The 112,408-nt window shown below is 73.0% G+C and carries 100 protein-coding genes, 1 rRNA gene and 1 pseudogene (1 of these 102 cut by a window edge); 64 read left to right on the forward strand and 38 right to left on the reverse strand.

What is annotated here, in order from left to right; genetic code table 11:
• Window positions 1-177: 177 nt before the first annotated feature.
• A 5S ribosomal RNA gene (gene rrf, locus ACZ7EC_RS29970) occupies window positions 178-294 on the forward strand.
• Window positions 295-323: 29 nt separating this feature from the next.
• Here the strand turns inward: rrf and ACZ7EC_RS29975 are convergent.
• Window positions 324-1,610: a hypothetical protein gene (locus ACZ7EC_RS29975; RefSeq protein ID WP_471067744.1), complete on the reverse strand. Its 1,287-nt coding sequence runs from the start codon at window positions 1,608-1,610 to the stop codon at window positions 324-326.
• A gap of 21 nt (window positions 1,611-1,631) precedes the next feature.
• On the opposite strand from ACZ7EC_RS29975, the gene ACZ7EC_RS29980 reads away from it, so the two are divergent.
• The gene (locus ACZ7EC_RS29980; protein WP_471067730.1) at window positions 1,632-2,402 is read left to right on the forward strand and encodes a tetratricopeptide repeat protein; all 771 of its coding nucleotides are present in this window, start codon (window positions 1,632-1,634) and stop codon (window positions 2,400-2,402) included.
• 76 nt (window positions 2,403-2,478) lie between these two features.
• On the opposite strand, the gene ACZ7EC_RS29985 is transcribed toward ACZ7EC_RS29980, so the two are convergent.
• Window positions 2,479-3,762 (reverse strand): DUF1015 domain-containing protein, encoded by a 1,284-nt coding sequence (locus ACZ7EC_RS29985; RefSeq protein WP_471067464.1) that lies wholly within the window; start codon window positions 3,760-3,762, stop codon window positions 2,479-2,481.
• A 69-nt stretch (window positions 3,763-3,831) separates the two neighbouring features.
• Here ACZ7EC_RS29985 and ACZ7EC_RS29990 point away from each other — a divergent pair, with 69 nt between their 5' ends.
• From ACZ7EC_RS29990 to ACZ7EC_RS30005, 4 genes are all read left to right on the forward strand, one after another.
• Window positions 3,832-4,860, forward strand: a complete 1,029-nt coding sequence (locus ACZ7EC_RS29990; protein ID WP_471067467.1) for an HAD-IIA family hydrolase — start codon at window positions 3,832-3,834, stop codon at window positions 4,858-4,860.
• A 165-nt stretch (window positions 4,861-5,025) separates the two neighbouring features.
• Window positions 5,026-6,069 (forward strand): FecCD family ABC transporter permease, encoded by a 1,044-nt coding sequence (locus tag ACZ7EC_RS29995; protein ID WP_471067470.1) that lies wholly within the window; start codon window positions 5,026-5,028, stop codon window positions 6,067-6,069.
• Entirely contained in the window at window positions 6,066-7,112 is a 1,047-nt protein-coding gene (locus ACZ7EC_RS30000) for a FecCD family ABC transporter permease (RefSeq protein ID WP_471067472.1), read from the forward strand. The genes ACZ7EC_RS29995 and ACZ7EC_RS30000 overlap by 4 nt, the downstream gene beginning before the upstream one ends.
• A complete protein-coding gene (locus ACZ7EC_RS30005; protein ID WP_471067475.1) occupies window positions 7,109-7,975 on the forward strand; it encodes an ABC transporter ATP-binding protein in 867 nt (288 codons plus the stop codon). The genes ACZ7EC_RS30000 and ACZ7EC_RS30005 overlap by 4 nt, the downstream gene beginning before the upstream one ends.
• Here the strand turns inward: ACZ7EC_RS30005 and ACZ7EC_RS30010 are convergent.
• Entirely contained in the window at window positions 7,959-8,306 is a 348-nt protein-coding gene (locus ACZ7EC_RS30010) for a sterol-binding protein (RefSeq protein ID WP_471067478.1), read from the reverse strand. The genes ACZ7EC_RS30005 and ACZ7EC_RS30010 overlap by 17 nt on opposite strands.
• A gap of 42 nt (window positions 8,307-8,348) precedes the next feature.
• On the opposite strand from ACZ7EC_RS30010, the gene ACZ7EC_RS30015 reads away from it, so the two are divergent.
• The 6 genes from ACZ7EC_RS30015 to ACZ7EC_RS30040 all read left to right on the forward strand — a co-directional run bounded on the left by ACZ7EC_RS30015 (window position 8,349) and on the right by ACZ7EC_RS30040 (window position 14,392).
• Entirely contained in the window at window positions 8,349-8,684 is a 336-nt protein-coding gene (locus tag ACZ7EC_RS30015) for a hypothetical protein (RefSeq protein WP_471067481.1), read from the forward strand.
• A gap of 7 nt (window positions 8,685-8,691) precedes the next feature.
• Window positions 8,692-9,507, forward strand: a complete 816-nt coding sequence (locus tag ACZ7EC_RS30020; RefSeq protein ID WP_471067483.1) for a TlyA family RNA methyltransferase — start codon at window positions 8,692-8,694, stop codon at window positions 9,505-9,507.
• Window positions 9,504-10,406 (forward strand): NAD kinase, encoded by a 903-nt coding sequence (locus ACZ7EC_RS30025; protein ID WP_471067485.1) that lies wholly within the window; start codon window positions 9,504-9,506, stop codon window positions 10,404-10,406. Before ACZ7EC_RS30020 ends, ACZ7EC_RS30025 begins: the two co-directional genes overlap by 4 nt.
• 46 nt (window positions 10,407-10,452) lie before the next feature.
• Window positions 10,453-12,195: a DNA repair protein RecN gene (gene recN, locus ACZ7EC_RS30030; RefSeq protein ID WP_471067487.1), complete on the forward strand. Its 1,743-nt coding sequence runs from the start codon at window positions 10,453-10,455 to the stop codon at window positions 12,193-12,195.
• A 39-nt stretch (window positions 12,196-12,234) separates the two neighbouring features.
• The gene (locus ACZ7EC_RS30035) at window positions 12,235-12,984 is read left to right on the forward strand and encodes a hypothetical protein (protein WP_471067489.1); all 750 of its coding nucleotides are present in this window, start codon (window positions 12,235-12,237) and stop codon (window positions 12,982-12,984) included.
• A gap of 271 nt (window positions 12,985-13,255) precedes the next feature.
• The gene (locus ACZ7EC_RS30040) at window positions 13,256-14,392 is read left to right on the forward strand and encodes a glycosyltransferase family 4 protein (protein ID WP_471067492.1); all 1,137 of its coding nucleotides are present in this window, start codon (window positions 13,256-13,258) and stop codon (window positions 14,390-14,392) included.
• Window positions 14,393-14,471: 79 nt separating this feature from the next.
• On the opposite strand, the gene ACZ7EC_RS30045 is transcribed toward ACZ7EC_RS30040, so the two are convergent.
• From ACZ7EC_RS30045 to ACZ7EC_RS30055, 3 genes are read right to left on the reverse strand one after another with little or no spacing between them, the layout of a single operon-like run.
• Complete coding sequence (locus ACZ7EC_RS30045) at window positions 14,472-16,118, reverse strand: PucR family transcriptional regulator (protein WP_471067495.1); 1,647 nt, start codon at window positions 16,116-16,118, stop codon at window positions 14,472-14,474.
• 56 nt (window positions 16,119-16,174) lie between these two features.
• A complete protein-coding gene (locus ACZ7EC_RS30050; RefSeq protein ID WP_471067498.1) occupies window positions 16,175-17,557 on the reverse strand; it encodes an FAD-binding oxidoreductase in 1,383 nt (460 codons plus the stop codon).
• A gap of 50 nt (window positions 17,558-17,607) precedes the next feature.
• Window positions 17,608-19,410 (reverse strand): glycoside hydrolase family 15 protein, encoded by a 1,803-nt coding sequence (locus ACZ7EC_RS30055; protein WP_471067733.1) that lies wholly within the window; start codon window positions 19,408-19,410, stop codon window positions 17,608-17,610.
• 612 nt (window positions 19,411-20,022) lie between these two features.
• On the opposite strand from ACZ7EC_RS30055, the gene ACZ7EC_RS30060 reads away from it, so the two are divergent.
• The 10 genes from ACZ7EC_RS30060 (at window position 20,023) to ACZ7EC_RS30105 (ending at window position 31,824) form a co-directional block, all read left to right on the forward strand.
• On the forward strand, window positions 20,023-21,672 hold the full coding sequence (locus ACZ7EC_RS30060; RefSeq protein WP_471067500.1) for a CTP synthase: 1,650 nt from the start codon (window positions 20,023-20,025) through the stop codon (window positions 21,670-21,672).
• An 84-nt stretch (window positions 21,673-21,756) separates the two neighbouring features.
• Complete coding sequence (locus tag ACZ7EC_RS30065) at window positions 21,757-22,386, forward strand: NUDIX domain-containing protein (protein ID WP_471067502.1); 630 nt, start codon at window positions 21,757-21,759, stop codon at window positions 22,384-22,386.
• Window positions 22,387-22,568: 182 nt separating this feature from the next.
• Window positions 22,569-24,656, forward strand: a complete 2,088-nt coding sequence (locus ACZ7EC_RS30070) for a tetratricopeptide repeat protein (RefSeq protein ID WP_471067505.1) — start codon at window positions 22,569-22,571, stop codon at window positions 24,654-24,656.
• Between the two features lie 136 nt (window positions 24,657-24,792).
• Complete coding sequence (ald, locus tag ACZ7EC_RS30075; RefSeq protein ID WP_397986663.1) at window positions 24,793-25,917, forward strand: alanine dehydrogenase; 1,125 nt, start codon at window positions 24,793-24,795, stop codon at window positions 25,915-25,917.
• A 413-nt stretch (window positions 25,918-26,330) separates the two neighbouring features.
• Window positions 26,331-27,464, forward strand: a complete 1,134-nt coding sequence (locus ACZ7EC_RS30080; protein ID WP_079175200.1) for a ParA family protein — start codon at window positions 26,331-26,333, stop codon at window positions 27,462-27,464.
• Window positions 27,449-27,985, forward strand: coding sequence for a hypothetical protein (locus ACZ7EC_RS30085; RefSeq protein ID WP_471067508.1), 537 nt, complete (start codon window positions 27,449-27,451; stop codon window positions 27,983-27,985). Before ACZ7EC_RS30080 ends, ACZ7EC_RS30085 begins: the two co-directional genes overlap by 16 nt.
• Before the next feature lie 17 nt (window positions 27,986-28,002).
• On the forward strand, window positions 28,003-29,010 hold the full coding sequence (locus tag ACZ7EC_RS30090) for a segregation and condensation protein A (RefSeq protein WP_471067510.1): 1,008 nt from the start codon (window positions 28,003-28,005) through the stop codon (window positions 29,008-29,010).
• A complete protein-coding gene (gene scpB / locus ACZ7EC_RS30095; protein ID WP_471067512.1) occupies window positions 29,007-29,654 on the forward strand; it encodes an SMC-Scp complex subunit ScpB in 648 nt (215 codons plus the stop codon). The genes ACZ7EC_RS30090 and scpB overlap by 4 nt, the downstream gene beginning before the upstream one ends.
• Before the next feature lie 12 nt (window positions 29,655-29,666).
• Window positions 29,667-30,728, forward strand: coding sequence for a pseudouridine synthase (locus ACZ7EC_RS30100; RefSeq protein ID WP_397986668.1), 1,062 nt, complete (start codon window positions 29,667-29,669; stop codon window positions 30,726-30,728).
• A gap of 91 nt (window positions 30,729-30,819) precedes the next feature.
• The gene (locus ACZ7EC_RS30105; RefSeq protein ID WP_471067515.1) at window positions 30,820-31,824 is read left to right on the forward strand and encodes an ADP-ribosylglycohydrolase family protein; all 1,005 of its coding nucleotides are present in this window, start codon (window positions 30,820-30,822) and stop codon (window positions 31,822-31,824) included.
• Window positions 31,825-31,881: 57 nt separating this feature from the next.
• Here ACZ7EC_RS30105 and ACZ7EC_RS30110 read toward each other — a convergent pair whose 3' ends face one another.
• Window positions 31,882-32,580, reverse strand: coding sequence for a nucleotidyltransferase domain-containing protein (locus ACZ7EC_RS30110; RefSeq protein ID WP_471067517.1), 699 nt, complete (start codon window positions 32,578-32,580; stop codon window positions 31,882-31,884).
• Window positions 32,581-32,601: 21 nt separating this feature from the next.
• The gene (locus ACZ7EC_RS30115; protein ID WP_471067519.1) at window positions 32,602-33,081 is read right to left on the reverse strand and encodes a Rieske (2Fe-2S) protein; all 480 of its coding nucleotides are present in this window, start codon (window positions 33,079-33,081) and stop codon (window positions 32,602-32,604) included.
• 195 nt (window positions 33,082-33,276) lie between these two features.
• Between ACZ7EC_RS30115 and aroH the strand changes: the two genes are divergently transcribed.
• The 5 genes from aroH (at window position 33,277) to der (ending at window position 37,790) form a co-directional block, all read left to right on the forward strand.
• The gene (aroH, locus tag ACZ7EC_RS30120) at window positions 33,277-33,639 is read left to right on the forward strand and encodes a chorismate mutase (protein ID WP_397986672.1); all 363 of its coding nucleotides are present in this window, start codon (window positions 33,277-33,279) and stop codon (window positions 33,637-33,639) included.
• Window positions 33,636-34,721, forward strand: coding sequence for a prephenate dehydrogenase (locus ACZ7EC_RS30125; protein WP_471067522.1), 1,086 nt, complete (start codon window positions 33,636-33,638; stop codon window positions 34,719-34,721). Before aroH ends, ACZ7EC_RS30125 begins: the two co-directional genes overlap by 4 nt.
• A gap of 130 nt (window positions 34,722-34,851) precedes the next feature.
• Complete coding sequence (gene cmk, locus ACZ7EC_RS30130) at window positions 34,852-35,547, forward strand: (d)CMP kinase (RefSeq protein ID WP_471067524.1); 696 nt, start codon at window positions 34,852-34,854, stop codon at window positions 35,545-35,547.
• A gap of 80 nt (window positions 35,548-35,627) precedes the next feature.
• Window positions 35,628-36,215: a lysophospholipid acyltransferase family protein gene (locus tag ACZ7EC_RS30135; RefSeq protein WP_471067736.1), complete on the forward strand. Its 588-nt coding sequence runs from the start codon at window positions 35,628-35,630 to the stop codon at window positions 36,213-36,215.
• Between the two features lie 93 nt (window positions 36,216-36,308).
• Window positions 36,309-37,790: a ribosome biogenesis GTPase Der gene (der, locus tag ACZ7EC_RS30140; RefSeq protein WP_397986675.1), complete on the forward strand. Its 1,482-nt coding sequence runs from the start codon at window positions 36,309-36,311 to the stop codon at window positions 37,788-37,790.
• Between the two features lie 81 nt (window positions 37,791-37,871).
• Here the strand turns inward: der and ACZ7EC_RS30145 are convergent, their stop codons facing one another.
• Window positions 37,872-38,270: a hypothetical protein gene (locus tag ACZ7EC_RS30145; RefSeq protein WP_397986676.1), complete on the reverse strand. Its 399-nt coding sequence runs from the start codon at window positions 38,268-38,270 to the stop codon at window positions 37,872-37,874.
• 78 nt (window positions 38,271-38,348) lie between these two features.
• The gene (locus tag ACZ7EC_RS30150) at window positions 38,349-39,131 is read right to left on the reverse strand and encodes a hypothetical protein (protein WP_471067528.1); all 783 of its coding nucleotides are present in this window, start codon (window positions 39,129-39,131) and stop codon (window positions 38,349-38,351) included.
• Window positions 39,132-39,670: 539 nt separating this feature from the next.
• On the opposite strand from ACZ7EC_RS30150, the gene ACZ7EC_RS30155 reads away from it, so the two are divergent.
• Window positions 39,671-40,333: a transglycosylase family protein gene (locus ACZ7EC_RS30155; RefSeq protein WP_471067531.1), complete on the forward strand. Its 663-nt coding sequence runs from the start codon at window positions 39,671-39,673 to the stop codon at window positions 40,331-40,333.
• A gap of 7 nt (window positions 40,334-40,340) precedes the next feature.
• Here ACZ7EC_RS30155 and ctaD read toward each other — a convergent pair whose 3' ends face one another.
• The gene (ctaD, locus tag ACZ7EC_RS30160) at window positions 40,341-42,026 is read right to left on the reverse strand and encodes an aa3-type cytochrome oxidase subunit I (RefSeq protein ID WP_471067534.1); all 1,686 of its coding nucleotides are present in this window, start codon (window positions 42,024-42,026) and stop codon (window positions 40,341-40,343) included.
• 385 nt (window positions 42,027-42,411) lie between these two features.
• Between ctaD and ACZ7EC_RS30165 the strand changes: the two genes are divergently transcribed.
• Window positions 42,412-42,627, forward strand: coding sequence for an I78 family peptidase inhibitor (locus tag ACZ7EC_RS30165; protein WP_471067536.1), 216 nt, complete (start codon window positions 42,412-42,414; stop codon window positions 42,625-42,627).
• Between the two features lie 97 nt (window positions 42,628-42,724).
• Here the strand turns inward: ACZ7EC_RS30165 and ACZ7EC_RS30170 are convergent, their stop codons facing one another.
• The gene (locus ACZ7EC_RS30170; protein ID WP_471067539.1) at window positions 42,725-43,750 is read right to left on the reverse strand and encodes a phosphatase PAP2 family protein; all 1,026 of its coding nucleotides are present in this window, start codon (window positions 43,748-43,750) and stop codon (window positions 42,725-42,727) included.
• A 239-nt stretch (window positions 43,751-43,989) separates the two neighbouring features.
• Window positions 43,990-45,261 (reverse strand): glycosyltransferase family 39 protein, encoded by a 1,272-nt coding sequence (locus ACZ7EC_RS30175; protein WP_471067542.1) that lies wholly within the window; start codon window positions 45,259-45,261, stop codon window positions 43,990-43,992.
• 244 nt (window positions 45,262-45,505) lie between these two features.
• Here ACZ7EC_RS30175 and ACZ7EC_RS30180 point away from each other — a divergent pair, with 244 nt between their 5' ends.
• Together ACZ7EC_RS30180 and ACZ7EC_RS30185 are read left to right on the forward strand one after the other, a co-directional pair.
• A complete protein-coding gene (locus ACZ7EC_RS30180) occupies window positions 45,506-47,233 on the forward strand; it encodes an MFS transporter (protein WP_471067545.1) in 1,728 nt (575 codons plus the stop codon).
• Window positions 47,234-47,322: 89 nt separating this feature from the next.
• Window positions 47,323-48,507 (forward strand): acyl-CoA dehydrogenase family protein, encoded by a 1,185-nt coding sequence (locus tag ACZ7EC_RS30185; protein ID WP_471067547.1) that lies wholly within the window; start codon window positions 47,323-47,325, stop codon window positions 48,505-48,507.
• A 37-nt stretch (window positions 48,508-48,544) separates the two neighbouring features.
• On the opposite strand, the gene ACZ7EC_RS30190 is transcribed toward ACZ7EC_RS30185, so the two are convergent.
• A complete protein-coding gene (locus ACZ7EC_RS30190) occupies window positions 48,545-48,982 on the reverse strand; it encodes a cell division protein SepF (protein WP_361681394.1) in 438 nt (145 codons plus the stop codon).
• A 270-nt stretch (window positions 48,983-49,252) separates the two neighbouring features.
• On the opposite strand from ACZ7EC_RS30190, the gene ACZ7EC_RS30195 reads away from it, so the two are divergent.
• Window positions 49,253-50,494 (forward strand): DUF5685 family protein, encoded by a 1,242-nt coding sequence (locus ACZ7EC_RS30195; RefSeq protein ID WP_471067551.1) that lies wholly within the window; start codon window positions 49,253-49,255, stop codon window positions 50,492-50,494.
• A gap of 6 nt (window positions 50,495-50,500) precedes the next feature.
• Here the strand turns inward: ACZ7EC_RS30195 and ACZ7EC_RS30200 are convergent, their stop codons facing one another.
• Window positions 50,501-51,418 carry an ABC transporter substrate-binding protein gene (locus ACZ7EC_RS30200; RefSeq protein WP_471067554.1) on the reverse strand — a complete coding sequence of 306 codons (918 nt, stop codon included), beginning with the start codon at window positions 51,416-51,418 and terminating at the stop codon, window positions 50,501-50,503.
• Window positions 51,419-51,928: 510 nt separating this feature from the next.
• Here ACZ7EC_RS30200 and ACZ7EC_RS30205 point away from each other — a divergent pair.
• From ACZ7EC_RS30205 to ACZ7EC_RS30250, 10 genes and pseudogenes are all read left to right on the forward strand, one after another.
• Complete coding sequence (locus ACZ7EC_RS30205) at window positions 51,929-52,786, forward strand: amino acid ABC transporter permease (protein ID WP_471067557.1); 858 nt, start codon at window positions 51,929-51,931, stop codon at window positions 52,784-52,786.
• The gene (locus ACZ7EC_RS30210; RefSeq protein WP_471067559.1) at window positions 52,783-54,540 is read left to right on the forward strand and encodes an FAD/NAD(P)-binding protein; all 1,758 of its coding nucleotides are present in this window, start codon (window positions 52,783-52,785) and stop codon (window positions 54,538-54,540) included. The genes ACZ7EC_RS30205 and ACZ7EC_RS30210 overlap by 4 nt, the downstream gene beginning before the upstream one ends.
• A 30-nt stretch (window positions 54,541-54,570) precedes the next feature.
• A complete protein-coding gene (locus tag ACZ7EC_RS30215) occupies window positions 54,571-55,332 on the forward strand; it encodes an amino acid ABC transporter ATP-binding protein (RefSeq protein ID WP_471067562.1) in 762 nt (253 codons plus the stop codon).
• 109 nt (window positions 55,333-55,441) lie between these two features.
• Window positions 55,442-56,164 (forward strand): annotated as a pseudogene (locus ACZ7EC_RS30220) (LLM class flavin-dependent oxidoreductase); the annotation flags it as partial.
• 354 nt (window positions 56,165-56,518) lie between these two features.
• Complete coding sequence (locus tag ACZ7EC_RS30225) at window positions 56,519-57,301, forward strand: DUF1684 domain-containing protein (protein WP_471067738.1); 783 nt, start codon at window positions 56,519-56,521, stop codon at window positions 57,299-57,301.
• 214 nt (window positions 57,302-57,515) lie between these two features.
• Complete coding sequence (locus ACZ7EC_RS30230) at window positions 57,516-58,415, forward strand: S1 family peptidase (RefSeq protein ID WP_471067566.1); 900 nt, start codon at window positions 57,516-57,518, stop codon at window positions 58,413-58,415.
• Between the two features lie 353 nt (window positions 58,416-58,768).
• Window positions 58,769-59,851, forward strand: coding sequence for a S1 family peptidase (locus ACZ7EC_RS30235; RefSeq protein ID WP_471067568.1), 1,083 nt, complete (start codon window positions 58,769-58,771; stop codon window positions 59,849-59,851).
• 214 nt (window positions 59,852-60,065) lie between these two features.
• The gene (locus tag ACZ7EC_RS30240; protein WP_471067570.1) at window positions 60,066-63,518 is read left to right on the forward strand and encodes a DNA polymerase III subunit alpha; all 3,453 of its coding nucleotides are present in this window, start codon (window positions 60,066-60,068) and stop codon (window positions 63,516-63,518) included.
• The gene (locus ACZ7EC_RS30245) at window positions 63,515-64,543 is read left to right on the forward strand and encodes a DNA polymerase Y family protein (RefSeq protein ID WP_471067574.1); all 1,029 of its coding nucleotides are present in this window, start codon (window positions 63,515-63,517) and stop codon (window positions 64,541-64,543) included. Before ACZ7EC_RS30240 ends, ACZ7EC_RS30245 begins: the two co-directional genes overlap by 4 nt.
• A 275-nt stretch (window positions 64,544-64,818) precedes the next feature.
• Complete coding sequence (locus ACZ7EC_RS30250; RefSeq protein WP_471067577.1) at window positions 64,819-65,679, forward strand: esterase/lipase family protein; 861 nt, start codon at window positions 64,819-64,821, stop codon at window positions 65,677-65,679.
• A 30-nt stretch (window positions 65,680-65,709) separates the two neighbouring features.
• Here ACZ7EC_RS30250 and ACZ7EC_RS30255 read toward each other — a convergent pair whose 3' ends face one another.
• Window positions 65,710-65,844, reverse strand: coding sequence for a hypothetical protein (locus ACZ7EC_RS30255; RefSeq protein WP_471067580.1), 135 nt, complete (start codon window positions 65,842-65,844; stop codon window positions 65,710-65,712).
• Between the two features lie 112 nt (window positions 65,845-65,956).
• Between ACZ7EC_RS30255 and ACZ7EC_RS30260 the strand changes: the two genes are divergently transcribed.
• Window positions 65,957-66,577: a class I SAM-dependent methyltransferase gene (locus ACZ7EC_RS30260; RefSeq protein WP_471067583.1), complete on the forward strand. Its 621-nt coding sequence runs from the start codon at window positions 65,957-65,959 to the stop codon at window positions 66,575-66,577.
• A 52-nt stretch (window positions 66,578-66,629) separates the two neighbouring features.
• On the opposite strand, the gene ACZ7EC_RS30265 is transcribed toward ACZ7EC_RS30260, so the two are convergent.
• Window positions 66,630-67,130 carry a ribonuclease FAU-1 family protein gene (locus ACZ7EC_RS30265; protein WP_471067585.1) on the reverse strand — a complete coding sequence of 167 codons (501 nt, stop codon included), beginning with the start codon at window positions 67,128-67,130 and terminating at the stop codon, window positions 66,630-66,632.
• Entirely contained in the window at window positions 67,111-68,043 is a 933-nt protein-coding gene (locus ACZ7EC_RS30270; RefSeq protein ID WP_471067588.1) for a GNAT family N-acetyltransferase, read from the reverse strand. The genes ACZ7EC_RS30265 and ACZ7EC_RS30270 overlap by 20 nt, the downstream gene beginning before the upstream one ends.
• A gap of 71 nt (window positions 68,044-68,114) precedes the next feature.
• Between ACZ7EC_RS30270 and ACZ7EC_RS30275 the strand changes: the two genes are divergently transcribed.
• Window positions 68,115-68,483, forward strand: a complete 369-nt coding sequence (locus ACZ7EC_RS30275) for a GntR family transcriptional regulator (protein WP_471067591.1) — start codon at window positions 68,115-68,117, stop codon at window positions 68,481-68,483.
• Window positions 68,484-68,552: 69 nt separating this feature from the next.
• On the opposite strand, the gene ACZ7EC_RS30280 is transcribed toward ACZ7EC_RS30275, so the two are convergent.
• Entirely contained in the window at window positions 68,553-69,323 is a 771-nt protein-coding gene (locus ACZ7EC_RS30280; protein WP_471067593.1) for a DUF72 domain-containing protein, read from the reverse strand.
• A 15-nt stretch (window positions 69,324-69,338) separates the two neighbouring features.
• Window positions 69,339-70,433, reverse strand: coding sequence for a DUF5925 domain-containing protein (locus tag ACZ7EC_RS30285; protein WP_471067597.1), 1,095 nt, complete (start codon window positions 70,431-70,433; stop codon window positions 69,339-69,341).
• A 109-nt stretch (window positions 70,434-70,542) separates the two neighbouring features.
• On the opposite strand from ACZ7EC_RS30285, the gene ACZ7EC_RS30290 reads away from it, so the two are divergent.
• Complete coding sequence (locus ACZ7EC_RS30290; protein WP_471067600.1) at window positions 70,543-71,904, forward strand: xylan 1,4-beta-xylosidase; 1,362 nt, start codon at window positions 70,543-70,545, stop codon at window positions 71,902-71,904.
• 2 nt (window positions 71,905-71,906) lie between these two features.
• Here the strand turns inward: ACZ7EC_RS30290 and ACZ7EC_RS30295 are convergent, their stop codons facing one another.
• The 5 genes from ACZ7EC_RS30295 to ACZ7EC_RS30315 form a co-directional block, all read right to left on the reverse strand.
• Window positions 71,907-75,386: a lipopolysaccharide biosynthesis protein gene (locus tag ACZ7EC_RS30295; RefSeq protein WP_471067603.1), complete on the reverse strand. Its 3,480-nt coding sequence runs from the start codon at window positions 75,384-75,386 to the stop codon at window positions 71,907-71,909.
• A complete protein-coding gene (locus ACZ7EC_RS30300; protein ID WP_471067605.1) occupies window positions 75,379-76,188 on the reverse strand; it encodes a polysaccharide deacetylase family protein in 810 nt (269 codons plus the stop codon). The genes ACZ7EC_RS30295 and ACZ7EC_RS30300 overlap by 8 nt, the downstream gene beginning before the upstream one ends.
• The gene (locus ACZ7EC_RS30305) at window positions 76,181-77,254 is read right to left on the reverse strand and encodes a glycosyltransferase family 2 protein (protein ID WP_471067608.1); all 1,074 of its coding nucleotides are present in this window, start codon (window positions 77,252-77,254) and stop codon (window positions 76,181-76,183) included. Before ACZ7EC_RS30305 ends, ACZ7EC_RS30300 begins: the two co-directional genes overlap by 8 nt.
• Complete coding sequence (locus tag ACZ7EC_RS30310) at window positions 77,251-78,072, reverse strand: glycosyltransferase family 2 protein (RefSeq protein WP_471067610.1); 822 nt, start codon at window positions 78,070-78,072, stop codon at window positions 77,251-77,253. Before ACZ7EC_RS30310 ends, ACZ7EC_RS30305 begins: the two co-directional genes overlap by 4 nt.
• A gap of 390 nt (window positions 78,073-78,462) precedes the next feature.
• Window positions 78,463-78,837 carry a hypothetical protein gene (locus ACZ7EC_RS30315; protein WP_471067612.1) on the reverse strand — a complete coding sequence of 125 codons (375 nt, stop codon included), beginning with the start codon at window positions 78,835-78,837 and terminating at the stop codon, window positions 78,463-78,465.
• A 273-nt stretch (window positions 78,838-79,110) separates the two neighbouring features.
• On the opposite strand from ACZ7EC_RS30315, the gene ACZ7EC_RS30320 reads away from it, so the two are divergent.
• Together ACZ7EC_RS30320 and ACZ7EC_RS30325 are read left to right on the forward strand one after the other, a co-directional pair.
• Window positions 79,111-79,914 carry an SGNH/GDSL hydrolase family protein gene (locus tag ACZ7EC_RS30320; protein ID WP_471067615.1) on the forward strand — a complete coding sequence of 268 codons (804 nt, stop codon included), beginning with the start codon at window positions 79,111-79,113 and terminating at the stop codon, window positions 79,912-79,914.
• A gap of 581 nt (window positions 79,915-80,495) precedes the next feature.
• On the forward strand, window positions 80,496-80,765 hold the full coding sequence (locus ACZ7EC_RS30325) for a hypothetical protein (RefSeq protein ID WP_397986711.1): 270 nt from the start codon (window positions 80,496-80,498) through the stop codon (window positions 80,763-80,765).
• A 141-nt stretch (window positions 80,766-80,906) separates the two neighbouring features.
• Here ACZ7EC_RS30325 and ACZ7EC_RS30330 read toward each other — a convergent pair whose 3' ends face one another.
• From ACZ7EC_RS30330 to hmgA, 4 genes are all read right to left on the reverse strand, one after another.
• A complete protein-coding gene (locus tag ACZ7EC_RS30330) occupies window positions 80,907-82,151 on the reverse strand; it encodes a CaiB/BaiF CoA transferase family protein (RefSeq protein WP_471067618.1) in 1,245 nt (414 codons plus the stop codon).
• A gap of 97 nt (window positions 82,152-82,248) precedes the next feature.
• Complete coding sequence (locus ACZ7EC_RS30335; RefSeq protein WP_471067621.1) at window positions 82,249-83,403, reverse strand: type ISP restriction/modification enzyme; 1,155 nt, start codon at window positions 83,401-83,403, stop codon at window positions 82,249-82,251.
• 26 nt (window positions 83,404-83,429) lie between these two features.
• The gene (locus ACZ7EC_RS30340) at window positions 83,430-84,179 is read right to left on the reverse strand and encodes a GntR family transcriptional regulator (protein WP_471067624.1); all 750 of its coding nucleotides are present in this window, start codon (window positions 84,177-84,179) and stop codon (window positions 83,430-83,432) included.
• 45 nt (window positions 84,180-84,224) lie between these two features.
• Complete coding sequence (gene hmgA / locus ACZ7EC_RS30345; protein ID WP_471067627.1) at window positions 84,225-85,535, reverse strand: homogentisate 1,2-dioxygenase; 1,311 nt, start codon at window positions 85,533-85,535, stop codon at window positions 84,225-84,227.
• Window positions 85,536-85,709: 174 nt separating this feature from the next.
• On the opposite strand from hmgA, the gene ACZ7EC_RS30350 reads away from it, so the two are divergent.
• The 6 genes from ACZ7EC_RS30350 to ACZ7EC_RS30375 all read left to right on the forward strand — a co-directional run bounded on the left by ACZ7EC_RS30350 (window position 85,710) and on the right by ACZ7EC_RS30375 (window position 91,073).
• Window positions 85,710-86,300, forward strand: a complete 591-nt coding sequence (locus ACZ7EC_RS30350; protein WP_471067629.1) for a hypothetical protein — start codon at window positions 85,710-85,712, stop codon at window positions 86,298-86,300.
• 63 nt (window positions 86,301-86,363) lie between these two features.
• Window positions 86,364-86,981, forward strand: coding sequence for a TetR/AcrR family transcriptional regulator (locus tag ACZ7EC_RS30355; RefSeq protein WP_471067631.1), 618 nt, complete (start codon window positions 86,364-86,366; stop codon window positions 86,979-86,981).
• 216 nt (window positions 86,982-87,197) lie between these two features.
• Window positions 87,198-87,863 (forward strand): hypothetical protein, encoded by a 666-nt coding sequence (locus tag ACZ7EC_RS30360; RefSeq protein ID WP_471067634.1) that lies wholly within the window; start codon window positions 87,198-87,200, stop codon window positions 87,861-87,863.
• Complete coding sequence (locus ACZ7EC_RS30365; protein ID WP_471067636.1) at window positions 87,850-88,497, forward strand: class F sortase; 648 nt, start codon at window positions 87,850-87,852, stop codon at window positions 88,495-88,497. Before ACZ7EC_RS30360 ends, ACZ7EC_RS30365 begins: the two co-directional genes overlap by 14 nt.
• Before the next feature lie 86 nt (window positions 88,498-88,583).
• Window positions 88,584-89,975 (forward strand): aldehyde dehydrogenase family protein, encoded by a 1,392-nt coding sequence (locus ACZ7EC_RS30370; RefSeq protein ID WP_471067639.1) that lies wholly within the window; start codon window positions 88,584-88,586, stop codon window positions 89,973-89,975.
• Between the two features lie 15 nt (window positions 89,976-89,990).
• On the forward strand, window positions 89,991-91,073 hold the full coding sequence (locus tag ACZ7EC_RS30375; RefSeq protein WP_471067642.1) for a Zn-dependent alcohol dehydrogenase: 1,083 nt from the start codon (window positions 89,991-89,993) through the stop codon (window positions 91,071-91,073).
• 30 nt (window positions 91,074-91,103) lie between these two features.
• Here the strand turns inward: ACZ7EC_RS30375 and ACZ7EC_RS30380 are convergent, their stop codons facing one another.
• Entirely contained in the window at window positions 91,104-91,754 is a 651-nt protein-coding gene (locus tag ACZ7EC_RS30380; protein ID WP_471067644.1) for a TetR/AcrR family transcriptional regulator, read from the reverse strand.
• A gap of 67 nt (window positions 91,755-91,821) precedes the next feature.
• On the opposite strand from ACZ7EC_RS30380, the gene ACZ7EC_RS30385 reads away from it, so the two are divergent.
• The 3 genes from ACZ7EC_RS30385 to ACZ7EC_RS30395 all read left to right on the forward strand — a co-directional run bounded on the left by ACZ7EC_RS30385 (window position 91,822) and on the right by ACZ7EC_RS30395 (window position 94,081).
• Window positions 91,822-92,973 carry an acyl-CoA dehydrogenase family protein gene (locus ACZ7EC_RS30385; protein ID WP_471067741.1) on the forward strand — a complete coding sequence of 384 codons (1,152 nt, stop codon included), beginning with the start codon at window positions 91,822-91,824 and terminating at the stop codon, window positions 92,971-92,973.
• A gap of 92 nt (window positions 92,974-93,065) precedes the next feature.
• Window positions 93,066-93,356 carry a YiaA/YiaB family inner membrane protein gene (locus ACZ7EC_RS30390; protein WP_471067647.1) on the forward strand — a complete coding sequence of 97 codons (291 nt, stop codon included), beginning with the start codon at window positions 93,066-93,068 and terminating at the stop codon, window positions 93,354-93,356.
• A 92-nt stretch (window positions 93,357-93,448) separates the two neighbouring features.
• Window positions 93,449-94,081 carry a TetR/AcrR family transcriptional regulator gene (locus ACZ7EC_RS30395; RefSeq protein WP_471067649.1) on the forward strand — a complete coding sequence of 211 codons (633 nt, stop codon included), beginning with the start codon at window positions 93,449-93,451 and terminating at the stop codon, window positions 94,079-94,081.
• Between the two features lie 19 nt (window positions 94,082-94,100).
• On the opposite strand, the gene ACZ7EC_RS30400 is transcribed toward ACZ7EC_RS30395, so the two are convergent.
• Entirely contained in the window at window positions 94,101-94,562 is a 462-nt protein-coding gene (locus ACZ7EC_RS30400; protein ID WP_471067652.1) for a MaoC family dehydratase, read from the reverse strand.
• 89 nt (window positions 94,563-94,651) lie between these two features.
• On the opposite strand from ACZ7EC_RS30400, the gene soxR reads away from it, so the two are divergent.
• Window positions 94,652-95,110, forward strand: coding sequence for a redox-sensitive transcriptional activator SoxR (gene soxR / locus ACZ7EC_RS30405; protein WP_471067655.1), 459 nt, complete (start codon window positions 94,652-94,654; stop codon window positions 95,108-95,110).
• A gap of 517 nt (window positions 95,111-95,627) precedes the next feature.
• On the opposite strand, the gene ACZ7EC_RS30410 is transcribed toward soxR, so the two are convergent.
• Window positions 95,628-96,230, reverse strand: coding sequence for a hypothetical protein (locus ACZ7EC_RS30410; protein ID WP_471067658.1), 603 nt, complete (start codon window positions 96,228-96,230; stop codon window positions 95,628-95,630).
• A 220-nt stretch (window positions 96,231-96,450) separates the two neighbouring features.
• Here ACZ7EC_RS30410 and ACZ7EC_RS30415 point away from each other — a divergent pair, with 220 nt between their 5' ends.
• Window positions 96,451-99,252 carry a penicillin acylase family protein gene (locus tag ACZ7EC_RS30415; protein ID WP_471067661.1) on the forward strand — a complete coding sequence of 934 codons (2,802 nt, stop codon included), beginning with the start codon at window positions 96,451-96,453 and terminating at the stop codon, window positions 99,250-99,252.
• A gap of 34 nt (window positions 99,253-99,286) precedes the next feature.
• Here ACZ7EC_RS30415 and ACZ7EC_RS30420 read toward each other — a convergent pair whose 3' ends face one another.
• Both ACZ7EC_RS30420 and ACZ7EC_RS30425 read right to left on the reverse strand, forming a co-directional pair.
• On the reverse strand, window positions 99,287-100,582 hold the full coding sequence (locus ACZ7EC_RS30420; RefSeq protein WP_471067664.1) for a serine-threonine protein kinase: 1,296 nt from the start codon (window positions 100,580-100,582) through the stop codon (window positions 99,287-99,289).
• Between the two features lie 87 nt (window positions 100,583-100,669).
• A complete protein-coding gene (locus ACZ7EC_RS30425; protein ID WP_471067667.1) occupies window positions 100,670-101,929 on the reverse strand; it encodes an exo-beta-N-acetylmuramidase NamZ family protein in 1,260 nt (419 codons plus the stop codon).
• Window positions 101,930-102,052: 123 nt separating this feature from the next.
• On the opposite strand from ACZ7EC_RS30425, the gene ACZ7EC_RS30430 reads away from it, so the two are divergent.
• The 3 genes from ACZ7EC_RS30430 to ACZ7EC_RS30440 are packed head-to-tail and all read left to right on the forward strand — an operon-like array spanning window position 102,053 to window position 105,136.
• Window positions 102,053-102,826 carry an SDR family oxidoreductase gene (locus ACZ7EC_RS30430; RefSeq protein WP_471067670.1) on the forward strand — a complete coding sequence of 258 codons (774 nt, stop codon included), beginning with the start codon at window positions 102,053-102,055 and terminating at the stop codon, window positions 102,824-102,826.
• Window positions 102,823-104,496 carry a class I adenylate-forming enzyme family protein gene (locus ACZ7EC_RS30435; RefSeq protein WP_471067673.1) on the forward strand — a complete coding sequence of 558 codons (1,674 nt, stop codon included), beginning with the start codon at window positions 102,823-102,825 and terminating at the stop codon, window positions 104,494-104,496. The genes ACZ7EC_RS30430 and ACZ7EC_RS30435 overlap by 4 nt, the downstream gene beginning before the upstream one ends.
• Before the next feature lie 46 nt (window positions 104,497-104,542).
• On the forward strand, window positions 104,543-105,136 hold the full coding sequence (locus tag ACZ7EC_RS30440) for a TetR/AcrR family transcriptional regulator (RefSeq protein WP_471067676.1): 594 nt from the start codon (window positions 104,543-104,545) through the stop codon (window positions 105,134-105,136).
• Window positions 105,137-105,196: 60 nt separating this feature from the next.
• On the opposite strand, the gene ACZ7EC_RS30445 is transcribed toward ACZ7EC_RS30440, so the two are convergent.
• From ACZ7EC_RS30445 to ACZ7EC_RS30460, 4 genes are all read right to left on the reverse strand, one after another.
• Window positions 105,197-106,411 carry an acyl-CoA dehydrogenase family protein gene (locus tag ACZ7EC_RS30445; protein ID WP_471067680.1) on the reverse strand — a complete coding sequence of 405 codons (1,215 nt, stop codon included), beginning with the start codon at window positions 106,409-106,411 and terminating at the stop codon, window positions 105,197-105,199.
• A gap of 6 nt (window positions 106,412-106,417) precedes the next feature.
• The gene (locus ACZ7EC_RS30450; RefSeq protein WP_471067682.1) at window positions 106,418-107,440 is read right to left on the reverse strand and encodes a phosphotransferase family protein; all 1,023 of its coding nucleotides are present in this window, start codon (window positions 107,438-107,440) and stop codon (window positions 106,418-106,420) included.
• A gap of 145 nt (window positions 107,441-107,585) precedes the next feature.
• On the reverse strand, window positions 107,586-108,101 hold the full coding sequence (locus tag ACZ7EC_RS30455) for an NUDIX hydrolase (RefSeq protein WP_471067685.1): 516 nt from the start codon (window positions 108,099-108,101) through the stop codon (window positions 107,586-107,588).
• 1,029 nt (window positions 108,102-109,130) lie between these two features.
• Window positions 109,131-110,027 (reverse strand): DMT family transporter, encoded by an 897-nt coding sequence (locus ACZ7EC_RS30460; RefSeq protein WP_471067688.1) that lies wholly within the window; start codon window positions 110,025-110,027, stop codon window positions 109,131-109,133.
• Between the two features lie 374 nt (window positions 110,028-110,401).
• Between ACZ7EC_RS30460 and ACZ7EC_RS30465 the strand changes: the two genes are divergently transcribed.
• From ACZ7EC_RS30465 to ACZ7EC_RS30475, 3 genes are all read left to right on the forward strand, one after another.
• On the forward strand, window positions 110,402-111,394 hold the full coding sequence (locus ACZ7EC_RS30465; RefSeq protein WP_471067690.1) for a hypothetical protein: 993 nt from the start codon (window positions 110,402-110,404) through the stop codon (window positions 111,392-111,394).
• Between the two features lie 106 nt (window positions 111,395-111,500).
• Window positions 111,501-112,217, forward strand: coding sequence for a molybdopterin-dependent oxidoreductase (locus ACZ7EC_RS30470; RefSeq protein WP_471067693.1), 717 nt, complete (start codon window positions 111,501-111,503; stop codon window positions 112,215-112,217).
• Window positions 112,201-112,408, forward strand: the beginning of a protein-coding gene (locus ACZ7EC_RS30475) for a cytochrome b/b6 domain-containing protein (RefSeq protein WP_471067695.1). Its footprint extends 425 nt past the window's final position; 208 of the gene's 633 nt are visible here — the first part of the coding sequence; its start codon is at window positions 112,201-112,203; its stop codon lies beyond the right edge, outside the window. The genes ACZ7EC_RS30470 and ACZ7EC_RS30475 overlap by 17 nt, the downstream gene beginning before the upstream one ends.

The raw sequence follows: 112,408 nt of genomic DNA on the forward strand, positions 1-112,408 counted from the left end.
GTTGATAGGCCGGATCTGGAAGCCAGGTGACTGGTGGAGGTGACCGGTACTAATAGGCCGAGGGCTTGTCCTCAGTTGCTCGCGTCCACTGTGTTAGTTCTGAGGCAACGAACAGTTGCCGGTAAGAGCTGAACGCATAACTACAAAGTGTGCTTGTTCGCTCGAAACCATTAGGGTTTCGGTGGTCATAGCGTAGGGGAAACGCCCGGTTACATATCGAACCCGGAAGCTAAGCCTTACAGCGCCGATGGTACTGCAGGGGGGACCCTGTGGGAGAGTAGGACGCCGCCGAACAATCTTTGGAGGACCCTTGGTCCCAGCGTTCAGCTGGGACCAAGGGTCCTTTTGTTTTTACAATGTTTGCGGTACCGAAGACAGGAGTCACCATGTCCACCAACTCTCCCGACGACCGACCGGAGCGCGACCAGCGGCGACGGGACAGTGGGGACCGGGGCGACCGCGGCGGCTACCGCGGCGACCGCGGCGGTTTCCGCCGCGATGACCGCCGTGACGACCGCCCCTCGTACGGTCGCCGCGACGACAATCGTGGCGACCGCGGCGGGTTCCGTCGTGACGACCGCCGCGACGACAACCGCGGCGGTGACAACCGTGGTGGCGGTTACGGTCGCCGTGATGACCGTCCCTCGTACGGGCGTCGTGACGACGACCGTTCCTCGCGTCCGGGTTTCCAGCGCGACGACCGCGACCGTGGTCCCCGTCGTGACGACCGTGGTGGGCGTCCCGGTGGCTTCCGCCGTGACGACCGCCGTGATGAGCGCCCCTCGTTCCGTCGCGACGACGACCGGGGTGGCGACCGCGGCGGGTTCCGCCGCGACGACCGCCCCTCCTACGACCGCCGTGACGACAACCGCGGCGGTGACAACCGCGGCGGCGGCTACGGCCGGCGCGACGACCGCCCCTCCTACGGTCGCCGTGACGACGACCGTGGCGACCGCGGCGGGTTCCGTCGTGACGACCGCCGCGACGACAACCGCGGCGGTGACAACCGTGGTGGCGGCTACGGCCGGCGTGATGACCGTCCCTCGTACGGGCGTCGTGACGACGACCGTTCCTCGCGTCCGGGTTTCCAGCGCGACGACCGCGACCGCGGCCCCCGTCGCGATGACCGTGGTGGGCGTCCCGGTGGCTTTCGCCGTGACGACCGCCGCGATGAGCGCCCGTCCTACGGTCGCCGCGACGACGACCGCGGCGGGTTCCGTCGTGACGACCGCCGCGACGACAATCGCCGCGATGACAACCGCGGCGGCGGCTACGGCCGGCGCGACGACCGCCCCTCCTACGGTCGCCGTGACGACGACCGTGGCGACCGCGGCGGGTTCCGTCGTGACGACCGCCGCGACGACAACCGCGGCGGTGACAACCGTGGTGGCGGTTACGGCCGGCGTGATGACCGTCCCTCGTACGGGCGTCGTGACGACGACCGTTCCTCGCGTCCCGGTTTCCAGCGCGACGACCGCGACCGCGGCCCCCGTCGTGACGACCGTGGTGGGCGTCCCGGTGGCTTCCGTGGGCGGGACGGCCGGAGCGACGACCGCCGTGGCGGTGGCCGCTTCCGTGACGAGCGGGACCGCGACCGGGACCGTCACCACGACCGGGAACCGATCAAGCGGCTGCCGATCCCGGAGGACGTCACCGGCGACGAGATCGACAAGGACGTCCGGCAGGAGCTGCAGAGCCTGCCCAAGACGCTCGCGGAGGACGTCGCCCGCAACCTGGTGATGGTCGCGCGGCTCATCGACGAGGACCCCGAGGGCGCCTACGGCTACTCCAAGGTGGCCCTGCGCCTGGCGTCCCGCGTGGCCGCCGTACGCGAGGCCGCCGGTTTCGCGGCGTACGCCAACCAGAAGTACAGCGAGGCGCTCGCCGAGTTCCGCGCCGCCCGCCGGATGACCGGCAGCGTGGAGCTGTGGCCGGTGATGGCCGACTGCGAGCGCGGGCTCGGGCGGCCGGAGAAGGCGCTGGACATGGCCGGTGCCCCCGAGGTGCACAAGCTCGACAAGGCCGGTCAGGTCGAGATGCGGCTCGTCGCGGCCGGTGCCCGGCGTGACATGGATCAGCTGGACGCGGCCATCGTGACCCTCCAGAGCTCCGAGCTGGCCTCCAACTCCATCCAGCCGTGGACCGCGCGTCTGCGCTACGCCTACGCCGACGCCCTGCTCGCGGCCGGCCGCGAGGGCGAGGCGCGGGAGTGGTTCGCGAAGGCCGTCGAGGCCGACCGGGACGGCAGCACCGACGCCTCCGACCGGCTCGCCGAGATGGACGGCGTGGAGTTCGTCGACGCCCTGGACGAGAACGAGGACGACGCCGTCGAGGCCGTCGAGACCGCCGAGCCCAAGGCGGACAGCGACAGCGACCGCGACGACGAGGGCGACAAGGACTGACGCCCACCAGTGAGCGAGAAGGGGGCGGGTTCCCGGTGGAACCCGCCCCCTTTCGCATGCCCGGAGCCGCGCGGGATCAGATCTCCAGTGCCCGCAGCACCAGCCCCGACGCCGGCTTGGGTCCGAACGACGTCGACTTGCGCGGCATGGTCACGCCCTGCCGTGCCAGATCGCGTACGACCTCCTCGCGCACCGGGTGCATCAGCACGGCCGTACCGCCGTCGTGTTCGGCCTTCGCCACGGTCGCGGCCGTGTCGTGGATGTAGGCGATGTGCGCCGGGGAGTCCTCGGGGATGTGCCAGACGTGTTCCAGCAGGGTGGCGTGCAGGACCGTGGCGTCCAGGGAGCGCCAGGCGGCCGGACGGTCCGCCGGGACGGTGCGGGCCAGCAGCGCCGGGTCCGGGCGGTCGAGCAGGTGGAACGCGCCGTCACCGGCCAGCAGGAAGGCGTTGCCCGCGCAGGACGCGTCCGCCAGCGCCGCCTGCGCCTCGGCCAGCGGGGTGTCCAGGCGCCGTACCCGGAACAGGCCGTCCACGGCGGCCAGCGCGTCGGCGACCGGCAGGCCGTGCAGCAGCCGGTGGATGGCGCGCACGCGCAGCGGGTAGCGGGCCGTGTCGACCAGCAGGACCAGGCCGTAGTCCCAGGGGCCGGGGGCCGGCTGCTCGTCGCGCAGCCGCAGATAGGTGGCCCAGCGGTGGTGTCCGTCGGCGATCAGCGCCTGGTGGTGGGACAGGCCGGACTGGATGCGCTCGACGTCGGTGGCGTCCGTGATCGCCCACAGGCGGTGCCGGAAGCCGTCCTCCGTGGTCGTGGTCAGCAGCGGCGGTTTCTCCGCGGTGCGCTCCACGACCTCCGCGGCCGTGCCGTCGCCGCGGTAGGTCAGCAGCAGCGGTTCCAGGTTGGCGCGGGTGGCCCGCATCAGGGCGGCGCGTTCGGCGACCACCGGCGGCATGACGCCCTCGTGCGGCAGTACCACGCCCTCGGCCGGCTCGGAGACCCGCAGCGTCCCGATGATGCCGCGCTGGAGCATGCCGTCGCCGTCGCTCTGCTCGTACACGTACAGGGCGGGTTCGGGGTCCGCGGTGAGGATGCCCTCGGCCAGCCAGCGGCGCAGGGTGTCGGCGGCCTGCTCGGTGCGTTCGCTGGGAGTGTGGGCCTCGGGGAGGATCAGCCGGACGATGTTGTGCGGATCCGCCGACTGGAGATGGTGCACCCCGTCGGGCCGTACCACGACGTCGTACGGCGGCGAGGTGACGGAGGCCAGGCTGCCGACCCGGTCGGGGTCGTATCGAAGGCCGCGGAACGGGGTGAGTTCCAGGCCCCGGCGCGCCATTGCTTCCGAGTGACCTGCATTGTCCATCCCGGCATCGTATGTCAGCGGCATGCGGGATGATCGGGGGTAAGCGAGCGAACGAGGAGCGATGCGGATATGAGCGACGGTGTCAGGACCGTGCCCGACGGCAGTGAGCGGCCCCTGAGCGAGGCGTACGACACGGCGCTGCTCGACCTCGACGGGGTGGTGTACGCGGGCGGGCACGCGATCGCGCATGCCGTCGACTCGCTGGAGCGGGCCAGGACGGGCGGGATGCATCTGGCGTATGTCACGAACAACGCGCTGCGTACGCCGGAGGCGGTCGCCGGGCATCTGACCGAGCTGGGGATACCGGCGGCGGCCGAGGATGTCGTCACCTCTGCACAGGCGGTGGCGCGGCTGATCGCGGAGCAGGTGCCCTCCGGGGCGCGGGTGCTGGTGATCGGCGGCGAGGGGTTGCGGGCGGCGCTGCGCGAGCGGGACCTGGTGCCGGTGGAGTCGGCGGACGACGATCCGGCGGCGGTCGTCCAGGGGTACGGCGGACCCGAGCTGGCCTGGGGCCGGTTCGCGGAGGCGTCGTACGCGGTGGCGCGCGGGGTGCCGTGGTTCGCGTCCAACACCGATCTGACGATCCCGAGCGGGCGCGGGATCGCGCCGGGCAACGGAGCGGCGGTGGAGGTCGTACGGATCGCGACGGGCAAGGAACCGCAGGTGGCGGGCAAGCCGCTGCCGCCCATGCACCGGGAGACGATCATCCGGACCGGTGCGGAGCGGCCGCTGGTGGTGGGGGACCGGCTGGACACCGACATCGAGGGCGCGTTCAACGGCGGGGTGGACTCGCTGCTGGTGCTGACCGGCGTCACCGACGGGGTCCGGCTGCTGGCGGCGACGCCGGAGCACCGGCCGACGTACGTGGACGCGGATCTGCGGGGGCTGCTCACCGGCCAGCCGGAAATCACCCGAGAGGGTGAGGGGTTCCGGTGTGGCGGGTGGACGGCGACGGCCGGGTCCGACCGGTTGGAGCTGAGCGGCGACGGCGAGGCCCTGGACGGCCTGCGGGCCCTGTGCGCCGCGGCGTGGACGACGGCCGGGACGGGCTCCTGCGAACTGGACGGCGGAAAGGCCCTGGCACGCCTCGGCCTCTGACCGGCCTTCATACCGGCGGCCCTCGGAACGCAGCGGATCGGCGGTGGGCGGACCCTCGTGGTACCGCGTGCGCCTGGGACGTCGCACGCCACCCGATGCCCCTGCCCACCCGGCTCGGCACCCGGGGGATCCCGACCCGATGCGAGGATAGGCTAACCTAACCTCGTGTTGGTCGACAGTCCTCCGGAACCCCGCGCGGCGACCGCCCCCGCGCCCCCAACTCGCCGGGCGATACGGCCCCTTGGGCTGCTGCTCTCGGTCGTGCTCCTGGTGCTCGTCGCCGTGGCGAGCATCGCGATCGGGGCGAAAGGGCTCTCCTTGGCGCAGGTCTGGCACGGCCTGTTCCACGATTCGGGGACGTACGGCGACGTCGTCGTGGACGAGCGGCTCGCGCGCACCGTGCTCGGGCTGCTGGCCGGCGCCGCGCTCGGCCTGTCCGGCGCGGTGCTCCAGGCGCTCACCCGCAATCCGCTGGCCGACCCCGGCCTGCTCGGCATCAACGCCGGCGCCTCGGCGGCCGTCGTCACCGCCATCTCCTTCCTCGGCGTCACCAGCCTGACCGGCTATGTGTGGTTCGCCTTCCTCGGCGCCGCCGCGGTGGGCGCACTGGTCTGGTTCCTCGGCGGCAGCAGAGGCGCCACCCCGGTCCGCCTCGCCCTCGCCGGTACGGCGATCAGCGCCGCCCTGTACGGCTACCTCCAGGCCGTGATGATCATGGACAACGCGGCGCTCGGCCGGATGCGCTTCTGGACCGTGGGCTCGCTGGCCTCCGCGAGCGAGTCGACCATCACGCAGGTGCTGCCGTTCCTCGCCGCGGGCAGCCTGCTGGCGCTGGCGCTGGCCCGGCCGCTGAACGCCGTGACGATGGGCGACGACACCGCCCGCGCCCTCGGCGCCCACCTCGCCCGCACCCGCGCCCTGGCCATGCTCGCCGCCACCGTGCTGTGCGGTGCAGCGACCGCCGCCTGCGGCCCCATCGTCTTCGTCGGCCTGATGGTCCCGCACGCGGTGCGCTCCTTCACCGGCCCCGACCTGCGCTGGATCCTGCCGTACGCCGCCGTCCTGTCGCCCGTGCTGCTGCTCGGCGCCGACGTGGTCGGCCGGGTCGTGGCCCGCCCCGCGGAGTTGCAGGTCGGCATCGTCACCGCGGTCATCGGCGGCCCGGTCTTCATCTTTCTGGTACGACGACGGAGGACGGCCCAGCTGTGAGGACACATCCCAGGAGCCGTGCCGTACGCGTCCCCGGCGGGCTGTCGGTGCGCCTGGACCCGCGTGCGCTGATCGTCGTCGTCCTGCTGCTGATCGCCGCGCTGGCCGCCGGCGTCGCGCTGATCGGCACCGGCGACGCGAAGATCCCCGCCGCCGACGTGGTCAGGACGCTCGCCGGGAACGGCAACGCCTACCAGGACTTCATCGTCCGCGAACTGCGTCTGCCCCGCGTCCTCGTCGGCCTGCTGGTCGGCGCCTCGCTCGGGCTCGGCGGCGCGCTGTTCCAGTCCCTCTCCCGCAACCCGCTGGGCAGCCCGGACGTGCTGGGCCTGTCCCAGGGGGCGACGGCGGGCGCGCTGGTGGTGATCGTGCTGATGTCCGGCAGCGCCGCCGAGGTCACCCTCGGCGCGCTGATCGGCGGGCTGGTGACCGGACTCGCGATCTATCTGCTCGCCTGGAAGCAGGGGGTGCACGGGTACCGGCTCGTCCTGGTCGGCATCGGCGTCAGCGCGGTCGTCACCGCGGTCAACGGCTATCTGCTCACCAAGGCCGACCTGGTGGACGCGGCCCGCGCGGTCGTGTGGATGACCGGCTCGCTCGACGGCCGCGACTGGGACCAGGTCTGGCCGCTGCTCGGGCTGTGCGCCGTCCTGCTGCCGCTGGTCCTCGCCCATGGCCGGGGCCTGCGGATGCTGGAGATGGGCGACGACACCGCGGGTGCCCTCGGTGTGCCGGTGCAGCGGGTGCGGCTGGTGCTGATGGTCAGCGCCGTGCTGCTCACCGCGGCCGCCACCGCCGCCGCCGGACCCGTCAGCTTCGTCGCCCTCACCGCCCCCCAGCTCGCCCGCCGGCTCACCCGCTCGCCGGGCCCCAACCTGGTGGCCTCCCTCTGCATGGGCGCCGCCCTCCTCGTCACCGCCGACTGGGCCTCGCAGCGCCTCTTCGGCGCGGGGCGGCTGCCGGTCGGCGTGGTCACCGGCGTCCTCGGCGGCGGCTATCTGCTGTGGCTGCTGGTCACCGAGCGCCGGGCAGGCCGGATATGAGCGCCAAACCGGAGACGAGCGCCGCCGGCACCAACCTTCCTAGGAGCACTGTGAACCGCCTGTCCGCCGAGCACGTCACCCTCGCCTACGACCAGCGGGTCATCGCCGAGCAGTTGTCGGTGGAGATCCCCGACAACTCCTTCACGGTGATCGTCGGGCCGAACGCGTGCGGCAAGTCGACGCTGCTGCGGGCGCTGTCCCGGATGCTGAAGCCCAGCCAGGGCAAGGTCCTCCTGGACGGGCAGGCCATCCAGTCGCTGCCCGCCAAGCAGGTCGCCCGCACCCTCGGCCTGCTCCCGCAGTCGGCCGTCGCCCCGGACGGCATCACCGTCGCCGACCTGGTCGGCCGGGGCCGCTATCCGCACCAGGGCCTGCTGCGCCAGTGGTCCGCCGAGGACGAGCGGGTCGTCCAGGAGTCCATGCGGCAGACCGGGGTGGACGGGCTGGCCGAGCGGTACGTGGACGAGCTCTCCGGCGGGCAGCGGCAGCGGGTGTGGATCGCCATGGCGCTCGCCCAGCAGACCCCGCTGCTGCTCCTGGACGAGCCCACCACCTACCTCGACATCCAGCACCAGATCGACGTCCTCGACCTGTGCGCCGAACTGCACGAGACCCGGGGCCGCACCCTGGTGGCCGTCCTGCACGACCTCAACCACGCGGCCCGCTACGCCACCCACCTGATCGCCCTGCGCGGCGGCGAGGTGATCGCCGAGGGCGCGCCGAACGACATCGTCACGGCCGAACTGGTGGAGCGGGTGTTCGGGCTGAAGTGCCAGGTCATCGAGGACCCGGAGACGGGGACCCCGCTGGTGGTGCCCGCCGCCCGCAAGGCCCGCGCTCAGCGGGTCACAGCAGCTTCCTGAGCCGGAACAGATCCAGCAGGCCCGCCTCCAGCCGCACCCGGCCCTTGCCCCAGGCGGTCGCGAAGTGGAGCCCGCCGTCCACCAGGGCCAGCAGGTCGTCACCGGCCATCGCCAGCCGGATCTGCGCCCGCTCGCGCGGGGGTCCGGGCAGGGTCTCGTCCACCTCCAGGCGGCCCCCGGTCATCCGGCCGGCGAAGGTGACGTCCAGGTCGGTGATGTGGCAGCTCACCGTGCGTTCGAGCGCGGCGGCGTCCCGCGCGTCGCCTTCGGCGCCTCTCATGTTGTCCGAAAGCTTGCGCAGTGCGGTGCGGCACTCGTCGATCGTGGCCATCGCCACCGACCGTACCCCAGCGGTTCGATGTAGCGTCTGGGCATGAGCGAGTCCGTGTCCGAGGCCGAGATCGGGGGCACCCCCACCACCGCCCAGCGGCCCGAGCCTCCGGCCGGGTCCCCCGCGGCACCCGAACCGGCGGACGACCCCGCGTACGACCCCGCGGCCCCCGCCCCCCTGAACCTCCCGCGCACCCCCACCGGCGACGCCGCGGTGGACGCCCGGCTGGTGCGGCTGGCCGATGCCGACCACCTCGCCACCGACGGTCATATCGAGGTGTACGAGGATGTACACCAGGGGCTGCGTGACGCGCTGACCGCGCTCGACGCCCGTCCGGGACCTCCGGCGCCCCCGAGGCCGTACGAAAGCAGGAGCTGAACCGAACGTGGCAGGAGTCGCACGCCGCCGTCTGGACGCGGAGCTGGTCCGCCGGAAGCTCGCGCGCTCGCGTGAGCACGCCAGCCAGCTGATCGCCGCCGGGCGGGTCACCGTCGGCAAGACCGTGGCGACCAAGCCGGCCACCCAGGTGGAGACCGCCGCCGCGATCGTGGTGCAGGCCGACGACAGCGACCCCGACTACGTCTCCCGCGGCGGCCACAAGCTCGCCGGCGCGCTCGCGGCCTTCGTGCCGCGGGGGCTGGTGGTCGAGGGCCGGCGCGCGCTGGACGCCGGCGCCTCCACCGGCGGCTTCACCGATGTCCTGCTGCGCGCGGGCGCCGCCCACGTCGTCGCCGTGGACGTCGGCTACGGGCAGCTCGCGTGGTCGTTGCAGAGCGATGCGCGGGTCACCGTCAAGGACCGTACGAACGTACGGGAGTTGACGCTCGACGCGATCGACGGGGAACCTGTGGATCTCGTCGTGGGCGATCTTTCCTTCATCCCGCTCGGGCTGGTGCTGCCGGCCCTGAAGCGGTGCGTGAAGGAGGACGCCGACCTCGTGATGATGGTCAAACCGCAGTTCGAGGTCGGCAAGGAACGACTCGGCAGCGGGGGTGTCGTACGGAGTCCGCAGCTGCGGGCGGAGGCCGTGCGCGGGGTGGCCGAGAAGGGCTGGGAGCTGGGGCTCGGGGTGCGGGGCGTCACCGCGAGTCCGCTGCCGGGACCCTCGGGCAATGTCGAGTACTTCCTGTGGCTGCGGTCCGGCGCCCCCCGCCTGGACCCGGCCGATGTCGAGCGTGCAGTGGCGGAGGGGCCGCGTTGACACAGAACCTGGCGCGTACGGTTTTCCTGCTGGCCCACACCGGGCGGCCGGCGGCGATCCGCAGTGCGGAACTCGTCGTCAAGGGCCTGCTCAGGCATGGCATCGGTGTGCGGGTGCTGGAGGAGGAGGCGCGCGACCTGCCGCTCCCGGACGAGGTGGCGCTGGAGCGGGAGGCGACCCCGGCGTGCCTCGACGGCTGCGAGCTGCTGATCGTGCTCGGCGGCGACGGGACGCTGCTGCGGGGCGCGGAGTTCGCCCGCGCGTCCGGGGTGCCGATGCTCGGCGTCAACCTGGGGCGCGTGGGATTCCTCGCGGAGGCGGAACGCGATGACCTCGATCGGGTGGTCGACCGGGTGGTGGCGCGGTCGTACGAGGTCGAGGAGCGGATGACCGTCGATGTGGTGGTGCACCGCAACGGGGACATCGTGCACACCGACTGGGCGCTGAACGAGGCGGCCGTGCAGAAGGCCGGCGCGGAGAAGCTGCTGGAGGTCGTGCTGGAGATCGACGGGCGGCCGGTGACGGGGTTCGGCTGCGACGGGGTGGTGCTGTCCACGCCGACCGGGTCCACGGCGTACGCGTTCTCCGCCGGGGGGCCGGTGGTGTGGCCCGAGGTGGAGGCGCTGCTGATGGTGCCGATCAGCGCGCACGCCCTGTTCGCGAAGCCGCTGGTCACGTCGCCGGACTCGGTGCTCGCGGTGGAGGTGCTGCCGCATGTCCCGCCGGGGGTGCTGTGGTGCGACGGGCGGCGCACGATCGAGTTGCCGCCGGGGGCGCGGGTGGAGGTGCGGCGGGGTGCGGTGCCGGTGCGGCTGGCCCGGCTGCATCATTCCTCGTTCACCGACAGGCTGGTCGCGAAGTTCGCCTTGCCGACGACGGGGTGGCGGGGAGCGCACTAGCGAGTGACATGGGTGGGGCATGTGCGCGCGCCGCCCCGGACCTCGTATGGTCTGTTCCGTGTTGGAGGAGATGCGGATACGGTCGCTCGGGGTCATCGACGATGCCGTCGTCGAGCTGTCGCCGGGGTTCACCGCGGTCACCGGTGAGACGGGTGCGGGCAAGACCATGGTGGTCACCAGCCTGGGGCTGCTGCTCGGCGGGCGGGCCGACCCGGCGCTCGTGCGGATAGGGGCGGGCAAGGCGGTCGTGGAGGGGCGGATCTCCGTGCCCGCGGACGCCGCCGCCGTCGTCCGCGCCGAGGAGGCCGGGGCCGAGCTGGACGACGGTGCCCTGCTGATCAGCCGTACCGTCTCCGCCGAGGGCCGCTCGCGGGCCCACCTGGGTGGGCGCAGCGTGCCCGTCGGACTGCTCGCCGAGCTGGCCGACGACCTGGTGGCCGTGCACGGGCAGACCGACCAGCAGGGGCTGCTGAAGCTCTCCCGGCAGCGCGCCGCCCTCGACCGGTACGCTGGCGACGCGGTCGCCGTGCCGCTCGCCAAGTACGGCGCGGCCTACCGGCGGCTGCGGGCCGTCGCCGCCGAACTGGACGAGATCACCACGCGGGCACGGGAGCGGGCGCAGGAGGCCGACATGCTCCGCTACGGCCTCGACGAGATCGCCGCCGTGGAGCCGAGCCCCGGCGAGGACGCGGAGCTGGCCGGGGAGGCCGAGCGGCTCGGGCACGCGGAGGCGCTGGCGTCCGCCGCCACGGCCGCGCACGCCGCGCTCGCGGGCAACCCCGAGGACCCCGAGTCCATCGACGCCCAGGCCCTGGTCGCGGGCGCGCACCGGGCCCTGGAGGCCGTACGCGCCCACGACCCGGCGCTGGCCGCGCTCGCCGAGCGGATCGGCGAGATCGGGATCCTGCTCGGCGATGTGGCCGGCGAGCTGGCCGGATACGCCGACGACCTGGACGCCGACCCGCTGCGGCTCGCCGCGGTCGAGGAACGCCGGGCCGCCCTCAACGCCCTGACCCGCAAGTACGGCGACGACGTGAACGCCGTCCTCGCGTGGGCCGAGCAGAGCGCCGCGCGGCTGACCGAGCTGGACGGCGACGACGAGCGGATCGCGGAGCTGACCGCCGAGCGGGACGCGCTCAGCGCCGAACTGGGCGGGCTCGCGCAGGCGCTGACCGACGCCCGCGCCGAGGCCGCCGAGCGGTTCGCCGCCGCGGTGACCGCCGAGCTGGCCTCGCTGGCCATGCCGCACGCGCGCGTCTCCTTCGACATCCGCCAGACCGAGGACCCCGACGGCGTCGAGGTCGGCGGCCGGAGGGTCGCCTACGGCCCCATGGGCGTGGACGAGGTCGAGCTGCTGCTCGCCCCGCATCCGGGCGCCCCGCCGCGGCCCATCGCCAAGGGGGCCTCCGGCGGTGAGCTGTCGCGGGTGATGCTCGCGGTGGAGGTCGTCTTCGCGGGCACGGACCCGGTGCCGACGTACCTCTTCGACGAGGTCGACGCGGGCGTCGGCGGCAAGGCGGCGGTGGAGATCGGCCGCCGCCTCGCCAAGCTCGCCAGGAACGCCCAGGTCGTCGTCGTCACCCACCTGCCCCAGGTCGCCGCCTTCGCGGACCGGCAGCTGCTGGTGGAGAAGACCGACGACGGCTCCGTGACCCGCTCCGGCGTGAAGGTCCTGGAGGGCGAGGACCGCATCCGTGAACTCTCCCGCATGCTGGCGGGCCAGGAGGACTCGGAGACCGCCCGCGCCCACGCGGAGGAACTGCTGGCGACGGCACGGGCGGACCGGTAGCGCAACCGGTGGACGGACAGCGGGACTTAGGGTGTCGGGATGATCGACGGCGCCCCGAAGTCCCGCTCTTTCCTGCTGTCCGCCGCGCTCACCCGGACCGGCTACGCCCTGCTGCGCGCCGGCCGGCCCGGCACTGAGGCGCGTTGGCGGCGGACCAACCACGCGGGCCGTACCGTCGAGCTGTACGCCGGGCCCGCCACGGTGCTCGGCACCGCGGTCGGTGCCGCGCGGGTGCACCCCGCAGGCGGGCTCGCCGTGCTGGCGGCCGGGGTCTGCGGGGCCTACGACGACGCGGCGGGTGACCACCGCCGGGGCTTCCGGGCCCACCTCGGCGCCCTGCGCGGCGGCGAGGTCACCAGTGGCGCGGTCAAGTTGCTCGGGATATCCGCGGCCTCCCTCGCCGCGGGCGCGCTGCTGAGGGAACGGCCCCTGGACAGGCTCCTCGCCGGAGTCGTCATCGCGGGCGCCGCGCACTGCGTGAACCTGGTCGACGTACGACCGGGGCGCGCGCTCGGCGCGGTGCTCGCGCTCGGCGCCCCGGCGCTGCTGCGCCAGGGACCCGGCGGGGAACTGGCCGCCGTCGCGATGGGCGGCGCGGCGGCGGTGCTGCGCGAGGACGCGGGCGAGCGGACGATGCTGGGGGACACGGGGGCGCACGCGCTCGGCGCCGCGCTGGGGGCGGCCGTGGCGGCGGGCAGCGGGCGCGCGGGGCTGCTCGCGGGCGCCGTCGCCGTCGTGGCGGCCACCGTCCGCGGGGACCGTGTCACCGGGTGGGCGCGGTCGCTGTGACGGTCTGACCTCGGGGGACACCGGGAGGCTCCCGTCACCTCAGGACGGGCGCCATTCACCCGTGTGAGTGATGTGCTCCGGCGCATTGCCCCGGCCCGCCGTCTTGTGCGCCCGCCCGGTATTGCCCCGACGGCCCTGCCTGCTGGCATGCTGGGCGGGGACGCCGACCGCGCGGGAGGCGCGCGGGGCGTATCCCGCCGCCCCTGTGCGCCCGCTACCTTCTGTACGTTGCCTCGTGTCCCGCCCCACGCCGAACCAGGAGCCCGGCCTCTTGAGCCCCCTGAGCAGCAACGCACCGCACGGCCGGCCGCCGCTGCGCACCGTGCAGGTGCTGGGCGGGGGCGACGCCGGCGGGAGCGCGCATGTGCGCTCCCTGACCGCCGGGCTGGTCGCCCGCGGCGTGCGGGTCACGGTGTGCGCCCCCGTCGAGGCCGACCGTGCCTACGACTTCGCCGGAACCGGCGCCGGCCACATCCACGTGCCGCGCAGCAGCGACCCCGCTGCGGTGGCCGCGCTCCGGGCGGCCTGCACCGACGCGGACGTGGTGCACGCGCACGGACTGCACGCCTCCTTCCGGACCGTCCTCGCGCTCGGCGGGCGCACCACCCCGCTGGTCGTCACCTGGCACGACCGGGCGTCCGCCGAGGGCGCGCGGGCCCATCTGCTGCGCCTGCTGGAGCGGCGCGTGGCCCGCTCCGCGACCGTGGTCCTCGGCACCAGCCCGGACCTGGTCGACCGCGCCCGCAGCACCGGCGCGCGGGACGCCCGGCTCGCCGCCGTGACCCTGCCCCGCCGCCCCCGCCCCGCGGCCGGTGCCGACGACCCCGACCGGCGGCGGCCCAAGGTCCGCGCCGAACTCGGCGCCACCGGCCGCCCGCTGCTCCTCGCCGCCGGCCCCCTCGAACGGCACCGCGGCCACGAGACCCTGCTGGACGCGGCCCGCGCCTGGCGGGACCTGGACCAGGCGCCGCTGGTCGTCGTCGCGGGGGAGGGCCCGCTGCGTCCGCTGTTCCAGCGGCGCATCGAGGCCGAGCGGCTTCCGGTACGGCTCCTCGGCGACCGCGAGGACCTGCCCGAACTGCTCGGCGCCGCCGATCTGGCGCTGCTGACCAGCCACCGGGAGTCCCGCTCCGCCTTCGTCCAGGAGGCGCTGTACGCGGGCGTCCCCCTGGTCGCCACCCGCGTCGGCGGCGTCCCCGACCTGGTGGGCGACGCGGCCGAACTCGTGCCCCACGGCGACCCGTCGGCTCTCGCGGACGCCGTCGGACGGCTGCTCGCCGACCCGGCACGGCGCGAGCTGCTGCGCGAGAAGGGCGTACGGCAGGCGGCCGGCTGGCCGAGCGAGGACGAGACGGTCGCCCAAGTGCTCAGCGTCTACGACGAGTTGACCCGGCCACTCATTCTCTGAGGACACCGGTCCGCTGCGGAAGCCCCTCTCCGACCGCGGCAGGATCCGCAGCCGCCGCGTCGAGGTCGTGCCCACCGTCCTAAGGCGCGTGGCGGCGCGCCCGCAGGGCGAGGCTCAGGGCCAGGACGGTCTGCGGGTCGTCGAGGTCGGTGCCCAGCAACTCGCCGATGCGGGCGAGGCGGTTGTACAGCGTCTGCCGGTTCAGATGGAGTTCGCGGGCGGTCTCCGCCTTGCGGCCCGCGTGCGCGAGATACGTCTCCAGGGTGGGCAGCAGCGGCGGCTTGGAGCGCCGGTCGTGGTCGCGCAGCGGGCCGATCGCCCGGTCGACGAAGGCCGCGAGGTCCGGGTGGTCGCGCAGCCGCCAGAGCAGCAGGTCGATGTCGAGGCGCCGGGCGTCGTACCACGGACGGTCGGTCAGCCCCTGCGCGGCCGTCGCCGTCTCCGCCGCGTGCCGCAGCCCCGCCGAGGCTGCCGCCCAGCCGCCCGCCACGCCCACGACCACCACCGGCGGGGGAGTGCCCGTCCGCTGCATCCCGGCGCGCTCGACCCCCGCCCGCAGCGCCGCCGCCACCCGGTCCGCGACCGCCGTGCGCTCCGACTCCGCGCGCAGCCCGAGCAGCACCAGCACCCGGCCCTCCACCGGCCGTACGCCCAGCAGCACCGGCACGCCCACCGCGGCCAGCTCCTCGGAGACCGCGCGGGCGAGCACCGCCCAGCCTCCGCCGGGGGAGAGGGGGTCGCCGACCCGCATCACGACCGGCAGCAGCGGGCCGGTGCCGGGCTTGAAGCCGAGCACTCGGGCCTGGGCGGGCGCGTCCTGGGCGGAGATACGGCCCTCGGCGAGATCGGTGAGGAAGTCGCCGCGCCCCCGCGCCGCCAGCTCCTCCTCCTGCCGGGCCTGCATCAGCACCACGGCCAGGATGCCCGCCGCCCGCTCCGCGGCGATCCGGTGCACCGGCGACAGCGGCGAGCACACCGGCAGCAGCACCAGGCGGGCGCGCACCGAACCCGCCGTACCGGGACCGCCGCCCGGCACGTCCACCAGGACCGAACCGGCGGGCGGCGGCGCGTTCTTGTGCGGGCCGCGCAACCCCTCCCACACCTGGAGCGGGTCCGCGCCCTCGGGTCCCTCGCCGGCCGCGTACAGCAGCCGGCCGTCGGCGGTCTCCAGGAACACCGGATTGCCGCTGAACCCGGCGAGGATGCCCAGCACCTGCGGCACCCCGCCGCCGCCCAGCAGCGCCTCGGTACAGCGCCGGTGCACCTCCTCGGCGCGCTGGAGCAGCGCGTAGTGCCCGTTGACGATCTCGGTGTGGATCTCCTCGGTGACCGCCACGAACGGCACCTCGCGGTGCAGCTGCACCAGCGGCAGATCGGCCGCGCGCGCGGTGTCCACCAGCGCGGCCGGCAGCCGGCTGAAGCGCGGGCCCAGCTCCACCACCAGCGCGGCGATCCCGCGCTCGGCCAGCGTGCGCACGAACGCCCGCTGCTCGGCCGGCCGGGTGCCCAAGCCGTACCCCGTGGTGAGCAGCAGCTCGCCGCCCTTGAGCAGCGAGGCGATGTTCGGCACCTCGCCCGCGTGCACCCAGCGCACGGTGCGGCCGAGCCGGTCCGCGCCCGCGACGATCTCCGGCAGCCCGCTGCGCAGTCCCGGCAGCTCCAGTGCCCGCTGAACGGTGATGCCCGCGCCGTGGGTGTCGGCCCTGCTGTCCGTACCGCTGTCCATGAGGCGGACGCTACCTGCGAAAACGCCGCACGAACATCTCCGCGGGCGGCCGGGTGCTACACCGGCCTGATGTTGTGGTTGAACCGGAAGACGTTGTCGGGGTCGTAGCGCCGCTTCACCTTCTCCAGACGCAGCGTGTTCCCCGCACCCAGGCCCGCCCGGACCCGCTCGGGGCCCTCGTCGCCGATGAAGTTCAGGCACACGGCCCCCGTGCTCCACGGCCGGACGGCCGCGCGCACCTCGCGCACCCAGCCGGCGCACGGGTCGTCGTCGGCCGGGTCCGCCCACATGGCGAACGGGTGCACGGCCCAGGGCGCGCCCCGGTAGGACACCGGGTAGGTGCCCTGACCGGCCGCGACCGCCCCGCCCTGCGGGAGCAGTGCGTGCCGGGTGTGTGCCGGGGCGGGCATGCTGTCGCCGAGGGCGCAGTAGACGTCCACCGCGTCGTCGGGCAGGGCGCCGAGGTACTCCGCGGACCACTGGTCGCGCAGCCCGGCCGGGGCGTCGAGCAGGCACTGCGCCTCGGCGTACGGCAGCGCGCCCACGACCCCCCTCTCGTGCGGCAGCGCCGCCAGCGGTTCGGCGAGGCGGCGCAGCTCGTCCTCGGCGCCCGCGTAGGTCAGCAGGGCCAGGCACAGCCGCCGGCCCACCAGCTCGGGCGGTACGAAGTCCGCGGGCGCGCCGGTCAGATACAGCACCGCGCCGCCGAGCGCGTCGGGCCCGGTGCGCAGGATCTCCCGGAACGCGCGCACCGCCGACGGCCCGCATTCCGGCAGGAACAGCATCAACGCCACGCAGAACAGCGGGAGTTCGTGCAGCTTTAGGGTGAGCGCGGTGGCGACGCCGAAGTTGCCGCCCCCGCCGTGCAGCGCCCAGAACAGCTCCGGGTCGTCGTCGGCGCTCGCGTGCACCTGCTCGGCGTCCGCGGTCACCAGCTCCACCCCGATCAGGTTGTCCACGGCCGGCCCGAACGCGCGCTCCAGCCAGCCGGAACCGCCGCCGAGGACGAATCCGCCGATCCCCGTGGTGGAGGCCCGGCCCCCGGTCGTCGCCAGGGCGTACGGCTGTGTCGCCCGGTCCAGCTCGCTCATCGTGGCCCCGCCCTCGATCCGCACCGCCCGTGCGGCCGGGTCGACGGTGACCGCGCGCATCCGGCGCAGGTCCACCACGAGCGCGCCGTCCCCCAGCGCGGTGCCCGCCACGCCGTGCCCGCCGCCGCGCACCGCGACGGGCAGATCCAGCTCCCGCGCGAAGCGCACCGCGCGGACGACGTCGGACGCGTGCGCGCACTGCGCGATCACGGCCGGACGCCGGTCGACCATCGCGTTGAACACGGCACGGGCGGCGTCGTAGCCGGGGTCCTCGGGGGCGAGGACGTCGCCGGCGAGATCCTCGCGGAGGGCGTCGAGGGCGGCACGGGCCCTGGAACGGGTCACCATGGCAGCCCCTTCCGGAAAGGAGGGGTCGGCAGGCTTTCAGCCTAGGGTGTCTAGCCCCCGTACGCTCCCGACGCCGTCAGCCGCAGGGCCGTGTCGATCAGTGGCACATGGCTGAACGCCTGCGGGAAGTTGCCCACCTGGCGCTTGAGGCGGGGGTCCCATTCCTCGGCGAGCAGTCCGAGGTCGTTGCGCAGCGCGAGCAGCTTCTCGAACAGCCTCCGGGCCTCGTCGACGCGGCCGATCATCGCGAGGTCGTCGGCCATCCAGAACGAGCAGGCGAGGAACGCGCCCTCGTCGCCCGGCAGGCCGTCGACGCCCTCGGACTTGCCCTCGGTCGGGTAGCGCAGGATGAAGCCGTCGGAGGTGGACAGCTCCCGCTGGATCGCCTCGATGGTGCCGATCACCCGCTTGTCGTCCGGCGGCAGGAAGCCCATCTGCGGGATCAGCAGCAGGGAGGCGTCCAGCTCCTGGGAGCCGTAGGACTGGGTGAAGGTGTTGCGCTCCTTGTCGTAGCCCTTCTCGCACACGTCCCGGTGGATGTCGTCGCGCAGCTCGCGCCAGCGTTCCAGCGGGCCGTCCGCGTCCCCGGACTCGATCAGCTTGATGGTGCGGTCCACCGCGACCCAGGCCATCACCTTGGAGTGCACGAAGTGCCGGCGCGGGCCGCGCACCTCCCAGATGCCCTCGTCCGGCTCCTGCCAGTGGTCCTCCAGGTAGCGGATCAGCTTCAGCTGGAGCAGCGACGCGTAGTCGTTGCGGGCGAGACCGGTCATGTGGGCCAGGTGCAGGGCCTCGGTGACCTCGCCGTACACGTCCAGCTGGAGCTGGTGGGCGGCGCCGTTGCCGACCCGGACCGGGGCCGAGCCCTCGTAGCCCGGCAGCCAGTCCAGCTCGGCCTCGCCCAGCTCGCGCTCGCCCGCGATGCCGTACATGATCTGGAGGTTCTCCGGGTCGCCCGCGACCGCGCGCAGCAGCCACTCGCGCCAGGCGCGGGCCTCCTCGCGGTAGCCGGTGCGCAGCAGCGAGGACAGGGTGATCGCGGCGTCGCGCAGCCAGGTGTAGCGGTAGTCCCAGTTGCGCACGCCTCCGATGTCCTCGGGCAGAGAGGTGGTGGGGGCCGCGACGATGCCGCCGGTGGGGGCGTACGTCAGCGCCTTGAGGGTGATCAGCGAGCGGATCACGGCCTCCCGGTACGGCCCGTGGTACGTGCACTGCTCGACCCAGTCGTGCCAGAAGCTCTCCGTCGCCTCCAGCGACTGCTCCGGCTCCGGCAGGGCGGGCGGCACCTTGTGCGAGGGCTCCCAGGAGATCGTGAACGCGATCCGGTCACCCGGCGCGACCGTGAAGTCCGAGTAGGTCGTCAGGGACTTCCCGTAGGTCTCGACCTCCGTGTCGAACCACACCGAGTCGGGCCCGGCGACGGCGACCGTGCGGCCCTCGTGCTTGTGCACCCAGGGCACGACCCGGCCGTAGGAGAACCGCATCCGCAGCGCCGAGCGCATCGGCACCCGGCCGGTGACGCCCTCCACGATCCGGATCAGCTGGGGCGCGCCGTCACGCGGGGGCATGAAATCGGTCACGCGGACCGTGCCGCGCGGGGTGTCCCACTCCGATTCCAGGATCAGCGAGTCGCCCCGGTAGTTGCGGCGGGCCGCGGTGGGCGGCGGGGCGTCGGCCGCGTGCGCCGGTCCGAGCCGCCAGAAGCCGTGCTCCTCGGTGCCCAGCAGGCCGGCGAAGATGGCATGCGAGTCGAAGCGGGGCAGGCACAGCCAGTCCACCGTGCCGTCCCGGCAGACCAGTGCGGCGGTCTGCATGTCTCCGATGAGTGCGTAGTCTTCGATGCGCCCGGCCACGTGCAACTCCAGTCGAACGGCCACGTCACCCCCGCGCGAGGGGGCTGTCGCTAGTGCGGTCAAGGGGTCGTTTTTGTGCGTTGTTGAGCGGTGAAGCAAAGCAGTCCGCCGAGCCCTGAGGCAAAACGACAGTCTTTGCTCAACGAACTGCCGCGCTCTTGTTGTTCCGGGTGATCCAGGCGGGGGTGTGCCGTCGTCCGGCCGGGCCCGGCAGTGAATGTCCGAGCAGGATACGACGCACCCACAGGATCCGCGTGCCGCTCCGGGCAACCCATGTGCGCCGAACGGGTGACCCCCCGGTGATGATCGTGTGTGCCCCGCGGGACTGTGCTTATGCCTGGGACGCCCGGGGGAGCCGTGGCGCCGTACCTCTCCGGTGCGGGCCGGTGCGAACGGTGCCGCCCGCCATCCCGTGCCGAAGGTGGCCGAAAGTCGACGTATCCATGGACGGAGCGTGGCCGGAAGCCATCCCCTCCGGGCGCTGATACCCTGGTAGCCCGTGGACCGGTGGGCCCGAAACCCCCGAACCGCAGCGACGGCACCCTCGGAGCGATCCGGGACGAACAGCCGCACCGCACGACAGCCAGCGACCACGGGAGCCCCCTCTTGGCCATGCCGCCCAAATCCTCGACGACCAAGCACATCTTCGTCACCGGGGGTGTCGCCTCCTCGCTCGGCAAGGGCCTCACCGCCTCCAGCCTGGGCATGCTGCTCAAGGCCCGCGGACTGCGCGTCGTGATGCAGAAGCTCGACCCGTACCTGAACGTCGATCCGGGCACGATGAACCCCTTCCAGCACGGTGAGGTGTTCGTCACCAACGACGGCGCCGAGACCGACCTGGACATCGGCCACTACGAGCGCTTCCTCGACCGCGACCTCGACGGCTCGGCCAACGTCACCACCGGCCAGGTCTACTCGACGGTGATCGCCAAGGAGCGCCGCGGCGAGTACCTGGGCGACACCGTGCAGGTCATCCCGCACATCACCAACGAGATCAAGCACCGCATCCGGCGCATGGCCACCGACGCGGTGGACGTCGTCATCACCGAGGTCGGCGGCACCGTCGGCGACATCGAGTCGCTGCCCTTCCTGGAGACCGTCCGCCAGGTCCGCCACGAGGTGGGCCGGGACAACGTCTTCGTGGTGCACATCTCCCTGCTGCCCTACATCGGCCCCTCCGGCGAGCTGAAGACCAAGCCGACCCAGCACTCGGTGGCCGCGCTGCGCAACATCGGTATCCAGCCGGACGCCATCGTGCTGCGCTGCGACCGCGAGGTCCCCACCGCCATCAAGCGCAAGATCTCGCTGATGTGCGACGTGGACGAGGCCGCGGTCGTCGCCTGCCCGGACGCCCGTTCGATCTACGACATCCCGAAGGTCGTGCACGCCGAGGGCCTGGACGCCTATGTGGTGCGCAAGCTGGACCTGCCCTTCCGGGACGTGGACTGGACGACCTGGGACGACCTGCTGGACCGCGTCCACAACCCCGACCACGAGGTCACCCTCGCCCTGGTCGGCAAGTACATCGACCTGCCCGACGCCTATCTGTCGGTCACCGAGGCGCTGCGCGCCGGCGGCTTCGCCAACCGCGCCCGCGTCAAGATCAAGTGGGTCACCTCGGACGACTGCAAGACCCCGGCCGGCGCCAAGGCGCAGCTCGCCGGCGTCGACGGCATCTGCATTCCGGGCGGCTTCGGCGACCGCGGCGTGCTCGGCAAGGTCGGCGCCATCCGCTACGCCCGCGAGAACAAGATCCCGCTGCTCGGCCTCTGCCTGGGCCTGCAGTGCATCGTGATCGAGGCCGCGCGCAACCTCGCCGAGATCGCCGACGCCAACTCCACCGAGTTCGACCCGGCCACCGCCCACCCGGTCATCTCCACCATGGCCGAGCAGCTGGACATCGTGGCCGGCGAGGGCGACATGGGCGGCACCATGCGCCTGGGCATGTACCCGGCCAAGCTGGCCGAGGGCTCCATCGTCCGCGAGGTGTACGACGGCAAGGAGTACGTCGAGGAGCGCCACCGCCACCGCTACGAGGTGAACAACGCCTACCGCGCGGAGCTGGAGAAGAAGGCCGGCATCCAGTTCTCCGGCACCTCCCCGGACGGCAAGCTCGTGGAGTACGTCGAGTACCCGCGCGATGTGCACCCCTACCTGGTCGCCACCCAGGCGCACCCGGAGCTGCGCTCGCGCCCGACCCGCCCGCACCCCCTCTTCGCCGGCCTGGTGAAGGCGGCGGTCGAGCGGAAGATCGCCGAGTAGTCCAGCGGTTGTACGGTGGCCGGGGCGCGCGCATCCGAACGGAGCGTGCCCCGGCCATCTGCGCACACTGGGGAAGGACAGGGCATGACGACGATCAAGGACACCCCCGAGGAGTGGGAGATCCGGGCGACGGACACCCCCTTCACCGGCAACAAGACCTCGGTGCGCACCGACGACGTGGTCATGCCCGACGGCTCGGTGGTCCGCCGCGACTACCAGGTCCACCCCGGCTCGGTCGCCGTCCTCGCCCTGGACGACGAGGACCGGGTGCTGCTGATCAACCAGTACCGCCACCCGGTGCGGCACAGGCTGTGGGAGATCCCGGCCGGACTGCTCGACGTGCCCGGCGAGAACCCGCTGCACGCCGCCCAGCGCGAGCTGTACGAGGAGGCGCACGTCAAGGCCGAGGACTGGCGGGTGCTGACCGACGTGTACACCACCCCCGGCGGCTGCGACGAGGCGGTACGGATCTTCCTCGCCCGCGGGGTCTCCGAGGCCGAGGGGGAGCGGTTCGCGGTGGAGCACGAGGAGACCGACATGGAGCACGCGCGGGTGCCGGTGGACGAGCTGGTGCGCCGGATCCTCGCCGGTGACGTGCACAACAACTGCCTGGTCGTCGGGGTCCTCTCACTGGTGGCGGCGCGTGCCGGGGACGGCCTGGACGCGCTGCGCCCGGCGGACGCCGAGTGGCCGGCCCGTCCCTTCGCGTCCTGATCCCGCGCGCCGGGGCCGCCGCCCGCAATGGTGTGACCATCGCCTGATCCGATCGGGCGATGTCCCCGCCACCCCCGTCGTGCTCCGCACAGAACGTCGCAGAGAGTGAACTAGGCTCTGGAACGCCCGTACCGGAAGATCCGGCGGGCTTGCGCGTGCGGTGTGGGACGGGAGTGTGGCCCGTGACGGATCAGGCGGTGGACACAGGCGGTGCGCGGCTGTCCGCGCCCTCGGCCGACGCGGACCGATTCCTGGGCCGCGCACGGGAGTTGAAGGAACTGCGCGCCGACATCGAGCGCGCGGGCCTGGACACCCTGGCCGGCCGCAAACCCCCGCGGGCGCGGGTGCTGCTGATCGCGGGCCGCCCCGGCTCCGGCCGTACGGCCCTCGCCGGCGAACTCGTCCGCCAGGTCGCCCACCGTTACCCCGACGGGGTGCTGCGCGCCCGGCTCGCCGAGCCCGACGGCACCCCCGTACCGGTCGAGCGGGCCGCCCGCGAACTGCTCGCCGCGCTGCGCGTGCCCGCCCCGGCCGGCGCCGCCGAGGAGCACCTCTCCGAGGCCCTGCGCACCGCCCTCGCCGGCCGCCGAACGCTCTTGTTCCTGGACGACGCGGCCGGCGCCGAACAGGTCGACGCCCTGCTCCCGGACGCCCCCGAGTGCCTGGTGGTGGCCGTCTCCAAGGGTCCGCTCACCGGCATCTCGGACGTCCGCCCCTGCACCCTGGGCGGCCTGGACACCAAGTCCGCCCTCGAACTGCTCACCCGCTCCATCGGCTCGGTCCGCATCACCGTGGACCCGCGCTCCGCCGAGTCCCTGGTGGAGGCGTGCCAGGGCCACCCGGCCACGCTCGTGCTGGCCGGCGGCTGGCTCGCCGCCCGCCCCCAGGCGTCCGTCGCCGACCTCGCCAAGCGGATGCACACCCCCGCGCAGGACGGCGCCGAGGAGCCGGACGCCACCCCGCTCTCCCGGATCTTCCGGCTGGTCCACGAGGACCTGCCCGGCCCGGCCGCCCGGATACTGCGCCTGCTGTGCCTCGCCCCGGCCGGACCGGTCGACGACCACACCGCCTCCGCTCTGGCCGGCTGCTCCGTCGAGGCCGCCCGCGCCGCCCTGGACGACTTCGCCGCCCTCGGCCTGCTGCGCCCGGTCGACTCGCCGCTCGCCGAGTACGACATCCCCGGCTGGCTGCACCCGCTGCTGCGCTCCCTCGCCGAGGCGCGGGAGCGGCCGGGGGAGCTGCAGGTGGCCCGTGCCCGGATGCTGGAGCGGACCGTACGGCTGCTGCACTCCTGCCGGGCCATCACCGAGACGGACAGCGACCGCTCCCGCGAGAAGATCCAGGGCCTGCCCCGGCCGCTGCGCTTCGCCGACCCCCGCGCGGCCGCCGACTGGCTGCGCGTGCGCAAGCCCGCGCTGCTGGCCTCCGCCCGGCTCGCGGTGGCCGACGGAGAGCTGGACACCCTGGCCAGGCGGCTGCTGTCGCAGCTGGTCAGGGCGCTGGCCGCACATGTCGGCACCCAGGCGGCCGCCGCCGATCTGTACGGCGTGCACGGCCTCGTCCTCGATGTCGCCGAGCGGCGCGGACTGCCCCGCGAGCGGGCCGCCGCCCTGCTGAACCTGGGCGATCTGGACGCCCAGACCGGCCGCACCCACGGTGCGCTGGCCCGCTACCGGGCCGCGCTGGACGCCGGCCGCGAGGCGAACGACCCGTATGCGACCGGCCGCGCGATGGAATCCGTAGGCGGCGCCCACCTGGAGCTGGGGGACTACGACCGGGCCGCCGACTGGTTCGGGCGGGCGCTGGCCGACCGGCTGGCCCGCGGCGAGCGCCCGGAGGCCGCGCGGCTCTACGGCCGGATCGCCACCGCCCATACCTACGCGGGCCGCTACGGCGAGGCGCTGCGCAACTGGCGGGCGGCCTGCGCGGCCTACCGCAAGGGCGGCGATGTGGCCGCGCTGGCAAGGGCGTTGAGCGAGACGGCTCGGGTGCAGGAGTACGCGGGCCGCCCCCAGGAGTCGCTGCGCACCTGCCAGGAGGCGGTGGAGTGGGCGCGGCGCGCGGACGACGGCCGGCTCCAGGCCGCGTTGCAGCTGCGGCTCGCGGACACCCTGGAGCGCCTCGGCGACCCGACGGCGGCCCGGTTGCACCGCGCCACCGCCGGGCGTCTCCTGGGCGAGGAGGCCCCGCAGCAGCCGTCCCACCAGGCCACAGGCCCGAAACAGGACGCGAACGCCTGCGAAATCCGTAGTGCATCCAAAGAAGATTGATGCAATGAAAGGCTAGACAGGCGGAACACCTTCATTAAACTGGCTCTGCCGCATGTTCCTGCGGTGTCTCCCGGTATGCCTGGGCATGTCTGGGTACATCCGTAATGCACCCCCCAAACCCTCTGAGCCAAGGACCGTGATCGACGTGAAGGTCGGCATCCCCCGCGAGGTCAAGAACAACGAGTTCCGGGTGGCCATCACCCCCGCCGGCGTGCACGAGCTGGTGCGCAATGGCCACCAGGTCGTCATCGAGCGGGGCGCCGGCCTCGGCTCCTCGATCACGGACGCCGAGTACGTGGCCGCCGGTGGCCAGATCCTGGACACCGCCGACGAGGTGTGGGCCGCCGCCGACCTGCTGCTCAAGGTCAAGGAGCCGATCGCGGAGGAGTACCACCGCCTCCGCAAGGACCAGATCCTCTTCACGTACCTGCACCTGGCCGCCTCCAAGGAGTGCACGGACGCCCTGATCGAGTCCGGCACCACCGCCATCGCCTACGAGACGGTCGAGCTGCCGAACCGCGCGCTCCCGCTGCTCGCCCCGATGTCCGAGGTCGCGGGCCGCCTCGCCCCGCAGGTCGGCGCCTACCACCTGATGCGCGCCCACGGCGGCCGCGGTGTGCTGCCCGGCGGCGTGCCGGGCGTGACCCCGGCCAAGGCCGTGGTCATCGGCGGCGGCGTCTCCGGCTGGAACGCCACCCAGGTCGCCGTCGGCATGGGCTTCGACGTGACCCTGCTGGACCGCGACATCAACAAGCTGCGCGAGGCCGACAAGATCTTCGGTACGAAGGTCAAGGCCATCATGTCCAACGCCTTCGAGCTGGAGAAGGCCGTCCTGGACGCCGACCTGGTCATCGGCGCGGTGCTGATTCCGGGCGCCAAGGCCCCCAAGCTCGTCACCAACGAGCTGGTCGCCCGCATGAAGCCCGGAAGTGTCCTTGTCGACATCGCGATCGACCAGGGCGGCTGCTTCGAGGACTCCCGTCCCACCACGCACGCCGAGCCGACCTTCGAGGTCCACAACTCGGTCTTCTACTGCGTCGCCAACATGCCGGGCGGTGTGCCCAACACCTCCACCAACGCGCTCACCAACGCGACGCTGCCGTACATCGTCTCCCTCGCCAACAACGGCTGGGTCGAGGCGCTGCGCCGCGACGCCGCGCTGGCCAAGGGTCTCAACACCCATGACGGCAAGGTCGTTTACAAGGAGGTCGCCGAGGCCCACGGCCTGGAGCACGTCGAGCTGGCCTCGCTGCTCGGCTGACCTCCCGACCAGGTGAGCCACCGAGTCGCCCCGCCGTAAAAGGCGATTCGTCAACACGTCTCGTCAACCGCCCACGCCCGGCCGGACCTTGCCCGACAAGGTCCGGCCGGATGTGTGTATGGTCACTTTGCGACGCTCGGTCAACTCGCCTCGAACGTAACCGTTCAACCGATTCGCACCCCGGTGAAACCTGCTGTGCGACGGCCGTACGCCCTTGACAGCGACATGTTTCATTGCCGACACATCCTGCCGGGTCCGGCGGATTGTGTTGCTGCGGACCGCCGACACGCCATAGAGTCGCCAACCGTCGGCATGGTGCCACGCTGACCTTGTCTAGAAGTTTCCTGGTCACCAAGGAGGTAAGACGACTTGTGAATGAGTCGACATTTTCTCCCGGAGGTGGTCAACCAGGAATGCCCGCAGGGGGCCAGGGGCCCGCGGGATTCGAGGCTGTCGGCTCCGTAGCTGTGCGCACCTTCGCAGCCCACCAGAGTCCGGGAACCCAGATGCCCCGGACAGCACACCAGAGCATGGATGGCCATCACGTGAACGCCATGGCCGGCGACGGAAGTGGCGCGCCCCACAACCAACTCGCCGACTACGACGAACTGCCCGAGGGGCACTTCTACGACCCCGACGCCGAGTACGAGCCCGATCCCGAGTACGCGGCCACGCTCGCGCCCGACGCGGCCCGCCAGCGCCGCGAGCGCATCGGTCCCACCGGTCGCCCGCTGCCGTACTTCCCGATTCCGGGCCCGCTGACCGACCACGGCCCCGCGAAGATCATCGCGATGTGCAACCAGAAGGGCGGCGTCGGCAAGACCACGTCGACCATCAACCTGGGTGCCGCGCTCGCGGAGTACGGCCGGCGCGTGCTGCTCGTGGACTTCGACCCGCAGGGCGCGCTGTCGGTGGGTCTGGGCGTCAACCCCATGGAACTCGACCTCACGGTCTACAACCTGCTCATGGAGCGGGGCATGTCCGCCGACGAGGTCCTGCTGAAGACCGCGGTCCCCAACATGGACCTGCTGCCCTCCAACATCGACCTGTCGGCCGCCGAGGTCCAGCTGGTCTCCGAGGTCGCGCGCGAGTCCACGCTCCAGCGGGCGCTCAAGCCGCTGCTGCCCGACTACGACTACATCGTGATCGACTGCCAGCCCTCGCTGGGCCTGCTCACGGTGAACGCGCTGACCGCCGCGCACAAGGTGATCGTCCCGCTGGAGTGCGAATTCTTCGCGCTGCGCGGTGTCGCCCTGCTGACCGAGACCATCGAGAAGGTCCAGGAACGGCTCAACCCCGAGCTGGAGCTGGACGGCATCCTCGCCACCATGTACGACTCGCGCACGGTGCACAGCCGCGAGGTGCTGGCCCGCGTGGTGGAGGCGTTCGACGACCACGTGTACCACACGGTCATCGGGCGTACGGTCCGCTTCCCGGAGACCACGGTCGCCGGCGAGCCGATCACCACGTACGCCTCCAACTCCGTCGGTGCCGCCGCCTACCGCCAGCTCGCCAGGGAGGTGCTCGCCCGGTGTCACGCCGAGTGAGTCTGCCGGGGGCCGACGAACTCTTCCGTACGACAGGGGGGATGGCGCTCCAGCCGTCGAGCCCCCGGCGCGCCGCGGGCGCCGAGGCGCGGGTGCCGGCACCCGCGCAGGACAGCGACGACGTGGCCGCCGCCGAGGACGCGCCGCAGGCCGTCCCCGTGCAGAGCGGGGACGGCGAGGGCGCGGAGCACGTGGCGGCGGAGGCGGAGCCGGCCGACGCCGAGTCCCGCACCCGGCGCCGGGGGCCCGCGCCGGAGGAGTCCGCCGCCCAGCCGCGCAAGCGGGGCCGGGCGGCGAACCGGCGGCCCAGCGGGCGCGAGCGGCACGACGAGAAGATCACCGTGTACGTCTCCGCCGAGGAGCTGATGGACCTGGAGCACGCGCGTCTGGTGCTCCGCGGCGAGCACGGGCTCGCGGTGGACCGCGGGCGGATCGTGCGGGAGGCGGTGGCCGTCGTGCTGGCGGACCTGGAGTCCCGCGGGGACGCGAGCATCCTCGTACGCCGGCTGCGGGGGCGTTAGGGGTAGCCTGCGGGGCGATGACCTCGAACGACGCGCTCCGTCCCGGCACCGGTGCCGGCCGTCGGCGTGCGCTCGGGCGGGGGCCGGGGGCACCGGTCCTCGAAGAGACGCCCGAGGCCGTCGTCCCGGAAGAGGCGCCCGCACCCGAGGCCGTCGTCCCGGAAGAGGCGCCCGCACCCGAGGCCGGGGAGGCCGCCCCCGGATCCGACGAGAACCCCGGCGGTGTCTTCAAGGTCCGGCTCGCCAATTTCGAGGGGCCCTTCGATCTGCTGCTCCAGCTGATCTCCAAGCACAAGCTGGACGTGACCGAGGTCGCGCTCTCCAAGGTCACCGACGAGTTCATGGCGCACATCCGCGCGATGGGACCGGACTGGGACCTGGACCAGACCACCGAGTTCCTCGTCGTGGCCGCCACCCTGCTCGACCTGAAGGCGGCCCGGCTGCTGCCCGCCGCCGACGTGGAGGACGAGGGCGACCTGGCGCTCCTCGAAGCGCGGGACCTGCTGTTCGCACGGCTGCTCCAGTACCGGGCCTACAAGCGGATCGCCGACATCTTCAACGCCCGTGTCGACGAGGAAGCCCGCCGCTACCCCCGTACCGTCGGCCTCGAACCCGAGCACGCCGAGCTGCTGCCCGAGGTCGTGATCAGCATCGGGCCCGAGGGCTTCGCGAAGCTCGCCGTGAAGGCCATGCAGCCCAGACCCAGGCCGCAGGTGTACGTCGACCACATCCACGCCCCGCTGGTCAGCGTGCAGGAGCAGGCGGGGATCGTGGTCACGCGGCTGCGGGAGCTGGGCGAGGCCAGCTTCCGGGCGCTCGTGGCGGACACCGACGACACGCTCACCGTCGTGGCCCGCTTCCTGGCCCTCCTGGAGCTGTACCGGGAGAAGGCGGTCGCCCTGGAGCAGGAGGCCGCCCTCGGGGAACTGCTGGTGCGCTGGACCGGCGGGGACGGGCCGGCGGCCCCGGTGGTCACCGACGAGTTCGACCGGCCGCCCGAGCCCGAGGAGGAGAGGAAGCCGTGAGCGAGACCACCGAGGCCCCGGCGGAACCGGGCGACGTCGCGGAGCTGGAGCTGCGGCCCGCCCTGGAGGCCGTCCTCATGGTCGTGGACGAGCCCGCGACCGAGGAGCACCTCGCCAGAATCCTGGAACGGCCCCGCAGGCAGATCGCGGAGGCGCTGCGCGCGCTGGCCGACGAATACACCGTGCAGGGCCGCGGCTTCGAGCTGCGCCAGGTCGCGGGCGGCTGGCGCTTCTACACCCGTGCCGCCTACGCGCCCGCCGTGGAGCGGCTCGTCCTGGACGGCCAGACCGCCCGGCTCACCCAGGCCGCGCTGGAGACCCTCGCCGTGGTCGCCTACCGCCAGCCGGTCAGCCGCAGCCGGGTCTCCGCCGTTCGCGGAGTGAACTGCGACGGTGTGATGCGCACCCTGCTCCAGCGCGGTCTGGTCGAGGAGGCGGGCGCGGAACCCGAAACAGGTGCGATCCTGTACAGGACGACGAACTACTTCCTGGAGCGGATGGGCCTGCGCGGCCTGGACGAGCTTCCGGAACTCGCGCCCTTCCTCCCGGAGGTGGAGGCGATCGAGGCCGAGACCCAGGAGGGAGTCCCGTCGTTCGACCCGGACGCGCCCGACGCGCCGGGTGCAGAGGACGCAGACGACTAAGACGGAACTTTGATGCGAAGCAGCGGCAGCGGCAAGAGTGGCGGGCGCGGTAACTACCGCGGCGCCGGCAACAACCGGGACGAGCGGCAGGGGCAGGGGCGTCCCAGCAAGCCCCGCCCCGAGGAGCGCCGCTACGACGTGGGCCCCGGCGCCACCCAGGACGGCCCCAAGTCCGGGCGCGGCGGCGCGGCGCGCGGCGGCGCCAAGGGCAGCCCGCGGCGGCCCCAGCAGGGCGGCCGTACGCAGCCCGCGCGCTCGCGTGAGTACGAGACGCGGGTCGAGGAGCGCAACCGGGACCGGTACGCGGGCAAGAAGGACATCAAGCTGCCCAAGACCTTTCCGGGCGCCGAGCAGGAGGGCGAGCGCCTGCAGAAGGTGCTCGCGCGCGCGGGCTACGGCTCCCGGCGCGCCTGCGAGGAACTGATCGAGCAGTGCCGTGTCGAGGTCAACGGCGAGATCGTCACCGAGCAGGGCAAGCGGGTCGACCCGGAGAAGGACGAGGTCAAGGTCGACGGCCTGACCGTGGCGACCCAGTCGTACCAGTTCTTCTCGCTGAACAAGCCCGCCGGTGTGGTCTCCACCATGGAGGACCCGGAGGGGCGCCAGTGCCTCGGCGACTACGTCACCAACCGGGAGACGCGGCTGTTCCACGTCGGCCGGCTGGACACCGAGACCGAGGGCGTCATCCTGCTCACCAACCACGGTGAGCTGGCGCACCGCCTCACCCACCCCAAGTACGGCGTGCAGAAGACGTACCTCGCGCACATCGTCGGCCCGATCCCGCGCGACCTCGGCAAGCGCCTGAAGGACGGCATCCAGCTGGAGGACGGGTACGCGCGCGCGGACCACTTCCGGGTAGTGGAGCAGACCGGCAAGAACTACCTGGTCGAGGTGACCCTGCACGAGGGCCGCAAGCACATCGTGCGGCGCATGCTCGCGGAGGCCGGCTTCCCGGTCGACAAGCTGGTGCGCACCGCGTTCGGCCCGATCACCCTCGGCGACCAGAAGTCCGGCTGGCTGCGCCGGCTGTCGAACACCGAGGTCGGCATGCTGATGAAGGAAGTCGACCTGTAGGAACCGGGCCCCGGCGGCCCTCCGGACGCGTCTTGCGCCGATCACCGTCCCCCTTTATAGTCATCGTGACGATAAAGGGGGATGATCTTCCATGTCCAAGCGGCCCGCCACCGGTTCGCTCCTCGGCCTCGCCCTGGGGGACGCGCTCGGTTACCCGACCGAGTTCAAGACCGTCGAGCTGATCGAGTCGATGTTCGGACCCTGGCGGGAGATGCCGCTGCCGCGGCGCGCCCGTGTCTCCGACGACACCCAGATGACCCTCGCCCTCGGCCGGGGTCTGCGCACCGCCATGGAGTGCGGTCCCCTCGCGCCCGAGCGGCTGGAGCGGCCGGTGCGCGAGGAGTTCGTGGAGTGGTACCGCTCGCCGGACAACAACCGGGCGCCCGGCCAGACCTGCCTGGCCGCCTGCGGGCTGCTGGAGGCCGGCCGGGGCTGGCAGGACGCCGGCCGGATCGGCTCCAAGGGCTGCGGGGCCAACATGCGCGTCGCGCCGATCGGACTCGCGCCCGGCCTGAGCGACGAACAGCGCTCCGGTGCGGCCCAGTTGCAGTCCGGGCTCACCCACGGCCACCCCACCGCGCTGGCCGCCTCCGATCTCACCGCCCGCGCGGCCCACTTGCTCGCGCGGGGCACCGAGCCGGGCGCGCTTGTCGGCGAGTTGCGCGGCTACGCCCTCGCGCACCGCACCCGGTACGACGAGACCTGGCTCGGCGATCTGTGGACCCGCGCCCAGGACCCCACGCCCGAGCACTTCGCCGCACGCGGCTGGGACGAGTGCCTGGCGATCCTGGACCGGCTCCAGGAGGCCGTCCGCACCCACTCCCCGCAGGACGATCCGTGCCTGGCCACCGGCGAGGGCTGGGTCGCCGAGGAGGCGCTCGCCACCGGGCTGCTGTGCTTCCTGCTCTTTCCCGACGAGCCGCTGACCGCCCTGCGCCGGGCCGCCTGCACCGCCGGGGACTCCGACTCCATCGCATGCCTGACCGGCGCCTTCGCGGGCGCGTGGCTCGGCGCGGACGCCTGGCCCGCGGACTGGGCGGAGCGCATCGAGTACCGGGACGAGCTACTGGCGCTCGGCACGCTCTGGGACGCGTAAGCCCAGCTGTACGGCTTCCCTCGGGGGACTCGGCCGGGGACCCCGGAGGCCGCGGCCTCAGTCTGGCCGCACCGGCCCCGGAGCGGAGTCCCGGCGGGCGCGGAACAGGAAGTCGGCCACGCGGGCACGGTCCGGTTCCGGGGGCAACGGGGTCCGGCACAGGGCGGCTTCCGCCTCGGTGGCCAGGCGGGTCATCCGGGACTCGACGTCCGGCCAGGACACCTCGCCCCGCTTCACCGCCAGCAGCGGCTCCCGCTGGACGCCCACGTCGAGATGGAGCTCGCCGGTACGCAGCAGGTCGCGGCAGCTCATCAGCAGCCGCAGCAGGTGCATGGCGTGCTTCCAGCGCGGGGCGCCCGTCGTGCGCACGTCGGCGTCCAGTTTCCTGCGCTGGCCGAGGGCGTAGCGGGTGAAGGTGTCGTACGCCCGCACGGACAGGAACGCCCCGCGCAGGGACAGCAGTTCGCGGCCGGTGTCGTCCAACCGCTCGACCAGCGGGGAGTGCAGGCACTCCAGGATGTTCGGGTTGCCGCGCAGCGCCAGCTCGCAGAACCGCTCCAGCTCCCAGGAGAACTGCTCCTCGCCCGGCCCCTCGACATGCGTCGGCGGCTTCTCGAACCGCCAGAACAGGGCGGTGGGCGCGAGGTACACGCCCCGCCGGTCGGTGTCGCTCGCGTCCGTGGCCAGGCCGAAGGCCCGCGACCCCATGACACAGGCGTAGATCGTGTGGTCGCGTACCAGGTCCTCGGGCTGCATGCCCGGAGCCTACGCGGCCCCTCAGCCGAGCTGGATCGAGTCTCCGTCGACCTTGATCGACCGCTCCGCCAGCGGCTTGGTCGCGGGGCCGTCGGCCACCGAACCGTCCTCGATCTTGAACCGGCTGCCGTGGCACGGGCAGTCGATGGTGCCGCCCTGCACCCGGCTCACCGTGCAGCCCATGTGCGTGCAGACCGCCGAGAAGGCCTTGAACTGCCCCTTCGCCGGCTGCGTGACCACGACCTTCTGCGCGTCGAAGACCTTGCCCCCGCCCTCGGGGATCTCGCTCGTGCTCGCCAGCTTCTTCCCGCCGGCCGCCGGGGACTTGTCCGCGCCGGTCGGGGACGCCGTGGCCGCGGGCCTCGTCGGGCCCGTCGGCGAGGGACTGTCCGTGCTGTCGGCCGCGGCACTCGTGTCGCCACCGCTGTTGCCGCCGCAGCCGGTCGCGAGCGCCGCCGCGCCCGTCGCGATCACCATGCGCCGCGTCGCGCCCTGGGTCATGTCACCACTCCGTACACATGTCGCCTGATTGCCGATGACTGGAAGAAAAGTGGAGATCCGTGAGGAACCGGACCGTTCGTATCGTCTCAGTGATCGGGCGGGCGCGCCGTGCCCACGCGGGCTGACTACGCTGGACGGGCGAGCACGACAACACCTGTCGGCATCTGTCAGCACCTGTGAGCGAGGAGCAGCGCCGTGGCGGTACGAGCGGTCCGGGGGGCCGTCCAACTGGAGCGGGACGAGGCCGGACACATGGACGAACAGGTCGGAGCCCTGCTCACCGCCGTCCTGGAGCGGAACGGACTGACCGCGGACGACCTGATCAGCATCTGGTTCACCGCTACCCCGGATCTGCACAGCGACTTCCCGGCGGCCGCCGCCCGCAAGCTCGGCATCGTGGACGTGCCCCTGATCTGCGCCCAGGAACTGGACATCGCCGGCGCCATGCCCCGCGTCGTCCGGATCCTCGCCCACGTCGAGTCGGACCGCCCGCGCGCCGACATCGCCCATGTCTACCTCGGCGCCGCGGCCGCCCTGCGCAAGGACATCGCCCAGTGAGGACCGCACTCGTCATCGGCACCGGCCTGATCGGCACCTCCGCCGCCCTGGCCCTGACCCAGCGCGGCGTCACCGTGCACCTCGCCGACCACGACCCGGAACAGGCCCGTACCGCCGCCGCGCTCGGCGCCGGCACCGACGCGGCCCCCGAGGGCCCGGTGGACGTGGCGATCGTCGCCGCCCCGCCCGCCCACGTGGCCCGGGTCCTCGCCGACGCCATGCGCCGGAACCTGGCCCGCGGCTACCTGGACGTGGCCAGCGTCAAGGGCGGCCCGCGCCGGGAGCTGGAGGCGCTCGGCCTGGACCTCACCGCCTACCTCGGCACCCATCCGATGTCCGGCCGGGAGAAGTCGGGCCCGCTGGCCGCCACCGGCGACCTCTTCGAGGGCCGGCCCTGGGTGCTCACCCCCACCCGCGACACCGACACCGAGGTCCTCAACCTCGCCCTGGAACTGGTCTCGCACTGCCGTGCCGTGCCCGTCGTGATGGACGCCGACGCCCACGACCGCGCCGTCGCCCTCGTCTCCCACATGCCCCACCTCGTCTCCAGCATGGTCGCCGCCCGCCTGGAACACGCCGACGAGGCCGCCGTACGACTGTGCGGACAGGGCGTCCGGGACGTGACCCGGATCGCCGCCTCCGACCCGCGCATGTGGATCGACATCCTCTCCGCCAATCCGGGCCCGGTCGCCGACCTGCTCGCCGACGTCGCCGCCGACCTGGACGAGACCGTGGGCGCCCTGCGCGCCCTCCAGTCCTCCGACGAGGACAAGCGCCGCGCCGGCAGCACCGGCATCGAGGCCATGCTGCGCCGCGGCAACGCGGGCCAGGTGCGGGTGCCCGGCAAGCACGGCAGCGCGCCGCGGGCCTACGAGACCGTCGTCGTGCTCATCGACGACCAGCCCGGCCAGCTCGCGCGCATCTTCGCCGACGCGGGCCGCGCCGGGGTCAACATCGAGGACGTGCGCATCGAGCACGCCACCGGACAGCAGGCCGGTCTGGTGCAGCTCATGGTCGAACCGGGGGCCGTGCCGGCGCTCACCAGCGCGCTGCGCGAGCGGGGCTGGGCGCTGCGGCAGTAGCCCGGCGCGGGCGGGGCGGGGGCCGGGCGGTGATATGCGTCCGGACGAGTGACCCACACCCAGTAACCTTGTGCGGGGCGCTCTCGCTCCCCGCCCCCGCCCGCACACCGCACCAGGAAGGTGTCCCCCCGTGGAAAACGGCGCCGCCCCGACCGCCAAGCCCGTGATCGTCGCGATCGACGGTCCCTCCGGCACGGGCAAGTCGAGCACGTCGAAGGCCGTGGCCGCGCAGCTCGGTCTGAGCTACCTGGACACCGGCGCCCAGTACCGGGCGATCACCTGGTGGATGGTGCACCACGGCATCGACCTGACGGACCCGACCGCCATCGCCGCCGTCGCGGGCAAGCCCGAGATCGTCTCCGGCACCGACCCGGCGGCCCCCACCATCACGGTCGACGGCGTGGACGTGTCCGCCCCGATCCGCACCCCGGAGGTCACCTCCAAGGTCAGCGCGGTCAGCGCGGTGCCCGAGGTGCGCACCCGGATCACCGAACTGCAGCGCTCGCTGGCCGCCGGTGCCGCGCGGGGCATCGTCGTCGAGGGCCGGGACATCGGTACGACGGTGCTGCCGGACGCCGACCTCAAGGTCTTCCTCACCGCCTCCCCGGAGGCCCGCGCCGCCCGCCGCAGCGGCGAGCTGAAGGGCGCCGACCTGCACGCCACCCGCGAGGCGCTGATCAAGCGGGACGCCGCCGACTCCAGCCGCAAGACCTCCCCGCTCGCCAAGGCCGGCGACGCGGTCGAGGTGGACACCACCGAGCTCACCCTCGCCCAGGTCATCGAGTGCGTCGTCACCCTGGTCGAGGAGAAGCGGGCGGCCAAGTGAGCCTGCCCTCCGCGAGACGGGACGCGGACCTGCCCTCCGAGCGGGGCGCCGAGGTCGGCCGGCGCATCGGCGTCGGCCTGATGTACGGGCTGTGGAAGCCGCGCGTGCTCGGCGCCTGGAAGGTGCCCGCGAGCGGCCCGGTGATCCTCGCCGTCAACCACTCCCACAACATCGACGGACCCATGGTCATGGGCGTGTCCCCCCGCCCGGCACACTTCCTGATCAAGAAGGAGGCGTTCGTCGGCCCGCTGGGCGCCTTCCTGACCGGCATCGGCCAGCTGCCGGTGGACCGCACCGCCGCCGACCGCACCGCCATCACCCGCGCCCTCGACCTCCTTACGGCCGGGGGAGTGCTCGGCATCTTCCCGGAGGGCACCCGCGGCGACGGCGACTTCGCCTCGCTGCGCGCGGGCCTCGCCTACTTCGCGGTCCGCAGCGGGGCGCCCATCGTGCCGGTCGCCGTCATGGGAAGCTCGGACCGGCCGGGACGGTTGATAAAGGCGCTGCCCCCGGTGCGCTCGCGCGTGGACGTCGTCTTCGGCGACCCGTTCGACGCGGGCGACGCCAGCGGGCGGCGTACGCGCAGAGCGCTGGACGAGGCGACCGAGCGCATCCAGAAGCAGCTCACCGCCCACCTGGAAAACGCCAGGCGCCTGACCGGGCGCTAGGCGACACTTGAGTAGTGGATCAGCCCACCGAGGGATGAGCCCGCCAGGGCCTGTTCCACCGATCACCACGATGAACAACGAGGTACGGACTTCATGAACGACGACATCCAGCCCGACGGCTCGGCCGAGCACGAGTACGAGCACGGGGCTCTCGGCGACGCCGAGTACGCGCAGTTCATGGAGCTCGCCGCGGAAGAGGGCTTCGACGTCGAGGACGTCGAGGGCGCCATCGAGGCGGCGGGCCACGGTCCGCTGCCCGTGCTCGCCGTCGTCGGCCGCCCCAATGTCGGCAAGTCGACCCTGGTCAACCGGATCATCGGCCGCCGCGAGGCGGTCGTCGAGGACAAGCCCGGCGTCACCCGCGACCGTGTCACCTACGAGGCCGAGTGGGCGGGCCGCCGCTTCAAGGTGGTCGACACCGGCGGCTGGGAGCAGGACGTCCTCGGCATCGACGCCTCCGTGGCCGCCCAGGCCGAGTACGCGATCGAGGCCGCCGACGCGGTGGTCTTCGTGGTCGACGCCAAGGTCGGCGCCACCGACACCGACGAGGCGGTCGTACGACTGCTGCGCAAGGCCGGCAAGCCGGTGGTGCTGTGCGCCAACAAGGTCGACGGCCCGAGTGGCGAGGCCGACGCCTCGTACCTGTGGAGCCTGGGCCTCGGCGAGCCGCACCCCGTCTCCGCGCTGCACGGCCGCGGCACCGGCGACATGCTGGACGCCGTCCTGGAGGCGCTGCCCGAGGCGCCCGCGCAGTCCTTCGGCACCGCCATCGGCGGCCCCCGCCGCATCGCTCTCATCGGCCGCCCGAACGTCGGCAAGTCCTCCCTGCTGAACAAGGTCGCCGGCGAGGAGCGCGTCGTCGTCAACGAGATGGCGGGCACCACCCGCGACCCGGTCGACGAGCTGATCGAACTCGGCGGCGTGACCTGGAAGTTCGTGGACACCGCGGGCATCCGCAAGCGCGTCCACCTCCAGCAGGGCGCCGACTACTACGCCTCGCTGCGCACCGCCGCCGCGGTGGAGAAGGCCGAGGTCGCGGTCGTCCTGATCGACGCCTCGGAGAACATCTCGGTGCAGGACCAGCGGATCGTCACCATGGCCGTGGAGGCGGGCCGTGCGCTGGTCATCGCCTACAACAAGTGGGACACGCTGGACGAGGAGCGCCGCTACTACCTGGAGCGGGAGATCGAGACCGAGCTGGCCCAGGTCGCCTGGGCGCCGCGGGTGAACGTGTCGGCGCGCACCGGCCGCCACATGGAGAAGCTGGTCCCGGCCATCGAGACCGCCCTCGCCGGCTGGGAGACCCGTGTCCCCACCGGCCGGCTCAACGCCTTCCTCGGCGAGCTGGTCGCGGCCCACCCGCACCCGGTCCGGGGCGGCAAGCAGCCCCGCATCCTCTTCGGCACCCAGGCCGGCACCAAGCCGCCGCGCTTCGTCCTCTTCGCCTCCGGCTTCATCGAGGCGGGCTACCGGCGCTTCATCGAGCGCCGGCTGCGCGAGGAGTTCGGCTTCGAGGGCACTCCGATCCACATCTCGGTGCGGGTGCGCGAGAAGCGCGGCACGAAGAAGAAGTAGCCGCGCCGCGACGCGCCTCGGCGTCGGTACGACGCGAAGGGCGGCCCCTGTCCGGCAGGGGCCGCCCTTTCTGCGCGGGTGTCACGCCCCGCGGCGCGGTCCGGGGGGCAGCGCGGCGGGCACGTGGTGCATCCCGGTGTCCTGCTGCGGTCGCCCGAGGGTGCCGACGCGCTGCCACTGCGACTGCTGGCGGGCGCTGTAGGCCCCGGCGCTGTAGGCGCTGTACGAGCTGCTGAACGAGCCCGCCCGGTGACCGCCGTACGACCACCCGGTGCGGTCCGGCAGGCCGAAGGGGACGAACCTCATCCCCTCCTCGCCGCTGCGGTCGCCCGGCAGGGTGCGAAAGGCCTTGACCCACTCCGCGGCGAGCATGTCGAAGATCGGCGTGGCCGAGGCACCACCCGCCCCTTCGTGCCCCGTCCGGGCGGACGGAACGGAGGAGAACGAGGACCGTCGGGGCGAAGTGTCGTATGCGTGCACGTATGTCCAAACGACAGCGCGCGGGAAGAGATGCGGTTTCGCAACCTTCCTTTAGCCGCTGCCCCCCGGACGCCGGGCTCAGGTACCGGCGAGGGGAAGCGCCGCCGCCACCAGCCGGCCGCCCGCCGCGGCCTTGTCGAGAGAGTCCCGCAGCAGGTCCTCGCGCGGCTGGCGGCCGATGGAACCCACCGGCGCGGCGAACATCAGCACCTGCTGGTGCTTGTTGGCCGCGGCCCGCCAGCCGTCGGTCACCTGGAGCGGCTGGTGGGCCTGCCACCAGGCGACGGGGTGGCCGCCGGACGGGCCCGGCTGGAGGACGGCGTGCAACTGGCCCACCGCCAGCAGCACCGACCAGCCGTGCAGCACCGGCGGGACCGCGGCCAGTTCGGTCACCGGCATGAAGCCCTGTTCGACGAGGAGGGGCAGGAAGTCGTCGCCGGGCCCGATGGTGCCGGGACGCACGATGGGCGAGGTGGGCTCGACCACCAGCGCGGGGTGCAACTCGCCCTCGATCAGGACGAGTCCGCTGGTCACGCCGAGCACCGCCTGCTCGGGCACGGGCCGCGGCGGCTCGCCGTCCTGCGCCTGTGCGCCGATGGAGCGGACGGCCCCCTGCAACTGCTCCTCGGTGACCTGGACGACCTGCGAGGGCAGGCAGCTCGCGTGGGCGAAGGCGAGGACCGCGGTCTCCTCGCCCACGAAGAGGACGGTGCTGGTGCGCTCCTGCTCGGAGTCGCCCGGTGTGCGGCAGGACGTGCAGTCGTAACTGCCCGGGGCGTTCTCTCCGGCGAGCAGCCGGTCGGCTTCTTCGTCGCCGATCTCGGCGCGTACGGCGTCGCTGACGTCGAGCATGCGCGGCACGGGTGGCTCCCTTGGGATGCGTGCTGGACCGGTCGGGTGGCTCCCGGCCGATGAGCCCCAGGGTTCCGGGCTCATGAAGAAGACAACGGGCGTCCTGTGGTGGGAGTCACGCATGGCGGAGCACCGGTTCGAATCAACCGTCCCGAGCGATCACACTGGGTACGGAATAATGCACGCACAGTCAACTCCGTGCGGTGGCAAGCTACTTGAACGAGTGAAGTGGGTCACAGCATGCCGTCCAGCATGGTCGAAAAATCAGTAAATCGACGCATGTAGTGGGTGGCCGAAAATTGCCGATACCGGTGGTAACCGTCAACTGGCCTGGCACGACGATCAGATGGTTGATGTCCGGCACACAGGTTCCCTACATTCCTCCGCCGTGTGCAACGAGCACCGCTCGGGTTCGTCCGTCACCCGGCACCGGCAGTCGTCATCGCCGGCACCGGGGGCACGGACGGGGCGGGCGCGAGGAACCGCGTTCGTGCGCGGCGAGGCGCGCTCCGCCCTGGGGGAATCCGGGTTGTTGGAGAGGGAGTCATATGTCCGAGTGTGCCGATACCAGCCGTACCACCACCCGTGACGACAGCGCGCGCAGGGGACGCCCGGCGGCCCTGCTCGCCGGCGCCGCGCTGCTGGCCCCGCTGGGGCTGCTGGCCGCGACCGGCCAGGCCGACGCCGCGGACAACGGGGTGTGGGACCGCATCGCCCAGTGCGAGAGCGGCGGCAACTGGCACATCAACACCGGCAACGGCTACTACGGAGGACTCCAGTTCTCCGCCCACACCTGGCGCGCGTACGGCGGCGGCGCCTACGCCTCGACGGCCGACCGGGCCTCCAGGGGCGCGCAGATCGCCGTCGCGACGCGGGTCCAGCAGGCCCAGGGCTGGGGCGCCTGGCCGGTCTGCTCCGGCCGCGCGGGCGCGATGGGCTCCGCCCCCTCGCAGGTGAGCCTCGACAAGGGCAGCACGACGAAGAAGTCGGCCCCGTCCAGGACCTGGAAGACCCCGGTCACCCCGAAGACCGCCAAGACACCGGGCCGCTCCGCGCGGAACAGCGGCGGCTACACCGTCCGCACGGGCGACACCCTGTCCATGATCGCCGCACGGCACGGCATCGGCTGGCACCACCTGTACGAGGCGAACAGGGCCGTCATCGGCGACGACCCGGATCTCATCGTCCCCGGAATGCACCTGGCCTTCTGACCGGCGGTCAGTCCCGCGCCTGATGGCCCCTCGGCTCCGGCTGGGGGGCCTGTGCCGCGTAGGCGGGATGGTGCAGATCGAACGCCGGCGACTCGGAGCGGATCCTCGGCAGGGTCACGAAGTTGTGCCGCGGCGGGGGGCAGGACGTCGCCCACTCCAGGGAGCGGCCGTAGCCCCAGGGGTCGTCGGTGTCGACCTTCTCGCCGTAGCGCGCCGTCTTCCAGACGTTGTAGAGGAACGGCAGCGTCGACAGGCCGAGGAGGAACGCGCCGATGGAGGACACGGTGTTGAGCGCCGTGAACCCGTCGGCCGCCAGGTAGTCGGCGTAGCGGCGCGGCATCCCCTCCGCGCCCAGCCAGTGCTGCACCAGGAACGTCGTGTGGAAGCCGGTGAACAGCGTCCAGAACTGGATCTTCCCCAGCCGCTCGTCCAGCATCTTCCCGGTGAACTTCGGCCACCAGAAGGCGAACCCGCCGAACACGGCGAAGACCACGGTGCCGAAGACGACGTAGTGGAAGTGCGCCACCACGAAGTACGAGTCCGTGACGTGGAAGTCCAGTGGCGGCGACGCGAGGATCACCCCGGTCAGCCCGCCGAACAGGAACGTCACGAGGAAGCCCAGCGCCCACAGCATCGGCGTCTCGAAGGACAGCGAGCCGTGGATCATCGTGCCGGTCCAGTTGAAGAACTTCACCCCGGTGGGCACCGCGATCAGGAACGACATGAAGGAGAAGAACGGCAGCAGCACCGCGCCTGTCGCGAACATGTGGTGCGCCCACACCACGATCGACAGCCCGGTGATCGCCATCGTCGCGCCGACCAGCGTCAGATACCCGAAGATCGGCTTGCGGCTGAAGACCGGGATGATCTCCGTGACGATCCCGAAGAACGGCAGCGCGATGATGTAGACCTCGGGATGCCCGAAGAACCAGAACAGGTGCTGCCACAGCAGCGCCCCGCCGTTCGCCGCCTCGAACACCTGTGCCCCGAATCGCCGGTCCGCCTCGAGCACCAGCAGCGCCGCCGCCAGCACCGGGAACGCCAGCAGGATCAGGATCGAGGTGAACAGGGTGTTCCAGGTGAAGATCGGCATCCGGAACATCGTCATGCCCGGCGCCCGCATCCCGAGGATCGTGGTGATGAAGTTGACCGCGCCGAGGATCGTCCCGAACCCGGAGAGCGCGAGCCCCATGATCCACAGGTCGGGGCCGACACCGGGGGAGTGCGCCGCGTCGTTGAGCGGCGCGTAGGCGAACCAGCCGTAGTCGGCGGCCCCGTCCGACGCGAGCAGGGACCCCAGCACGATCAGCCCGCCGAACAGGAAGAACCAGTACGACAACATGTTCAGCCGGGGGAAGGCCACGTCCGGGGCGCCGATCTGGAGCGGCATCAGCTCATTGGCGAACCCGGCGAAGCTCGGCGTCGCGAACAGCAGCAGCATGATGGTGCCGTGCAGGGTGAACAGCTGGTTGTACGTCTCCTCGCTCATCAGCTGCAGCCCCGGCCGGGCGAGTTCGGCCCGCATCAGCAGCGCCATCGCTCCCGCGGCCAGGAAGAAGCCGAAGCCGGTGATCAGATACAGATGGCCGATCTTCTTGTGGTCCGTGGTGGTGAGCCAGTCCACCGCCACCCGGCCCGCCCGCGGTAGGCCGCGCACCGGTCGCGTCGTCGCGCCCGCGGTCTCGGTCCCCATCGCTCGCCCCTTCGCGTCGTCCCGCCCCCCAGGGAGGCCCGCACCGGCGGCCCGCGCACCGGCATGTGCGGAATCCGTGAAAATTTCCTATGCGGTGTCAGCTCCGGTGGCTCGGCGCCGGATTACCTCGGGGAATCATGGTTCCGGGACCCGTCCCGATCCTCACCACGGCACTTTCCGCCGGGTAATTCGGGAGGGCGCCGTGACACGCGGGAATTCCGTTCGAATCCCCCGGTGGGCGGCACGGAAACCCTCGTTCGTGTGAGGAAGTTCGACCGAAACGAGACCCCGGAAGCTGTGACAGAAGTGTGACGGGAGTCTGATCCTGCTCTTACCCTGCCGTGCCCGGCTTCCGTCACCGCGGGTGCCGCCCTAGCGTGGCCGTATGGCACCGATTCCCACTCCGCCAGCGGAGCCCCAGGACAACCCGGACGGGTACGTCGGCCTCGACGCCGAGGAGGCCGAGCGGCGCGCCCGTGAGCGCGGCTGGTCGACCGTGCGCGCGCTGCCGCCCGGCGCGATCATCACCATGGAGTACCGGGCGGGGCGGCTCAACTTCGAGGTGCGCGACGGCCGGGTGGCCCGCGCCTGGAAGGGCTGACCGGGGGAAGTGCGAAGGCCCCGCTCCCTCTGCGGGAGCGGGGCCTTCGGCGTGGCGCGGGCCGGTGTGGTGCGTACCGGGGCCCGGCGCCGGGGCCTCAGCCGCCCGTCAGGGGGCGGGCCGGGGTGGTGCCGCGCGGTGCCCGGTCGGCGCCAGGCGGGCGGCGGGGGCCCGCCGGGGTGAGCGGGCTGCGTTCCGAACGCGCCGTGTGCGGGCCGGGTGCCAGGTGCACCAGGCCGCGGGAGGCGCGGGTCGCGGAGACCGGCTCGCGGGCCGGCGCGGGCTGCTCGGCCGCGGAGCCGCGCGGCCCGGCGAGCACCACCGGGGCGACGGGGACGGCCGGTTCGGACGCGGGCCGGCTGCGCCGGGCGCGCCAGCGGTCGCGCAGATCGAACAGCCACACCTCGGTCCGGGCGATCAGCGGCTCGAACCACGGCAGGGCGAGCAGGATCAGCAGGCCGGCGGCCCAGCCGAGGAGCACGTCGCTGAGCCAGTGCGTACCGAGGTAGACGGTGGTGAGACCGACGCCGAGCGAGGTGATCGCGGAGATCGCCGAGAGCCAGCGGCGGGCACGCGGAGTGGAGGCCAGATAGGCCAGGATGCCCCAGGTGACCACCGCGTTGGCGGTGTGACCGCTGGGAAATATATCGCCGCCCCTGACCATCTCGTTCGAGCCGATCACGGTCGCGTAGTGCGGGCCGAGCCGTCCCATGCCGTACTTGGCGGCGCCGACCGTGACGTTCAGCAGCAGGAGCGAGGTGGCGAGCGTGAGCAGCGGGCGGAGGGTGTGCTGCCGCCAGGAGCGCCAGCCCAGCCAGGCCGCGACCATCACCGCGGTGGGGCCGCGCTGGCCGAGCACCACGTAGTAGTCGAGGAAGGCGTGGATCTGCGGCCACTGCTGGTAAGGCCGGAAGAACATGACCTGCCAGTCGAGCCGGACGAGCCAGGAGGTGGTCACCACGGCCCATACGATCGCCAGATAGAAGGCGAGGGTCGCGGAGAACAGCACGACCCGGTGCCGGCTCATCACCGGCACATCGATATGGGCCGGCCGTTCCGGCTCGCGGTCCAGCCTGGCGAACACCCGGTCCAGACGCCGGGTGAGGTTCCGTTCGGTACGCACCCAATCGACGTTACAGCGAGTGAGCTGTGGTCCCGGTCGAAACAGCGTCTTTGTGATGACGATGTGATGTGGGAAACCTCTCAAGGGCGGTTGAATTTCACAGGATTCCGCAATCCGGTGAGGCCGCCCTCTGTAATTTCTTTGATCATGCCGGGTGTTGTTTATATGGCACTTATAAATGCGTTAACCCGGCCCTGGGCCGCAATTCTCCGGGGCGTCATCGGGCCCCCCGGAGTGGATCATGGCGGCCCCGAGCCGTTCAGCCAGAAGGCCCCGTAGACCGCGGAGACGATCGCCAACCCCGCCGTGACCAGGACGGATCGGGAGGTCCGCAGCCGGGCGAGCGCGGCGGCGAGCGGGAAGAGGACCGGGAAGGCGGGCAGCAGCAGCCGGGGCTTGGAGCCGAAGTAGCTGGAGGCGCACAGGGCGAGCGCGAGCACCACGCCGGTGTAGACGAGCAGTTCGAGCGGCTGGCCCCGGCGGACACCGGCGACGTACAGCCACAGCAGCAGCGCGACGCCCGCGATCAGGCCGGCGCCCGCGAGCGCGGCGGGGAACGAGGTGAACTTCTCGGCCACGAAGCGCGCGAAGGCGTACCCGCCGTCGAAGCCGTTGCGCCAGCCGGCCTGGACGTCCAGGTAGCCGAGCGGGCCCTTGCCGGTGCGGTGGCCGACCCAGAGGACGTAACCGGCCGCGCCGAGCGGGGCGAGGAGCACACCGAGGAGACGGCGGACGGCGGTGCCCGAGGGGGCGGCGGTGCAGGAGCGGTCGGCGGTGTCCGAGGGGGCGGCGGTGTGCGCGGGGGCGTGTGCGGGCTGCTGTGCGCCGTTCGCGTGCGCCGCGCTTCGGTCCCGCACGAACGAGGCCGCGGCCGCGACCCACACCGCCGCCACCACCGCCCCGCCCACCGGCCGGGTCAGCCCCGCGAGCGCCGCGAGCAGCCCCGCTCCCACCCACCGCCCGGTCAGCAGCGCGTACAGCGCCCAGGCCGCCAGCGCCGTGAACAGCGACTCGCTGTACGCCATCGACTGCACGGCCGCGACCGGCAGCACCGCCCACAGCAGTACGGCGCAGATCCCGGCCCGGCGGCCGGACACATGCTCGGCCACCGCGAAGATCCCCGCCGCCGCGGCCAGCGAGGCCACCAGGCTCACCACGAGGCCCGCCTGCCCGTACGGCAGCCCGGTGAGCGCGTGCAGCAGCCGCTCCAGCCAGGGCAGCAGCGGGAAGAACGCCAGGTTCGAGTGGACGTCGCCGTCCGGCAGCCGCACCTGGTAGCCGTAGCCCAGTGCGGCGACCCGCGTGTACCAGAGGGAGTCCCAGCGCGCGGTCAGCAGCGTCAGCGCGCTCGTGCCGCGCGCGGCGCTCCACACCGCCAGGACCACGAGGCCCAGGGCCCGGACCGCCGCGTACGCCAGCACGGCCGGGGCCGCCCGGCGCAGCAGCGGGGCACGGGGCGGGGCATGGGGCGGGGCGGGGGGCGCGGCCACGCCGGTCCTGAGATCGGTCACGGGCCCGATTATCGACCGGACGGGGGAACCGGCCGCCCGCCGGGCCGGTGCGACGTGGCGCACCCCACAGGGAAGCCGCCCCGCGGTGAGAGGTCCGCCACGCGGGGGCGCCGCGGACTCGCGTAGGCTGACGAGCCATTCCCGCGGGTTCAGCGGGGTCCGGGAACACCGCTCCTCCCGGCCGCACGACAAAGGAGAGCCTGTCGCTCCGCACCGCACGGGGGAACATCTGGGAGGTACGCACATGTCCGGGACGACCACGGCCGCGCTCCGGCCGCGCCACCGGACGGCCGGGCCCGGTGCCAACCGCTGGGTCGTCCTCGTCGTCCTGTGCGCCAGCCTGCTGCTCGTCGCCCTCGACGCGACCGTGCTGCACGTGGCCGTCCCCGCGGTCAGCGAGGACCTGCGGCCCGGCGCCATCCAGCTGCTCTGGATCGTCGACGTCTACCCGCTGGTCTGCGCCTCCCTCCTGATCCTCTTCGGCACCCTCGGCGACCGCGTCGGACGCAGGCGCGTGCTCCTGCTCGGTTACGGGCTGTTCGGCGTGGCCTCCGCGGTGGCCGCCTGCGCGCACACCGCCGAAGTGCTGATCCTCGCCCGCGCCCTGCTCGGCGTCGGCGGCGCCATGATCATGCCCGCCACCCTGTCGATCCTGCGCCAGGTCTTCCCCGACCGGCGTGAGCGCGCCCTCGCCATCGGCGTGTGGAGCGCGGTCGCCGCGGTCGGCGCGGCGGTCGGACCGCTGCTCGGCGGCTTCCTGCTGGAGCACTTCTGGTGGGGCTCGGTCTTCCTCGTCAACATCCCGCTGATGCTGATCAGCCTCCCGGTCGGCCGGCTCCTGCTGCCCGAGTCCCGCGGCACGGCCGACGGACCCTGGGACGTGGCCGGCGCGCTGATGGCGGCCGCCGGTCTGTTCGGCCTCGTCCTCGGGGTGAAGCGGCTCGGCGGCGACGAGGCCCCCGCGAGCCCGCTCACCCTGGTGCCGCTGCTGGCCGGCGCGGCCCTCCTGGTCCTCTTCGTACGACGCCAGCGGCGGCTGCCGCATCCGCTGGTGGATCTGCGCATGTTCCGCAGGCCCGCCTTCAGCACCTCGGTGGGCTGCATCGTGCTGGCCATGCTCGCGCTGGTCGGCCTGGAGCTGATCGCCGCGCAGTACCTGCAACTGGTGCTCGGCCTGTCGCCGCTCGCCACCGGGCTGCGGCTGCTGCCGCTGACCGTGGCCGCGATGGCGGCCGGCCTGCTGGGCGCGCGGGTGCTGCGCCGGTTCGGGCCGCGCCGGATGGTGTGCACCGGCTTCTGCCTGACGGCCGTCGCGGTGCTGACCCTGACCGCGATGGGCGACAGCGACGACGCGCCGCTGCTGCTGTCCGGCTTCGTGCTGCTCGGCTTCGGCCTGGAGACCACCCTGTTCGGCGCCTACGAGTCGATGCTCAGCGAGGCACCGGCGGACCGGGCCGGCGGGGCGGCGGCGGTCGGCGAGACCTCGTACCAGCTGGGCGCCGGCATCGGCATCGCGCTGCTCGGCAGTGTGATGAACGCCGCTTATACCCCCCGGCTGCGCACGGTCCCCGGCGTCTCCGCCCCCGACGCGACCGCCGCCGGACACTCGCTCGGCGAGGCCTACGACGTCGCCGACCGGCTCGGCGGCCCCACCGGGGCGGTGCTGCGCCGGGTGGCGCGGGACTCCTTCGTGCACGGGCTGCACCTGACCCTGCTGGTCAGCGCGGGCCTGTTGCTGCTGGGCGCGGTGCTGGCGCTGCGGCTGCCGCGGCTCATGCAGTGCGGCGCGGCGGCGGACGCGGCACCGCCGGCCTCCGAGCCCGCTGCCTCCGAGCCCGCTGCCTCCGAGCCGCCCGCCTCCGGGCCGGTCGCCCCCGAGCCCGCCTCCGGGGTGCCCTCCCCGCGCGTCTCCGGCAAGCCGCGCACCGCCGGGAAGCCGCAGGTCCCCGGCAAGCCGCGGGTCTCCGCCTGACCCCTCTGGACGTGCGGGACACTGCCCCGTAACGTCGGCTGCGAAGCCGTAACTAGCGCTGCTAGTTTTCAGTATCCGGAGGGTGTCCCATGTCCGCGAAGCTGCCCCCGTTCGACGCCGCCGACCCGCTCGGGATCGACGATCTGCTGGAGCCGGAGGACCTGGCGGTCCGGGACACCGTCCGCGGCTGGGCGGCCGACCGTGTGCTGCCGTACATCGCCGACTGGTACGAGAAGGGCGAACTGCCCCGGATCCGGGAACTCGCGCGCGAGCTGGGCGGCATCGGCGCCCTCGGGATGTCCCTGACCGGGTACGGCTGCGCGGGCGCCTCGGCCGTGCAGTACGGGCTGGCCTGCCTGGAGCTGGAGGCGGCCGACTCCGGCATCCGCTCGCTGGTCTCGGTGCAGGGCTCCCTCGCCATGTACGCCATCCACCGCTTCGGCAGCGAGGAGCAGAAGCGGGAGTGGCTGCCGCGGATGGCCGCAGGCGAGGTGATCGGCTGCTTCGGCCTGACCGAGCCGGACCACGGCTCCGACCCGGCGTCGATGCGTACCCATGCCAAGCGCGACGGCGAGGACTGGGTGCTCAACGGGCGCAAGATGTGGATCACCAACGGGTCGGTCGCCGGGGTCGCCGTCGTCTGGGCGCAGACCGAGGAGGGCATCCGCGGCTTCGTCGTACCGACCGACACGCCCGGTTTCTCGGCGCCCGAGATCAAGCACAAGTGGTCCCTGCGCGCCTCCGTCACCAGTGAACTCGTCCTGGACGACGTGCGGTTGCCCGCGTCCGCCGTGCTGCCGGAGGTGGTCGGGCTGCGCGGCCCGTTGAGCTGTCTCTCGCACGCCCGCTACGGCATCGTGTGGGGCGCGATGGGCGCCGCGCGCAGCAGCTTCGAGTCGGCCGTTCAGTACGCGAAGACGCGCGAGCAGTTCGGGCGGCCCATCGGCGGCTTCCAGCTCACCCAGGCCAAGCTCGCCGACATGGCGGTCGAACTGCACAAGGGGATCCTGCTCGCCCACCATCTGGGGCGGCGGATGGATGCCGGGCGGCTGCGCCCGGAGCAGGTCAGCTTCGGCAAGCTGAACAACGTCCGCGAGGCCATCGAGATCTGCCGTACGGCGCGGACGATCCTCGGTGCCAACGGGATCTCGCTCGAATACCCCGTGATGCGGCACGCGACCAACCTCGAATCGGTGCTCACCTACGAGGGCACCGTCGAGATGCACCAGCTCGTGCTGGGCAAGGCGCTCACCGGGCTCGACGCGTTCCGGTGAGCCACCGGATGGGGCGGGGCCGGTGAGCGGCCCCGCCTCAGCTCTGGTTGAAGAAGCCGTCCGTGCGGTGCGCGGACGCGTCACCGCTGATGATCTCCGTGTCGGCCGGGGTCAGCAGGAACACCCGCGTGGAGACCCGGTCGATGGAGCCGCGCAGACCGAAGATCAGCCCCGCCGCGAAGTCCACGACCCGCTTGGCGTCGCCGGGCTCCATGCCGGTGAGGTTCACGATGACCGGGACCCCGTCCCGGAACAGCTCGCCGATGGCACGGGCGTCCCGGAAGCTGTCCGGGGTGACCGTGGCGATCCGCCGGCTTTTCTCCTCGGCCTTGTCCGCGGCCACCTGCACCCGAGGGTCGGTCACCCAGGCGTCCCCGGACGTGGTGCCCTCGGAGTAGTCGTCGTCGTAGTAGCGCTCGTCATCGTTGTCGTCGACGAGGCCGAGCCACGCACTCGCCTTGCGTACCGATCCCATGGACGCCTCCTTCCTCAGCGGTCTCTCGTGCTTCCGCACCTTCCCCTATGGTCATCCATGATGCTGACAACGCGCCAAGTGGATAGTCGCCGCACGGGGGGTTTGTGACGGTACTGGTGCACAGCCGATCCGTCGAGACTCCTTGTCCCCCAAGGGTTGTGACACGTACGGCTGCTGACTGTGAGTGAAATATGATGGTCGGCGGCGGATGGGTGACGCCCGGTGCGTACGGGTGAAGCCGCTGCCACCACAACACACGGGGGAAACGCGGTGTTCGGAATAGTCAGACCCTGCTCACACCGGCTCGGTGAGCGCTTCAGGACCGAGTGGATGGCGCATCTGTGCGGGCTCTGCCTCGCGTTGCGCCGCGACCATGGCCAGCTGGCACGTGTCGTCACCAACTATGACGGTTTGCTGATCTCCGTGTTGACGGAGGCTCAGGTCGGCCGCGGCGAGGGCGGACGGCGTACGGCGGGGCCGTGCGCGCTGCGCGGGATGCGGACGGCGTCCGTCGCACAGGGTGAGGGCGCGCGGCTGGCGGCGGCCGTCTCCCTGGTGCTCGCCGCGGCGAAGGTCCGCGACCATGTCGCCGACCGGGACGGGCTGCTGGCCCGCAGGCCGGTGGCCGCCGCCGCCCGCAAGGTCGCGGCGAGCTGGGGCCGGGCCGGGGAGGCCGGCGGGGCGGCGGTCGGGTTCGACACCGGGATCCTGGTGGACGCCGTCGACCGGCAGCTCGGCATCGAGACGCTGGCCGGTACCGGCACCCCGCTCCTCACGGTCACCGAGCCCACCGAGACGGCCACCGCCGCCGCGTTCGCGCACACGGCACGGCTGGCCGGCCGGCCCGGCAACGCGGTGCCGCTCGCCGAGGCCGGGCGGCTGTTCGGGCGGCTCGCGCATCTGCTGGACGCGGTGGAGGACCAGGCGGCCGACGCGGCCTGCGGCGCCTGGAACCCGCTCACCGCGACCGGTACGTCCCGCACCGAGGCGCGCAGGCTCGCCGACGACGCCGTGCACGGCATCCGACTCGCCCTGAAGGACGCGGAGTTCAGCGACGGTGCGCTGGTCCATCTGCTGCTCGTGCACGAGCTGCGGCGCTCGGTGGACCGGGCCTTCGGCGCGACGGGCTGCGCGCACACCGGCACGGACGCGGAGGGCGCGCGGGGCGCGTTCGGACCGCCGACGGGGCCGTACGCGCCGGGGAACCCCGGTCCGCAGGGGCCGTACGCGCCGGGGGGCCCGTACGGCAGTCCCTACGGCAACCCCTACGGAGGTCCGCCGCAGGGTCCGGACAAGAGGGGCTTCTGGGCCGGCTGCGCCGCCGCGCTCGCCGTGTGCTGCACCTGCAAGGTGTGCTGCGAGTTCGAGGGGCCGTGGTCGCGGAAGAAGCGCGAGGGCTGCTGCGCCAACTGCGACTGCGGGGACACCGGTTGCGGCGATGTCTGCGAGTGCTGCGGCGGTTGCTGCGACTGCTGCGGCAACTGCGACTGCGACTGCGGCTGCGACTGCTGATCCCGCTCAGCCCTTGATCTCGGGCGGGGAGATCCGCGACGTGGTGATCGCCGAGCCCGTCGTGCCCCACTTCTTCAGGATCCTGCCGTAGGTGCCGTCGGCGATCAGCCGGTTCACCGCGGCCCGGAAGGCGGGTGCCAGCCTGGTGCCCTTCTTGAAGGCGAAGCCGACGTCGAGCCGGTGGAACTCGTTGAGGAACTTCAGGCCCGGCTGCCGCGCGACCGCGTAGCGCAGCCCGTTGATCGTGGACATCACGACATCGCTGCGGCCCTGCTGCACCGAGGACCAGATCGCGCTCGGCTCGGCGTACGTCTGCACCTGGTACGGCTTCTTGCCCGCGTCCGTGCACAGGTGCTTGCTCTCCTCCAGCGTGGCCTCGAACGTGGTGCCGGCGCCGGTCGCCACGTTCAGCCCGCAGAGCTGCCTGAGATCGGTGATCCTGCCGAGCTTGCTGTCCTTGCGGGTGGCGAAGCCCTGGCCGTCGTTGATGTAGGTGACGAAGTCGATCGTCTTGCGCCGCTCGTCGGTGACCCCGAAGTTGCTCGCGCCGACGTCGTACTTGCCGCTGTCCAGGGCGGGCAGGATCGCCTCGAAGCTCGCCTGGTCCACGGTCAGCCTGAGCCCGAGCACCTTGGCGACCGCCTTGGTGAAGTCGACGTCCTGCCCGGTCAGCGTCCTGCCGTCGGCGAGGTAGGTGGTGCCGGGCGGGGTGCCGCCGACGCTGATCGCGACGGTCAGGTGGGTGGTGCCGGCGGGCAGCAGCCTCGCCGCCGCCGGGTCCGTCTTCTCCGCCGACACCACGTCCGTGGTCGGCACCGCGTCGGACCCGGCCGCCACCCCGGAGGCGTCGGTCCCGCCCGTGCCCGAGCCGGAGCCGCAGGCGGTGAGCAGCAGGGCGGCCGAGGTCAAGGCGGTCAAGGGCATGACGAATCGATACATCGGCGTACGCATCGGCGGCGTTCTCCTGAACGGGAAACCTGAGCGGGAAAGGGGGTGGGGGAGCGCGAGGGGAGGGGCGCGTGTGAAGGCGCGGTGGAGCAGTGGAAACGCGGAAACGCGGAAACGCGGAAACGCGGGGATGCAGAGATCAAAGACGCGGAGAGCGCGAAGCAGGCCCGCCGGAGGCAGGCCCCGCAGGGGGTCAGCTCAACAGGAGGAGGACCACACGCGACCGAAGTCGATGTGGGAGCGGGTGACCAGCCACTGCTGTGGATGCATGGGGCAAGTGGAACAGGCATCCGGTTCCGCGTCAACCGACTTGAGACGTACCGCTCACACTATGGACACCCTTGACAGTGCGGACGACCGCTTGCGTACTCTCGGTGTACGGCCCTGCTGAGGGGCTCGGCCGTGACCGCGCCGCCCGTACGGCGCACCCCGTGTGAAGGCACAACCCGTTCCGACGTTCGACCGATCGCGTCACGGAGCCTTCACATGCCATCCGACACCCTCGCCCAAGCCTCCACCGCCCCGGAGATATCCGGGCCCGCGGCCGTCCCCCGGATCGTGCCCCAGCGCCGTTACGGACAGTGGACCGCCGCCGCCGTGGTCCTCGTGCTGCTCGGCCTCGCCCTCACCTCCGTCGTGCGCAACCAGGCGTTCCAGTGGGACGTCGTCGCCGAGTACTTCACCACCGGCTCGGTGCTGCGCGGGCTGTGGCTCACGCTCTGGCTGACCGCCGTGGTGATGATCCTCGGCTTCGCCCTCGGCACCCTGCTCGCCGCGTTCCGGCTCTCCGCCAACCCCGTGCTGCGCGCGGTCAGTTCGGGATACGTCTGGCTGTTCCGGTCCATCCCGATCCTGGTGCAGCTGCTGCTGTGGTTCAACATCGGGGCGCTGTACCCGACGGTGCTCGGGGTGAGGACGGTCGACCTGCTCGGCCCGGTCGCCGTCGCCATCGTCGGTCTCACCCTGCACGAGGCGGCCTACGCCGCCGAGGTCGTGCGCGGCGGCATCCTCTCCGTCGACCGCGGCCAGATCGAGGCCGCCCAGGCGCTGGGCCTGAGCCGGTGGCGCCGCTGGCGGCGGATCGTGCTGCCGCAGGCGATGCGCTCCATCGTGCCGCCCGCCGGCAACATGCTGATCGGCACCCTCAAGGGCACCTCCATCGTCAGCGTCATCGCCGTCAACGACCTTCTGTTCTCGGCCCAGTTGATCTACCACCGCACCTACCAGGTGATCCCGCTGCTGATGGTCGCCACCCTCTGGTACGCGGTCGTCACCACCGTGCTCGGCATCGGCCAGCACTACGTGGAGAAGCGCTACGCCCGCGGCACGGGTACGGCCCGATGAGGCCCCAGCTGGTGATCGTGGGCGCCGGTCCGCGGGGGACCGGCCTCCTCGAACGCATCGCCGCCAACGCCCCCGAGCTGTACGCCGGTTCGGGCCTCGACATCCATCTGGTGGACCCGCACCCACCGGGCGGCGGACGCATCTGGCGCCAGGAGCAGTCGCCGCTGCTGTGGATGAACTCGCACGCCGAGGACGTCACCATGTTCACCGACGACACGGTGCGCATGGACGGGCCGGTGCGCGAGGGGCCCACGCTGCACGAGTGGGCCGCGCTGGACGGCCGCACCTTCGCCGACCGGCAGCTCCAGGGCAGATACCTGCGCTTCGTGTACGAGCGGGCGCTGGCCGAACTGCCCCCGGACGTCACCGTGCACCACCACCCCACCCGCGCCCTGCGCGTCGGCGGCCCCCGCGAGGGGCGCCAGCAGGTGTGGCTGGAGGGCCGGACGCGCCCCCTCCTCGCCGACCTGGTGATCCTCGCCCTCGGCCACCTGGACGCCGAACTCGACCCGGAGCAGGCCGAGCTGGCCGCGTACGCCCGCGGGCACGGCCTGGTCCACCTGCCGCCCGACTTCACCGCCGACAGCGACCTGTCCGTGCTCAAGCCCGGCGAACCGGTGCTCGTGCGGGGCTTCGGGCTGGCCTTCGTCGACCTGATGGTGCTGCTCACCGAGGGCCGCGGCGGCCGGTACGAGGGCGACACCTACCTCCCCTCGGGACAGGAGCCGGTGCTGTACGTCGGCTCACGGCGCGGGGTGCCGTACCACTCGAAGATCGGCTACGACTGGACCGGGGACCGGCCGCCGCTGCCGCGCTTCCTCGGACCCGCCGAGATCGAGGAACTGCGCTCCCGGCCGGACGGCTTCGACTTCCGGCGCGATGTCTGGCCGCTGGTGGAGAAGGAGCTGGGGTTCGCCCACTACCACCGGCTGTTCACCGCCCACCCGGAGCGCACCGCGAGCGCCTGGGCCGACTTCGAGGAGAAGTACGCGACCGCCGACGGCCCCGCCGAACGGGACGCGCTCGTCGCCGCCGCCGTACCGGACCCGGCCGACCGGCTCGACCTCGCCGCGCTCGACCATCCGCTGGCCGGCGTGCGCCACGCCTCGCACGAGGACCTCCAGGACGGGCTGCGCGCCTACATCGAGGCCGATCTGTCCCGCCGCCACGACCCTGCCCACAGCCCCGATCTGGGCGTCTTCCTCGGACTGCTCTCCGTCTACGGGCAGTTGGCGCAACTCGGGGACATCGGGCCCTGGTGGCACGGGTTCTTCAGCTACCTGGCGTCCGGGCCGCCCGGACCCCGGCTGCGGCAGATGCTCGCGCTGTCCCGCGCGGGACTGCTGCGCTTCCTCGGCGCCGGCATGGCGGTCACCGCCGAGGACGGGGTGTTCCGGGCGGCCGGCCCCACCGTGCCCGGCTACTCCGTCACGGCACGGGCACTGGTCGAGGCCCGGCTGCCCGCGCCCACCGTCGCCCGTGCCCGCGACCCCCTGCTGCGCGAACTGCACGCCGACGGCGCCGCCGAGACCCCCGAAGGGCTGCTGCGGGTCGATCCCCGCGACGGCCGCCTCCTCGACGCCGCCGGACGCCCGCACCCCCGCCGCTTCGCGCTCGGCCCCTACACCGACGCCCGCACGCCCGGCGCCTTCACCCGGCCGCGCACCGGCGGACCCGCCTTCCGGCAGAACGACGCCACCGCGCGGGCGGCACTCGCCTTCCTGCGCGCGGGGACCGGACGCGCCGCCGCGTGAACGCCCCTTCCAAACAAAGGAATTGACCCCATGACCGTCATGGTCGACATCCGGTCGGTGCACAAGAGCTTCGGCTCGCTCGACGTCCTCAAGGGCATCGACCTCCAGGTCCGCACCGGCGAGGTCACCGTCGTGCTCGGCCCCTCCGGTTCCGGCAAGTCCACGCTGCTGCGCACCATCAACCACCTGGAGAAGGCGGACCGGGGCGAGATCACGGTGGACGGCGCGCCGATCGGCTACCGGCGGGCCGGAGACCGGCTGTACGAGCTGCCCGAACGCGAGGTGCTGCGCCGCCGCACCAAGATCGGCTTCGTCTTCCAGAACTTCAACCTCTTCCCGCACCTCACCGTCCTGGAGAACGTGATCGAGGCACCGGTGTCCGCGCTGAAGCGGTCCCGCAAGGAGGCGGCGCAGGACGCGCACCGGCTTCTCGCGCGGGTGGGACTCGCGGACAAGTCCGGCGCGTATCCACGGCGGTTGTCCGGCGGTCAGCAGCAACGCGTCGCCATCGCACGGGCGCTGGCGCTCAGGCCCCGGCTGCTGCTCTTTGACGAGCCGACCTCGGCGCTCGACCCCGAGCTGCTCGGCGAGGTCCTCGACGTCATCCGCGATCTCGCCGCGCAGGGCACCACGATGATCGTGGTCACCCACGAGATCGCGTTCGCGCGGGAGGTCGCCGACACGGTGGTCTTCATGGCCGACGGCCGGATCGTGGAACAGGGGCCGCCGGGCGCGGTGCTGGGGGCGCCGCGGGAGGAGCGGACGCGGGCGTTCCTGGCGAAGGTGCTGTGAGGATGGGCGTGGGCGCGGGGTGCCCGGAGTCCGGAGGGCGGAGGGGGCAGGCGGCTCGGGGCGCGCGGTGGCCGGAGGCGGGCGGATGAGCGGGCGCCACCGGCGCGGGATGCTGTGTCTCGCCGCCGCCGTCGATCTGCCGGACCACCTCGGTGCCGGTCCCCGCGCCGAACTGGTACGGCTCGCCGAGCAGGGCCGGCTGGACTTCGTGACCCTGGACGACTCCACGGGCCGGCCGGGACCCGAGGCGCTGGACCTGGTCTCGGCGGTGGCGTCGGCGACCCGGCGGATCGGGGTGGTGCCGAGGGTGACCGGCCCGTCGGGATCCCTGGACCGGGTCGCCCGTGGCCGGGTGGGCCGGTGGATCGAGGTGCACGGGGGCGGCTTCGACGTGGAGCTGGGGGAGGCCGACTGCACGGCCGGGGGTGCGGGGTCGGACGGAGCCGTCGTGCGGGGAGGCGAGCCGGGGGACCGGGTCACGGATGCCGCCGGTGTTCGGGGAGAGGGGACCGGCTTCGGCATCGACTCCGGCTTCGGTTTCGGTGTCGGCACCGGCCCCCGTCTCGGTATCCGCCCCGGTCTCGGTCTCGGCTCCGGCCTCGGCCCCGGCCCCGAGACCACCCCCGCCCCCGCCCCCGACCCGTCGTACCACCTCGCCCCCCTCGGCCTCATCGACGCGAGCACCCGGCGTGCCCGAGCCCTCGCCGCCCGGTACGCCGATGTCGCCCTGGTCCGCGCGGTGAGTCCGGCGCAGGTGGCCGCCGTGTGCGAGGAGCTGCGGGAGCGGGTGGCGAGGGCGGGGCGGGAGCCCGGTGCCCTGCGGGTGCTGGTGAGCCTGCGGGTGGACCTCGGCGGCGGGGAGTGCGCGGCCGAGCCCGGCCACGGCGGGGGCGGCCCCCGGCCCACCGCGCGGGGCCCGCTGTACCGGGGCGGGCCGGTCGATCTCGCGGACCTGCTCGCCGCCTGGCACGCGGAGGGCGCCGCCGACGGCTTCCACCTGGTTCCCGTCGAACCCCGCCGCGACCTGGAGCGGCTGGTCAACGGCACGGTGGCGTTACTCCAGCACCGCGGCCTGTTCCGGACCTTCTATCCGGGCGGCACCCTCCGCGAGCACCTGGGCCTGGCCCGCCCCGCCCACCACGCACCGCGACCGGGGAAGACAAAGCACACAAAGGAATGGAACGGCATGGCAATCGACGCGTTCGACGCATGGAAGCAGTGGCGGGAGAAGCGGGAGGAGTCGGTCACCGCGCCCTACGGACCGCTCGCGCTGACCGGCACCCACTGGATCGAGGACCAGCCGGAGGGGCGACTTCCGGACATTCCAGGGATTTGGGTGGCGGATGGTGAAAGCATTGTGCTGACGGCCACCGAGGCCGACGGGCTCCGGGTGGACCGCCGCCCCTTCGCCGGCGAGATCCGGCTGACCGCCGACATCGGCCCGGAGGCCGCCGCCCGCGTCTCGCTCGGCGAGAAACGGCTGGTCGTCCTGGTGCGTGAGGGTGTCTGGGGGGTGCGGGTCTACGACCCCGGTGCCGCGGCCCGACGGGAGTTCCGGGGCATCGAGGCCACCGAGTACGACCCCGAGTGGTCGGTGCCGGGCCGCTTCACGCCGTACGACGCGCAGCGCGTCCTGCGGCTCGGCAACGCGGACGGCCGTACCCGCGGCTTCGCCCTCGCCGGTGAACTCGCCTTCACCCTGGCCGGGCGGGAGCGGACGCTGGCCGTGGCGCGGCAGGGCGAGGGCCCGCTGTGGGCGGTGTTCGCCGACGCCACCAGCGGCGACACCAGTTTCCGGTTCCGCTTCCTCTACCCGGACGCGCCGGACGCGGAGGGCCGTACGACCGTCGACTTCAACCGCGCGCAGCTCCCGCCCTGCGCCTTCGCCGACCACTTCCTCTGCCCCCTCCCGCCGCCCGGGAACACGCTGGACACGGCGGTCGAGGCGGGGGAGCGGACCCTGAGCTGACGTCAACGGGAGTCAAAGCCACGGCCGCCTGGCAAAGGAGGACTAAAGTCCGACGGCCGAAAGGCACCCTTGTGCGTACCGGGCGGTCGGCCGAATACTCCCCCTCAGCGCTTGTCAGGGACATGAAGTAGCCGGAACCCGGTGACGGCCCTGACTGCGCCTCACGGGCCCCGACCCCACGCGGGCCCCCGACTCCCCTTGGAGGGAACGAAAAGTGAGGAACAAGCGCACCACTGTCCCGAGCGGTCCGGCGAGACGTACCCGGCTGATCGCCGTGGCCGCGGGCTTCCTGGCCGCAGCGGCGTTCGCCGCCCCCACGGCGAACGCCAGCGACGCCCACCCCTTCAGCGCCGCGCAGCTCACTCAGGCGAGCAACTCGGTGATGAAGGCGGACGTACCCGGCACCGCCTGGGCCGTCGACGCCAAGAACAACCACGTCGTGGTCACCGTCGACAGCAGGGTCTCCCAGGCCGGGATCGCCAAGATCAAGAAGCAGGCCGGCGCCGAGGCGGGCGCGCTCACCATCAAGCGCACGGCCGGCACCTTCAAGCCGCTGATCAGCGGCGGCGACGCCATCTACGGCGGCCAGTACCGCTGCTCGCTCGGCTTCAACGTGCACAGCGGCAGCACGTACTACTTCCTGACCGCCGGGCACTGCGGCCAGGTCGCCTCCACCTGGTACAGCAACTCCGGGCACACCACCACGCTGGGCACCAACGTGGGTTACAGCTTCCCGGGCAACGACTTCGCGCTCGTCAAGTACACCAACTCCTCGATCGCGCACCCGAGTGCGGTCGGCAGCCAGACCATCTCCAGCGCGGCCACTCCGAGCGTGGGCCAGACCGTCTACCGGCGCGGCTCCACCACCGGTACGCACAGCGGCAAGGTCACCGCGCTCAACGCCACGGTCAACTACGGCAGTGACGGCATCGTCTCCGGCCTGATCCAGACCACGGTCTGCGCCGAGGGCGGCGACAGCGGCGGTCCGCTGTACAACGGGTCCGTCGCCTACGGTCTGACCTCCGGCGGCAGCGGCGACTGCACCTCCGGCGGTACGACCTTCTTCCAGCCGGTGACCGAGGCGCTGAGCTACTACGGCGTCACGCTCCCCTAACCGGATCCGGCTTCGGCCCGGTCGCTGTGAGCCCCCGCACAGATGCGCCTGTGCGGGGGCTTCTCCGTGCCCGGCTGGTGAAGGAAGGGCGACGACGGCGAACGAAACGAGCCATGTCCCGTCGTCACGTTCCGATGAGGGCCACTCGCCCGTTGTGTTTGCGCCCCGAAATTTCCTCGGTGGTGCCGGTGGGTCAGCTGTGAACGGGTGTGCGGGGCCCTCTCCTTGGCGCGTCCGGAACTCGGCCTTGTGTGCGCCCTGTGGGTTTCGGAAGAGTGGGCGCCCGTCAACCAGCCTTCCGGTCGTCGGGTCCCCACAACCCGGACGGCCAACCCCCCACAGGAGGACGTGAGTTGAAGCACCGACGCATACCCGGGCGCCGGCTCGTCATGGCCGGCGCGGGTGTCACCGCGCTGGCCGCAGCGGGTCTCACCTTGCAGAATGCGAACGCCAGTGAACCCGTGAAGCCCGCTGCCCAGATCCGGCCGCTGTCCGCTCCGGCGGCCGTGACGCTGGCCGCCGACCTGACCAGGCACCTCGGTGCGGACACGGCGGGCAGCTACTACGACGCCAAGGCCAGGAGCCTCGTCGTGAACGTGCTCGACGAGGCCGCCGCGAAGGCCGTGGAGGCCAGGGGCGCCAAGGCCAGAATCGTCACCCACACGCTCGCCCAGCTCGACGGCGCCCGTACGACGCTGAAGAAGGAGGCGACCATTCCGGGCACGTCCTGGTCCATCGACCCGGTGTCGGACAAGGTCGTCGTCACGGCCGACAAGTCCGTCACCGGCGCCCGCTGGGACAGGCTGGACAAGGTGGTCCACGGGCTCGGCGGCACGGCCGAACTCAAGCGGTTCCAGGGCGAGTACAAACCCTTCATCGCCGGCGGCGACGCCATCAACGGCTCCGGCGGCCGCTGCTCGCTCGGCTTCAACGTGGTCAAGGACGGGCAGCCGTACTTCCTGACCGCCGGGCACTGCACCGCGGACATCTCCACCTGGTCGGACGCCGACGGCAACGAGATCGGGCAGAACGCCGAGTCCCACTTCCCAGGCACCGACTTCGGCCTGGTCAAGTACACCTCGGACGCCCCCCATCCGAGCGAGGTCGACCTCTACGACGGCTCGACCCAGGCGATCACCGGCGCCGCCGAGGCCACGGTGGGCATGAAGGTCACCCGCAGCGGGTCCACCAGCCATGTGCACGACGGCACGGTCACCGGTCTGAACGCCACCGTGAACTACCAGGAGGGCACGGTCAGCGGGCTGATCCAGACCGACGTCTGCGCCGAGCCCGGCGACAGCGGCGGCTCGCTGTTCTCCGGCGACAAGGCGATCGGTCTGACCTCCGGCGGCAGCGGCGACTGCACCTCCGGCGGCCAGACCTTCTTCCAGCCGGTCACCGCGGCCCTCTCCGCCACGGGCACCACCATCGGCTGACGGACACACCGAGCCCGCGTCCCGCCCCGAACCTTCGGGGTGGGACGTCGTGGTTTCGGCCAGCGAACACGCCCGCTCACACTCGGTAAGAAATCACCCACCTGTTCGAATAAGCTCGCCGACCAGCGTCGATGGAGCTACAGTAATCGAACGAGCGTACGATGAACGTATCGGGCGTATGGCTGAAAAGGGGGTGGAGTGAGGGAGGAGCGGCATGGCGGGCTTCGCTCAGTTGCATGTCGCGTCCGGTTACTCCGCCCGCTACGGCGCCGCCCATCCGGAACAACTGGCGCGGCGCGCGGCCGAGCGGGGGATGGCGGTGCTCGCGCTGACCGACCGGGACACGGTCACCGGCGCTGTTCGATTCGCGCGGGCCTGTGCGGAGGAGGGGGTGCGGCCGGTCTTCGGTGTCGATCTCGCGGTGGAGGCCCTCGCCCCGCCGCCGCCCGGCCGGCGCCGCCGCACCCCGGCGCGCGGCGGCGCCCATGTGGTCGAGCCGCCGCTGCGCGTCGTGCTGCTCGCCCGGAACCGGGAGGGCTGGGCGCGGCTGTGCCGGATCACCTCGGCCGCCCACGCGGACGCCCTCGGCGGCCGGGCGCCCGTGGTGCCCTGGGCGGCGCTGCGGGAGCACGGCGGTCCCGGACTGCTGGTCCTGCTCGGCCCCCTCTCGGAGCCGGTGCGGGCCCTGTCGGTGGGCCGGGAGGATGTCGCGGTGCGGCTGCTCGCGCCGTGGCGGGAGGTCTTCGGGCGGGAGGTCCGGCTGGAAGCCGTCGCGCAGAAACGTTTTGGCACGGGTCCGGGCTCCCTCCGCCTCGCCGCCCGCACCCTGGCACTGGCCGACCGCACCGGCACCACCGCCGTCCTCACCAACGCCGTCCGCTACGCCGACCCGGAACAGCACCGCCTCGCCGACGTCCTGGACGCCGCCCGGCTGCTGCGCCCGATCGACCGGCGCCGCCTGGACAGCGGGCAGCGCTGGCTCAAGGACGAGCGGGCGATGGCGGTCCTCGCGCGCATGGTCGCCGAGTGCGCCGGAGCCGACGAGCGGCGGGCCCGCCGACTGCTCGCCGACACCGCGGCCACGGCCGCCGAATGCGTCCTCGACCCCCGCGCCGACCTCGGACTCGGTACCCCGCACTTCCCCGAGCCGGCCCTCTTCGGCGCCGGTCCCGGCACGGACGGCGCCGCCCGGCTGCTGCGCCGGCGCTGCGCGGAGGGCCTGGCCCGCCGGGGCCTCGACCGCGACCCGGTGGCGCTCGCCCGGCTCGACGAGGAACTCGCCGTGATCTCCCGGCTGCGCTACGACTCGTACTTCCTCGCCGTCGGCCAGATCGTCGCCGACATCCGGGCCAAGGGCATCCGGGTCGCGGCCCGCGGCTCCGGCGCCGGCTCGCTGGTCTGCCACGCGCTGGGCATCGCCACCGCCAACCCGCTGGAGCACCGCCTGCTGTTCGAACGGTTCCTCAGCGACCGCCGGGTCTCGCTGCCCGACATCGACATCGACGTGGAGTCCGCGCGCCGCCTGGAGTGCTACGACACGATCTTCGAGCGGTTCGGCAAGGAGCGGGTCGCGGTCACCGCGATGCCCGAGACCTACCGGGCGCGCCGGGCCCTGCGCGACACCGGCCTCGCCCTCGGCATCGCGCCCGCGGAGGTCGACCGGATCGCCAAGAGCTTCCCGCACCTGCGCGCCTCGGACATCACCGGGGCCCTCGCGGAACTGCCCGAGCTGCGCCGGCTGGCCGCCGAAGCAGGCCGGTTCGGGCCCCTGTGGGAGCTGGCCGAGGGGCTCGACTCGCTGGTCCACGGCATGGCCATGCACCCCTGCGGCGTGGTCATCAGCGATGCGACCCTGCTGGACCGGCTGCCGGTGCAGCCCACCCCGCAGGGCGACTACCCGATGGCCATGGCCGCGAAGGAGGAGATCGAGGCGCTCGGCAACATCAAACTCGACGTGCTGGGCGTGCGGATGCAGTCCGCGATGGCCCACGCCGTCGCGGAGATCGAACGGACCACCGGCGACCGCATCGACCTGGACGACCCCGAACAGGTGCCGCTGGACGACGTGTTCGCGTTCAAGCTCATCCAGGAGAGCCAGACCCTCGGCCTGTTCCAGCTGGAGTCGCCCGGCCAGCAGGACCTGCTGTCCCGGCTCCAGCCGCGCAACCAGCAGGACGTCATCGCCGACATCAGCCTCTTCCGCCCCGGACCGGTCGCGGGCGGCATGCCCGAGCGGTACATCGCCGCCCGGCACGGCGGTGCGCCGTCCTACGCCCATCCGGACCTGGAGCCGGTGCTCGCCGACACCTACGGCGTGACCATCTGGCACGAGCAGATCATCGAGACGCTGGTGGTGCTGACCGGCTGCGACCCGGCCTTCGCGGAGATCACCCGGCGGGCGCTCGGCGACAAGGAGCGGCTGCCCGAGATCAGGGAGTGGTTCCACCGGCTCTCCCGCGCGCGCGGCTACGACACGGCGGTGCGGGAGGAGGTCTGGCGGACGATCGAGGCCTTCGGGGCGTACGGCTTCTGCCGGGCGCACGCGGTCGCCTTCGCCGTACCGGCCCTCCAGAGCGCCTGGCTCAAGGCGCACCACCCGGCCTTCCTGCTGGCCGGGCTGCTCGAACACGATCCGGGGATGTGGCCCAAGCGGGTCCTGGTCGCCGACGCGCGCCGGCGCGGGGTGCCGGTGCTGCCCGTCGACGTCAACCGGTCCGCGGCGCGGCACACCGTGGAGAAGACCGACGGGGACCGCTGGGGCGTGCGCCTCGCGCTGTCCGCCGTGCACGGCATCGGCGAGCAGGAGTGCGCGCGGATCGAGGCGGGGCAGCCGTACGGATCGCTGTCCGACTTCTGGCAGCGGGCCCGGCCCAGCCGCCCGGTCGCCGAACGCCTCGCGGAGATCGGCGCGTTGGACTCCCTGCACGACGGCCGGCTCACCCGGCGCGATCTGCTGCTCCAGCTCGCCGAACTGCACCGGGCCGGCCGCAACCGGTCCGCAGGCGCCGGCCAGCTGCCCCTGATCGCCGGGGCCGTGGGCGGATCCGAGCCGAGCGGGCTGCCGGAGATGACCGGACGCGAGGCGCTCGGCGCGGAGTTGAACACCCTCGGCATCGATGTCTCCAAGCACCTGATGGAGCACCACCACCGGCTGCTGCGGGAGATCGGCGCGACCGACGCGGCGCACCTGGCCGGGCTGCGGGCCGGGCAGCAGGTGCTGGTGGCGGGCGCCCGCGCCTCGACCCAGACCCCGCCGATCGCCAGCGGCAAGCGGATCATCTTCGTCACCCTGGAGGACGGCTCCGGCCTGGTCGACCTGGCGTTCTTCGAGGACTCCCACCCGGCCTGCGCCTACACCGTCTTCCACAGCGGGCTGCTGCTGGTGCGCGGCACGGTGCAGGTGCGCGGCACCCGCCGTACCGTCGTCGGCACCATGGCCTGGGACCTCGACCGGATCGCCGCCGCCCGCCGCGACCACGGTCCCGAGGCCGCGCTCGCCCTGCTCGGCGAGCGCCACCCGCACCCGACCCCCGCCCAGCCGCGGCGCACCCTGGTCGACGGCACCACCGGTGCCCGCCTGCACCCGTACGCCGATCTGCTGCCCGCCGGCAGCCGTTCGGCCGATCTGAAGAAGTTCGGTTACACCAGTCCGGGGAGCGCGGGATGAGCAACCGTCGGCGGCACATCGCCCATCTGTACCTGCACGGTTCGCTGAACGAGGAGCAGTACGGCCATGTAATCGAACTGGTGTCCGGTGTCACGCCTCATGTGCAGGAAATGCCGCCCGACGCCGTGCAACTGGACCTGACCTCGGCGCTGCGGTACTTCGACCTGTCCCCTTATGACGTGGTCCAGATGACGATGATGCGGCTGAAGGCCCATTACGGCATCGACGGCAGCGCCGGGCTCGCGGGCAACCGGATGCTCGCGGCGATGGCCGCCGACGCGTCCGCGCCGGGGGAGACCACCTGGGTGCCCGCCGAGCGGGCCGCCGCCTGGCTGCGTCCCCGGCCGGTCACCGCGCTGCCGGGGGTCGGCCGCACCACGGCGGCGACGCTCGGCCGGTACGGCCTGCACAGCATCGGCCAGCTCGCCGACCTCTCCCCGGCGACCCTGCAACGCCTGCTCGGCGCGAGCACCGCCCGGCTGCTGGCCGAACGCGCCCGCGGCCACGACCCGCGGCCGGTCACACCCAGTGAGCCGGCGGACCGGCTGACCACCGACCTCGTGCTGGAACGGGACTGCCTCGACTCGGCGGAACAGCACCGGTCCGTCCTCGGGCTCGCCGACCGGCTCGGCCAACTCCTGCGCCGCGAGCGGCGGGTGGCGGGCCGGGTCACTCTCACCGTGCGCTACGCCGACCGCAGCTCCAGCACCCGCGCGCGCACCCTGCCGGAGGCCACCGGCCACTCGCCCGCCCTTGCCGCGGCGGCCCTGGGCCTCCTCGCCTCCCTCGGCCTGCAACGGGCACGGGTGCGCGCCTTCACGCTCCGCGCCGATCGCCTGCGCCCGGCCGCCGACGCCTGCCACCAGCTCTCCCTGGACCCCGCCGACACCCGCGCCCGCGCCGCCGAGGCCGCCGCCGACCGGGCCCGTCGGCGCTTCGGACCGGACGCGGTGCGCCCGGCGGCGACGGCACGCCTGCCTCGTCATTCCTCCGGCGAGTGGATCAGTTGGCCCCAGGCGGGGTGAGCCGGCGGCCGAGGTGGCCGGCGGATGGGGCGAGTTGTTGAGCGCTGCGGAAGTGCGGGCGCTGCGGGGGGCCTTGGCGAGGATCGCGCCCTGCGGGCCGGTGTGGCCCGTGTAATGACGGCACGTCGGCCGGGCGGCCGGGGCTGGAAGTTTTACTTGCCCGTAACTTCCCCCGGACGCTACCCGCCCGTAACTTGACGAATGAACAGCATCCTCGTGATCCGGATCACAGGGCCAGGCCGCCACACCCCCTTGAGCCGCAAGGAGATCACCCGATGCTGCCCTGGAAGCGAGTGCTCAGACCCCTCACCGCGCTGCTCCTGTCCGCCGCCGCCGTCACCCTGCCCGCCACGGCCGCGCACGCCGACACCGCGCCGCACACCGGCTGGAACGACTACTCCTGCAAGCCCTCCGCCGCCCACCCCCGCCCCGTCGTCCTGGTCCACGGGACCCTCGGCAACTCGGTCGACAACTGGCTGGGCCTCGCCCCCTACCTGGAGGCCCGCGGGTACTGCGTCTTCTCCCTGGACTACGGCCAACTCCCCGGCGTCCCCGTCTTCTTCGGGCTCGGCCCCATCGACCAGTCGGCCGCGCAGCTCGCCGCCTTCGTGGACCGGGTGCGCTCCGCCACCGGCGCCGCCAAGGTCGACCTGGTCGGGCACTCCCAGGGCGGCATGATGCCCCGCTACTACCTGAAGTTCCTCGGCGGCGCGGCCAAGGTCGACGCGCTCGTCGGCATCGCCCCCGACAACCACGGCGCCACCATCAGCGGCCTGACCAACCTGCTGCCGTACTTCCCCGGCGCCACGGACCTGGTCAAGGCCGGCACCCCCGGCCTCGCCGACCAGATACCCGGCTCCGCCTTCCTCAGCAAGCTCAACGCGGGCGGCGACACCGTGCCCGGAGTGCACTACACGGTCATCGCGACCCAGTACGACGAGGTGGCCACCCCCTGGCGCAGCCAGTACCTCAGCGGCTCCGACGTGCACAACGTCCTGCTCCAGGACCTGTGCCCGGTCGACCTCTCCGAGCACGTGGCGATCGGCCTGGGCGACCGCATCGCCTTCCACGAGGCCGCCAACGCCCTCGACCCGGCGCACGCCACCCCCACCACCTGCGCCTCCGCGCTCAGCTGAGGGCCGGGCCCGGCCTGCGCCGGCCGGGGGTCAGCCGTCGGGCCACCAGGTGCGCGCGATGTCCTTGCGCACCTCGGGGCGCCCCGCCGGGCGCTCCTCCGCCTCTTCCCGGATCCGGCGGCCGTCCGTCCTCTTCAGCGGCTTCTGCACGGATGTACGGCGCATGGCTGCCTCCTTCGGCGCCTACCGGGATTCCGCACACCGGCGGAGGTAGGCGCGTGGGGCGAGAGTTCCTCATCCGTCCGGGTCTGTCAGTGGCGTGTGTCACTCTCTGGTCATGAGCGATGAGCGTGAGCACAGGGATACGACTGCCCAGTCGCCGGACTGGGATGCGCAGGCCGCCGGTTTCGACGACGAACCGGACCACGGCCTGCGCGATCCCGCGGTGCGGGCCGCCTGGGCGGCGCGGCTTGGCTCCTGGCTGCCCGCGCCGCCCGCCGATGTGCTCGACCTCGGCTGCGGCACCGGCAGCCTGTCGCTCCTCGCGGCCGAGCAGGGACACCGGGTGACGGCCGTCGATCTCTCCCCGGCGATGACCGGGCTCGCCCGCGCCAAGCTCGCCGGGCATCCGGCCGAGGTGCTGTGCGGACCGGCCGAGACCCCGCCGGTGGGGGAGCGGCGCTTCGACGTGATCCTCGTCCGCCATGTGCTGTGGACGCTGCCCGACCAGGCCCGCGTGCTGCGGCACTGGCGGGGCCTGCTGCGCCCCGGCGGCCGGTTCGTGCTGGTCGAGGGCGTCTGGGGCGAGCTGCATCCGGTCGGCATACCCGCGTCCCGGCTCACCGCGCTGCTGGAGCCGCTGACGGCCGGCGCGCGCGTGGAGCGGCTGTCCGGGGAGGCGGTGCTGTGGGGGAAGGAGGTGACGGACGAGCGGTACGCGGTGGTGGCGGGCGTCTGAGCTCGTGAGGGCGCTGCCCGGGGGCCTCGGGGCTCCGGGCGCCTGTGGCGGCTCAGGCCGGCGGTTCGCCGAAACCGCCCGCGCGGGCGAGCCGCTCCAGCGCGTCGAGGGCGGCCAGGGCGTGCGCGGCGGCGGCCGGATCGGTCCTGGCCAGCCCGCTCGCGGCGAACTCGTCCTCGTCCAGCCGACGTACGTCCCTGCCGTCGGCCGAGCGCCACAGGTCCAGGTCGAGGTCCTCCACCACCAGTTCCGGGCCGGTGCGGACCGCGGGCCGGGTGATGTCGCAGTACCAGCCCTTGACCCGGCCGTCCGCGGCGCGGACCTCCTTCACCGCGTACCACCGGTCGCGCCAGTAGTACTCGGTGAACACATCGCCCGGCTCGAAGCGCACGAACCCGAAGTCGCGGATCCCGGAGCCCGCCCAGGGCGCCCGCACCGCGATCCGGACGCCGTCGTCGCCGAGCAGCTCCGCGGGATAACGGATCTTCGTACGGCCGCCCTTGACCAGCCTGACGGTCAACCAGGCCGATTCTTCAGCCGAGTTCGCGGACATGGCGGACCTCCGTCGCACAGATCTCGTAGCCGAGCCACTTGTTGATCGCGATCATCGGATCGTTGCCGGCGTCGTTGCCCGTGAACGCGTCGGTGACACCGGTGGCGCGGGCCCGGTGCAGGGAGTGCAGCTTGGCGAGCTTGGCCAGACCGCGGCCGCGGTGGGCGCGGGCGGTGCCGGTCATCGCGGTGGAGTACCGGCCGTCGCCGTCGGTGTAGGCCAGGGTGAAGGCGACCGGACGGCCGTCGACGCACGCGGCCATGGTCAGCTCGCGGTTCAGCAGCGGGTGGTTCCAGCTGCTCCTCAGCCAGTCCTCGTAGGCGCGCGGTGCGAAGTCGAGGTCGCCCGGCTCGTCCTGGAGGGTCTCCGCGTCCAGTTCGAACAGCGGGCGCGGATCGTTAGCGAACTCCGTGGCCGCGCGCAGCTCGACGCCCGGCGGGGTGGCCGGCAGCGGCGGGAGCGCGCCGCCGGCCAGGTCCAGGCGGAGGAAGTGCGCGGTCCTGCCGGCCCGGTAGCCGTGCCGCTCGGCGAAGGCGCGGTGGGCCGGTTCGTCCAGGACCCAGCTGAAGACCCTCGTCGCGCCCAGCGAGACGAGGTACTCCTCACCCGTGCGCAGCAGCAGCGTGCCCGCGCCGCGGCCCGCGCGGTCGGGCCGGACGTAGATGTTCAGCATGCCCTGGTCCGGCTCGCTGCTGTCGTACGCCAGCAGCACCTGGGCGGTGCCGATGATCTCGCCGTCCTCGTCCTGTGCGAGCAGCGGGCGGTAGCGGGCGTCGGGATGCGTGTGCCGCACGTTGTGCCGGACCGAGTCCGAGGTGAACAGGACGTACGGCAGGGCGAGTCGGCGCACTCGGGCGAAGCCCTCGGTGTCGGCCGGTACGCCGGGGCGTACGTCGCGGACGATCGATGTCATGGGGAGGGACCGTACGGGGGGTTGCCCGGCGGCTGCCTCTCATTTTTCCGCGCGTACGACAGAATCGGGCTGTGAGCCTGAAGATCCGCATCGATGACAGCGCGCCCCCCTACGAGCAGGTGCGGGCGCAGATTTCCGAGCAGGCGCGGTCCGGGGTGCTGCCCGTGGGGTACCGGCTGCCGACCGTGCGGGGGCTGGCCGAGTCCCTGGGGCTCGCGGTGAACACGGTGGCCAAGGCGTACCGGGCGCTGGAGGGGGACGGGGTGATCGAGACGCGGGGGCGCCTCGGCACGTATGTGGCCGCCGCCGGCTCGGCCGCGGAGCGTGAGGCGTCGGCGGCGGCGCAGGCTTATGCCGAGCGGGTGCGGAGGCTGGGCCTGGGGGAGGAGGAGGCGCTGTCCGCGGTCCGGGACGCCCTGCGGGCGGCCTACGGAGGGTAGGGAGCAGGGGGCGGGTGTACGGCTGGGTGCGGCCGTCAGCGGTGAAGTCCGGGCGGTGGCCGATCTCCGTCAACGCTGGTGGGCCACCTCCGGGAAGCGTGTCACCGGCAGGCCCGCCCGTGTCGCGGCCTGTGCGAAGGCCGCCGCGTCCGTCACCGCCGCGCCGCCCGGATCGTTGTTGAAGTAGGCGTGGACGGTCTCGCCGGCGGGGAAGGCCGTGGCGATGCGGTCCACCCAGGTTTCCAGGGCGCGGCGGCCGTAGCGCGGCCAGGGCCGGGCGCGGCCCTGGTGGAAGCGGACGTATCCCCAGTCGGCGGTGCGCCACAGCGGGGTGACCGGGCGGGACAGCACGTCGGCCCAGCACAGGGCCGCGCCGCGGGAGACGAGGACCTCGCGCACCTCGGGCGTCCACCAGGAGTCGTGCCGGGGCTCCACCGCGACCCGCGTACCGCGCGGGAAGCAGGCGAGGCACGCGTCCAGCAGGGACGGGTCGGCGCGCAGCGTGGGCGGGAGCTGGAGCAGGACCGGGCCGAGCCGGTCGCCGAGGCCCGCCGCGTGGGTCAGCAGCCGGTGCACCGGTTCGGCGGGGTCCTTCAACCGCTTGATGTGCGTGAGGAAGCGGCTGGCCTTGACCGCGACCACGAAATCCGGCGGCACCCGCGACCGCCAGGCGGCGAAGTTGTCGTACGACGGCAGCCGGTAGAACGCGTTGTTGATCTCCACTGTGGCGAACAGCCGGGTGTACTCCTCCAGCCACAGCCGAGCCGGGACCCCGGCCGGATAGACGAGGTCCCGCCAGTCCTTGTACTGCCACCCGGAGGTGCCGACCAGCAAGGTCACGTCTTCATGAAAGCACTACAGGTACAGCCCCGCGTCCGCGCCGTTGCGCGCCCCCGGTACCGAGGTCGGCGTGGTGCCCCGGCGCAGCGCGTACAGCTCGGCCAGGGTGGCGCCCTCGCGGCCGACGCCCTCCTCGGTGCCGAGCCAGTGCACCGCCTCGTCGCGGGTGAGCGGGCCCACCTCGATACGGGCCAGGCAGCGGCCGGGACGGACCACGGCGGGGTGCAGCCGCTCCAGGTCCTCGTTCGTGGTGACGCCCACCAGCACGTTGCGGCCCTGGCCGAGCAGGCCGTCGGTCAGGTTCAGCAGCCGGGACAGCGCCTGGCCCGCGGTGTGCCGGGCCTCGCCGCGGATCAGCTCGTCGCAGTCCTCCAGGAGCAGCAGCCGCCAGCGGCCCTTGCCCGCGCCGTCCTCCTCGCCGATCGCGATGTCCATCAGATAGCCGACGTCGGAAAAGAGCCGCTCCGGGTCGAGGACGCAGTCCACCTGGCACCAGTCGCGCCAGGAGCGGGCGAGGGTGCGCAGCGCCGAGGTCTTGCCGGTGCCCGGCGGGCCGTGCAGCAGGAGCAGCCTGCCCGCGATGTCCTCCGGCGTGGTCCTCATCAGCCGGTCCATCGCCTCGGCGACCGGCGCGGTGTAGTTGGCCCGGACCTCCGACCAGGTGCCGGCCGAGATCTGCCGGGTGGTGCGGTGCGGACCGCGGCGCGGGGAGACGTACCAGAACCCCATCGCCACGTTCTCCGGCTGGGGTTCGGGCTCGTCGGCCGCGCCGTCCGTGGCCCTGCCGAGGATCTCCTGGGCCAGTTCGGCGCTGGTCGCGGTCACCGTGACGTCCGCGCCCCGGCTCCAGCGGGAGACCAGCAGGGTCCAGCCGTCGCCCTCGGCGAGGGTGGCGCTGCGGTCGTCGTCCCGCGCCACCCGGAGCACCTTCGCGCCCTCGGGGAGCAGGGTCGCGCCGGAGCGCACGCGGTCGATGTTCACCGCGTGCGAATACGGCTGCTCGCCCGTCGCGAAACGGCCGAGGAACAGCGCGTCGACGACGTCGGACGGCGAGTCGGAATCGTCGACGTGGAGTCGGATCGGCAGAGCGTCGTGCGGGTTCGCAGGCATGCCGCCATGATCCGTCACCGATGCCCTCCGCGCACGGCATTTCCACCTCTTGTCCCTGGTGTCCCGAGGTCTGCCCAAGCCCCGGACCGCGCCGTTACCGTAGTCCCCGATGGCACGTCATGGGTGGGAACGGGATGGCCGGCGATGGCGGCTCGGCGCCCTGCTCGGGGGGATCGCGGCGGCGCTCGCCCTGCTGGTGAGCCTGCTCGGCGGCCTGCCGGGCACCTCGGCCGCACCCCGCGGCACCGGGAAGCCGGACGTCGGCTGGGGCTTCACCCACACCCGGTACAGCGCCGACGAGGGAGCGCCCGCCGCCACCGCGCGGGTACGGCGGCTCCTCACGGCGGACGGCGGCCTCGCACAGGACCAGGCGATCATGGGCTGGGGCGCCGACAACCCCGAACCGGCGCCGGGACACTACGACTTCGGGGCGCTGGACCGCCGGATCGCCTTCGTCCGCGCCTCCGGCGGCACCCCGGTGATCACCCTGTGCTGCGCCCCCGACTGGATGAAGGGCGGCAAGTCCGGTGCCGCGCACACGGATTGGAGCCGGTCCGCGCTGGAGAGGGCGCCGGCTCCCGCCCACTACCAGGACTTCGCCGACCTCGCCGCGACCGTGGCCCGGCGCTATCCGGACGTGCGGCACTTCGTCGTCTGGAACGAGTTCAAGGGCTTCTGGGACGAGTCCGCCAACCGCTGGGACTACGAGGGGTACACCCGCCTGTACAACCTCGTGTACCGAGCGCTGAAGAAGACCGGCGACGATGTCATGGTCGGCGGCCCCTATCTGCCGATGGACAGCGTCACTCCGGCCGATCCGAACGCCTCCCCGCGGCTGCGGGGCGACTGGGGGGCGATGGACCAGCGGGTGCTCGACGCCTTCTCCTACTGGAACGCGCACAAGGCCGGCGCCGACTTCACCGTGATCGACGGCGCCAGCTACCCCGGCGGCGGCACCCCGCGGCCCGACGAGTTCACCGCGACGGACAAGCTGACCGCCGTCGGCACCTGGGTACGACGGCAGACCCACGACCTGCCCCTGTGGTGGGCCGAGTACTACGTGGAGCCCGGCGACGGCGCCGCCGGCTGGTCCGAGCCGCACCGGGTCGCCGTCCAGGCCACCGGCATGATCGCCCTGGTCCGGGGCGGCGCCGGCTCGGGCTTCTACTGGAACCCGGAGCGGCGGTCCGGACCCGGCTGCCCCGGCTGCCTGTGGACCCCGACCGACCGCGTCGACGGGGGCCGGGCGCTGCCCATGTACGACCTGCTGTCCCGGTTCGCCGCCGCCTTCCCGCCGGGCACCCGCTACCGCACGGTCCCCGTCGACCCGGCCGCCGCGCCCGGACTGCGGGTCCTGGCGAGCGACCGCACCGTCCTCGTGGTCAACACCCGTGACCGGACCACCGGCGCGCGGGTGGACGGCAGGGACCTCACGCTGCGGCCGTACGAGGTGAAGTGGCTGCGCCGCTGACCTCACTTCAGCGTCAGGAACCGCTGCACCAGCACCGCGACCACCACGGCGAGCAGGGGCACGGCGAACCGGAAACCCCCCTGCACCAGCCGCAGTCGACGCGCCCCCGGCCGCATCGCCACCCGGACCACCTCGCGCGCGGCCAGCACCAGCATCAGCACGACGGCGGCCGACGCGCCGACCACCGACCAGGGCGTCCACGTCACCAGCGGCCCGGCCGGTCCGGGGCGCGGCCGGGGAACGGGACCCGCGGGCCGCGCGCGCAGGGCGTACACCGTGGCGTCGCCGTCGACCAGGACCCTCGTCAGCTCCGGCCGGGCCGCCAGGCTCCGGGCGAGCCGGGACCCCCAGGCCGGGGGATAGCCCGCGTTCAGGCGCAGATACGTCACCTGGCTCTCGCCGACCATCAGATACGACCGCGGACCGGCGTCCTCGAGCGCCTGGACCAGCCCGGACACCCGAGCCGGGTCGGTCGGCGCGAGCGTCGGGACGTAGTCGACCCGCTCCATGTCCTTCGCGCCCCACGGCAGTGACGGGGTCACGTCGTTCACCGGGTCGTCGCTCAGCCACAGCAGCCGTACGGTCGGCCGGTCGTGGGCGTACACCCAGTCCATCGCCGCGACCTCGCCGGGGCGGGTGCGTTCGAAGGGCTCGTTGCCCCACCGGGCCACCAGGAAGCCGCCCATCAGCAGCAGCCCGGCGAGCAGCGCGGCCGGCGGGGCGAGTCCCGGCCGGTCCGCGGCGCGCGGGAAGAACGCGAGGGCGCCGAGCAGGGCCGCGCCCGGCACCGCGAACATGAAGACGCGCAGCGCCATCTCACCGCCGTACGACTGCATGCCGAAGCCGAGGAACGGGACGAGGGTGAGCACCGCGAGCGACCGTTCGCGGTACCGGCCCAGGCGCCGGCGCCACCAGCCCCAGCAGGCGAGGGCCAGCACGGCACCGGCCAGCAGCACCCGTGTGTACAGGACCAGCTTGTGGACCGGGTCGCCGCCCTGGATGCGGCCGGAGACGGAGGTCGAGACATTGCCGCCGATGCCGCCGATGCCGCCGAAGAGGTCGTCGAAGTGCCCGGACCAGTACGGCTCCGCCATGAAGCCCAGCCAGACGGCGACGAGCACCGCGCACAGCAGGGGCAGTCCGCGCAGTGCGCAGCGGCGCAGCAGGACGAGGACCGCGAGGACGCCCAGCATCATGAACGGGGTCAGCTGGTGCGCGGGCACGGTCGCGGCGTACAGGCCCAGCAACAGCAGCAGCAACGCGGTGCGTTGGCGCCGGTCGGTGGGCGGCGGCTCCGCCTCGCCCGGCCGCAGCCGCCCCGCCGGCGCGCGGGGCGGGCGGAACCACACCAGCAGGATCGCCGTGAACAGCAGGTACAGCAGGAAGGTGAAGCCCTGCGGGGAGAAGTAGTCCTGGCCGACCCAGCCGCACAGCACGAACAGCCAGACGCCGGTCCACTTCGCCCGCCAGTCCGCCCGCATCGCGCGGGTGAGCAGCAGCATCGGTGCCAGGTAGGCGAGTTGGATCACGGTCGGCCACCAGCGGATGACCCCGGTGAGGTCGGTGACCCCGCAGGCGCGAGCGGCGAACGCGGCCACCGCGAAGAAGCCCGGCCAGCTCCAGCGGGCGTCCAGGTCCGGGGCGGCGGAGCCGGTGCGGTCGATGTAGTCGAGGAAGCCCAGGTGCTGCCAGGCCGTCGCGAACCGCGGCTCGCTCTCGATCACGGCCGGCAGCGCGTGCAGCGACACGACCGTGGCGAGCAGCGTCACCAGCAACAGGGCCCGGTGCTCGCGGCGTTGCCACAGCAGGGCGGCGAACACCACGACCAGCAGCGCCGCGCCGGCGAACGTGGGCAACGGCAGCACCGAGACCAGCCCCAGCCCGCCCATCCGGTCCAGATCGGCCTCGTCGACCTGGAGGGCGGGGAGCCAGTAGAGCAGAAGGGCGGCGGCCAGGAGGGAGGCGAGGACGAGGGGGGAGCGCAGGCGGGGGGTGCGGGGAGAGGGCTGGGCCGAGGGCTCGGGCTCCGCGGGGGGCGCCGGACGCGTCAGGGGTACGGCCTGTGCGGCGGCCCGCCCCCGCGCCGGCCGCCGGCGCCGTACCGGCTCCGCCATCCCCAGGTCCGCCAGGTCGCCGTCCGGTGCCACCGCGTCCGGCACGCCCCCGGTGCCCGTCGCGGGCTCCGCCCGTACCGTCCGCCACAGGCGCGGCGCGGCGATCGTGACGATCACGGTCAGGCTGGAGACCTCGGCGACCCCCTCTCCCGCGAGCCCCGCGCGCGGCAGGAGCAGCAGGGTCAGCCCGAGGACCAGGACGCACAACAGTCCCTGGAGCCAGGCGAGTTGCGCGGTGCGGCTCTGGGCGCGCAGTACCGCGAAGTAGGTCTCCATGACGACGCGGAGCAGCGTGCCGACCGCGAACAGGCGTAGCAGTCCGGTCGCCGCGTCCGCGTAGCCCGCGCCGAAGACACCGAGGATCCAGGGCGCGCCGAGGAACAGCACGGCGCTGATCGGCAGCATGATCCGGGCCATGCGCCGAAGCGCCGCGCGGGCGTTGGCGGCCAGCCGCGCCGGGTCGTGCGAGCCCTCGACGGTCAGGGACGCGCCCATGTTGACGGCGAGCAGATTGCAGGTGCCGCCGATGGTGGTGGCGATGTAGAAGTACGCGTTCTCCGCGGAGCTGACCCGCGCGGCGATGATCACCGGCACCAGGTAGACCACGGCGAGCGAGAACAGGGAGCCGGTGTAGTCCCCGGCCAGGAACCGCCCGACCTCGCGAACGGTCGGCGGCCCCGCCCGCCCGGCGGTGGCCTCGACGTGCCGGGGCACCAGGCGGCGGAACACCAGCCAGCCCAGCGGCACCACGGAGGTGGCGATCGCGGCCACCCAGGACACGAAGACCCCGGTGGCCGGCAAGGCGACGGCGAACGCGGCGAGCAGCACCAGCTTCACCGCGGAGAACACCGTGTTGCCCACCGGCACCCAGGGCGCGCTGCGCAGCCCGGTCAGCACACCGTCCTGGAGGGTGAGCAGGTTCCAGGCGACCACGGCCGCGACGAAACCGAGGCCGGGGAGCGCTCCGCCAAGGAAGCGGTACGACGGCCCCCAGACGTCCAGGGTGCCCAGGAACACCCCGGCGGCCAGCGCCACGAGCAGGGAACTGCCCGTGTACGTACGGAGGATGAACCGGCCGGTGCGCCTGCCGGACACCGGGATGAACCGGGCCAGCGCCCCGGTCAGGGTCACCGCGGTGAGCCCGGCGAGCAGCTTCATCGCGGCGATGGCGGCCGAGCCCCGGCCGACCGCGGCATCGGAGTAGTAGTGCGCCGCGGCCAGCCAGAAGCCGAGGCCCAGGACGGCGGAGATCCCGGTGTTGAGCATCAGCGCGTACGCGTTGCGCAGCAGCGGACCCCCGCCCGCGGCGCGGGCGGGGCCGGGTGCCTTCGCCGCCTCGGGGCCGGGCGCGGTGGCCGTGTCAGTCACGGGGCCGGCCGGCCTTCCGGACCGCCGGGCCGATCCGCCGCACCCCGCGCACGAGCGCGTACCCGCGGGTGAGGGCCCGGTCCCGAGCGAACGTCCGGCCGATGTCCCGCCCCCGCAGCAGCCGGGTGAACTCCCCGGCGTCCGTGCCGCGGCGCACCGTGACCCGGCGCAGCGCGTACGGCCCCTGGGCACGGCGGGCGAGCCCGTTGCCGACGGCGAGCGCCTGCCCGTACCCGGCCGCGCGCACCGCCCGGCGCACCCGGCGGGTGGAGTAGCCGTACGGATACGCGAACGACTCCGGCCACGCCCCGAGTTCGGCGGCGAGGATCTCCGTGCACCGGCTCAGCTCCCCGGCCAGCGCCGTGTCGTCCAGCTGGTCGAGCTGCGGGTGCGTGTGGCTGTGCCCGCCGATCTCCACACCGGATGCGGCGAGCCGGCGTACCTGGTCCCAGTCGAGCATGGTGTCGAGGCCGCCCCCGGTGTCGTACGCCCCCCGGAGCCAGCCGGTGGAGACGAACAGGGTGGCCCGGAAGCCGTGCCGGGCGAGCACGGGCAGAGCGTGCCGGTGCACGCCCTCGTAGCCGTCGTCGAAGGTGATCAGCACCGGACGCGCGGGCAGTGGCCGGCCGGCGCGCCAGTGCGCGGCCAACTCGGCGGTGGTGACGGGGGTGCGGCCCGCTTCCGCGACGAGTTCCATCTGCTCGGCGAAGGTCTCGGGGGCGACCGACAGGGTCCGGGTGGCGGGGCTGGGCGCGGTGGCGACGGAGTGGTACATGAGGATGGGCACGGCGAGATCAGTCATGCGGGCCCCCTCCCGGATCGCCACCCATCGGGCTCCGTCCCGTATCGCCACCCGTCGGGCTCCGTCCCGGATCGCCACCCGTCGGGCTCCGTCCCGGATCGCCGCCCGCGGTGCGGCCGAGTGGCCCCCGCCGCGCCCGGACGCTCCCCGCCGCGAATCCCGCCGCGGCCGTGAGCACCCCGGCGACGATGGCGCCCGCGCGGCCCGCGCCGCCCGGCCGGCCGAGCAGTGCGTCGCGCAGGCCCCGGACGACACCTGCGGGCAACACCCGTGCGGCGTACCGGCGTTCGGACTCCAGCCCCTTCGCCGCGCCGACGCTGTGTGCCACCAGGGCCTTGGACAGGCCCTCGGCGTAGGCGCGGGTGCGGAAGTAGGCGAAGCTCTCCCGGCCTCGGGGCACCCGGTGGTGGATCACCGCGCGGTCGTCGACGAGCAGCACCCCCTCGGGGCGGGCGCGGGCCAGGCGGATGCACAGCTCCGTCTCCTCGCAGCCGAGCGGGCGGTGGCCGCCGTCGCGCCCGATGCCGGTGGCGAAGCCGCCCGCCGCCTCGAAGGCCGCCCGCCGGAACGAGGCGTTGCCGCCCAGGACATTGCGCACCCGCACCCGGCCCGGCGGCAGCCCCCGGTAGGTGCAGCCCACCACCCAGTCGAACTCCTCCGGGAACCAGGCGGGCCGCCGCCCGGACGCCCACACCGGCTCGGTGCGCCCGCCGACCGCCAGCACCCGCGGATCGGCGTACGCCTCGGCGAAGCGGCGCAGCCAGTCCCGTTCGGCCACGGCGTCGTCGTCCAGGAAGGCGATCACCTCGCCGCGCGAGGCGGCGATGCCGGTGTTGCGGCCCGAGGACAGGCCGCGCGGGCCGGAGTTGGGCAGCACCCGCACGTCACCGGCCGCCCGGTACGCGCGCTCCAGCCGTTCGCCCAGGGCCGGATGGTGGTCCACGACGAGGAGGGTCTCCAGGGCGGGGTACGACTGCGCGCGCACCGAGGAGACCGCCGCGCCGATGTCCGCCCAGCGGTCCTCGGTGTACACGCAGATCACGACGGAGATGCCGGGATCGCTCAAGTGGCCGCTCCCCGCCGTGGCTTGAGCAGCGGGGAGCGGCGCGGCCGGTGGCGCAGGGCCCGCCGGTTGGAGCGCTCGCGCAGGATCACCCGCAGCACCCGCAGCCCGTCGCGCACCGCCCGCAGATTGCTGGTCCCGTGGATGCGCAGGTACTCGTGGCTCGGTATCTCCTGCACTCTCAGGCCCGCCTTGACCACTCTGATGTTCATCAGCGTCTCGACCTCGAAGCCGGTGCAGTCGAGTTCGATCTTGTCGAGGCAGTGCCGCCAGAACGCGTTGTAGCCGTAGCACAGATCGGTGTAGCGGGCGCCGAACTTGCGGTTGACGACGGTGCACAGCGCCCAGTTGCCGAGCCTGCGCACGAAGGTCATGTCGTCGGTTCCGCCGCCGTTGGCGAAGCGGGAGCCCTTGGCGAAGTCGGCGCCGGACACCAGCGCGGAGACGTAGCTGACCATCTCGCCGCCGTCGGCCGAGCCGTCCGCGTCGACCATCACGATGATGTCGCCGGTGCACGCCTCGAACCCGGTGATCAGGGCGTCCCCCTTGCCCCGCCCGCGCTGCGGGACGACCTTGAGGCGCGGCCACAGGGACCGCGCCACCTCGGCGGTGCCGTCGGTGGAGTTGCCGTCCACCAGCACGACCTCGTGGATCCAGTCGGGAAGGCTCCCGAAGACGTAGGGCAGGTTCCTCGCCTCGTTCATGGCGGGGATCACCACGCTCACCGGCGGGGTGATCGCCAGGTGCGAGGAGATGGGCCGGTAGTGGGTGACGAGCAGCGGTTCGCCGCCCGGACTCGGCGGGCGCAGCGCTGGACTCATGGTTGGTTCCCTCTCGTCCGGTGGACCGCCCGCCGCCGGGCGGCCCGGCTCGGGATCCGGTTCGAAAGGGGGGCTCTCCTCCGTGGTGCGGCGAGCGGAACTCCGTACCCGCGGACGAGCTGGGCAAAGCTGTCCGGGCCGCCGGGCGAGCATGGCGGCCGGTCGCGCGGCCCGGCCCGGTCGCCGCTCGCGGTCACCGAGCACGGCACCCCCCTGCCGCGCTGCGCAGCGAAGGCACCGCGGCACCCGGCCCTCCCCAAGGACCCGGCACCGGCGAACCGCTGCGGTTGAGCTGTATGACGGTATTGACGGTTGAGCCCGAAAGGCAAGACCCGGACGGTGTCTCACCTTTCCCATGATTGGTCCGTTGCGTAACAGTGGCCCATCTCGTCACTCTTGTGTGCTTTTGCCGGGAATCCGATCCCTCGGAAGCGCGAGGAGCGGCAGGAGCAGACTGAGTACGGCGACGACGGCCACCCCGCCGCGGACCGACCACAGGTGCGCCGCGAGCATCACCTGGGCCACCAGCATGTCGACGACCACCGCGCCCGCGAGTGCGCACAGGGTCCGGCCGAAGGGGTCGAGGCCGCGCAGGGCCGTGGCGAGTCCGGCGGCCGGCGCGACCAGCAGGTAGACCAGCGCGCACGGGCCGCGCAGCGCGGAGCCGGAGCCGGTGAGGGCGAGCCACGCGCCGGCCACCGGGACGGCGGCCGCGGCTCCCGCGAGCAGCGGCGGCAGGTCCCTGTTGATCCATAAGGTGCGCATTGGCGACTTCGCCCCCCGGAGCACCGGATGCCGGGCTTCAATGTGGCGCAGTCCGCAGGGGGCGTCAAGGGTGGGCGTTCCCCATGAGGCCGGTGCAAGCAGGCATCTGAGGGGCAGTCAACAGAGTTGACATGTACGCGCAATACATAAGCGGTAAATGTTTGAAGGCGGTCTTATTGAGAGTCAAAAATTCTTGGCATGGACACTTCCGGTCAACGCGCGTAGTTGCTACTCAGGTTGCCGCAGCCTTCCTGCTCACCTGGGAGAAACTCCATGAGACGTTCCCGACTTGCCGGAATCGTCGCTCCACTCCTCCTCGCCCTCGGCCTCGGCTTCACGCAGGCCGCCTCGGCGCAGGCGGCGTCCAACAGCGGTGGCTACGTGGCGCTCGGCGACTCCTACGCCTCCGGCGTCGGCGCCGACGACTACATCAGCTCCAGCGGCGACTGCGACCGCAGCACCAATGCCGCCGCGTACCTGTGGAACGCCGCGCACAAGCCGGCCTCGTTCGCGTTCAACGCCTGCTCCGGCGCCACGACGGACGATGTGCTGGCCAATCAGCTCGGCTCGCTCAACTCCTCGACCTCGCTGGTGTCCATCAGCATCGGCGGCAACGACGCCGGGTTCTCCAGCGTGATGGAGACGTGCGTGCTGAACTCCGACAGCACCTGTCTGTCCGCCATCGCCAACGCGAAGGCGTACGCCACCAACACGCTGCCCGGAAAGCTCGACGCCGTCTACAACGCGATCCACTCCAAGGCGCCCAACGCCCGCGTGGCCGTGATCGGCTACCCGCGCTTCTACCTGCTCGGCCAGGCCTGCCTCGGCCTGTCCGACACCAAGCGGTCGGCCATCAACGGTGCCGCCGACACCCTCGACAGCACCATCCAGTCCCGTGCCGCCGCCCACGGCTTCGTCTTCGGTGACGTCCGCAACGCCTTCTCCAGCCACGAGATCTGCTCCGGCGACTCCTGGCTCCACAGCCTCAACGTGCTCGACCTGACCGAGTCGTACCACCCCACCGCGGACGGCCAGTCCGGCGGCTACCTGCCGGTGCTCACCAGCGCCGCCGGCTGACCCGAACGGGTGAGCACCCCGCGGCGCACCGCCGGTCCCGCCCGTCAGGGTGAACTCGCCCACCGGATCGAGGCGTCGCCGTGCCACCCGGTACTTCCCGAGGCGACCCCGCCGTGCGCATCCGGCGGGGCCGCCCGGCGCGGCGGCCGGGCGCGTGAGATGGACCACGTTCCCGGCCGCCCCTTCCCGGCGCCGGCCGCCCTCGCCGGAGCCGGTGCGGGCGGACGCGGGGGCGGCGGCGGGGCCATCGCAGCCGGGCCGAGACCCGGACCGCGCCCCGGACCCGTCGTCACCCAGGGGCTCCGCGGGGGCGACACGCCCTTGATCACCAGGGGTGGGGCGCCCGTCGGCCGTCACACCCCGTGACAGCGGCCCCCGGAGCGCCGTCCGGACGCGGGCCGTCGGCCAGCCCGTTGTCCAACTCGCCCTGAAACCGGTCGGATTCGGAGAGTAGTCAGTGCGGCATGGTCAACGTCCTTACGGGAAAGGTGAATCCTGCAGGCGCGATACACGAGTGCCCCGGTGGGGAGATAGGGTTACTCTGCCCGCGGCCGGGTGGACTCGTACGGGTGGGGAGTGACATGGAACAGATAACAGTGCGCAGCAGGGCCAGGGTCCCTGCGATCACCTGCGGGAGCAGCGCGACCAGCTCGCGCCTCGACCGGCACCTGGCGGTGCTGGGCGGTCCCGCCATACCGCAGCAGAAGACCGTCGAGGCGACCTCGCTGATGCGGGAGCTGACGGCGCGGGACCACCGGCGCACGCACAGCGACCGGGGCGCTCGCGTCCGCCGGGTCTCCCTCTTCGCGCCCCTGCGCCGACTGCGTCGCTCGCTGTTCGGCAGCCACTAGCCGGTCACCGGCCGGCCGTCGGCCCGGCCCTGATCCGGCCGGCGACCCCGGCCCCGACCCGGCCACTGCCCGGCCCTTGAGCGCCCGCCCGGCGCTCACCGGGTGCACCGGCGGTCCCGGACTCCGGTCCAGGGCCCGCGCTCAGGCCGCCACGCCGTCCCGGCGCAGCGCTGCGATCTCCTCGTCCGTCATCCCCACGGCACGCAGCAGCGCCCCGGTGTGCTGTCCGAGCGCGGGCACGTCGCCCATCCTCGCCTCGCCCCCGCCCGGCAGCGTGAGGGGCGGCAGCAGCGCCCGCAACGGCCCCACCGGCGAACCCACCTGACGCCACCGGTCGCGGGCCGCCAGCTGCGGATGATCCGCCAGGCCGCGCGGGTCCCGCAGCCGGGCACAGGCGATGCCCGCCCCCTCCAGCCGCGCCACCGCCGCGTCGGTGTCCAGCGCGCCGAGCGCCCCCGCCACCGCCGCGTCCGTCTCGGCCCGGCGGGCGACCCGCGCCGCGTTCGTCGCGAACAGCGGATCGGTTCCCAACTCCGGCAGCCCCAGGACCTGTTCGGCGAGCCGCCGCCACTCCCGGTCGTTCTGCACCGACAGCAGCACCAGGCCGCCGTCCGCCGTCGCGTAGGCGTCGTAGGGCGCGATGACGGGGTGCGCGAGCCCGGTGCGCGCCGGGGGTTCGCCGCCGTGCATCGTGTGGTGCAGCGGATGCCCCATCCACTCCGCCAGCGAGTCCAGCAGGGACACCTCCACCGGCCCGCCGCGCCCGGTGACGCCCCGGCGCACCAGCGCCGCCAGCACCCCCGAGAAGGCGTACATGGCCGCCGCGATGTCCGCCGCCGGGATGCCCGCCTTCACCGGCCGCTGCGGCGTCCCGGTGACCGACACCAGTCCCGTCTCGCACTGCACCAGCATGTCGTAGGCGCGCTTGCCCGCGTACGGGCCCGAGGAGCCGTACCCCGAGATGTCCACGGCGATCAGCCGCGGGTGCGCCGCGCACAGGGTGGCCGCGTCCAGCCCGAGCCGGGCCGCAGCCCCGTGCGCCAGGTTCTGCACGAACACGTCCGCGTCCGCGATCAGCCGCCGTACGACCTCCCGGCCGCGCGGGTCCTTCAGGTCCAGGGCGAGGGATTCCTTGCCGCGGTTGCACCACACGAAGTGCGAGGCGAGCCCGCCCGCCGCCCTGTCGTAGCCCCGCGCGAAGTCGCCCCCGTCCACCCGCTCCACCTTGATGACGCGGGCCCCCAGATCGGCGAGCTGCCGCGTTGCGAAGGGCGCGGCCACGGCCTGCTCGACGGCCACGACGGTGATGCCCTCCAGGGGCAGCGGCCCCGGTTCCGTCGGCTGTTCCCCGGTGTGCTCCACGGCCTGTTCCGCGAGGTGCTCCATGGGGTGGATGATCTCCCGCTCGGGCGGGTCTGTCAGTACGGCGTATGTCACTCGCCGCGCCCCGGCGGCCCCGCCCCCCGGCGTGCTCCCGGCGCCGCTACCACAGGGCGAACTGGCCCTCCGGCCCCTCCTCGGGACGGTCCAGGACCGACGCGGGCAGACGCGTGGCGCGCGGGGGCGGGAGAACGCCCGAGTGGCGCAGGTCTGTCGCGGTGATCGACGAGGGGATGCGCAACGCCGCCCGCTCGACGCGGACTTCGGCCAGCAGGGTCAGGACCGTGATCAGCTCCAGGAGCTCCGAGGTCCACGGCTGGGGCCAGGTCGCCGGGCGGATCGCCTCCAGGGTGCCGGGGGCCGCCGCGGCCGTGCGCGCGGCGAACCAGGACTCCAGGACCCGGACCCCGTCCAGCTCGTAGTCCCAGGCCGCGGCGGGGACGGGGGAGACGCGGCCGCCGTCCAGGTGGAGGGTCTCCTCCTCGGGGTCGTAGCGGAGCGTCTCGGGGCGGGGCGGCAGCGGCGCGCGGACGTAGGGGCGGCGGCCGCCGGGGAGCCGGGGGCGTTCGCCGTCGCGGCGCAGCAGCCACAGCAGGCGGTGGCCCAACCGCACGCCGATGGACCAGAGTTCCGCGTCGTCGGTCAGCGGGACCGTGTGGTCGGGGCGGACCGCGGCCAGGAACCAGGCGGCCACGTCGAGGGGGGTGACCCGCACTCCCAGGCGGGCCGAGAGATGGTCCAGGAGACCGGGCGCCAGGTTGGGGTCCGCGGCGGCCGGGCGGCGGTAGAGGGGGCGGACACGCCCGGCCCGCAGCATGGGCAGGAGGGCGGTGGCCAGCAGGGGGTGGTGCGCGTCGGGCGTCTCCACCAGGAAGATCTGGTGCTCGTCCGCCACCCGCCACAGCTCCGGGCGGGCCGCGTCGAGCAGCCGGTGGTCCGGGATCAGCCACTGCTCGTCGAAGGGCGCCGCCAGCACCCGTACCGGCTCCGCGCACGGGCCCGTGGCGCGCGCCAGACGCTCCGTCCCGGCGGACCGGCCCGGCAGCTGGCCCACGGCCGAGTGCAGGGTGCGGGCCCGGCTCGGCTCGAACAGGGCCTCGCGGTCCGGCGGATCGGCCTTCAGCAGGGCGTGCCAGCGGGCCCGCAGACAGGCCGGTTCGGGGGCCGTCGGCCAGGTGCGGCCCGGCCGCGGCGGTGCGACGGACCACGGCATGAGGTCCGCCGGCAGCGGAGCGTCGTCGTACGGCACGCTGGGCATCGTACGGGCCGGCGCTTCCCGGCGGGTCAGGTGGCGTCCAGGGTCACCGTGAAGGAGAAGCGGTCCCCCCGGTAGTGGATCACCGCCACGTCCAGCACCCGGCCCTCGGTGTCGTAGGTGATGCCGGTGTAGTGGAGGATCGGGCTGAGCAGCGGGACCTCCAGGAGGCGGGCGGTCTCCGGGTCGGCGAGCCGGGCCTCCACCGTGTCCGTGATCCGGCTGATGTCCGCCCCGACGACGTCCCGCAGCACCTTCGTCATCGGCCAGCGCACCAGGTCGTCCAGGTCGATCCGCTCGGCCAGTTCCGGACGCACGTGGTTGAGGGCGTGGTTGGTCGGCTCCCCGCTCTGCTCGTCGAAGCGCAGCCGGTGGTACGTCGCCACCTCGTCGAGCCCCGGAAAACACTCCGTGAGCCCGCCCGGCACCGGCGCGGGCCCGTGGGTCAGCAACCGGGTGCGCATCCCGGACTGCTGGGCAACGATCGCGTCCACCGAGCCCAGCAGCCGCACCGGGGCGCCGCGCCGGGCATCGGGCTCGATGAACGTGCCGCGCCGCCGGTGCCGGCTGATCAGCCCCTCGTCCTCCAGCTCCTTCAGCGCCTGCCGCATGGTCAGCACGCTCACCCCGTAGTGCTCCGCCAGGCGCTCCTCGGTGGGCAGGCGCAGCGGGTCCGCGGGCGAGCGGCCCAGTATCGAGGCGCGCAGCGACTGCGAGACCTGATACCAGAGCGGCAGCTTGCGGTTCAGGACGATCGAGTCAGGGGCGAAGGAGGTCACGCGGATATCCGTACCGGGTCGGGAACAACGGGCGCAACACAGGCGTCAGATGTGGAAGTTGCGCGTCAGGCCCTGCCACACGCCGTCGTACGCCTGCTGGAGGTGGTCGGCGCGGGCCGCGTGCGGGGTGAGCGTCACCGGCCAGCGGGTCTCGAACATGAAGGCGAGGCCGTCCTCGATCTTCTGCGGCGTCAGCTCGGCCGTGCTCGCCCTGTCGAACGTCTCCCGGTCCGGTCCGTGCGCCGACATCATGTTGTGCAGCGAGCCGCCGCCCGGCACGAAGCCCTCCGCCTTGGCGTCGTAGGCCCCCTCGATCAGGCCCATGTACTCGCTCATCACGTTCCGGTGGAAGTACGGCGGCCGGAAGGTGTCCTCGCCCACCAGCCAGCGCGGCGCGAAGACGACGAAGTCGACGCCGGCCAGACCCGGCGTGTCCGAGGGGGAGGTCAGGACGGTGAAGATGGACGGGTCGGGGTGGTCGTAGGAGATCGAGCCGATCACATTGAAGCGGCGCAGGTCGTAGACGTACGGCACATGGTTGCCGTGCCAGGCGACCACGTCGAGCGGCGAGTGGTCGTACGTGGCCGTCCAGAGGTTGCCGCAGAACTTGTTCACCACCTCCACCGGGCCCTCGGTGTCCTCGTACGCGGCGACCGGCGCGCGGAAGTCCCGTGCGTTGGCGAGTCCGTTGGCGCCGATCGGGCCGAGGTCCGGGAGGCGGAACGGCGCCCCGTAGTTCTCGCACACGTAGCCGCGGGCCGTCCCGTCCAGCAGCTCCACCCGGAAGCGGACCCCGCGCGGGATCAGCGCCACCTGCGCCGGCTCCACGTGCAGCCGCCCGAACTCGGTGTGCAGCAGCAGCCCGCCGCGCTCCGGGACGATCAGCAGCTCGCCGTCGGCGTCGGAGAAGACGCGCTCCATCGAGGTGTCGGCGTGGTACAAGTGCACGGCCATGCCCGCGCGTTGGGTCGCGTCGCCGTTGCCGCCGAGGGTCCACAGGCCCGCGAGGAAGTCGGTGCCCGCGGCCGGCTCGGGCAGCGGGTTCCAGCGCAGCCGGTTGGGGTCGGGCACGGTCTCGGTGAAGGGCGCCGTACGGATCGAGCCGTTCGCGGTGCGGGTGAACCGGGGGTGCGCCGCCGACGGGCGGATCCGGTACAGCCACGAGCGCCGGTTGTGCGCCCGCGGCTCGGTGAACGCCGCGCCGCTGAGCTGCTCCGCGTACAGCCCGAGCGGTGCGCGCTGCGGCGCGTTGCGGCCCTCGGGCAGGGCGCCCGGTACGGCCTCCGAGGCGTGCTCATTGCCGAACCCGGTCAGATAGGAGAGCCCCTCGGCCGTCTTGCGCGCGTCCCCGCTCATGGTCGCCCCCACGCTCCTTTGCGCTCGTTGACTGCGTTCGCCTATTCCTATGGAACACCGTAGGAATAGGCGGGGCCCGGCGCAAGAGGGCGGGACCTCCTCCCTGCGGGGGAGGTCCGGAACCCGACTCCGGGCGGATTCCCCCGACCCGTCCCGTGTCCTACGCTCCCCGGCATGTCGTGGACGAAGGGAATGCGCGGACGCCTGGCCGCGCTCGCGGTGTGCCTCCTGCTGCCCCTCGGCGTCGCGGGCTGCGGCACGGCGCACGGAGGCACGGGCACGGGCGGGGGTGCCGGCGGAGGCGGGGGCGGGGTCGGCGCGGACTCGCCCTCGCCCGTCGGCAAGGTCCTGGACCACACCGACGGCAGCGGCCGGCATCTGCGCGGGACCGGCGGCAAGGAGGCCCCCGAGGTCGGCGTCGAGGTCACCCCGGACCCGGCCGACGGCTGGGACGTGCGGCTGACCTTCCATCACTTCCGGGTCTCCGCGCCCGGTGCGCGCCCGACCGCGGTGACCGGGCGCGGGCTCGCCTGCCTCTTCGTGGACGGCCGCCGGGTCGCCCGGCTGCACACCCCCCGCTACCGGCTGCCCGGCCGGCTCGTCCCGCACGGCACCCACCATGTCACCGCCCGCCTGTACGCCGACGACGGCACGGTGTGGGCCGTGCACGGCAAGCCGGTCCAGAGCACCGCCGACATAACGGTGTCGGACACCCGGCCGCCGACTGCCCCGCCCGCGGATTCCGACCGCCTGCCGGACGGCTGAGGCTTCGCCCGTGCCGCTCCGTACCCTGGGACCAGGTTCACCGGACCCCGGCGGAAAGGCATCATGAAGCCCGTGCCCCACGCGACCCAGCTCCGCCGCGCCCCCGTCCAGCGGCGCAGCGCCGAACGGCTGACCAGGATCCTCGACGCCTGCGCCGAACTCCTCGACGAGGTGGGCTACGACGCACTGAGCACCCGTGCCGTCGCGGTGCGCGCCGGCGTGCCCATCGGCTCGGTCTACCGCTTCTTCGGCAACAAACGGCAGATGGCCGACGCCCTCGCGCAGCGCAATCTGGAGCGGTACACCGAGCGGGTCACCGGGCGCCTGGAGCGGGCGGCGGCGGGGGACTGGCGGGCCGCGATGGACGCCGTCCTGGACGAGTACCTGGCGATGAAGCGCACCGCGCCCGGCTTCTCCCTGGTCGACTTCGGCAACCAGATCCCGGTCGGCGCCCGCCAGGCGGAGCCCAACAGCCGGGTCGCCGACCGGCTTTCCGCGCTGCTCGCCGGCTATATCGGCCGGGCCCCCGACGACGAACTGCGGCGGGCCTTCCTGGTCGCCGTGGAGAGCGCGGACACCCTGGTCCAACTGGCCTTCCGGCTCGATCCGGAGGGCGACGAGGCGATCATCCACGAGACGCGCGAACTGCTGCGGGCCTACCTGGGACGGCTGCTGGACTGACCGGCGAGGTCCTCGTCCGCCCCAGGGCTCCCCCGCCCCGAGGGCGCGGGGGAGAGGCGGGGAACATCGCGCTAGTTAGTCATATTGTCGGATTGCGCCGCCAGGGGGATATCTGACGGCGCGCCGGGCGTCGATGCCGTCCGCCGTCGTGCGCATTGGGCAGAGTCCACACGAGATCGATTTGTATGAAAATCGTCTGACTCGGAGGAAACGCGCATGCCCACCCGGACATTCCCACGCCCCGCCGGTGCCCGCGCCGGCGCCACCGTCGTCCTCACCGCACTCGCCGCGGCGGGCGCGTCGTGGGTGGCGGCACCGACCGCCATGGCCCAAGGGGAGAACGGCGACATCAGAATCCACCGGGTCGGCACGCCCTACGGCGTCTCGAAGGACGACCCCACGGTCTGCCGGTTCTACCTCGATGCCGTCAACTTCGACATCCTGCCCGTCATCGCCTACACCATCACCCCGCAGCCCCCGCTGCCCACCTCCGCCACCGTCACCGGCACCATCCAGCTCGCAGGAGGCGCCGGGCACACCGACCCGCTGGGGCTCGCGGACGGCCAGTACCGGATCACCTGGACCGCGGCCGGCGCCCTCAAGGAGAAGGTCTTCCGCGTCAACTGCCGGGAGAACGGCGCCCAGGGCGCGCCCGGCCAGATCGACGACCACCAGCAGCAGCAGGAGCACAACGACACGAACTGGGGCCAGAACGGCGACCACGGCGGCCCGCAGGGCGGGGTGCACGCCGGCGGCGGCGGGCTCGTGGACACCGCGGCCGCGTACTCCCCGGTGGGCGCCGCCGCGGCGGTGGGCCTGATCGCGGTCGGCGGGGTCGTGTACCTCCGGCGCAACCGCCGTCGTCCCCATGGCGCCGCGTAGGCGCCGACGCAGGCCCTGGTACCGGACCCGCGCCTATCGCCTCGCCAGGACGGCCGTCCTCGCGGCCGTCCTGGTCACCCTCGTCAGGCGGTGCGGGGACGACGGCCCGCCGGACCGCGCACAGGCCGTCGCCGCCGGGGCGGACTCGGGCCCGGCCGTCCGCTACGCCCGCCCGCTGCCCCGGTCCCGGCCCACCTCCCTGCGCATCCCCTCCCTCGGCGTCGACGCCCGGATCATCGGCGTGGGTCTCGACGGAAACCGGCAACTGGAGACACCGCCGTTCGACCACCCCAAGGCGGCCGGCTGGTACGAGGGCGGCGCCACCCCCGGCGAGGCGGGCACCGCGATCGCCGTGGGCCACCGCGACACCCCCTCCGGACCCGCCGTGTTCTCCGCGCTCCCGCTGGTCAAGCCCGGCAGGACGATCGAGGCGCGGCGCGCGGACGGCCGTACCGCCGTCTACACCGTCGACCGGGTGAAGGTCTTCGACAAGTCCGGCTTCCCCGACAAGGAGGTCTACGGCCGCTCCCGCCTCCCCGAGCTGCGCCTGCTGACCTGCGGGGGGCTGTACAGCAGGCGCACCGGGTACAGCAGCAACGTGGTGGTCTTCGCCCATCTCACCGCGACCAGGTGAGTCCGCGCGGCGGGAACGTCTGGCGCCGGAAAACTAACGCCGCTAGTTTAAGGGGCGGATGAGCGTTCCCGCCGGGAGGAAGCACCATGAAGGCACACGACGGTCTGTACATCGACGGCGACTGGCGCCCCGCCGCGCGCCCGGACGAGGTGATCGAGGTCCTGAACCCGGCCGACGAGCAGGTCATCGGCCGGGTCCCGGCCGCCGGGGCCGAGGACGTGGACGCCGCCGTCCGCGCGGCCCGCGCCGCCCTCCCCGGCTGGGCCGCCACCCCGCCCGCCGAGCGCGCGGCCCGCCTGGCCGCGCTCCGGGACGCGCTGGCGGCCCGCGCGGACGAGATCGCCGAGACGGTCACCGCCGAACTCGGCTCGCCGCCCGCGTTCGCGCGGTCCGTGCACGCGGGCCTGCCCATCGCGGTCGCCGGCAGCTACGCCGACCTCGCCGCGAGCCGCCCCTTCGAGGAGCAGGTCGGCAACTCCACCGTCCTGCACGAGCCGGTCGGCGTGGTCGGTGCGATCACCCCCTGGAACTATCCGCTGCACCAGATCGTCGCCAAGGTCGCCCCGGCGCTCGCCGCCGGCTGCACGGTCGTCCTCAAGCCCGCCGAGGACACCCCGCTCACCGCCCAGCTGTTCGCCGAGGCGGTGCACGAGGCGGGCCTCCCGGCCGGGGCGTTCAACCTCGTCACCGGCCTCGGGCCGGTCGCGGGCCAGGCCCTGGCCGGGCATCCGGAGGTGGACCTCGTCTCCTTCACCGGCTCCACCGCCGTCGGCCGCCGCATCGGCGCGCTGGCCGGCGGCGCCGTGAAGCGGGTCGCCCTGGAACTGGGCGGCAAGTCCGCCAACGTCATCCTGCCGAGCGCCGACCTCGCCAAGGCGGTCCACGTCGGCGTCGCCAACGTGATGGCCAACTCCGGTCAGACGTGCAGTGCCTGGACGAGGATGCTGGTCCACCGCGACCGGTACGAGGAGGCCGTCGAGCTGGCCGCGGCCGCCGCCGCCACGTACGCCGACCGCATCGGGCCGCTGGTCAGCGCCAAGCAGCAGGCACGGGTGCGCGGTTACATCGAGAAGGGCCTCGCGGAGGGCGCCCGCCTGGTCGCGGGCGGGCCCGAAGCGCCGCGCGAGAAGGGCTACTTCGTCAGCCCGACCGTCTTCGCCGACGTCACGCCCGAGATGACCATCGCCCAGGAAGAGATCTTCGGCCCGGTACTCTCGGTCCTCGCCTACGACGACGAGGACGACGCCCTGCGTATCGCCAACGGCACGGTGTACGGCCTGGCCGGCGCCGTCTGGGCCGGTGACGAGGACGAGGCGGTGGCCTTCGCCCGGCGCATGGACACCGGGCAGGTCGACATCAACGGCGGCCGCTTCAACCCGCTCGCGCCGTTCGGCGGTTACAAGCAGTCCGGAGTCGGCCGGGAACTCGGCAGGCACGGCCTCGACGAGTACCTTCAGACCAAGTCCTTCCAGTTCTAAGGGGAGTTCGCCGTCATGGCCGTACGAGCCGCTGTCCTGCCCGCCGTGGGCGCGCCCCTGGAGATAACCGGCATCGAGCTGCCCGAACCCGGTCCCGGACAGGTCCGGGTCCGGCTCGCGGCGGCCGGGGTGTGCCACTCCGACCTCTCCCTGTCCGACGGCACGATGAGCGTGCCGGTGCCCGCGGTGCTCGGCCATGAGGGCGCGGGGACGGTCGTCGCCGTCGGGCCGGGCGTCACCCATGTCCCGCCCGGCACGCCCGTCGTCCTCAACTGGGCGCCCGCCTGCGGGACGTGCCACGCCTGTTCGCTCGGCGAGGTCTGGCTGTGCGCCAACGCGCTGAACGGCGCGGCCTCCGTCTACGCCCACACCGCCGACGGCACCCCGCTGCACCCCGGTCTGAACGTCGCCGCGTTCGCCGAGGAGACCGTCGTGCCCGCGTCCTGCGTGCTGCCGCTGCCGGGCGGTGTCCCGCTGGCCGACGCGGCGCTCCTCGGCTGCGCCGTGCTCACCGGGTACGGCGCGATCCACCACGCGGCGGGGGTGCGGCCCGGTGAGAGCGTCGCCGTGTTCGGCGCGGGCGGGGTCGGTCTCGCCGCGATCCAGTCGGCCCGGATCGCGGGTGCGTCGCGGATCGTCGCCGTCGATGTCTCGCCTGCGAAGGAATCCCTGGCGCGGGCCGCCGGAGCCACGGACTTCCTGCTCGCCGGTGCGACCACGCCCCGCGAGGTCCGCGCCCTCACCGGCAAGCAGGGCGTGGACGTCGCCGTCGAGTGCGCGGGCCGCGCGGTCAGCATCCGCGCGGCCTGGGAGTCCACCCGGCGGGGCGGCCGCACGACGGTCGTCGGCATCGGCGGCAAGGACCAGCAGGTCACCTTCAACGCCCTCGAACTCTTCCACTGGGGCCGCACCCTCTCCGGCTGCGTCTACGGCAACAGCGACCCCTCCCGCGACGTCCCCCTGCTCGCGGACCACGTGCGCACCGGCCGCCTGGACCTGTCCGCCCTGGTCACGGAACGGATCGCCCTGGAGGACATCCCGCAAGCCTTCGAGAACATGCGGAAGGGGAAGGGGGGACGGGCGCTGGTGGTGTTCTGAAAGGACCTGCGCCCTGGCCGGGAACCGCCGTCACCCGGCCTCGCCCTCCCGCCGTAGCCGCTGGTACTGCTGCGCGAGGCCGTCCAGGAGCGCGGTCAGTCCCGTTTCGAAGGCCCGCTCGTCGATCTTCTCCTGCTGCTCGGCGAGGAGATGGGCCTGCCCGAGGTGCGGGTAGTCGGCCGGGTCGTAGGCGCTCGCGTCGTCCACGAAGCCGCCGGCGAAGGAGCCGAGCGCCGAGCCCATGATGAAGTAGCGCATCAGCGCCCCGACGGAGGTGGCCTGCGCCGGCGGCCACCCCGCGTCGACCATCGCGCCGTACGCCGCGTCCGCCACCCGCAGCGCGGCCGGCCGGCGTCCGGGGCCGCGCGCGAGCACGGGGACGATGTTGGGGTGCGCGCGCAGCGCGGCCCGGTAGGAGACGGCCCAGTCGTGCAGCGCGGTCCGCCACGGCCGGCCGTCCTCGAACATCGACAGGTCGACCAGCGCGCTCACCGAGTCCGCGACCGCCTCCAGGATCTCGTCCTTCGTGCGGAAGTGGTTGTACAGCGAGGGCCCGCTCACTCCCAGCTCCGCGGCGAGCCGTCGGGTGGAGACGGCCGCCAGCCCCTCCCGGTCCACGAGTTCGCGGGCCGCCCCGACGATCCGGTCGGTGCTGAGCAGGGGCTTGCGTGGTCGGGCCATGGCGCACATAGTAGGGCTGCGCCTGTAAACTAGCAGTGCTAATTTAAGTGGGAGAGGTGATCTCGTGGTGAACCTGGGGCTCAGCGAGGAGCAGGAGGCCGTACGGCGACTCGCGCGGGACTTCGTGGCCCGCGAGATCGCCCCGCACGTGATCGCCTGGGACCGGGCCGAGGAGGTCGACCGGGGCATCGTGAAGAAGCTCGGGGAAGTCGGCTTCCTCGGGCTGACGATCCCGGAGGAGTACGGCGGCTCCGGCGGCGACCACCTGTCGTACTGCCTGGTCACCGAGGAGCTGGGCCGCGGGGACTCCTCGGTGCGCGGCATCGTGTCCGTCTCCCTCGGCCTCGTGGCCAAGTCCGTCGCGGCCTGGGGCGACGAGGAGCAGAAACGGCGCTGGCTGCCGGGGCTGACCGCGGGCGAGTACGTCGGCTGCTTCGGTCTCACCGAGCCGGGCACCGGCTCCGACGCGGGCAACCTCGCCACCCGCGCGGTGCGCGACGGCGACCAGTACGTCGTCAACGGCACCAAGATGTTCATCACCAACGGCACCTGGGCGGACGTCGTCCTGCTGTTCGCCCGCTCCACCGACGCCCCCGGCCACAAGGGCGTGAGCGCCTTCCTGGTGCCGACCGACACGCCCGGCCTGAGCCGGCGTCCGATCCACGGCAAGCTCGGCCTGCGCGGCCAGGCCACCGCCGAACTCGTCCTTCAGGACGTGCGGCTGCCCGCCTCCGCGCTGCTGGGCCAGGAGGGCAAGGGCTTCTCGGTCGCCATGTCCGCGCTCGCCAAGGGCCGGATGTCCGTGGCGGCCGGCTGCGTCGGGATAGCGCAGGCCGCCCTGGACGCGGCCGTCGGGTACGCCGGGGAGCGCGAGCAGTTCGGCAAGCCGATCGCCCGCCACCAGCTGGTGCAGGAGCTGATCAGCGACATCGCCGTCGACGTGGACGCGGCCCGGCTGCTGACCTGGCGGGTCGCCGATCTGATCGACCGGGGTCAGCCGTTCGCGGTCGAGTCCTCCAAGGCCAAGCTGTTCGCGTCCGAGGCCGCCGTCCGCGCCGCCAACAGTGCGCTCCAGGTCTTCGGCGGCTACGGCTACATCGACGAGTACCCGGTCGGCAAACTCCTGCGCGACGCACGGGTGATGACCCTGTACGAGGGCACCAGCCAGATCCAGAAGCTCCTCATCGGCCGTTCCCTGACCGGGGTTTCGGCGTTCTGAGGGCGCCGGGCACGGGGTCGCGCGGCGGTCTGAGTACGGTCTGAGTAGCCGAGCGGATGCGGCGCGGCCCGCGCGCCCCGATGCTCTTGCCCATGAGTGACACATCGGTCAAGCAGCAGAGCACGGCCGCCTTCTACGGCCAGGCCGTCGCGTCCTTCGCCATCGCGATGGCGGCCACCTCCATCGGCATCTTCCGGCTGGACACCGACGCATGGGTGCGCGCGTTCCTCGCGATCGCCGTCCTGTACCTCGTCACCTCCGCCTTCACCCTCGCCAAGGTGATCCGGGACCGCCAGGAGGCCGGGCAGATCGTCAGCCGGGTCGACCAGGCCCGGCTGGACAAGCTCCTCGCCGAGCACGACCCCTGCGCCGACAAGCTCTGACCCTCCGCACCAGCTGCGGCCTGCTGCGCTAAGCGCTCGCTCATCGTCGGCGGTATGGTGGTGCCCCTGTCACCGAGAGGGGCGTAAGAGGGATGAGTACGGCGGCGGAGACGACCGGCGGCGAGGCGGAGCCGTGGGAAGAGGTGACCCCTGACGCGGCCCGGCGACTGCTGGTCGCCGCCGTGGAGGCCTTCGCCGAGCGCGGCTACCACGCGACGACGACACGGGACATCGCGGGCCGCGCCGGGATGAGCCCGGCCGCGCTCTACATCCACTACAAGACCAAGGAAGAACTGCTCCACCGGATCAGCCGCATCGGGCACGACAAGGCCCTGGACATCCTGCGCACGGCGGCCCGCCGCGAGGGCTCCGCGAGGGAGCGGCTCGCCGACGCGGTCAGCTCCTTCGTCCGCTGGCACGCCGGGCGGCGCACCACCGCGCGGGTCGTGCAGTACGAGCTCGACGCCCTCGGCCCCGAGGCCCGCGCCGAGATCCTCGGGCTGCGCCGGCAAGTCGACGCCGAGGTGCGCGGGATCATCGAGGACGGCGTCGCCGCGGGCGAGTTCGACGTGCCGGACGTCCAGGGCGCCACGCTCGCCGTGCTGTCGCTGTGCATCGACGTGGCCCGCTGGTTCAACATCGAGGGGCCGCGTACGCCGGAGGCGGTCGGCGAGCTGTACGCCGAGCTGGTGCTGCGGATGGTCGGGGCGGTCGGGGCGGGGTAGCCCCGGCCGCGACCGGTGCCTACAGGTAGTAGCGGGAGACCGACTCCGCCACGCACACCGGCTTGTCGCCGCCCTCGCGCTCCACGGTGAAGGCGACGGCGACCTGGATGCCGCCGGTGACGTCCGTCACGCCAGTGATCGCCGCGGTGGCGCGCAGCCGGGAGCCGACGGGGACGGGCGCGGGGAAACGGACCTTGTTCGTGCCGTAGTTGACGCCCATCTTCACGCCCTCCACCCGCATCAGCTGCGGGCCGAACAGCGGCAGCAGGGAGAGCGTGAGGTAGCCGTGCGCGATGGTCGTGCCGAACGGCCCCGCGGCGGCCTTCTCGGGGTCCACGTGGATCCACTGGTGGTCCCCGGTGGCCTCGGCGAACAGATCGATCCGCTTCTGGTCGACCTCCAGCCACTCGGTGGGGCCCAGCTGCTCGCCCACGGCCGCCTTCAGCTCGGCGGGGGAGGTGAAGATCCTCGGTGCTGCCATGTTCCCGGCCTCTCGATCGCGTTCCTAAGCAACTGCTTAGCATGGTCGGGTGCGCGATCGATGTCAACGGATTGACTAGGCTCTCAGGAGTGCCGCAGATTCCCGAGAAGATCCATGAGCTCACCGTCGGACAGGTGTCCGCGCGCAGCGGTGCCGCCGTGTCCGCGCTGCACTTCTACGAGGCCAAGGGCCTGATCTCCAGCCGCCGCACCAGTGGCAACCAGCGCCGCTTCAGCCGGGACACGCTGCGCCGGGTGGCCTTCATCCGCGCGGCGCAACGGGTCGGCATCCCGCTCGCGACGATCCGCTCCGCGCTGGCCGAACTGCCGCAGGAGCGGACGCCGACGCGGGCGGACTGGGCGCGGCTGTCGCAGGCGTGGCGCTCGGAGCTGGACGAGCGGATCACGCAGCTCAACCGGCTGCGCGATCACCTCACCGACTGCATCGGGTGCGGGTGCCTGTCGCTGGAGACCTGTGTGCTGTCCAACCCGGACGATGCGTTCGGGGAGCGGCAGACGGGGTCGCGCCTGATGACGCAGGGGTGCTGACTCCGGGCGGCGGCGCGCGGCCCCTTTCCGGTCACTCGTACTCCGCTGGAGCGGAGCCGGGGCGCGAAAGCCGGCGGCGCGGACGCCGGCGGCGTGAACCGGTGCATCGGAGTCGGGGCGCGAAATCCTGCGGAGCGGACTCGGCGGAGCATGGGGGCGCGGCATCCCCTACGCGGCCCCCGGAACTTAACCCGGCGATGACCCCCGGTGGGCACCGGAACTTTCCCGGCGGTGACCCTCGGCGGGCACCGGAATCCTCCCGGCGGTGACCCTCAGCGGGCGCACAGAAAGCTTCCCTGCTGGCGAACCTCGGCGGCTCCCGGCGCCTCCCCCGGTGGCGCCCCAGCGAGACCCCTGGAACCACTCCCGGCAGTGACCCAGCACGGCCCTGGAACCGTCCCGGTAGTAACCCGGCGCGGTCCTGAGACTTCTCCCCGGCGGCAACCCTCGGTGGCCTTCGGGGCATTCCTCCGTCGGCGACCCGCGGTGACCCTCGCGCGGGCTCGGTGGTCCGGTCTCAGGCTGTCATCAGCAGCCGTTCCCGCTGGGCGCCCGCCAGTGCTCGCGGGGAGAGCACCGGGCGCGGGACGAGTATCCCGCAGTCGCCGCACACCGGTCCGGAGGACGGCTCGTGGTCGAGGCCGTACCGCCAGACGAGCCGGTCGGCGCCGCAGACCGGGCAGCTCGCCCCCGGCTCCCGCTCCAGCGCGTCGATCAGCCTGCGCAGCACCTGGGCCAGCGGATCGGACGGATGCACCCGCGGGTCGTCGCACCAGGCGACCCCGAAGCCGCCCCAGGTAAGCCGGTGCCAGTCGTCCACGCTGCCCGGCCGGCGCAGCCCGTCGTGCTTCTCCCGGCGGCGGCGCTCGGTGAACTCGCTCTCGTAGGCCAGCCAGACCGAGCGGGCCTCCTCCAGCTCCTCCAGCGCGGCCACGAGCCGCGCCGGATCGGGGGAGCGGTCCTCGGGATCGAACCCGGCCCGCGCGCACAGGTGGTCCCATGTCGCCCGATGCCCGTAAGGGGCGAACTTCTCAAGGCACTTGCGCAGCGAGTAGCGCCGCAGCGCCAGATCGCAGCCCGGATCACGTACCTGTCTCGCCAGACTCCGGAAACCGGCCATCGCCCTGCACCTCCGTCACACCTGCACCTGATCCGCGGCCACTTCGGCGGCGTCGTACGGACGTCGCCTGATAGACGTTTCGACCGGTGCTTCGGCTCCATCTCTTCTCGCGCTTGTTCTGCCCGGCCTTCCCGCAAACTCCAAAAGTTGACGCATGTTCATCTTCAACTCCGGGGATACCGGCGGTAACGTTCGCGCACCCCAGTCGCTAGGAGCTGCCATGCCACGGCGCACCCCACGGACCGCCTCTGACAGAGTGAGAACGTTCCGCCGACTCTCCGGGTTCCTGAAGTCCGCATCGGTATGCGTTCTGATAGCCGGACTTGTCTCCCCCATTACCCAGGGCGCCGCGAGCGCGGCCACCCCCACCGCTCCCAAGGCCGCCGCGAACGACTACTGCGGCGGCCGGTGTTCGGACATCCTGCCGCCCGGCGAGAACGGCAACGCCACCCTCGCGCAGATCCTCCTCAACCAGGGCTTCGGCACCCAGCCCGCGCACGCCGAGGACCAGCTCGGCCCGTACGCCGGGCTGGCCACCGGCTACAAGGGCCTGAGCGACACGACGATCGACAACTTCTTCAACGACGCCTCCTTCGGCGTCCCCGCCGACCAGGTCGCCTCGACCGAGAAGCCGGCCGGGCGCGGCGATGTGACGATCGTGCGCGACAAGAAGACCGGGGTGCCGCACATCACCGGCACCACCCGCTACGGCACCGAGTTCGGCGCCGGGTACGCCGCGGCCGAGGACCGGCTCTGGCTGATGGACGTCTTCCGGCACGTGGGCCGCGGCCAGCTGACCTCCTTCGCCGGCGGCGCCGCCGCCAACCAGGGGCTGGAGCAGGAGTTCTACCGCAACGCGCCCTACACCGAGGCCGACCTCCAGGCGCAGATCGACCGCGCCGTGGCGGACAACGGCGCCCGCGGCCAGCAGGCCCTCGCCGACGCCGACGCCTACCTGGACGGCATCAACTCCTACATCGACGCCTCCGACAGCGGCCGCTACTTCCCCGGTGAGTACGACCTGACCGGCCACAAGGACGCGGTCACCAACGCGGGCACCATCGACCACTTCAAGATCACCGACCTGGTGGCGCTGGCCTCCGTCATCGGCTCCCTGTTCGGCTCCGGCGGCGGGGGAGAGGTGAACAACGCCCTGTCCCTGATGGCCGCGCAGGACAAGTACGGCGTCGAACAGGGCACCAGGGTCTGGGAGTCCTTCCGCGAACGCAACGACCCCGAGGCCGTCCTCACCGTCCACGACGGCCGGAGCTTCCCGTACGGCGCCAAGCCCGCCACCGCCAAGGGGCAGGCGCTGCCCGACGCCGGCTCGGCGACCCCGGAACCGCTGGTCTACGACCGCACCGGCAGCGCGGCCACCGCCGCCGCCGAGAACGCCTCCACCACGGCCGCGAAGACGGACCTCAGCTCCGCCCACCGCGGAATGTCCAACGCGCTGGTCGTGAGCGGCAAATACACCGCGAGCGGCCATCCGATCGCCGTCTTCGGACCGCAGACCGGCTACTTCGCGCCGCAGCTGCTCATGCTCCAGGAGATCCAGGGCCCCGGCATCAGCGCCCGCGGCGCATCCTTCGCGGGCCTGAGCATGTACGTCGAACTCGGCCGCGGCCAGGACTACTCGTGGAGCGCGACCACCTCGGGCCAGGACATCATCGACACCTACGCCGTCGAGCTGTGCCAGGACGACTACCACTACCTGTACCACGGCACCTGCACCGCCATGGACAAGGTGGAGCAGAAGAACTCCTGGTCGCCCACGCTGGCCGACGGCACCGCCGCCGGCTCGTACACCATGCGGGTGTGGCGCACCAAGTACGGTCCGGTGGAGTACCGGGCGACCGTCGGCGGCAAGAAGGTCGCCTACACCAGTCTGCGCTCCTCCTATCTGCACGAGGTCGACTCGATCGTCGGCTTCCAGATGCTGAACGACCCCGGCTACATCAAGGGGCCCCAGGACTTCCAGAGCGCGGCGCAGCACATCAACTACACCTTCAACTGGTTCTACGCCGACTCCCAGCACACCGCCTACTACAACAGCGGTGACAACCCGGTCCGCGCGGACGGCGTCGACGCGGAGTTCCCGGTGTGGGCGCAGCCCGCGTACGAGTGGAAGAACTGGAACCCGGACACCAACACGGCCGACTACACCCCGCCCTCCGCCCACCCCAACTCCATCGACCAGGACTACTACATCTCCTGGAACAACAAGCAGGCCAAGGACTACACCACCGCCTCCTGGGGCGACGGCTCCGTGCACCGCGGCAACCTGCTGGACGACCGGGTGAAGAAGCTGGTCGCGGCCGGCGGGGTGACCCGCGCCAAGCTGGTGCAGGCGATGGCGTCCGCGGGCGTCACCGACCTGCGTGCCGAGGACGTGCTGCCCGAGCTGCTCCAGGTGATCGGCTCCTCGCCGGTGACCGACCCCGCGGCGGCCGACGCGGTGAACAAGCTCCAGGCGTGGGTGAGCGCGGGCGCCCAGCGCACCGAGACCTCCGCCGGCTCCAAGACCTACGCGAACGCCGACGCGATCCGCATCCTGGACGCCTGGTGGCCGCTGCTGGTCAAGGCGGAGTTCCAGCCGGGTCTCGGCGACGATCTGTACAACGCGCTGACCGGCAACCTGACCGTGGACGAGGCGCCGTCCGCCGGACACGGCCCGACCGGCTCGCACGCCGGAAGCTCCTTCCAGTACGGCTGGTGGAGCTATGTCGACAAGGACATCCGCTCGGTGCTCGGGCAGAACGTGCAGGGCCCCCTCGCCGAGAAGTACTGCGGCGGCGGGAACCTCGGCTCCTGCCGGGACGCCCTGATCAGCACCCTGAAGCAGGCCGCCGGGATGACCGCCGCCCAGGTCTATCCGGGCGACAGCCTCTGCTCCGCCGGCGACCAGTGGTGTGCCGACTCGATCGTCCAGCGCACGCTGGGCGGCATCAAGCACGGCAACATCAGCTGGCAGAACCGGCCGACCTTCCAGCAGGTCGTGGAGTACACCTCGCACCGGTGACGTACGCGCCGGGCGAGCGGTGACTGGCGGCGGGTCAGCCGATCCGGCCCGCCGCCAGCACCACCCGCGCCAGCTCGGCGTGCAGGATGTCGCCGTGCGCCCCGGCCGGCGGGCCGCCCCGGCGGACCACCGCCGCCGCGTCCACGTTCACGCACCCGGACGCGGGCAGCCGGCCCGCCAGGGCACCGGCCAGATCCAGCTGAACGGTGCCCGGCACCGCCTGCACCCCGTCATGGCCCAGGGCACCCCACCGGGGGCCGAGCACCGCCGCGATCTCGGTGCCCAGGCAGGACCGGTCGTCCCCGGAGAGCCGGGAGGCCAGCGGGTAGAAGGTGCCGAGTGCCGCGTCGAAGTGGGAGTGGCAGCACACCAGCGGGCCGTCGATCCGCCGCTGCTGATCCTTCAGCGCTCCCGACTTGTGCGGGTCGTCGGGCAGCCGCCCGGCGAACGCGTAGTGCGAGAAGGCCCCTTCGAGGAGCGTCACGGACTTCACCGGACGCGCCGCGCCGGGCAGTCCCCGCAGCGCGAACGACACCAGGCGCCCGCCGAAGCTGTGCCCCACCAGATGCACCCGCACCCCCGGCGCCCTGACCGCCAACTGCCCCAGCAGCGGCCCGAGTCCGTGCTCGCCGATGGTTCCGGCCCGTCCCTTCATCCGGTAGTACGCCGCCTGCCGCAGCAGCTCCTTCGCACCCTCCCAGGGGTTCGGCAGGCTGAACCCCTCGCCGCCGCCCGGCGCCGCGACCGCGGCCAGCGCGTCGGCGAACTCGGCGCACGCGGTGGCGGGTTCCTCGGTGAACACGGCCGGCTCGCCGTCCTCGTCGGTGTCCGCCGCCGGATCCGCCCCCTCCAGCAGCAGCCGCACCAGCCGCCCGAACTCCGTCAGCCCCGCCCGGCCTTCCGGGCGCTGGTCGAGCAGCCGCGCGAGCTGGTCGATGGTGCTCGCCCGGTCCGGGAAGGCCCCGAGCAGCGCGCGCCGGGTGTCCTTGTCCAGCGCCGGTCCCGGCGCCGCCTCCGCCTCCGCCGCCACCACCGACTTCGGGAAGTCGGGGATCGGCTCGTCACTGAACCGCATCGAGGGCCAGATCACCCCCGCGTACCCGAGGCGCGCCTTGGGGGCGAGCGACGGGAAGGGGGCGAAGAAGCGGCGGTACAGGCGGGTCGCGGCCGAGCGGTCGTCGTTCCAGCCGTGTGCGAAGACGACCAGGTCGCGCACGCCGTGCTCGGTGACCTGCGCCAACAGGCGATCGCGTTCGGGCGGGTCGACGTCCCCGCTCGTGTCGAAGGTCAGCTCCCAGTAGGGAGACACGCTCATCCCGGAATCCGCCATGTCAGGCTCCCTCGCCCCGCGGAGAACGACCCGTTACCTAACGTAATTGTCCCGCGACGCAGTGGAGTTGAAACCGGTCCCCGCTCCTCACGTGTACAGCAGGTATTCCTTCCGGATCCGCCGGAACGCGGCCAGCTCCTGCCGCCACGCGCCCACCACCTCGTCGGTGTCCGCGCCCGCGTCGATCATCGTGCGCACCCGGTCCGAGCCGGTGAGCTTGTCGATCCAGTCGTCCGGCCGCCAGGCGAAGCCGTCCCACACCTTGCGCGCGGTCACCAGCAGGGCGATCCCGGTGCGCACGGGGTCGTAGGCCGCCCGGTCCGTCACATGGATCTGCACCCCGCCCACCGTCGTGCCCTCGAACTTGGAGAAGGTGGGCGCGAAGTACGCCTCGCGGAACCGCACGCCGGGCAGCCCCAGCCCGTTCGCGGCCGCCGCCCAGCGGCCGTCGACGCCCTCGGCGCCGAGGAGTTCGAACGGGCGGGTGGTGCCACGGCCCTCGGAGAGGTTCGTGCCCTCGAACAGGCACGTGCCGGAGTACACCAGCGCCGTGTCCGGGGTGGGCATGTTGGGGCTCGGCGGCACCCAGGGCAGGCCCGAGGCGTCGTAGAAGTCGGTGCGCCGCCAGCCCGTCATCAGGACGGTCTCCAGGGGGACCGACGCGCCGAGGAACTCCTTGTCGAACAGCCGGGCGAGTTCCGCGACGGTCATCCCGTGCGCCTGCGCGATCGGCTGCCGCCCGACGAACGTGGCGAACTCCTTGTGCAGCACCGGCCCTCGGGCCTCCCGCCCGGTGACCGGGTTCGGGCGGTCGAGCACCACGAAGCGCTTGCCGGCGAGCCGGGCGGCCTCCATGCAGTCGTACAGCGTCCAGATGTACGTGTAGAAGCGCGCGCCGACGTCCTGGATGTCGAAGACGATCGTGTCGACGCCGGACGCGGTGAAGACGTCGGCCAGTTGCTGCCCGCTCTTGAGGTACGTGTCGTAGACCGGCAGGCCCGTCTCCGGGTCGTCGTAGCGGCCTTCGGAACCGCCGGCCTGCGCGGTGCCGCGGAAGCCGTGCTCCGGGCCGAAGACCGCCGTCAGCTCGACGCGGCCGTCCTCGTGCATGACGTCCACGATGTGCCGGGCGTCGCGGGTGATGCCGGTGGGGTTGGTGACGATGCCGGTGCGCCGGCCGTGGAGCAGCCGGTAGCCGTCGGCCGCGAGCCGCTCGAAGCCGGTGCGGAAGGAATCGCGGTGGCGGGGGGAGGGGGCCGGCGCGGAGGCCGCGTCCGGTTCGGGGGACGCGGCGGGTACGGCGGCCAGGGTGGCCGTGGCCAGGAGGTTTCTTCGGGACAGGGGCATGGGACCTCCGTTGGTCCGGAAGGTGCGGGCCTCTAGAGGTTGGTGCGATGACCCTTCCTTCACACATACCGACCGGTTAGTCTGGCGTCGCTGTGCCGAGTCGCGTCGTGTCGGAGGAGACCGATGGTGGAAGCCATGCAGGGTGCGGGAGTCGTCGTCACCGGGGCCGGTGGGGGGATCGGGGCCGCGCTGGCCCGGAGGTTCGCCGGGGCCGGGGCACGGGTCGTGGTGAACGACCTGGACGGCCCGAAGGCCGAGGCGGTGGCCGAGGAGATCGGCGGGATCGCCGTGCCCGGCGACGCCTCCGGGATCGTCGGGGACGCACGGGAAGCGCTCGGCGGGGCCATCGACGTCTACTGCGCGAACGCCGGGGTCGGGTTCTCCGACGGGGACATCGGCGGCCCGCTGGACGAGCGCTCCTGGGCGCTGGCCTGGGACGTCAACGTGATGGCGCACGTCCGCGCGGCCCACGCCCTGCTGCCGCACTGGCTGGAGCGGGGCAGCGGCCGGTTCGTCGCCACCGTCTCCGCCGCCGGGCTGCTCACCATGGTCGACGCCCCCTCCTACAGCGTCACCAAGCACGGCGCCTACGCGTTCGCCGAATGGCTGTCCCTGACGTACCGGCACCGGGGCCTGAAGGTGCACGCCATCTGCCCGGAGGGCGTGCGCACCGACATGCTCGCGGCCACCGGCACCGCGGGCGAGGTGGTGCTGGTGCCGACCGCGATCGAGCCGCAGGACGTGGCAGACGCGCTGTTCAAGGGCATCGAGGAGGACCGCTTCCTGATCCTCCCGCACCCGGAGACCGGCGACCGCTACCGGGCGCGCGCGGCGGACCCCGAGCGCTGGCTGGCCGGCATGAACCACATCCAGCGGAAGGTCGAGGAGGCATCGTGAGCGACTCCGGCTACGCGTCCAGGCCCTGGCTCGCCCTGCTCGACGACGCCCAGCGCGCCCCCGTCGACCCCGTCGACTCGCTGGTGCACGCCCTGCGCGCCGCCGTCGCCGCGGCACCCGAGCGCACCTTCCTCGCCTACTTCGACGCCCGGCTGAGCTACCGCGAGGTGGACGGGCTCAGCGACTCCATCGCCGCGCATCTCACCGCGCGCGGACTGGAGCGCGGCGACCGGGTGGCCGTACTCCTCCAGAACTCCCCGCACTTCGTGCTGGCCGTGCTCGGCGCCTGGAAGGCGGGCGCGATCGTGGTGCCGGTGAACCCGATGTACAAGTCGGCCGAGGTCGGCCATGTGCTGCGGGACGCCGAGGTGGCCGCGCTGATCTGCTCCGACCGGGCGTGGGAGTCGTACCTGCGCGAGACGGCGGCCGGAACGCCGGTGCGGATCGTGCTCACCGCGTGCGAGCGGGACTTCCAGACGCGCGACGACGCGCGGGTGCTCGCCTTCGAGCGGCTCCCGCAGGCCCCCGACGCGGAGGACCTGGTGGCCGTGGCCCGGCAGGGCGGGCAGGCGCCCGAGGGGCGGGCGGCGGCGCCCGGCGACATCGCGCTGATCAGCTACACCTCCGGGACCAGCGGCACCCCCAAGGGCGCCACCAACACCCACGGCAACATCATGTACACCGCGGAACGGCAGCGCACCGGGCTCCCGCTGCCCGAGGGGCCGGTCTACTTCGGGCTCGCGCCGCTGTTCCACATCACCGGCATGGTCTGCCAGTTCGCCGCCTGCCTGAACAGCGCCGGCACCCTGGTGCTCGCCTACCGGTTCGAGCCGGGCGTCGTCCTGGAGGCGTTCGCGGAGCACCGCCCGGTGTTCACGGTCGGGCCCGCCACCGCCTTCATGGCGCTCGCCGCCCACCCCGGAGCGGGACCCGAGCACTTCTCCTCCTTCGTGCACCTCTCCTCCGGCGGCGCCCCGCTGCCGCCCGCGCTGGTGGAGGGCTTCCGGGAGCGGTTCGGGGTGTACATCCGCAACGGGTACGGGCTCACCGAGTGCACCGCCCCCTGCGCCTCCGTGCCCTCCGCGCTGGAGGCGCCGGTCGACCCGGTCTCCGGGACGCTCGCGGTCGGGCTGCCGGGACCGGACACGCTCGTGCGGATCGTGGACGAGCACGGCGCGGACGTGCCGTTCGGCGAGCAGGGCGAGATCGTGGTGCGCGGCCCCCAGGTGATCCCCGGCTACTGGCGCCGCCCCGACGCCACCGCCGAGACCTTCCCCGGCGGCGAACTGCGCACCGGCGACATCGGCTTCATGGACCCGCGGGGCTGGCTCTACGTCGTGGACCGCAAGAAGGACATGATCAACGCGTCCGGCTTCAAGGTGTGGCCGCGCGAGGTCGAAGACGTCCTGTACACCCACCCGGCGGTGCGCGAGGCGGCCGTCGTCGGCGTCCCGGACGGTTATCGCGGGGAGACCGTCAAGGCGTACATCAGCCTGCGTCCGGGTGCCGGGGCGGACCCGGATGAACTCGCGGTGTACTGCAAGGAGAGACTGGCCGCCTACAAATATCCGCGCCAGGTGGAGATCCTGCCCGAGCTGCCCAAGACCTCGAGTGGGAAGATCCTCCGTCGGGAGCTGCGCTCCCGAGGCGACGGCGAACGTCGGAACTAGCCACATCGCCACGACTGGCGACAACACGGAGAGGCAGGTGGCGGCAGTGCCCAGGACGACGGACGGCGACGGAGCACCTGTTCCGCAGCGGCTGCTGGCCGCCGCCACCCGGCTCTTTGCCGAGCAGGGCTACGACCGGACCTCCGTCCAGGAGATCGTGGAGGCGGCCGGCGTCACCAAGGGGGCGCTGTACCACTACTTCGGCTCCAAGGACGATCTGCTGCACGAGGTGTACGCGCGCATGCTCCGCGTCCAGCAGGAGCGGCTCGACCACTTCGCCGACATGGACGCGCCCGTGGAGACCCGGCTGCGGGGAGCGGCGGCGGACGTCGTGGTGTCGACCATCGAGAACCTGGACGACGCCGCGATCTTCTTCCGCTCCATGCACCAGCTCAGCCCGGAGAAGCACAAGCAGGTACGGGCCGAACGGCGCCGCTACCACGAAAGATTCCGCGCGCTCATCGAGGAGGGGCAGCGATCCGGCGTCTTCTCCACCGCGACCCCGGCCGACCTGGTCGTGGACTACCACTTCGGCTCCGTCCACCACCTGTCCACCTGGTACCGCCCGGACGGCCCGCTGAGCCCCCAGCAGGTGGCCGACCACCTCGCGGACCTGCTGCTGCGCGCGCTGCGTCCCTGACCGGCGGGCAAGGGGCGGCCCCGCCCAAGGCCGCCCCTTGCCCGTGTCCGCCCAGCGGTACTACAGGTATTTCTTCAGCTCCCGCCGCGCCAGCGACCGCTGGTGCACCTCGTCCGGGCCGTCGGCCAGCATCAGGGTGCGGGCGCCGGCGTAGAGATCGGCCAGCGGGAAGTCCTGGCTCACCCCGCCCGCGCCGTGCAGCTGGATCGCCCGGTCCAGGATGCCGACCACCGCGCGCGGCGTGGCGATCTTGATGGCCTGGATCTCGGTGTGCGCGCCCCGGTTGCCGACGGTGTCCATCAGCCAGGCCGTCTTCAGCACCAGCAGCCGCAGCTGCTCGACCGTCACCCGCGCGTCGGCGATCCAGTTCTGCACCACGCCCTGCTGGGCCAGCGGCTTGCCGAAGGCCGTACGGGAGACCGCGCGCCGGCACATCAGCTCGATCGCCCGCTCGGCCATGCCGATCAGCCGCATGCAGTGGTGGATCCGGCCGGGGCCGAGCCGGGCCTGCGCGATGGCGAAGCCGCCGCCCTCCTCGCCGATCAGATGGGTGACCGGCACCCGCACCCGGTCGAAGACCACCTCGGCGTGGCCGCCGTGCGAGTGATCCTCGTAACCGAAGACCCGCATGGCCCGCTTGACGGTCACACCGGGCGTGTCGCGCGGGACCAGGACCATGGACTGCTGGCGGCGGATGTCCGCGCCCTCCGGGTCCGTCTTGCCCATCACGATGAAGATCCTGCAGTCCGGGTTCATCGCCCCGGAGATGTACCACTTGCGGCCGGTGATGACGTACTCGTCGCCGTCCCGCTCGATGAGGGTGGTGATGTTGGTGGCGTCCGAGGAGGCCACCTCGGGCTCGGTCATCGCGAACGCGGACCGGATCTCACCGGCGAGCAGCGGCTCCAGCCACTGCTTCTTCTGCGCCTCGTCGCCGAACTGCGCCAGCACCTCCATGTTCCCGGTGTCGGGCGCCGCGCAGTTGGTCGCGGTGGGCGCCAGGTGCGGGGACCGGCCGGTGATCTCGGCGAGCGGCGCGTACTGGAGGTTCGTCAGGCCCGCGCCGTACTCCGCGTCGGGCAGGAACAGGTTCCACAGCCCCTGCCTGCGGGCCTCGGTCTTCAGCTCCTCCATCACCGCCGGGGTGTCCCACGGCGAGGCGAGCGCGGCCCGCTGCTCCTCGGCGACCGGCTCGGCCGGGTAGACGTACTCGTCCATGAAGGCGAGCAGCCTGGCCCGCATCTCCTCGGTGCGCGCGTCGAACGCGAAGTCCATGGCGGATCAGCCTTCCTGAAGAGTGGTCAGTCCGTGGTCGATGAAGACGGGCACCAGCTCGCCGATCCGGTCGAAACCGCGCCCGACCGTCTGGCCCAGCGTGAAGCGGTAGTGGATGCCCTCCAGGATCACGGCGAGCTTGAAGAACGCGAACGCCTCGTACCAGGAGACGGCCGTCACGTCCCGCCCGGAGCGTGCCGCGTACCGCTCGATCAGCTCCTCGGGCGCGGGGTGCCCCGGCGCCTCGGCGGTCGTGGACACGGGCGAGTCCGGGACGTCCAGGGTGCGGCTGTACATCACCAGCAGGCCGAGGTCGGTCAGCGGGTCGCCGAGGGTGGACATCTCCCAGTCCAGGACCGCGGTGATCGTGTCGTCGGCCCCGATCAGCACGTTGTCCAGCCGGTAGTCGCCGTGTACGACGGTGGCGGCGGGCGAGGCGGGGAGCCGGCGGCCCAGTTCGGCGTGGAGTTCGTCGATGCCGGGCAGTTCGCGGCTGCGGGAGGCGTCCAGCTGCTTGCCCCAGCGGCGCAGTTGCCGGTCCAGATAGCCCTCCGGGCGGCCGAAGTCGCCGAGGCCCACCCCGGCGGGGTCCACCGCGTGCAGCTCGACCAGCGTGTCCACCAGCGACAGCACCGCGCTGCGCACCCGCTCCTCGCCGAGCGGGGCGAACTGCGCGCGGGTGCGGTACGGCGTGCCCGCCACGAACTCCATCATGTAGAACGGCGCACCGAGCACCTCCTCGTCCTCGCACAGCAGCACCGGCGCGGGGACCGGCACGGAGGTGGGGTGCAGGGCGCTGATCACCCGGTGCTCGCGCTTCATGTCGTGCGCGGTGGCGAGGACATGGCCGAGCGGCGGGCGGCGGACCACCCACTTCGAGGTGCCGTCGGTCACCGTGTAGGTGAGGTTCGACCGGCCGCCCTCGATCAGCCGTCCGGAGAGCGGCCCCCGCACCAGTCCGGGGCGCTCGCGTTCCACCAGGGCGCGCAGCCGGTCCAGGTCGAGTCCGGGCGGGTGGTCGGCGCTCATGGGTCACTCCTCGAACGGGTCGTGGGCCGTGGGTGTGTACGGACCCGACTCATGATGCCGACCGGTCGGTATGCCGTCCAGTGCGTACGGCGAACCGGGCCGGAAACGTGACGGGCGCCACGGGGGAGGGGGCCGGGTGCGGGCTTCAGATCCCGGCGCGGAACTCCGCGAGTCTCCGGTACGCGGCCAGGCCGTCCGGCACCCATTCCCACTCGCCGAGGCGCGCCTCGACCTCCGCGTCGGTGAGGAAGGCGTGCCACTGGACCTCCTCCGCCTGCGGGCGCACGGGCGGTTCGCAGCGCACCTCGTACACCGCCGACCACCAGGACTTCCCGGCGCCGTCGTCGTAGAGGAACGTGAACAGGTGCGTCGGCCGGGGCAGCCCGGACACGCCCAGCTCCTCCTCGGCCTCCCGCAGCGCCGCCTCGTCGTAGGACTCGCCCGCGCCCACGACCCCGCCGACGAACGGGTCGTACAGCGAGGGGAAGACCAGCTTGGTCGCGGTACGCCGGTGCACGAAGATCCGCCCGGCCGCGTCCCTGGCCTGGACGAAGACACAGCGGTGCCGCAGCCCGCGCCCGTACACCTCACCACGCGGCAACTGCCCGACGACGCGGTCGTGTTCGTCGACGATGTCGAGAATCTCGTCAGCAGGATTCATGCCCCAATCCAAGCACGGGGGCGGCTGGGGAGCGGGGCTTGAAGGGCCGCGCGGTGCGACGGGGCGCGCTGCCTGGCAGGGAGGCACCATCGGCAGGGTGACCGCCCCCGCCGGGCGAACGCCCCTGGCGCGGAGGCAGCCGCTGGCGCGGTGAAGGCCCCGCGCGGCGGGGGCCCGGCCCGGCGGGCGCTGCCACTACGGTGAGGGCCGTCGGCTCGGGGAAGCCCCGCTCGGGGAGGTCCCCCGGTGCGGCGGAGCCCCCCGGAGCGGGGGCCGCCCCGGCTCGGCGGATGTTCCCGGTACCGCCGGAGGAAGGCCCGGCGCGGCGGACGTTGCCGCTACGGTGAGGGCCGTCGGCTCGGGTGCGGGACCCCCGGTTCAGCGGAGAGCTCCGGTGTGGAGGCTGCCCCTGGCGTGGTGGAGGCCCCGGCGTGGTGGAGGCCCCCGTGCGGCGGGCGCTGCCGCTACGGTGAAGGCCGTCAGCGTGGGGGAGGCCCCCGGCTCGGGAGCCCCGGTGTGGTGGAGACCTCCGGAGCGGAGGCCGCCGTGGCTAGGTGGAAGCCTCGAGAACGGTAGAGGCCCCGGTGCGGCGGACGTTGCCGCTGCGGTGAGGGTGGCCGGCTCGGGGGAGGCCCCCGACTCATGGGCCCCCGGTGTGGCGGAGACCCCAAGAGCGGAGGCCGTCCCGGCTCCGCGGAAGCCTCCGGTACCGCCGGATACTGACGCTATGGCGGAGGCCCCCGGTTCGGCGAAGGCCCCCCGGCATCGCGTGAGCCCCTGGCGCCGCGCAAGCCCCCGGCTCGGGGTAAGCCCCCCGGTTCGGCGAAGTCCCCCCCGGAGCGGAGGCCGTCCCGGTCCGGCGGATGCCCCCCCGGTACCGCCGGATGCTGACGCTATGGCGGAGGCACCCCGTTCGCCGAAGACCCCCGGCACCGAGCAAGCCCCCGGCTCGGCGCAAGCCCCCGGCTCGCCGGTGCTTCAGTGCCGCTGGAGCCCCCGGTACCGAACCCCCCGATACCGCCGGAGGCCTCAGTGGCGCTGGAGTTCGTGGGCCGGGGGTTCGGATTCTGTGGTGCCGCAGGGCATGGCGGGGTGCATGCCGAGCAGCACGATGCCCGCGACCACGGCCGCGAGCCCGGCTGCCTCCCAGGTCAGGGCCCCGGTGTCGGTGCGCAGCCGGTCGCCGAGGAAGCCCACCCCGCACAGGATCCCGGCGAGCGGCTCGGCCGCGGTGAGCGCGGGCAGCGACATCCGCAGCGGCGCCGTCTCGAAGGCGCTCTGCACCAGCACCAGCCCGGTGACCCCGCACGCGAACACGCCGTACGGCTGCCAGCTGGTGAACAGTCCGGCGAAGCCGCCGTCGGAGAAGAGGGTGCCGCTCACCCGCGTCAGCGCGTCCTGCACCCCGTACAGCAGCCCCGCGGCCAGGGCCAGCAGCGCCGCGGACCAGCTCAGCCGGGAGCGTTTGGCGTACGTCGTCAGCGCCAGGGCCACGCCCACCACCGCGCCGATGATCAGCCAGTGCCGCAGCGGATCGGCGATGGCGTGGCCGGCCCGCGGTTCACCCGCCGTGATGAACGCGCTCACCCCGCCCGCGAGCAGCAGCAGCCCCGCCCAACCCTGGCGCCCCAGCGGCTGTCTGGTCTGGTACCGGGAGAGCGCGAGCGCGAACAGCAGATTGGTCGCCAGCAGCGGCTCCACCAGCGAGATCTCACCCTTGCCGAGGGCCACCGCGCCCAGCACCATGCCGGCCACCATCAGCCCGAGACCGCCCAGCCAGCGCGGCACCCGCATCAGGTCCAGCAGCAGCCGGAACGACAGGAAGTCGCTCAGCGGTGCCTGTTGGGCGGCGTTCTGCTGGAGCACGAAGCCGAGGCCCAGACAGCAGGCCGCGCTCACGGCGAGGAGGAGAACCAGAACCGACACGCTGCGTACCTCGATCATCCGGCCGGACCACGGACGCGTAGTGGCCGACTGTAGCGCCCCCGGCGCGGCATTGCCCCGGAAGAACCCGGAAAGGGGCGGTTGCCCCGCCATGGTCGGCGCCGGGAGCGCGGGGCGCCATGGTGTACGCCACACGCCCCGGCGTGACGGCATGGCGTACGCCACAGCGGCGTGCCCCGCGCCGGTTCCGGGTGGCGGCTCCAGACGGTCACGTATACGCGCCTATACCCCAATTCCAGTGCGGAGAAAGGTAGTTGAACCCATTAACATCAGCGTTCCGCTTGACGCAAACCGTGGCCTGCGGGTTTGCTGTGTGTGATCGGCCGATGGCAGCCCGAGAAACAGGAAGTCCCGCGGTGTCACCACTCCCGCCCCCGCTCGTCGTGCGCCGGACCCGCACGCACCCCTCCGGCGCCACCGCCCCGGACCTCCCCGGCGGCTACGACGACGCCCTCGGTGACACCGAACTGCGCACCGCCCGCGCCGCGTTGGTCCAGGGCCGCCGCCAGGCCGCCCGCTCCCTGCTGCTGCACACCGGCGAGGACTGGGACCGCAGGGGCCACCGGCTGACCGTGCTCGCCCGCGAGCCGTACGCCGCCGCCTGGGCCTTCGACTGGCTCCAGGCCGAACCCGGCTCCCCGGACGCCGCCGCGCTGCTCGCCCTCGCCCGCGTCCGGCGCGCCCTGCGCGGCCGGGAGGACCCCGAACGGGCCCGCGCGGCATGCGGGCGCGCCGCCACGCTCGCCCCCGCCGATCCCACCCCCTGGCTCGGCCTGCTCCGCCTCGCCCGCACCCTCGGGCCCGAGCGCGAGGTCTTCGACGTGTTCGCCGAGGTGCGCCGCCGCCACCCCGAGCACCACCACGCCCACCATCTCCTCGTCGCCCGCCTCGCCGAACGGCCCTCGGGCGGGCGGTACGACTCCCACGAGGTGTACGACCTCGCCGAGCTGGCCGCCGCCGAGGCCCCCGCCGACTCCCCGCTGGCCGTCCTGCCGGTCGTCGCCCTCGCCGAGCGCTACCGGGTGCTCGCCGCCACCGGGCTCGCCCCGGCCGACCCCGCCGCCTCGGCGCACTGGTCCGGGCCGCGCGCCCACCGGATGCTGCGGGCCGGCTTCGACTGGTGGCTGGAGTGGGAGCACGACGAACACCCGCGCCGGCACGTCGACCTCAACCACCTCGCGTTCGCGCTCTCCTGCGCGGACCGCCCCGCCGAGGCCGCCGTCCTCTTCCGGCGCATCGGCGCCCACGCCACCCGAGCACCCTGGTACTACCCGCACCGCGACCCCTGGACCGCCTTCCGCGCGGCGCGCGCCCACGCCCTCGCCGACGCCCTGGCCCCGCCCTCCTGACGGCCTCCGCGCGGCTCCTTCGGGGCCGCCCCCGCAGTCCTTACGAATCCCTGACCGACGCCCCGCCTCCCTGGTCACCCCGCGTTCCGGGTGTTCGAATGAGGAGGTGAACCCCGAACCCCCCGAGGAGCGGGACGGCACCCCCGTCGGCCGCCGTGTCTTCCTCGGCACCCTCGGCCTGGGCGCCCTGGGCGTGCTCGCCGCGCCCACCCTGCAACGCGCCCTGGAGAGCCTCGCCGGCAACGACCCGACGGGCCTGACCGGTCTGCTGCCCAACGGCGGCGGCTTCCGCTACTACTCGGTCGCCGCCTCCGTCCCGCACAAGAACGCCACGGACTACCGCCTGACCGTCGGCGGCCTGGTCGACCGCCCGCGCGCCTACAACCTGGCCGACCTGCGCGCCCTCCCGCAGACCAGACTGGTCAGGGACGTCCAGTGCGTCACCGGCTGGCGGGTGCCCGGCACCCCCTTCGAGGGCGTACGCCTCGCCGACCTGCTCGACGCCGCCGGGGTCCGCCCCACCGCCAGGGCGATCCGCTTCACCTGCTTCGACGGCACCTACACCGAGAGCCTCACCCTGGACCAGGCCCGCCGCCCGGACGTCCTGGTCGCCCTGCGCATGCAGAACAAGGACATCGGCCACGACCACGGCGGTCCCGTCCGCCTCTACGTCGCGCCCATGTACTTCTACAAGTCCGCCAAGTGGCTCTCCGGCATCACCGTCACCGACCGCGTCGAGCCGGGCTACTGGGAGAACCTGGGCTACGACGTCGACGCCTGGGTCGGCCGTTCGAACGGACGCACCGATGAGCCTACGAGCTGACACCCCGGCCCGCCCCGCCGCCCGGATCCGCCGCTTCTCCCGTGCCGAACGCTGGGTGCACCGGGCCACGGGCGCGCTGATGGGCGTCTGCGTGCTGACCGCGGCCGTCCTCTACATCCCCCAGCTCGCCGTCCTGGTCGGCCGCCGCGAACTGGTCGTCCGCGTCCACGAGTGCGCCGGGCTCGCCCTGC

Source organism: Streptomyces sp. NPDC037203 (genome assembly GCF_055605065.1).

What these genes read in the sequence shown, in the direction of transcription:
- ACZ7EC_RS29985 (WP_471067464.1), bottom strand. Translation starts at nt 3,762, where the DNA reads ATGGACAATGCAGGTCACTCGGAAGCAATGGCGCGCCGGGGCCTGGAA.
- ACZ7EC_RS29990 (WP_471067467.1), top strand. Translation starts at nt 3,832, where the DNA reads ATGAGCGACGGTGTCAGGACCGTGCCCGACGGCAGTGAGCGGCCCCTG.
- ACZ7EC_RS30005 (WP_471067475.1), top strand. Translation starts at nt 7,109, where the DNA reads ATGAGCGCCAAACCGGAGACGAGCGCCGCCGGCACCAACCTTCCTAGG.
- ACZ7EC_RS30010 (WP_471067478.1), bottom strand. Translation starts at nt 8,306, where the DNA reads ATGGCCACGATCGACGAGTGCCGCACCGCACTGCGCAAGCTTTCGGAC.
- ACZ7EC_RS30015 (WP_471067481.1), top strand. Translation starts at nt 8,349, where the DNA reads ATGAGCGAGTCCGTGTCCGAGGCCGAGATCGGGGGCACCCCCACCACC.
- recN (WP_471067487.1), top strand. Translation starts at nt 10,453, where the DNA reads ATGGTCTGTTCCGTGTTGGAGGAGATGCGGATACGGTCGCTCGGGGTC.
- ACZ7EC_RS30035 (WP_471067489.1), top strand. Translation starts at nt 12,235, where the DNA reads ATGATCGACGGCGCCCCGAAGTCCCGCTCTTTCCTGCTGTCCGCCGCG.
- ACZ7EC_RS30045 (WP_471067495.1), bottom strand. Translation starts at nt 16,118, where the DNA reads ATGGACAGCGGTACGGACAGCAGGGCCGACACCCACGGCGCGGGCATC.
- ACZ7EC_RS30050 (WP_471067498.1), bottom strand. Translation starts at nt 17,557, where the DNA reads ATGGTGACCCGTTCCAGGGCCCGTGCCGCCCTCGACGCCCTCCGCGAG.
- ACZ7EC_RS30060 (WP_471067500.1), top strand. Translation starts at nt 20,023, where the DNA reads ATGCCGCCCAAATCCTCGACGACCAAGCACATCTTCGTCACCGGGGGT.
- ACZ7EC_RS30065 (WP_471067502.1), top strand. Translation starts at nt 21,757, where the DNA reads ATGACGACGATCAAGGACACCCCCGAGGAGTGGGAGATCCGGGCGACG.
- ACZ7EC_RS30080 (WP_079175200.1), top strand. Translation starts at nt 26,331, where the DNA reads ATGCCCGCAGGGGGCCAGGGGCCCGCGGGATTCGAGGCTGTCGGCTCC.
- ACZ7EC_RS30090 (WP_471067510.1), top strand. Translation starts at nt 28,003, where the DNA reads ATGACCTCGAACGACGCGCTCCGTCCCGGCACCGGTGCCGGCCGTCGG.
- ACZ7EC_RS30100 (WP_397986668.1), top strand. Translation starts at nt 29,667, where the DNA reads ATGCGAAGCAGCGGCAGCGGCAAGAGTGGCGGGCGCGGTAACTACCGC.
- ACZ7EC_RS30105 (WP_471067515.1), top strand. Translation starts at nt 30,820, where the DNA reads ATGTCCAAGCGGCCCGCCACCGGTTCGCTCCTCGGCCTCGCCCTGGGG.
- ACZ7EC_RS30110 (WP_471067517.1), bottom strand. Translation starts at nt 32,580, where the DNA reads ATGCAGCCCGAGGACCTGGTACGCGACCACACGATCTACGCCTGTGTC.
- ACZ7EC_RS30115 (WP_471067519.1), bottom strand. Translation starts at nt 33,081, where the DNA reads ATGACCCAGGGCGCGACGCGGCGCATGGTGATCGCGACGGGCGCGGCG.
- ACZ7EC_RS30135 (WP_471067736.1), top strand. Translation starts at nt 35,628, where the DNA reads ATGTACGGGCTGTGGAAGCCGCGCGTGCTCGGCGCCTGGAAGGTGCCC.
- der (WP_397986675.1), top strand. Translation starts at nt 36,309, where the DNA reads ATGAACGACGACATCCAGCCCGACGGCTCGGCCGAGCACGAGTACGAG.
- ACZ7EC_RS30155 (WP_471067531.1), top strand. Translation starts at nt 39,671, where the DNA reads ATGTCCGAGTGTGCCGATACCAGCCGTACCACCACCCGTGACGACAGC.
- ctaD (WP_471067534.1), bottom strand. Translation starts at nt 42,026, where the DNA reads ATGGGGACCGAGACCGCGGGCGCGACGACGCGACCGGTGCGCGGCCTA.
- ACZ7EC_RS30165 (WP_471067536.1), top strand. Translation starts at nt 42,412, where the DNA reads ATGGCACCGATTCCCACTCCGCCAGCGGAGCCCCAGGACAACCCGGAC.
- ACZ7EC_RS30180 (WP_471067545.1), top strand. Translation starts at nt 45,506, where the DNA reads ATGTCCGGGACGACCACGGCCGCGCTCCGGCCGCGCCACCGGACGGCC.
- ACZ7EC_RS30185 (WP_471067547.1), top strand. Translation starts at nt 47,323, where the DNA reads ATGTCCGCGAAGCTGCCCCCGTTCGACGCCGCCGACCCGCTCGGGATC.
- ACZ7EC_RS30190 (WP_361681394.1), bottom strand. Translation starts at nt 48,982, where the DNA reads ATGGGATCGGTACGCAAGGCGAGTGCGTGGCTCGGCCTCGTCGACGAC.
- ACZ7EC_RS30200 (WP_471067554.1), bottom strand. Translation starts at nt 51,418, where the DNA reads ATGCCCTTGACCGCCTTGACCTCGGCCGCCCTGCTGCTCACCGCCTGC.
- ACZ7EC_RS30205 (WP_471067557.1), top strand. Translation starts at nt 51,929, where the DNA reads ATGCCATCCGACACCCTCGCCCAAGCCTCCACCGCCCCGGAGATATCC.
- ACZ7EC_RS30210 (WP_471067559.1), top strand. Translation starts at nt 52,783, where the DNA reads ATGAGGCCCCAGCTGGTGATCGTGGGCGCCGGTCCGCGGGGGACCGGC.
- ACZ7EC_RS30215 (WP_471067562.1), top strand. Translation starts at nt 54,571, where the DNA reads ATGACCGTCATGGTCGACATCCGGTCGGTGCACAAGAGCTTCGGCTCG.
- ACZ7EC_RS30225 (WP_471067738.1), top strand. Translation starts at nt 56,519, where the DNA reads ATGGCAATCGACGCGTTCGACGCATGGAAGCAGTGGCGGGAGAAGCGG.
- ACZ7EC_RS30240 (WP_471067570.1), top strand. Translation starts at nt 60,066, where the DNA reads ATGGCGGGCTTCGCTCAGTTGCATGTCGCGTCCGGTTACTCCGCCCGC.
- ACZ7EC_RS30245 (WP_471067574.1), top strand. Translation starts at nt 63,515, where the DNA reads ATGAGCAACCGTCGGCGGCACATCGCCCATCTGTACCTGCACGGTTCG.
- ACZ7EC_RS30250 (WP_471067577.1), top strand. Translation starts at nt 64,819, where the DNA reads ATGCTGCCCTGGAAGCGAGTGCTCAGACCCCTCACCGCGCTGCTCCTG.
- ACZ7EC_RS30255 (WP_471067580.1), bottom strand. Translation starts at nt 65,844, where the DNA reads ATGCGCCGTACATCCGTGCAGAAGCCGCTGAAGAGGACGGACGGCCGC.
- ACZ7EC_RS30260 (WP_471067583.1), top strand. Translation starts at nt 65,957, where the DNA reads ATGAGCGATGAGCGTGAGCACAGGGATACGACTGCCCAGTCGCCGGAC.
- ACZ7EC_RS30265 (WP_471067585.1), bottom strand. Translation starts at nt 67,130, where the DNA reads ATGTCCGCGAACTCGGCTGAAGAATCGGCCTGGTTGACCGTCAGGCTG.
- ACZ7EC_RS30270 (WP_471067588.1), bottom strand. Translation starts at nt 68,043, where the DNA reads ATGACATCGATCGTCCGCGACGTACGCCCCGGCGTACCGGCCGACACC.
- ACZ7EC_RS30285 (WP_471067597.1), bottom strand. Translation starts at nt 70,433, where the DNA reads ATGCCTGCGAACCCGCACGACGCTCTGCCGATCCGACTCCACGTCGAC.
- ACZ7EC_RS30290 (WP_471067600.1), top strand. Translation starts at nt 70,543, where the DNA reads ATGGCACGTCATGGGTGGGAACGGGATGGCCGGCGATGGCGGCTCGGC.
- ACZ7EC_RS30300 (WP_471067605.1), bottom strand. Translation starts at nt 76,188, where the DNA reads ATGACTGATCTCGCCGTGCCCATCCTCATGTACCACTCCGTCGCCACC.
- ACZ7EC_RS30310 (WP_471067610.1), bottom strand. Translation starts at nt 78,072, where the DNA reads ATGAGTCCAGCGCTGCGCCCGCCGAGTCCGGGCGGCGAACCGCTGCTC.
- ACZ7EC_RS30315 (WP_471067612.1), bottom strand. Translation starts at nt 78,837, where the DNA reads ATGCGCACCTTATGGATCAACAGGGACCTGCCGCCGCTGCTCGCGGGA.
- ACZ7EC_RS30320 (WP_471067615.1), top strand. Translation starts at nt 79,111, where the DNA reads ATGAGACGTTCCCGACTTGCCGGAATCGTCGCTCCACTCCTCCTCGCC.
- ACZ7EC_RS30325 (WP_397986711.1), top strand. Translation starts at nt 80,496, where the DNA reads ATGGAACAGATAACAGTGCGCAGCAGGGCCAGGGTCCCTGCGATCACC.
- ACZ7EC_RS30330 (WP_471067618.1), bottom strand. Translation starts at nt 82,151, where the DNA reads ATGGAGCACCTCGCGGAACAGGCCGTGGAGCACACCGGGGAACAGCCG.
- ACZ7EC_RS30335 (WP_471067621.1), bottom strand. Translation starts at nt 83,403, where the DNA reads ATGCCCAGCGTGCCGTACGACGACGCTCCGCTGCCGGCGGACCTCATG.
- hmgA (WP_471067627.1), bottom strand. Translation starts at nt 85,535, where the DNA reads ATGAGCGGGGACGCGCGCAAGACGGCCGAGGGGCTCTCCTATCTGACC.
- ACZ7EC_RS30350 (WP_471067629.1), top strand. Translation starts at nt 85,710, where the DNA reads ATGTCGTGGACGAAGGGAATGCGCGGACGCCTGGCCGCGCTCGCGGTG.
- ACZ7EC_RS30355 (WP_471067631.1), top strand. Translation starts at nt 86,364, where the DNA reads ATGAAGCCCGTGCCCCACGCGACCCAGCTCCGCCGCGCCCCCGTCCAG.
- ACZ7EC_RS30360 (WP_471067634.1), top strand. Translation starts at nt 87,198, where the DNA reads ATGCCCACCCGGACATTCCCACGCCCCGCCGGTGCCCGCGCCGGCGCC.
- ACZ7EC_RS30365 (WP_471067636.1), top strand. Translation starts at nt 87,850, where the DNA reads ATGGCGCCGCGTAGGCGCCGACGCAGGCCCTGGTACCGGACCCGCGCC.
- ACZ7EC_RS30370 (WP_471067639.1), top strand. Translation starts at nt 88,584, where the DNA reads ATGAAGGCACACGACGGTCTGTACATCGACGGCGACTGGCGCCCCGCC.
- ACZ7EC_RS30375 (WP_471067642.1), top strand. Translation starts at nt 89,991, where the DNA reads ATGGCCGTACGAGCCGCTGTCCTGCCCGCCGTGGGCGCGCCCCTGGAG.
- ACZ7EC_RS30380 (WP_471067644.1), bottom strand. Translation starts at nt 91,754, where the DNA reads ATGGCCCGACCACGCAAGCCCCTGCTCAGCACCGACCGGATCGTCGGG.
- ACZ7EC_RS30390 (WP_471067647.1), top strand. Translation starts at nt 93,066, where the DNA reads ATGAGTGACACATCGGTCAAGCAGCAGAGCACGGCCGCCTTCTACGGC.
- ACZ7EC_RS30395 (WP_471067649.1), top strand. Translation starts at nt 93,449, where the DNA reads ATGAGTACGGCGGCGGAGACGACCGGCGGCGAGGCGGAGCCGTGGGAA.
- ACZ7EC_RS30400 (WP_471067652.1), bottom strand. Translation starts at nt 94,562, where the DNA reads ATGGCAGCACCGAGGATCTTCACCTCCCCCGCCGAGCTGAAGGCGGCC.
- ACZ7EC_RS30410 (WP_471067658.1), bottom strand. Translation starts at nt 96,230, where the DNA reads ATGGCCGGTTTCCGGAGTCTGGCGAGACAGGTACGTGATCCGGGCTGC.
- ACZ7EC_RS30415 (WP_471067661.1), top strand. Translation starts at nt 96,451, where the DNA reads ATGCCACGGCGCACCCCACGGACCGCCTCTGACAGAGTGAGAACGTTC.
- ACZ7EC_RS30420 (WP_471067664.1), bottom strand. Translation starts at nt 100,582, where the DNA reads ATGGCGGATTCCGGGATGAGCGTGTCTCCCTACTGGGAGCTGACCTTC.
- ACZ7EC_RS30425 (WP_471067667.1), bottom strand. Translation starts at nt 101,929, where the DNA reads ATGCCCCTGTCCCGAAGAAACCTCCTGGCCACGGCCACCCTGGCCGCC.
- ACZ7EC_RS30430 (WP_471067670.1), top strand. Translation starts at nt 102,053, where the DNA reads ATGGTGGAAGCCATGCAGGGTGCGGGAGTCGTCGTCACCGGGGCCGGT.
- ACZ7EC_RS30445 (WP_471067680.1), bottom strand. Translation starts at nt 106,411, where the DNA reads ATGGACTTCGCGTTCGACGCGCGCACCGAGGAGATGCGGGCCAGGCTG.
- ACZ7EC_RS30450 (WP_471067682.1), bottom strand. Translation starts at nt 107,440, where the DNA reads ATGAGCGCCGACCACCCGCCCGGACTCGACCTGGACCGGCTGCGCGCC.
- ACZ7EC_RS30455 (WP_471067685.1), bottom strand. Translation starts at nt 108,101, where the DNA reads ATGAATCCTGCTGACGAGATTCTCGACATCGTCGACGAACACGACCGC.